The following is a 115,343-nucleotide window of genomic DNA, read 5'->3' on the forward strand; positions in this document are numbered from 1 at the left end:
TTATAACTTACTTGGTAAGTTCCAGCTTTCGTTGTGTCTACGTTATTCGCTGTTACTTCGATTGCGCTTGTTAAGTCGCCATCTTCTGTATCACTTGCTGTTACGCCCGCTTTAGGATCGAATGTATCCCCAACTTTAAGCGTCTTATCTGCAGCTTCAATGACTGGTTTGTTATTTGTACCTACTGTTACTGTAATGGTTTTTGTAGTTTCGTTGCCATCACTGTCCGTTACTTTATAAGTAACCTCATACGTACCAGGTTTTGATGTGTCTACATTATTCGCTGTTACTTCGATTGCGCTTGTTAAGTCACCATCTTCTGTATCACTTGCTGTTACACCCGCTTTAGGATCGAATGTATCTCCAACTTTAAGCGTCTTATCTGCTGCATTAATAACAGGCTTATCATTCGTAATGGATCCATTTGACAATCTTTCGAAATTTTGATTTTTAAATTCTGTTGTAAAAGCTGGAATGTTTGTTATTGAAACTTCACTATTATTTCCATAAATATCTGTAAGTGATGTTAGGTTTTTCCAAGCATATTTAGGTGTTCCTAAAATATCCGTTCCTTTTTCCCATGCTGCTATATTTTGGCTTGTCGTTTGAAGAACCCCACCATTACCTTCCATGTAAAGAGCTAAACCAGCGGGATTTTCATTTCTGAAGTCAAAATAAGCCACGCTATCCATTACTATTTTTCCTGTTGGAGAAATTTGTACTGCATATAAAGCAATCGGAGAAGAAAGTGCTTCTACTGATGCACTTTTTGTCATTGTTATTTGATTGATGTAGATTCGTGAGTTCGAAGAAATGCTTGCTTTTTGATAATTCAGTTTCACTTTACTTCCAGTAGAGAAAGTGGCACTAGCATCTACACCTTTAACACCTTCATATCTACTTACAACATCAAGAGTAGCCGAGTCCCCGACAATAAGCTCCTGTTGCGAACCACTTAGATAGATCCCCATTGCTTGTGAATCAATTGATAATTTAGCCCCCGCGTTAATTTGTACATTTCCTGATGAATAAGCTCGAATAGTATTTGCAGTTCCCGTATTTTTGATAGTTGTTGTTGATGCATTATCAAAAATAAGATTTTTCACGCTGAAAACGTCAGTTGATCCCGTAGTAGTAATACTATTATTTCCTTTTACATAAGTAGTCCCGTTTGTATTCGAAACGGCTTCAGTACCATTTAGAGTTATATTTTCTAACGTGACCGAGTAATTAACTACACTTGTTTTAAAGATAGGTCTAGAAGTCGATGTAAAATTAATGTTAGAGAAAACGACACTTGCCGCTCCAGATAAATCACTCACAAAACTGCTATTGTTAAGTGCAACTTTGTGATTTCCACCTTCAATCGTTACATCATGTTTAACTGTATAATTCATAGTAGCATTTAGGTCTAAATCATTTGTTAAAACGATTTTAGTCACTAAATCATTATTTAGTGCATCTTTCAGTTGTTGTTCAGTACCTACCTCTAGTGTAACTCCTGTTTCTGCAGCTTTTGCTTTAAAAGGCATGATTGCTTGTGAAACAGTGAGAAACACTAACATTGCAACAACCAATCCTGATAAAATTTTCTTCATATCCTGTCCCCTTTTCCTCTGTGTTTTCAAAAAATTGTGATCCAACTGTTTTAAAAAACAGATAAAGTCTTCTTCAAATTTCCATAATTCTCACTCCTTTAAATAACTCCTAAGTTAAAAAAGTTAAGATTTATAAAAAAGTATAACAATGAAAGTATTAGAAATCTGTATACTATTTATGAGAACTTTGTTTTTTTACGTCCCTTTCATTCAAAAAAAAATATTGACAAAAACCATAAAATGAGTTACATGAATTGTGAGAATACCTACAAACAGGTCAGTCTCTGTTTAGAAAATTGACACAAAATCCACTTGTAAAAGCTAAGACAAAACAAAAAGTCTGAGATTATTTACCTCTCAGACTTTTTATTAACGATTAATTTAGTAAACTATCTTACCCTTCAACCAAGTAAAAATCTTGCTAATTATTTTTTCAAGTCAACAATATGTTTTGCAAGTTCAATACCTGTTCCCGCAGCCACACGTTCAGCCCACTCAGGTACAGCTTGATAGAAATTCCGCAAGTTACGAATCTTGATATCCTCGCGAACAGTTTCCCAGTCGTCCACAATGTTCTTCACAAGCGCACCTCGTTCCCCTTCCGAGTAACGGTTCCAAACTTCACGTGCATGGACAAAATTATTCGGCTTCTCTGCCGCAAGTCTGCCTGAAACATCACCGCGAATTCCTTGTTCTTGCTCAACAAATGCCGGATTTTCTTTAGGCTCTGAATCATAACTATTCGGCTCATAATTGATCGAGCTCGTTTGTTGCCCAACTGGCATGTAGCCGTCACGCTGGTTATTTGTGACCGGCACTTTCGGCTTGTTAATCGGCAATTGCAGATAGTTCGGTCCCACACGATGACGCTGCGTGTCTGAATAAGAAAACAGGCGACCTTGAAGCAACCGATCTTCTGACGGGAGCATACCTCTTACAAGAACCCCGGGGTTAAAGCCTACCGATTCTGTTTCGGCAAAGACATTCTCAGGATTGCGATTTAATGTCATTGTGCCCACAAGTTCGTATGGAAAAACATCCTCAAACCAATCTTTCGTTGCGTCAAGTGGATTAAAATCAAATTGATCAAGGTCTTTTGGATCAAGCACTTGGACATACAAATCCCATTCTGGATAGTTCCCTGCTTCAATAGCTTCATGTAGATCTCGTGTTGCATGATTGAATTCTTTTGCTTGAATTTGAGACGCTTGTTCGGTCGTCAAATTGACAATCCCAGCTTTTGGTTGCCAGCGTAGCTTCACATAAACCGTTTTTCCTGCCTCATTGATCCATTTAAAAGCATGTACGCTCGAACCGCGCATCTCACGGTAAGAAGCAGGTGTCCCTTCATCGCTGAAAAGATATGTAAGCATCGTGACTGCTTCCGGCGTTAGGCTCATGAAGTCCCAGTAACGATTTGGATCTTGAATATTCGTCGCTGGATCTGGCTTGAGCGAATGAATAACATCTGGAAACTTAATCGCATCACGAATGAAAAATACAGGCAAATTATTTCCGACAAAATCATAATTCCCCTCTTCTGTATAAAACTTGATCGAAAAACCTCGTGGATCTCGCAACGTCTCAGGCGAGTGTTGTCCGTGAATAACGGTAGAAAAACGAGCAAAAACCTCTGTTTCTTGTCCTTCTTCTTGTAAAAAGTGTGCCATTGTATATTTTTTCATGCTATTTTTAACTACAAACTTCCCGTGTGCCCCTGCCCCACGTGCATGAACCACACGTTCTGGAACTCGTTCACGGTCAAAATGAGCTAGTTTTTCAATCAACTGATAATCTTCAAGAAGCGTTGGCCCTTTGAAACCTGCCGTCATCGAATTTTGGTTATCTCCAATTGGCACTCCCTGATTAGTCGTTAAATTTTTCTTTTCGGTCAAATTAAATCCCTCCATGTGCAAGATTATTCATTTAATTAAAATGATTATTAAATGATATTAATTATGATAAAGAAATCCTCGCTCCAAGGCAACTAATCAGCTTATCTTTTTTGTGAATCCAAATAAACAAAAAGACCCATCAAAATCCACTTGATAGGTCTTTTTGTTTATTTTTCATTTGGAAGAATCTTTTTTACTTTTCTTTCAAATTCTCGTCTTGATAGCAAAACGCTGTGTCCACAACCTTCACACTTGATTCGAATATCCATTCCCATTCGAATAATCCGAAAACGATTGCTTCCACAAGGATGTGGTTTTTTCATTTCTACAATATCATTTAACTCGAATTTTTTACTTTCCATCTCTATCCTCTTCACAAATTTTATTTAATCATCAAATTGTACATCTAAAATTTCTAAAATCCGATCCAAGTCATCATCCGATAAAAACTCAATTTCAATTTTACCTTTTTTATTCGTTCGTTTAATCGAAACCGCTGTTCCGAACTTATCACGCAGTTGATTTTCACTTTCACGAATAAAGACCGGTACTTTCTTTGGTTTCTTTGTTTCACGTGAAACATTCTCATTAATATCTGTCACTAATTTTTCCAGTTGGCGCACAGTAAGTTCTTCTTTCACTGTTTTCTTTGCCAGTGGAATAATATTTTTCTTTTGTTTTAAAGCAAGCAATGCTCGAGCGTGCCCCGCAGATAATTCTCCAGTACGAATCATATCTTGAACTTCATCTGGAAGAGAAAGCAATCGAATAAAGTTAGCCACATATGGACGACTTTTCCCGACGCGTTCTGCAAGTTTCGCTTGCGTTAATTTTAAGTTTTTCATTAAAAAGTCATAGGATTCAGCTTCTTCAAGCGCTGACAAGTCTTCCCGTTGCAGGTTTTCAATGACAGAAAGCTCCATCATCTCTTGATCATTTAATGTCCTTACAACCGCTGGAATTTCTTTTAGACCAGCTTGAACAGACGCGCGGCATCTTCTCTCTCCCACTACAATTTCATAGCGATCCTTTTTCTCCCTTAAAATAACGGGTTGCAACACACCGTGAATTTTAATGGAATCCGTCAATTCTTGAATAGCTTTCTTGTCGAAGTTTTTTCGTGGTTGAAATGGATTCGCATCCACCTTATCAAGCGCAATACTTACAACAGTCTCTTCATCTGTATCTACTGTATTAAATAACGCATTGATTCCTTTTCCAAGTCCTTTAGCCATTTGCAATCACTTCCTTAGCTAATTCTAAATAAACTTCGGCCCCTTTTGATTTTGGATCATATAAAAGAATTGGTTTACCGTGACTTGGTGCTTCACTTAAACGTACATTTCTAGGAATAATTGTATCAAATACTTTATTTTGGAAGTATTTTTTGACTTCTTCAATAACTTGGATACCTAAGTTCGTACGTGCATCAAGCATTGTTAACAATACGCCTTCGATTTGCAATTCAGCATTCAATTGTTTTTGAACGATTCGAATTGTATTTAAAAGTTGACTTAATCCTTCTAACGCATAATACTCACATTGAACAGGAATCAAAACAGAATCTGAAGCTGTCAACGCATTTAGTGTCAGCAATCCAAGGGATGGTGGGCAATCAATGATGATGTAATCGTACTCATCTTTTATTGTATCAATTGCTCGCTTTAAACGAAGTTCCCTAGAGATAGCTGGAACAAGTTCAACTTCTGCTCCAGCAAGCTGGATAGTGGCAGGAATAACATCAAGATTGTCTAGTTCCGTATGTTCACGCACATCTTTAAGTGGGACATCGTCTACTAATACATTATAAATACAGTTTTCGATTTCTCCCTTATTGATACCAACACCACTAGAGGCATTTCCTTGAGGATCAATGTCTACCAGCAAGACCTTTTTTCCCAAAAAAGCTAGGCTAGAGCTAAGATTGACAGAAGATGTCGTCTTGCCAACGCCGCCTTTTTGATTCGCAAGTGCAATAATTTTGGTCACTTTCTTCACCAGCCCCTTATTAAGTTCCTGATCTCTCAGTTCTATAACTTCTATTCTACCAAAACTTTTTCAATCCGTCTCTTAAATTAGCTAAAATTTTATTTTTCGACCAAAAAAATTGTTTCACGTGAAACATTTACATTTTTATCCAAACAAAAAAGACCTACCTTCGTAGGTCTTTTAGCTTATTTGTAATCGAATGAAAGTTTAACCTCTAGAACCGCACAGGTCTTTTGATACATACGCAAAGTTAAATCCGGATCCCCTGCTTCAATGCGCTCAATAATAGTTGGCGATAAATCAGATTTCAACGCTAAGTCAAGTTGTGACCATTTCTTCTCAATTCGCTTTGCAAAGATCCCTCGAGCAAGCATTGCTGAGATGCTCTCTAGATAATGAACAATCCCTTCGTTCTCATAGGCAAGCTCCTTCAGCGAATCAAAGCTATACGCATCATTACCAATACTTAAATCAGCAGTAGTTCGACTTAAGAAAATACGTTTTGCTTCTTCCCGATACGCTCCCATCTGATCCGTAAAGGGGTTTTTATCTTTAAAGTAACCTTTAATAAAGCAGTAATACGTTTCAGATTCTGAAAAAGCCGTAAAATAAATTAAGCGGCAGTTGCGATCCTTAAAGTGTAATTTAAGTTCGTGGAGCGGTTGATCGACAGTCGTTTCAATTCGTGTAGATTGAAGAGAATAGGCTTGACTCTTCCCAATTGAAAGATGAATATCTGGCGCGATTTGTTTACCTGTACTTAACCGCCGTGTCTCAGCGTTTTCTAGATCAAATATCCCTTGTAATAAAAGCGTTGCCATTAATGGCTGCTCTTCAATCAAATCGTGTATAAAATCGTAAGCTTGGAATTGATTTTCCTCGTCTTTAACAAAAATAATTTTAGCCATGATCTCCCTTACCTCCTCATCATTTTCCTTCCACTTTAATTTTACTTTGTTTAGGCGATTTTTGCACCTGATAACCCCAAATACAAATAAAAACAACCTTCAAAGGAAGATTGTTTAATTTGACTGTTGATCTAATTGTTTTGCTTTTTTGTACCAACCCATAATCTTTCGAATTAACCAAAAAACGTAGATAAAAGCGATAATATACATCAGATATCCCATTCCAGCTGTAAAAATAGCTCGTGCATTACTTATTTCTGCTGTTGGGCTCGCAGACATTAATGGATAGATGAAAAAAATGACCATGCGTTGCGGTTGTAACCTTAAGATAGCTTCTGTAATTGATGTGACAAAAGAAGGCAAAATCATCGCTGAACAAGCGATACCCAGAATCTGCCAAATAATTTGTAGTATTTTCATTCTCGATTCCCCTCTTATTTTTTATTTTTAGGAATTTGAATGGTAATTTCAAAAAAATCATCCGATTCCTGTTCATTGATGTTTAAATCCATTCCGCCTTTTTGTACCATCGAAACTGATTCTTTAATCGTATTTAAAGCAATTCGAGCATCTTTACTTACAAGTCGTAAATTCGCTTTTTTCTTCGGTTTTTCATCTTTTTTCGTCAAAAATTCACGAATCAGTTCGTCTGTTTGCTTCACATTCAAGTGATTGTCTCGAATTTTGTCCAAAACTTTCAATTGATCTTCTTCACTTTCAAGCGCTAACAAGGATCTTGCATGACGCTCAGAAATTTCTTTTGCAAGAACCGCTTCTTGAATTCCCTTTGGCAATTTAAGCAAGCGCAACTTGTTTGCGACAGCAGACTGGCTTTTCCCAACTTGTTTCGCTAAGGCTTCTTGCGTGACACCATTCATTTCAAGCAAGCTTTGATAAGCTACAGCCTCTTCAATTGGTGTCAGTTGTTCCCTTTGTAAATTCTCAATCAAAGCAAGCGCCGCCGACTCATCATCCGTAAATTCCTGAACGATTGCTGGAATTGTTTCCATTTCTAAATAAACAGCTGCCCGGTAACGCCGTTCCCCAGCAATAATCTCATATCGACTTTCCTCGCTGTTTTCCTCCATTTCACGGAGAACAATCGGCTGAATCAAGCCATGAATTTTGATCGTTTCAGCAAGTTCCTCAATTTTTTCTTGATCAAATACAGTCCTCGGCTGAAATTGATTGGGCATAATTTGATTTAATGGAATCTCTTCCACTCGTTGCGTCAAATCCTGCTCTACCAACTCGTCCGCTTTGTTTTTATCTTTTTTCCCAAAAAGTGAAAAAGCCATGGAGTATCGTCCCTTCTCAGTTTATCTCACAATAAAGTTTGTACTCTTCCTTTCATTTTAGCAGAAATAGCCAGGAAAAACATTACTCAATCGGTTGTTTATTTGGAAGTCCTGCTTTACGAGGATATTTTTTGGGTGTTTCTTTTGCTTTCCGAATCACATAAAGGTTTCGTTCACTGTTTTCAGCAGGGAGTTGAAAAGCAAAATGCCCCGTCACTTTCCCACCTAAAACAGCGATCGCTTTTTTAGCTATTTCAAGCTCCTGCTCTGCTTGTTGGGCTTTCATTGCTAAAAACACACCATCTTTTTTTACAAGTGGCAAACACAGTTCTGCAAGCACACTCATTCGAGCAACCGCTCGAGCCGTCACTAGAGAAAATTGCTCGCGGTGTACTTTATTTTGACCAAAAGTTTCTGCACGATCATGATAAAAATGAACATTCGTCAATTTTAACTCATCTGCTAAATGATTTAAAAACGTGATCCGTTTATTTAGAGAATCAACAATACTAACTTCTAGATGCGGGAAACAAATTTTCAGCGGAAGGCTCGGAAAACCTGCGCCTGCCCCAACATCACAAACAGTAGTAAACTCATTAAATGGCACATAAAAAGCCGCAGAAATAGAATCATAAAAATGCTTCAAATACACTTCTTGCTTATCCGTAATTGCTGTCAGATTCATTTTTTCGTTCCATTCGACGAGCAATTCATAGTAGCGCTCAAACTGCCTCATTTGTTTTTCCGTTAGCAAGATTCCCGCTTCAGCAAGTTTTGCCTGAAATTGTTCTGGATTCACGTTTTTCCCTCACTTTACTTTTGCAATTTTTCCTTGTTCAATATATACCAACAAAATAGAAATATCTGCCGGATTGACCCCGCTGATTCGACTTGCTTGCGCAATTGACAGTGGTTCAATTTTCTTAAGTTTTTCAACCGCTTCCGTAGCCAAGCCAAAAATCGCATCATAGTCAATATTTTCCGGGATTTTTTTATCTTCCATGCGCTTCATTTTTTCAACTTGTTGGTAAGCTTTTTCAATGTAACCTTCATATTTAATTTGAATTTCCACTTGTTCCGCCACATCCCAAGACACAAATGTTTCACGTGGAACAATTTCAATAATTTGATCATAAGTCATTTCCGGTCTACGTAAAAAGTCCGCCGCAAGAACGCCATCTTTAAGTTCAGCAGAACCCAGTTCACGAAGCATCGCTTGTACTTGTTCTGTCGGTTTAATTCTCGTTGTTTCAAGACGTCGCTTCTCTTCCTCAACCGCTGCTTTTTTCGCTTGGAAACGCGCATAACGCTCATCACTAATCAACCCAATTTCATGACCCAGTTCAGTCAACCGCAAGTCCGCATTATCATGGCGCAAGAGGAGGCGATATTCAGCCCGCGAAGTTAAAAGGCGATATGGTTCTTCCGTGCCTTTCGTTACGAGGTCATCAATCAAAACGCCAATGTAAGCTTGGTCACGCCCTAAAATAACAGGATCTTTCTCTTGAATTTTACGACATGCATTGATCCCTGCCATCAAACCTTGCCCAGCAGCTTCCTCGTATCCACTTGTTCCGTTAATTTGTCCAGCTGTGAAAAGCCCAGGAACCAATTTTGTTTCAAGTGATGGCCAAAGTTGATCCGGCATCACCGCATCATACTCAATTGCATAGCCAACACGCATCATTTCAACATTTTCAAGACCCGGAATCGTCCGAAGCATTTTTTCTTGAACGTCTTCAGGTAAGCTTGTAGAAAGACCTTGCACATAAACTTCTTCCGTGTTACGACCTTCAGGCTCCAAGAAAATTTGATGCCGAGGTTTATCGCTAAAGCGCACAATTTTATCTTCAATAGATGGACAATAACGAGCACCTGTCCCTTTTTTCGTCGCTGTAAACATTGGCGAACGCGATAAATTAGCATTGATAATTTCGTGCGTTTGCTCGTTCGTATAGGTTAGCCAACACGGCAACTGCGTAAGCAGCATTTCAGTCGTTTCATAACTAAAAGCGCGTGGATTTTCATCGCCTGGTTGAATTTCTGTTTCCTCATAATTAATGGAACTGGATTTCACGCGTGGTGGTGTCCCCGTTTTAAAGCGACGTAAAATAAAGCCCAGTTCTTCAAGATGTTCTGAGAGCTTAATAGAGGGTTGTTGATTGTTTGGACCACTTGAATAGCGCAAATCTCCAACAATAATTTCACCACGAGAAAACGTACCGGTAGTCAAAATAACGGCATCTGCCATGTATTTTGCACCACTATTTGTAATAACACCGCGACAAACCCCGTCTTCTATAACTAAACGGTCAACTAAGCCTTGTTTTAACGTAATGTTTTCTTCTTTTTCAATTGTATGTTTCATTTCATGTTGGTAGTCCCATTTATCCGATTGCGCACGCAAAGCACGCACGGCAGGACCTTTACCAGTATTTAACATCCGCATTTGCACATAAGTTTTATCTGTATTTCGTCCCATTTCGCCGCCGAGCGCATCAATTTCGCGAACGACAACTCCTTTTGCTGGGCCGCCAACTGACGGGTTGCAAGGCATGAATGCGACCATATCTAAATTGATCGTCAACATAAGCGTCTTCGCGCCCATACGGCCGCTTGCAAGCCCAGCTTCAACGCCAGCATGCCCAGCACCCACAACGATCACATCATAATGACCAGCTTCATAAATTTGCATTTTTTCCTTCCATCTCCTTTATTTACCTAAACAAAACTGATTAAAGAGTTGATCCAAAAGTTCATCTTGAACAGAATCCCCCGTAATTTCACCGAGTAAATCCCATGCTCTTGTCATATCAATTTGTACAATATCAACCGGCATTCCTGCTTCAACGCCTTCAATTACCGCATCAAGCGCATTCGCAGCCTGGTGAAGTAACGCAATATGTCGCGTATTGGAAACATAAGTCGCATCACCCGCATCAATTTCACCCGTAAAAAATAGTTTCTTAATCGCTTCTTCGAGTTCCGTAATTCCGCCTTCTGTAAGCATCGACGTTTCAACAACAGGATTAGCACCTGCAAGCGCCTGCACCTGAGTAATATCTATTTCCCGATTTAAATCCGTTTTATTTAACACCACCACATAATGGTGATTTCGCGCTGCTTCAAAAAGCGCTCGATCTTCCTCAGTAAGTGGTTCATTTTGATTGAGCACAAGCAAAATAAAATCCGCATCCTGCAGTGCTTTTCTAGATCTTTCTACCCCGATTTTTTCAACGATATCTTCCGTTTCGCGGATACCAGCCGTATCAATCAAACGAAGCGGTACCCCGCGCACATTGACATATTCCTCAATGATGTCACGCGTCGTTCCCGCAATGTCCGTCACGATCGCCTTCTCTTCCTGAATAAGTTGATTAAGCAGTGAAGATTTCCCTACGTTTGGTCGGCCAATTATGGCTGTAGCAAGCCCCTCCCGTAAGATTTTCCCCTGCTGTGCTGTTTCAAGTAACTGAGCAACCGACGCTTTCACAAGGAGTGTTTTTTCGACGAGCATTCTCTGCGTCATTTCCTCAACATCGTCGTATTCCGGATAATCAATATTGACCTCCACTTGCGCCAAGGCGTCCAAAATCTCTTGCCGTAAATTCCTAATTAAGCGCGACAAATTTCCGTCCATTTGCTTCAGCGCAACACCCATCGCCCGGTCCGTTTTCGCACGAATCAAGTCCATGACCGCTTCCGCCTGTGACAAGTCAATTCTTCCGTTTAAAAAGGCGCGCTTTGTGAATTCTCCAGGTTCAGCAAGCCGGGCGCCACTTCTTAACAGCAACTGTAAAACCCGATTCACTGCAACGATCCCGCCGTGACAATTGATTTCAACGACGTCTTCTCTCGTAAACGTTCGTGGTGCTCGCATCACAGAAGTCATGACCTCTTCGATTGTTTCATTATTTTCTTTAATATGTCCATAATGGATCGTGTGACTATCTACATCCGCCAAGCGATTTTTGGCATAAAAAATACGATCCGCTATCTGAATCGCTTCATCGCCGCTTAATCGAATAATAGCAATGGCTCCTTCGCCGGGCGGTGTTGAGATAGCAGCAATAGTATCCAAATCCATTCTTCTCCCACCTTTCTTCTGTAAGCCAAATAAGCTCGGGCTAAAAGTGTCCGAATAAATTCCTTGCGACTACACAACCATTCACTCTGCTTTGACCAAAGCTCAAGTCATTCATCAGCATTATTTAATTATCCACAATTGATATGTTCTATTTTAACTTATTCACATGTGGATAACAACCGTTTTTTATTTTATCCACAAAAAAAGTATGCCTCTTATTTTCAAGGCACACTTTAATTATTTTGTCTCCAATTGATGCACAAACAAGCCACTCAAAAGCTTCGGCTCAAACCAAGTTGATTTGGGTGGCATAATTTGAAACGCATCCGCAACATTGAGCAAATCCTCCATTTGCGGCGGAAACATCGCAAAAGCCACATGAAATTTCCCACTATCCACAAGCTTCTTTAATTCATCCAAGCCACGAATCCCGCCCACAAAATCAATTCGCTCATCCCGGCGCACATCCTTAATACCAAATACAGGCCCAAGTACGAGCTCCTGCAAAATTGAAACATCGAGCCCGCCAATCACATCACTTGGGATAGTTTCTGGTTTAGCTTTGAGACCATACCAGACTCCATCCAGATACATACCAAATTGATGCTTTTCTTGCGGCTTAAACGCCTCTTGCTGCGCCGGTGTCACATCGAATGCCGCTTCCACTTGCACCAAGAAATCATCCGGAAGCGGTGCCCGGATCACGCGATTATAATCCAAAATTGAAAGCTCCTCCGCTGGGAATAGCACCGAAAGGAAAAAATTGAATTCTGCATCATGAGGTGCATCCGGATGCGCCTCTTGGCGTTTCAAGCCAACTTTGACTGCCGATTCCGTGCGGTGATGCCCATCTGCAATGTAAAGCGCCGGCACAGCCTCAAAAGTCTCTCCAATTTGCTCTGCCAAGTTCTGATCTTGAATTTGCCAAACCCGATGCCTAACCTCATAAAAGCTCACAAAGTCGTATAAAGGCTCATTTTGATTCGCATAACGGTGAAGTGCATCTGTCAATTTCTGTTTTCCTCGGTACGTAAGAAAAATGGGACTTGTATTCGCATCACAAGCATCAATATGGCGAATTCGGTCGAGTTCTTTTTCTTCACGTGTAAACTCATGCTTCATGATAATCCCCTCTGTGTAATCCTGTATCGACGTCACGGCGGCTAAACCCAATTGCGACTTTCCGCCAACTGTCAATTCATATAGATAGTAAGAATCTAGCTCCTCCTTTTCTAGCCACCCGTTTTTTAAAAAGGTTTCAAGGTTTTCATTTGCTTTTTGATAAACTTCCGCTGCATAGGGCGAAAGGGTTTTATCAAAATCAATTTCTGCCTTGTCGATATGCAAAAAGGAGTAGGGATTTTCTTTGCTCAGTTCGCGCGCTTCATCACTATTTAAAACATCATAAGGTAGCGATGCCACTTGGTGCGCTAAATCTTGCTTCGGTCGGATTGCTTTAAAAGGTCTTACTTTTACCAACTTGTTTCCTCCTCCATCACGTTGTTATTTCCCGGGAAATAGTTTAGGAAATGGTCACTCCGATCGGTTCAATGACACGAACGCGGAGCACTCCTTCAATTTTCTCCAAGTCTTCTTTAATACGTTCCAGATTTACTGCTTCATTTTGTTCTAAATCAAGTAGCGTATAAGCATATCCTTCACGACTGCGGTTGGTCAAGTCAAGAATGTTAATTTGATGGCTTGCGACAATCGTCGAAACTTGGCCTACCATGTTGGGAATATTATGATGGCAAACGCCAATTCGTGGATGACCATTATAAGGCATTTCCACATTTGGATAGTTTACCGAGTTTTTTATACTGCCTGTTTCGAGATACGCTTGTAATTCTCGTGCTGCCATAATCGAGCAGTTGATTTCTGCTTCAGCAGTTGATGCACCCAAATGAGGCAGCACCCGGACACGCTTATTTTCAAGTAGCGAATTCGTAGCAAAGTCTGTCAAATAGAGTCGTAATCTTTGATGGTCAAGCGCATCTAAAATCGCTGCTTCATCCACTAATTCACCTCGAGAAAAGTTTAGCAGTACGGCATCCGAGCGAAGTAGCATCAACGTTTCAGCATTGAACATTTGATGTGTATTCTCCCTGAGTGGAACGTGAACGCTAATGTAATCGCAAGTCGTTAAGATTTCTTCGAGTTCAGTTGCCCGCTTGACTTCTCGTGAAATTTTCCAAGCTGTATCCACGGATATGTAAGGATCAAACCCCATTACTTCCATTCCGAGTGCAGCCGCATCATTAGCAACGAGCGCACCAATTGAGCCAAGTCCAATAATCCCTAGTTTCTTGCCTGCTAATTCCGTTCCCGAAAAAGCTTTTTTCCCTGCCTCTACTTTTGCTGCTACGTTTTCCCCTTCAAGTCCGCGAACCCAGGCACATCCTTCAATAATTGGGCGCGCTGCCATGAATAAACTTGCAAGTACCAGTTCCTTAACAGCATTAGCGTTCGCTCCCGGCGTATTAAACACGATGATCCCTTGCTCTGAACAACGCTCAAGCGGGATATTGTTAACGCCCGCTCCTGCTCGCGCGACGGCTTTCAACGATTTCGGAAATTCAAAGTCGTGTAAGCTGTAACTACGGAGCAATAATCCATCAGGATCCGCATTTTGATCCACACTGTATTTCTCGGAATGGAAGGTTGCAAGTCCTTCTTCTGCAATGGCGTTTAGCGTTTCAATCTTAAACATAAATTTTTCCCCCTTTATATTTAACAGCGAAACCCTCCATAAAGTGAACAAATTCTTCGACGCCAAGAATTGGGAAGGCATTGTATAAACTAGCTCGCATACCACCAACTGAGCGATGCCCTTTCAAATTGATGAAGCCTTGTCTTTTCGCTTCTTGCAAAAAAAGCGCATCTAGTTGTTCGCTTCCTGTATGAAAGGGAATATTTGTGAGTGAGCGAAATGCAGGTTCTACAGAAGAACTAAAAATTTTGGATTGATCCAAGTAGGTATATAAAAGAGCCGCTTTTTCACGATTTCGTCGTTCCATTTCTGCTACGCCGCCCTCGCTTTTAATCCACTCTAAAACAAGCTTTGCCACATAAATAGCAAAGGTTGGTGGGGTATTGTATAGGGAATGATTTTTTGCCTGCACCGCATAATCTAGCATCACAGGAAGATCAGGAACTTGCCCGATCAAGTCTTCCCGTACGATGACGATTGTTAGTCCCGCTGGACCAATGTTTTTCTGCGCACCAGCATAAATTAACCCAAAGTCCTCCACGCGGTAGTCATTCGATAAAATATTGGAAGACATATCTGCAACGAGCGGGATTTCTGATTGTGGAATATCGAAGAAAGCCGTTCCTTCAATGGTATTATTTGTCGTAATATGTAAATAGGAAGCATCTTTTGGTACTTCCGGAATTTCTGGAAGGTAATGAAAATTTTGATCTTCAGAAGAAGCCACTACAACGGCCTCCGTTAATTTTTGTGCTTCTTGAATGGCTTTTTGCGACCAGGAACCGGTGTTTACAAAGGCTGCTTTTTTACTATGTGCTAGGTTAAGTGGCACCATTGTGAATTGAAGGCTTGCTCCGCCTTGTAGAAACAAAACTTTATAATTATCCGGAATGCCCATTAATTCGCGAAGTAACACTTCTGCTCCTGCTAAAATTTCTTCAAACCACTCGGATCTGTGGCTGAGTTCCATGACCGACATGCCTGATCCCTTGTAAGAAAGCAGTTCCTCTTGCACTTGTTTTAAAACTGGTTGTGGTAACACTGCTGGCCCAGCTGAAAAATTATAGATTTGCTCCATTTCCCACTCGCTCCCATTCCTTTTTATTTTTTAAAAGCACTCTTTCATTTGTGCATTAAGACACAATTTTTAGAATAAATAAAAAATCAAAGGTTTTCGTATATTATAACAGAAGACCATTAAAATTAAAGAGAAAGCCTTTCCTAAAAAAACAAGTACTTTTAGCTAAAAGTACTTGTTTCCAATTATTTGGTTTTTCTAAAGACCATCCAGTAAATTACAAGGAATAAAACAAGGGCTAAAATCGCAGAACGATACATGATGGCATAGTTGCTATACGTTGCGACAATACTGAGCCCAAAGCTTCCGATCGCCATCCCGATATCCATGCCTGATAAAAATGTTCCGTTTGCAGCACCTTTGTTTTCTGGAGCAGCTCGATCTATTGTCAGCGCTTGTAAAGCGGGTTGTGTCATCCCGTAACCTAGTCCAAATGCCAGCGCCGCAAAAAATAGCATCCACGCACCCGTAGCAAAGGAAAGCAATAAAATCCCAAGTATCATAGCAAAGACACCTGGAACCACAACAACGAAATGTCCTTTCGTATCATATAACCGACCCGCAAAAAGCCGACTTAAAAGTATCGTAATGGCTTGTCCCAGAAAATAAATCCATGTATTTTCAACGTGTATTTCTGTACCGTACACCATCATAAAAGTTTGAATTCCGCCAAGTGGGATAGCCATTAATAGACATAAAAAAGCCGGCAACAGCGCCGTTTTCTCGAAAAGCTTTATTTTCCCGGCTTTTTTCACTTTTTCTTGCTTGATTCGAACTTGCGAAAGCAGTAAAAAAGTACCAACTAATATGACCAGTGCAAAAGTAATTAGCGTATTAAATGAAAAATAATTCATAATCAAAATGGCTACAACGGGGGCAAGTGACATTCCAAGCGCTGTTGTCAGTCCATAAAATCCAATTCCTTCACCCGTTCGGTTAGGCGGAACAATTGCCGAAACTCCCGTTGCAATAGAGGTTGTGCTAATCCCCCAGCCTGCTCCTTGAATGAAACGAACCGCAAGCAAGGCTAAAACAACTGTTGAAATATAAAAACTAGCCGTTGTCGCAATTAAAATTAGAAAGCCTATTAAAATGAGCATTTTAGAGCCAAATCGATCATTCCAGCTTCCTGAAATAGAACGCATGAGAAGCGCTACTACTGAAAACACACCCACAGCAAGACTAGCTTCTACTTGCGAACCCCCAAGCTTAATAATTTGGGTGGGCAAAGTGGGCATAAATACCATAAATCCAACATATAGAAAAATACTTCCTATCAGTAAAAAAATGTAATCCTTCGTCCATAATTTTGTTTTACTTTCCAAAAAATCCCTTCTTACTCAATATTATTCTCGATCTGGTTTAACAAAGTAGCAAAAGTTCGCAAATCTTGTTCGGAAAAATCGGCAAACATCTTTTTACAAGCCTCTTCTACAGTTTCTTGCAAAACAGAAGTTAGCTTCTCTCTCTTTTCATTTAAACTTAACAGAGTTTTTCGACGATCTACTTCATCCGTTTTGCGAATCACTAAGTCTTTCCGCAACAGGACATCAATGATCCGATTAACCGTTGGCGTGTCTTTTTCTGAGAGTTCGGCTAACTGTTTTTGTGAGATTGGTGCCTTTTGCTGAATAATGTTTAATATCGTCCACTGTTCAGGTGTTACTTCTAGATCCGCCAAGCTTCTTGAAAGAAATAAGTGCATTTTTTTCGCGATTTTCGTTGTTTGAAAGGAAAATTCATCAAACTTTTGCCTCATCATTTCACCACACCTTAATTAATTGTTACAACAATAATTGTCTTAACAATCATATAACAATATTTATAAAAAGTCAAAAAAGCTAGCTAAAGGCCCAGAATCTGCCTTCAGCTAGCTTTTAAAGCAACTCAATATTTATAATTTCATCAAATTGAACAGGGTAAATCTGCCCAAATATATCGCGAAAAAGAATTTCTTGTGTTTCAGGATCCATTTCGAATGGCACTAAATCCATTTCGCGAATAACACCCCGCCCTACGAAAGCTTCCGAATCCTCAAAAGATGCCAACTCTAGTTTCGCCACATTTGCTTCTTCAAAAAAGTTCAGTCGCACTAACCATTCTCGCTTGATTGCATCAGACAAGGTGATATAAAAACTTTCCTGTTCCACTAAATCAACTTGCGGCTTTTCGATAAGAACTGCTGGATTCGTTACTTCGACTTGTTTATCTAAAGATATAGCATAAACCATTGTGATCACCTCTTTCTATTTCTATTATACGAACAAATGTTCTTGTTTGCAACTTTTTTATTTGAAATTTTTTCCGTTTAGAATCTGAGTAGGTTTAGCGCTTACATAAAAACAAAGGGTTGCAATCAAAAAAATTAGTCGCTATACTAAAGTAAGTAAATAACATTTGAAAAGAGGTATTCCTATGTCAAACACATTTTTAGAAGCAATCAAATCGCGCCGCTCGATCTATGCGCTTGATAAAAACGTATCATTATCTCAAGACGAAATCGAAGAAATCGTAAAAGAAGCTATTAAGCACAGTCCATCTTCGTTTAATTCACAAACTTCACGTGCTGTTCTTTTATTCGGCGAAAACCATGATAAACTTTGGAATATCGTAGAAGATACACTTCGTGCTATTGTTCCTGCTGAAAATTTTGCCTCCACTGAAGGAAAAATCGCTTCCTTCCGTGCTGGATATGGAACCGTTTTGTTTTTCGAAGATACAGATGTAATCAAAGGATATCAAAAAGATTTCGCACTTTATGCTGAAAACTTCCCTATTTGGTCCGAACAAGCAACAGGTATTGCGCAGCACTCTGTTTGGGTAGCTCTCGCAGACGCTGGAATTGGAGCTTCCTTGCAGCACTACAATCCACTTATTGATGACGCAGTTAAAGCCGAATGGAACCTTCCAGAAAGCTGGAACTTGCGTGCACAAATGCCATTTGGTAACATCGCTAGTGAACCTGGTGAAAAAGAATTCATGGCAGACGAAGAACGCTTCCGCGTGTTTAAATAAGTTACCAAAAAAGCCTTAACTGACAAGCCCTTCTTGAAAGGCGCAGCAGTTAAGGCTTTTTTTATTCCGCAATAAAAGTTTCTACTTGTTTCATAAGTTCATCACAACTCACTGTTCCCGTTATTCGTCCCTTCACTTCACCATCCACGATTACAAATGAATTCGGGATTCCTTTGACTTTAAACCGATCAGCAATTTTTCTTTGCTTATCGACGTTGACTTTAACAACTTGAATATCCTCATTTTCTCTTTCTGCATACTGATCCAAAGTTAACCAAAAACAGCGACACGGCGCACACCACTCTGCCCAGAAATTAAGTAAAATTTTTGAATGACTGGCAATAATCTGATCAAAGTCGTCTTCTTTTGCATGTATAATCGCCACATTTCTCACCTCTCGATTCAGATTATGCCATTCCATCTGAATCGTCAAGCGAACAAGCTTAACTGTTCATTTTTTAACAATCTCCCGATATTTTCGTAACCCCGCAAAGATAAATAATAAAATACCAAACGCTGCCGCAAGTGCTGTCCCCGCAAAATCGAAAAATAAATCTCCAGACATATTTCCCGCACCATTAAAAGCTGCAATAACTCGTTTAAAATCAAGCGAAGCGCTAAATAAGCTACCTACAAATAGCAAGAAAATCAAGAAAATCTGTCCGCAAATGCTACCTAGTTTTGTCCACCTGCTTCGAAGTAATAAACTGGCATCTTGCATTTCATTTGCGGCAGTAGCATACGCTGATCGATTTAGATGACGACTTAGCATTGATAAAAACAGAGAAGCGCCAAAAATTCCAATACTGATGCTGGTCCAACTCGGTATGACAATCAAAACAAAACTTAAAGCAATTCCTAGACTGTATAAATATAAAATAGGGCGTTTCCCCCACGCTTTCTTAACAAGCGGCTCTACTGCAAGTGAAAAGAGAGTTCCTAAGAAATAAACCATATAAACGCCAAACAACATAAACTTGAAATTGTTTTCGGCAAGCGCCACAAATGTTCCGTAAAGCAATGAAAAACTCATTACAGCACCTTGAGCAAAAGAGAAATATAAAATCCACGGCGCTAGCTTCAGTTTCATTTTTGGCATTAAATAAAGACCCGCACCAACGAAAATCAAAATACCCGCTAAAGCGGCTGAAAATACCCAGAACACATAATCTGTAGACTCGATAGTTCGAGCTTCTTTAAATAGAAATAGAATAAATGATGCAGCAAAAAAAACAAGAAATGGGCGAATTAGAAAGGCATCTCCAGTTCGTGTCTTCACTTCATAATTAGGCAAGCGACTAACAAAATAAAATGTAATCAAGAGGAGCACTGCGTAAAAAAGAAAGGCCAGACTAGGATAAAGAAATTGGGCTAAAATCCCCCCAATAACAAGGGCTAAGATAATTACAAAAAGCGCTCGCAAATAGTTATTATTAGACATTTTTCTACCATAATAAAAATGGTCATGGTATTGCAAAGTAATATAAACTGGGAGCGCCATACTACTTGATATCCCAATCAATATAGCCCCAATTTCAATCCAAAGAGCGTCAAAAGAGCCAAGACTAGCTAATACTGATCCAACAATCCCCATAGCGATTAAAACTTGTAAAAGCGACTTTGCCTTTGCTTGATAATTAAAGGCATTAAACAAGAAAGTTCCTGTTGATTTAAAGACATAAAAAATAATTAATGACGCATAACCATTTAGCCAACCATGATATAAGTTTCCAACTAGAATAAAAAATAAATAAGGCATGAATACCGTTGCATTCATAACGGCATACATGAAAAATTTTCCTTTTGGCTCCATCTTTAACTCCTCAATTCTACGCAAAGAGTCCAATATGTTTCACGTGAAACAATTTAGATTCATTTGGCATATTTCAACAACCTTGCGACATTCTCAGCTGTCCTTACTAAATTTTGTTCGGCATCCCGGCGCACCTCCGAAAAGGTACTCACTGAAGCAACACTTGGAAAAATAGCCGTCATTCCCTGCTGATAAAGTTTTTCACTATCCTTCGTTACACTTCCGCAAATAGCAATAACCGGAATCCCATCAGGTACCGCCCGTGCGACACCAAGTGGCGCCTTTCCACTTGACGTTTGTCCATCCATTCTGCCCTCACCAACGACAACAAAATCCGCATCAGTACATATTTCTTTAAGCTGCAGCTGCTCAATTACATAGTCAATTCCAAGTTTTAGTTCAGCCGATGCAAATTTAAGAAGACCCGCGCCCATTCCTCCTCCAGCCCCCACTCCTGGAGTCTTTGGAACACCAAAAAAGCGGTTATAGAAAGTTTCCATCGCTTGATCGACCTGAGGCATCTCTGCTTCATTTAATCCCTTTTGCCCGCCAAACACAAAGGTAGCGCCATTTGGACCTGTAAGAGGATTTGTTACATCGGTGATGACACGAATTTTTGTTTGAGCTAACTGCGTCCTCACTTTGTTGTTTTTCATTGTGTGAATTCGCGATAAATTCTTTCCAATAGGTGAAACAGGGTTTCCCAATTCATCGAAAAATTCGTATCCAAGTCCCGCTGCCATACCAATTCCGCCATCATTGGAAGCGGTCCCCCCAACCCCGATAATGATTTCCTTAGCGCCTTGATCCATCGCATAGTTCATCATCTCTCCGACTCCTCTCGTTGAAACGGTGAGCGGATCACGCTTGTTTTCTGGTACAAGTTGCAATCCACAAATCTCAGCCATTTCAATGAAAGCCGTTTGTCCAGCATGAATGAAAGCGATCTGCGCGTTTACCGGCTCTAAAAATGGCCCGGTAACAGAAACTATTCTTCGTTCAGTATGCAAAGTTTTAGCCAGCACGTCAAGCGTGCCTTCTCCGCCATCACCAACAGGCAAAAGATGATATTCCACCTCAGGAAAGACACGCAGGAACCCCTTTTGAATGGCTGTTGCCGCTTTATCAGCAGACAGCGTTTCTTTAAAAGAATCTGGAGCGATGACGATTTTCATTGCGGAACCTCCTTTTTTGTTCTATCATATCATTTTTTACAAAAAAACAAAGCCCTAATCTTTAGTTGACAGCTTGCCTCTCAATCGTTATTATAAAATTAAACTTGGTCCTGTAGCTCAGTTGGGAGAGTATCACCTTGACATGGTGGGGGTCGCTGGTTCGAGACCAGTCGGGACCATTAAAAAACAGGCAAGAAACTAGAAAATAAGGTTTCTTGCCTGTTTTTATGTATTAAGATTTAGTTTCTTTATGCAGTAGTTCGCGAACCCGCTTAGGACTAACTAAAAATGATGTAAGTAGAATAAATGGAAAGAACTGTAGTGGAAAAACGAACAGCAAAATAGAGCTAGTAAGAAGCGGGCTGCCGACAATTCGAGAACAGCTGGCAGCAACAAAAATAGTCAGTAAAAATCCAATGTGCCCATCAAGTGGCCAAGTGACAACGTAGCCCATCACGCTACTCGCAAAAATAGCCGGGAAGATTAACCCCCCTTTCCAGCCAGTATTTACACAAATTGCAGCAAGAAGTGGTTTTCCAAGTGCAATTAGTAGCAAAAACAGCCAACTATACGTTGTTACTTCGCTCGACATCTCAATCAGCTGATGTTCTCCTGAAAACAGAAAGTAAGAAGATACCATCCCTAAAAGCCCAATGCTTATACCTCCAATTAACGCAAGCACCCACTTATTTTGCACAAATCGTAATCCTCGCTTTACGAGCGTTTCGAGACCATTAAAATAAAAAGCGAAACAAACGCCAAGAATGATAACTGGAAGTGCAAAAATGAGATTTTGCCAATTCCAAATAGAATGATCTGATAGTCGAATGCCAAAGATGCTTTCTGGAAGCGGCAAAAGATGTTTTACTAAAACAAAGGCACCAAGCGCACAAAACGAAGCTACAATTGAAAGTAAATAACGTAACCAACTAGGTAATTTTCTTTCTACTGGATTTTTATGTTCAATATCTTGGACGACCCCGTTAAAAGGTGCTAGGAAAATAACCGACATCATCGCACCGATTCCTAAATTTACGAGTTCCTCTTTGCTCGCTAAATTAATCCGCAAATGTTCAACTAGCCAAGTTATCATCGCGCCGACCATGCCAACTAAAGCAGCTTCCGGACCTAAACTTGCTCCGAAAGAAAGAATAATCCACGCGGCAAGAATCGTTTTCCATAGCCGATTTTTGTATTCGATTCGTCCTGTTTTTCTAAATTCGGCCATGTTTTCGTGCATCGTATATGGGAAAGCACCAAGTTTCGTTTGGATAAGACCAACAAGAATCCCCCCTATTATGCCAATGATTAGCGGATACAAACTTGGTTCGTGCAAACTTTTCGGTAACTTTTCCCAAATAAAATCTGTTGAAAAATGGACGATTGCTAAAAACAAGGCAGCGACAACACCAATCACCGCACTTAGTACTAACGTATAGCCACTTAATACTACAGAAACTTTTTTCATTCTGTTCCCCCCAGAAATTGAAGCCATTCTTTTATTTTTTGCCCGAAAAACATAAGTTTAAACCGGTGTTCTGAACGAAACTACCTTTTGACGATCCGTTCTCAAATAAAAATCACCTCACGCTAAAACATGTGAGATGATTTTTTCAGCTTATTTATTTTTTTTATTCGCTTCTTTATCCAAAGCTTTCTTTACCTCTTGGTTCACCTTATCTTCATACTCGTCACTATACGTTTTCGAATCTTGAATTAACTGATCACAAAATATAGCGACATCTTTTCCAGTGACAGTAAGCACCTCATCACCTCTTGCTGCGCCCTCTTCGAAAAGTTCCAAAACAGCAGAAAGCGGCTTAATTCCATCTACAAGTTCCATTGGTCCAACTTTAAAAAGATACTTTTGGATTTCCTTATAAACCACCTTGTAATCTCGCGGCAGAGCATTTACACGCGCCATATGTTTGCGCCATTCCTTCTTCTCAGCCAGAATTTCCTGTAAACTCATTTTCACCCCTCCTATTGATTCAATTTTTTCGCAACATTTTTATTAAGTTGATCGCGCCACTTGTCACGTAATGACTTCGCTCCCTCTTCGGAAGCGAGCGCCACACAAAATCCTTTTACATCGTTTCCCAAAATTTCCTGCGCATGTTGTCCATCCGCTGCCGTTTCCTCAAACCAACTGAGCACTCCCCCAAGAATTGGGATAAGGTTACGACCTGTAAAGTCGGCGTGCCCCATGAGGTTCAATGTGATTTCTTCCCAAGCTGCCTGATAATCATCCGGCAATTTTTCAACTCGCGACTTAAAATCATTCAAATCTCTTGTAATATCATTTCCTGTAATTCTATCCCAGAAATTCATGCTTGTTCCTCCTTCAATTTATTAATTTTCGACGAAACAAACTCCCATTTTTTCCAAAAATTTTCTAGTTCTTCTCGACCTGCATCGCTAAGCGAATAAAACTTTCGTACGGGACCCATTGTCGATTTTTTCTTGGTTATTTCAACGAGTTCTTTCTTTTCAAGCCGCAGGAGAATTGTATAGACCGTTCCCTCTACAATATCTTCAAAACCCGATTCCTGTAAAATCTTCGTAATTTCATAACCATAAGTTTCTTTGCGATTAATGATTTCAAGGATAATTCCCTCAAGAACTCCCTTTAACATTTCAGTTATTCCATTCATAATTTGTCATCTGTCCTACGTGCAAACAGATTTTCCTCCTTCCCATCAACTATATAGTATTGTTAAGTTCTACTACATAGTAATACAATATAGAAAGTTTGTCAACTAGTTAAAATTAATTTCTATAAAGCAGTGGAAAAAATGTTTCTATCATTGAAGCAAAAAATAAATCAAGTTCTAGAGAGTCATCTAAATTAATATAAAATGCTTAAAGCACTATCCCTTGTAATACATCGCTATAGACTTTTTCCACACAAAAAAAGTTGAACTTGATAAGCAATCAAGTTCAACTTTTCCAATTCATCTAATTTACTCATTCACTGCTTCCATGGCGTCCTTAGGTGTGCCAAAGAAGTAAGTTAAAACAAAACCACCAAGATAAGCAGCAAGAAGACCGATAACATAACCTAGCCAGTGTCCCCCTGCAATTAATGGAATTAGTGCTACCCCAGATGGGCCAATAGCAATGGCGCCAATGTTTCCAAAAGCCCCAATAACTGCGCCCCCAATTCCACCACCTAAACAAGCGGTAATAAATGGCCGTCCAAGCGGAACCGTAACCCCGTAAATAAGTGGTTCACCAATTCCCAAGATCCCGACAGGAAGTCCACCTTTAATCATATTTACAAGCGGTTTGTTTTTCCGACAACGAATCCAAAGTGCAATCGAAGCTCCAACCTGTCCGCCGCCAGCCATTGCTAAAATTGGAAGGAGTAATGTCGCACCCGTTTGCGCAATCATTTCCACGTGAATAGGCGTCAACACTTGATGCAAACCTAACATCACCATCGGTAGGAAGAATGTGCCGAGTACAAAGCCCGAGAATAGCCCACCGACTTCAATCGTCCAATTAATCGCCGAAACCAGTCCTTCTGAAATTAATCCTGCAACTGGCATGATCAGGAAAATCGTAATAAGCCCCATTACAAGCATAACAATCGTTGGCGTCACAATAATATCAATAGCATTCGGAATAAATTTGCGCAAGCTCTTTTCAAGCACACACATTAACCAAACTGCAAATAAAACACCAATAATTCCACCTTGTCCCGGTAAAATCGCATCTCCTGTAAAAATATTTGTGATCGTATGCCCATCAGCAAGCCCCGATAACATTGTAATACCGGCAATTCCACCACCTAAAACTGGTGTTCCACCAAATTCATTTGCTGTATTAATCCCAACATAAATCGAAAGAAACGCGAAAATCCCTTTATTAATAACACCCAAAATATCCACATACTGAGTCCATGTTCCTGCGTCTAAATTCCCAGCTGTGATATTATTCGTCAAAATCGCTGCAATACCAGCAATTAAACCCGCTCCAACAAAACCAGGAATCAACGGTACGAAAATGTTCGAAATGGATTTTAGCAACTTCTTAAAACTCGATTGATTATTTTGTTTAGCTTTCATACTTGCCTTCGTTGCAGCTGCTTTTTCTTCCACCAATTCTTTCCCAGATTTTTGGTCCGCATCCAAATTTTCATTGATGACTTCGCCGATCTTTACGCCAGCTTCTTCTGCCATCGCTGCTGCGACTTTATTAACGACTCCCGGTCCAACAATAACTTGTAAGGTCTCATCCTCCACAACACCTAAAACACCAGGAACTTTTTTCAATTGATCTAAATCCACTTTTTCTGGGTCACGAATCCCTAATCGAACTCGTGTCATACAATGTGCAATCCGCGAAACATTTTCCTTGCCGCCCACATTTTCAAAGATTTTTCTGCCGATTTCTGCTTCCTTTGACACCCTACTCAACCCCTTAAATTGTTTTTCTTACAAAACCATTTGAAGCTTCAAGTTTTTGTTCAGCAGCTTCTTTACTGCTTCCCGTCAAAATCATAACAATCGCCGTTTTCACTTGTTTTCCAGCATTGAAATAAACTTTTTCCGCCATTTCATAGCTACATTCCGTCGCTTCCATGATAATTCGTTTAGCGCGTTCCTCCAGTTTTTCATTCGTTGGTTTCACATCCACCATCAAGTTCTTGTAAACTTTGCCGATCCCAACCATTGAAGCCGTCGAAATCATGTTCAAAATTAATTTCTGTGCCGTTCCTGCTTTAAGCCGAGTTGACCCAGTTAAAACCTCCGCTCCAGGTACGACTTCAACTGCGATTTCCGCATGTTGCGAGATGGCAGCGTCTTTGTTACAAGAAATCGCAGCCGCCGTAGCCCCAATATTTCGTGCATAATCCAAGCCACCAATCACATAAGGCGTCCGGCCGCTCGCGGCAATTCCAATAACCGTATCCAAATCCGTAAGAGAAATACCTTCTAAATCTGCTTTACCAAGCTCGGTAGAATCTTCCGCGCCTTCAACTGCTTCAACAAATGCCTTGTCTCCTCCAGCAATCAGCCCGACCACTTGCTCCTTCCTAACACCAAATGTTGGTACACATTCAACCGCATCGAGTACGCCTAGCCGTCCACTTGTACCAGCTCCCATATAAATAAGCCTACCTCCCCGGTTAAAACTTGAAATGGCAGCCCTTACAATTTTGGCAATTTCAGGAAGCGCTGGCTTTATGCTCGTTGCAACCGTTCCATCTTCTTCATTCATAATAGATAAGATTTCCTCAACTTTTAATGTATCTAAGTTAAGCGTTTTCAAATTTTGCTTTTCTGTGGATAAATTTTCAAGCATTCCGATCACTCCTCACAAACTGATTATAAAACTTTTGAAATAAAATTTCAATACTTTATTTTATTTTTGTAATATTTAATTGAAATTTTATTTCACAAGTCATATACTTAGTAATAAGAATGGAGGTTATAAAATGTTAGGAATTAGTCTTTATTTACAGGATTTGGATAACGTTTCAGAAACTGTTCAAACTGCCCATCAAAATGGATTTTCATCCATCTTCAGTTCACTACATATTCCAGAAGAAAGTAAAATAGATTACCGAGCTCGTCTAGAAGAATTAGGCAAAGCCGCTCAAGAAAACAATATGACTCTCATCTTAGATATTTCAGAAAATGCGTTAAAGAAAATTCAACTAAGCTTTGAAAATGCAGAAGCAATCCATGAAATAGGCGTAACCGGCTTACGAATTGATTATGGGATCGGCATTCAGCAAATTGCTTTACTCTCACAAAAAGTAACCGTTTATTTAAATGCTAGTACCATAGATCAACCTTTTTTAGATGAGTTAAAAGAAGCTCACGCCCATATGGAAAATATCGAAGCTTTCCACAACTACTATCCAAAACCAGAAACTGGTTTAAGCGAAGCCTTTTTCAATCAAAAAAACCACTTTCTGCACGGAAATGGTCTCAAAATTTCGGCTTTCGTACCAGGTGATTCTCAAAAACGTTTACCTCTTTATGCGGGGCTGCCAACTTTGGAAAAGCATCGTTTTGCAAGTCCTTACGCGGCCACTTTGGAACTATTTTCCTTAGCAGTTGACCATGTTTACATTGGTGATCCCGCACTCGATCCTTTACATTTTCCATTTTGGCAAAATCTCGCTTTTGATAACACGGTCTCCCTTGAAGCAGAATTAGCTGATTTTGTCCCAACCCCAATAAAAAAACACCTCATTCAAGGAGACCAAAATCGAATGGACGACGCGCGCGATTTAATTCGGTTAGAAAAGAGTCGAATTTGCTTCAACACGCTTCTATTAGCAGTGAGACAAACAACTAGTCGACCAGTTGGAACCATTACTATTGATAATCAAAAATATGGGCGTTATTCTGGTGAAATCTGCATCACAAAAGTTCCTTTAGAAGCTAACGAGAAAATTAATTGTATTGGTCAAATTAAGCCATCCTACCTTGATTGCCTCCCCTATATTTCTGCTGGTCAAAAAATAAAATTGCGCTTTAATGAAAAAAGCCGCATTTGATTTTATTCAAATGCGGCTTTTTTATTTACTTTTCTCGAAAACGATTAGTTGCTTCTCGTGATTTTTTAATATGCGTAATCATTTCATCATATTGTTTCGATGCAAAATAATAAAACAAAATGTCAATGACTAACAGCTGTGCCTGTCTGGAACTCGTTGCTGTACTTCGCATTTCAGCTTCAGGAGCCCGAGATGTTTCAAGCACAAAATCCGAAATGGTTTTCAACTTATTATTTCCAATTCGTGTTAAACTAACCACCTTCAAACCACTTTGTTTCGCTTCATTTGCAAGTTCAAGCACCTGAGAAGTTTCCCCGCTGTTGGAAACTGCAAAAAACAAACTATTTTCTTTTCCAGATGAAAAAGCCATAGCAAGAACATGCGGATCTTGCGACAAGAATACATTTTTCCCTGCACGCAACCACTTTTGAGCAATATCTTCTGCAATAAGCCACGAAGCCCCAACGCCATAAGCATAAATTGTTACAGCTTGTTCCATCTCAGCGCACACTTGGATAATAGCCTCTTCTTTTAATTGGCTTGCCGTATCTTGCGTTGTTTGATTAACATTTGAAACCAACTTTTCACGAATCGAATCAAAGGATTCACTTGGTTCAATATCATAGTATCCTGTCCTATTAGGCATTGCTAATTCCATAGAAAGCTGTCGTTTCAACTCCGGAAAACTATCTAGATTTAACGATTTTGAAAATCGAATAACAGCTGCCGCACTTGTCTCTGCTTTCTTAGCAAGACTTTGTACCGATGCCTTTACAGCAAAATTAGGTTCATTTAAAATCGCCTGCCCTACTTTTTGCTCCGACTTAGGCAACGTATCAAGAATTCCACTTATAAGATTGATAATACTTCCATTTGTCATAGCCATTTCTTCCTTGTTTTTTCTTTGATTATATCATAAAATTCGTTTTTGAAATAAAATTTTAATTTGAAGCATCTAGTTAGACAACTTGAAAATCAATTCTTCTCAACCTATAATTAAATATAAAGTTCTAATTGTTTCACGTGAAACATCGAAAGGAGAATCTATATTGGTCGAAACAAATTTACGGTTCAATACCCAACTCCATACGATTTTCCTCTTTTTTGGAAAAGCCTCAATCGAAACGGTTTCTTTCATTGAACAGCAATTCATGCCTGCCTTAAGAAATGATGAGCCTTCCAAAAATTACTATACAACCATTCAGTTTTTCCCCGACACAGAACAAATAAACTTTCTAAACGACTTAAATAAAGCCACCACATTCCCAGCTTCGGCTGATTATATTTTAATTCAAATGGAAGAAGAACCTTCTACTTTATTACAAGAAAACATAGAAAAAATGGCAAAAGAAAACCAATATCAACTCGAAGCCATCTTTTTAAATTCACCATCCAAACCGGTAAGCTCACAGTTTTCTAATCAACATACATTCACTTTACCGATCTCAAACTTTTCGGTTCAATCAAATGGCGATCAACTCAAAAAATATCTCCTTGAGCCTGAAAAAACCTACCATATCATTGGTGACACTCATGAATGTTTAGAAGAACTTATGGCCTTGCTAGAAAAAAGTGGATTCAGCTTCAACTCATCAGGAAAAATCATAGAGCGACCTGACCCCTCTCACCAATTTATTTTGCTTGGCGATTCGATCGATAAAGGAAAAAACACGAAAGCTATTCTTGAATTCCTTTATTTAAACTTGGAGCACTTTTATTTTGTAATTGGAAATCATGAATCCTTTGTGCATCATTATTTGCAAGGAAAAATTAAGAATGCCAATGAAGAAATCGTTTCCCGTTTTTTTGATTCCATTCCTGTGCTCGAAAAAGATCCTGATTTACATGTCAAATTTAATACACTTGTCGAACATTCTGCGCCCTTTTATAGACTTATCTCAGATCGAGCTTCCCTTTATGCTACCCATGCACCATGCAAAAACAAGTATCTTGGCAAACTCGATAAAAAGTCCTTACGAAAAATGCGCAATTTTCATCTAGACCGAACTAGACCCACAGAAGAACAATTGCTATTTTTGCTTGAAGAGGCGAACGAAAATCATCCTTATCATTTTTTCGGTCATGTTGCCGCAAAGAATGCTTTCCGATTAAAAAATAAAATCCATCTGGATACCGGTTGTATTCATGGAAATTTACTTACAGAAGCCGTGCTAATGCCAAATGGAAAACTAACTACATGCTCGATTCCATCGAATCACCATGATGATTTTCAAGCACAACTCCCTATTTTATTCCAATAAAAAAGCCACGCAAAATTTTGCGTGGCTTTTTCGTTTAACGTGCTGGTTTAATCACTACATAGCGGTAAGGATCGCGTCCTTCCGAATGCGTTTCTATTTTTTCATTTTCACTTAAAACAGCATGAATAATTTTTCTTTCAAAAGATGGCATCGGCTCTAAATGAACAGCACTTTTTGTTTTTAGTGCTTTCCCGGCCATTTTTTCTGCAAGATTAGAGAGTGTTTCATAGCGGCGTTCACGATAATCACCGACATTGACAAAGATATTTCTAAACTGCTCACTTTGTTTATTGGCAATTAGTTGAGTCAAGTATTGCAAAGAATTAAGAGTTTGACCATGTTTTCCAATCAAAACTCCAAGGTTTTCACCAGAAATTTGCACGTAAACATCTTTTCCCTCTTCCTTTGCCTCGAGTGAGATCTCTGCCCCCATCTTCTTAGCAACATCCAAAATATATTCCGTGACGATTTTTACACTGTTTTCTTTTTCAATAACCTTGACCATCGCAAGACGCGAACCGATTCCAAAAATGCCTTTTTTACCTTCATCCATGATTTCAACTTCAACTTGATCACGGTTTAGTTCTAGTTCTTTTAGCCCATTTTGAATCGCTTCTTCAACGGTTTGACCTTGTGCAGTTATATCTCTCACTTTCTCTTCTTACCTCCTCTTTTTGAAGCTTTCATATGTTCTGCTTTTTTCTTCAAACGAGCTTCTTCAGCTTTAGCAGCTTCTTCAGCTTGTTGTAGTTTTTTGGCTTTAAAAGGATTATTAATCAAAAGTGTTTGGAAGACCGTGAAAATATTCCCGATGATCCAGTATAGAGCAAGCGCTGATGGAAGTGTGATCCCCATAAATAAAATCATAACTGGCATGAAATAAATCATCATCGCCATCGTTTTATTTTGTTGTGTTTGTCCCATCATGGAAATTTTTGATGACAGGAATGTTGTTATCGCAGCTATAATCGGTAAGATATAAAATGGATCAGGCTGACCGAGTGTCATCCATAAAAATGAATCCGTCTTAATTTCAGCTGTTCGGCTAATCGCTTGATAAAAACCAATCAAAATTGGCATTTGAATAATAAGCGGCAAACAACCCATCATCGGATTAATATTATGCTCTTGATACAAGCGCATCGTTTCTTGCTGCAATTTTTGCTTTGTTTCATTATCTTTAGAAGCATATTTTCCTTGCAGCTCTTTAAGTAAAGGTTGAACTTTCATCATTTCTTTTTGGCTTTTTAGCTGTTTAATCATAAGTGGCATAATAATTAAGCGAATAATAATCGTAACAACGATAATTCCAACCGCATAATTGCCACCGAAGGCATCAGCAAACCATCTTATCACCCAAGATAATGGAAAGACAATGTAATGACTCCAGAATCCTGGTGAGTCTTTTGTGATTGGATCAGTTGAGTAGCCACAACCTGAAAGTACAGTGACTAAAGCAATGACAAGTCCGATCACGAAAAGTTTTTTCTTCAGGTTCTTTTTCTTCTTCAACAAGTGTAACCTCCCCGCCTTTTTTTAATTTCCAATTCATTTTGAACCGCTCGTTCTGGTCTTTTTCAATACTTTTGTAATTTTTAAGACGTGAATCAAACTTTTCTTAATTTCATGAAAATCCATATTGGCCGCCGGTTTTCGGGCGATAATAATATAATCATTTCCTTGTTCGATCTCCTCTTCAAGCTCATGGAATGTCTGTCTAATACAACGTTTCACATGATTTCTGCAAACGGCATTGCCAATTTTTTTGCTGACAGAAAGACCAATTCGGAAATGCGTATCTTCCTTTTCTCTTCTTAATTTATACACGACAAATTGTCGATTGGCAAATGACTTCCCTTTCTTAAACACTCGTTGAAATTCATCATTCTTTTTGATCCGATATTCTTTTTTCATATAGTCTCCCATCTTTTTGCGTGTGTTGTCCGCTTTCAATCAAAAATGGATTTTTTCCATAAAAACAATAAAAAAACCACTGAGCCGTATCAGTGGTCTACGCAGATAATACTTTTCTTCCTTTACGACGACGTGCTGCTAACACTCTGCGGCCGTTTTTAGAACTCATACGTGCACGGAAACCGTGTACTTTTTTTCTTTTACGTTTGCTTGGTTGATATGTTCTTTTCACTTTGTAACACCTCCCATTATATGGGTCCAATTGATTTAAATCTATTAGACAGTCTTAAATATTGTACGGAAATAAACGTTTTTTGTCAATAGAGCACGAAAAAACTTCGCCCTTAATCATATCATATTTCAAAGTTTAAAAAAACCCTCTTTTATAGGAAAAAGCAAAATTTTACTTCACACTTTTTCTCAACTTCTTAAAAAGGTTTGTTTGCTTAAATCACGAATCTGTGGATAATTATGTGAGGTTATCCACTTTTATCCACAGAAGCATAAAAATCAGTTGTGAATAAATAGATAAAGCAAGAAAAATTATAAACTGGTTACACACAAGTTATGCACAACCCCACAGATTGTGGGTAACGTTTTTCTACAAGTGGATAAATTTGTGGACATTTTTTGAAAGTCCTTGATATCAAAGCCTTTTTTTGATAAGATATCAGGTGTTGAATAGTAAATAAGTTGAGGAAAAATAAAGTTATCCACATAATTATTTCTTGTTGTGGATATTTTCTTAACAGGGTCCGGATATCTTTATCCACTATTTTTACCGTTTTGTGGATAACTTTGAAAAAGCGCCCCTGTTATTTTTCTTCCTTAAAATCATTTCCACAGAAAAAGGGAGGGAAATTTTTTGCAGTCTATAGAAGAGATCTGGACACGTGCACTTGAAATTGTTCAAAAGAATATGAGCAAGCCAAGCTATGATACTTGGATGAAATCCACTACTGCACATTCTCTTGAAGACAACACATTTGTCATTTCGGCGCCTAACAATTTTGTTCGTGACTGGCTTGAAAAAAGCTACACGCAGTTCATCGCTAATATTTTACAAGAAGTGACGGGAGCTTCTTATGATGTACGCTTTATTGATGGCGAACAAGAAGAAAATTTTGATTACAAGCCGATTCCCCAAAATCAAAACTTACCGGATGAAAATGATCCTGATAACTCCAAACATATGTTAAATCCAAGATATGTCTTCGATACATTTGTTATTGGTTCCGGTAACAGGTTTGCACATGCAGCTTCGCTTGCCGTAGCAGAAGCACCTGCCAAAGCTTACAATCCACTCTTCATTTATGGAGGCGTTGGACTTGGAAAAACGCATTTGATGCATGCTGTTGGTCACTACGTGCAAGAACACAAAGACAATGCAAATGTGATGTACTTATCCAGCGAAAAATTTACCAATGAATTTATCAGCTCCATTCGCGATAACAAAACAGAAGAATTTCGAACAAAATACCGCAATGTAGACGTACTTTTAATTGATGACATTCAATTTTTAGCCGGTAAAGAAGGAACACAGGAAGAATTTTTCCATACATTTAATGCACTTTACGATGAACAAAAGCAAATCATCATTTCAAGTGACAGACCGCCTAAAGAGATTCCGACTCTTGAAGATAGGCTTCGTTCACGTTTTGAATGGGGGCTGATCACTGATATCACTCCGCCCGATCTTGAAACGCGGATTGCAATTTTGCGGAAAAAAGCGAAAGCGGACGGGCTTGATATTCCAAATGAAGTGATGCTTTACATTGCGAATCAAATTGATTCGAATATTAGGGAACTTGAAGGCGCACTAATTCGTGTTGTTGCTTACTCTTCTCTTGTCAATAAGGACATCACAGCTGGACTTGCAGCGGAAGCTTTAAAGGACATTATTCCAAATGCTAAAACCTCCGTTATCACAATCAGCGGTATCCAAGAAGCTGTTGGTGAGTATTTCCATGTGAAACTCGAAGATTTCAAAGCAAAAAAAAGAACCAAAAGCATTGCCTTTCCTAGACAGATAGCTATGTACATGTCACGGGAGTTAACTGATGCTTCACTTCCAAAAATTGGAGATGAATTTGGTGGTCGTGATCACACAACTGTCATTCATGCTCACGAAAAAATTTCGCAGATGCTTAAAAGCGATCAAGTTTTAAAAAGTGATATTCAAGAAATAGAAAAAAATCTGCGTAAAAATTAATCTGTGGATACTGTGGATAACTGAACACTAGTTTTCCACTGGTTATACACATGTGGAAAACTTAGAAGAAAAATGGTTTCAATCACTTATCCACAAATCCACAAGGCCTATTACTATTATTACGATTTTCTTATTAATTAATTAAAGAACATCATAAAAAATGAACGGGGGATTTTTCATGAAATTTGTCATCGATCGAGATCATTTGGTCAATGCTGTTAATGAAGTTACACGTGCTATTTCTGCTCGAACAACGATTCCAATCCTTACAGGGATCAAAATTGATGTAAATGACGAAGGCGTTACCTTAACCGGAAGCGATTCTGATATTTCCATTGAAGCTTTTATCCCACTTATTGAACAAGATGAAGTTATCGTTGAAGTAGAATCCTTTGGAGGCATCGTTTTACAATCCAAATATTTCGGTGATATTGTAAGACGACTTCCAGATAAAAACGTTGAAATTGAAGTAACTGCTAATAACCAAACAACAATTCGTTCTGGACAAGCTTTCTTTACACTTAATGGTTTAGATGTTTTAGAGTATCCTAAACTTCCAGAAGTCTCAGAAGGAAAACAAATTCGAATTCCAATTCATGTACTTAAAAATATTATCCGTCAAACTGTTTTTGCTGTTTCGACGATTGAAGTTCGTCCTGTACTTACCGGGGTTAACTGGATCATTAAAAACGGAACGCTTACAGCTGTTGCAACGGATAGTCATAGACTTGCGCTTCGCGAAATTCCTATTGAAGCTCCTGAAGAGGAAGAATACAACATTGTCATTCCGGGAAAAAGTTTATCTGAGCTAAACAAAATTTTGGATGAAGCTTCTGATTCACTTGAAATCATCCTAGCTAACAACCAAATTTTATTTAAGCTAAAAGATTTGCTGTTTTATTCGCGTTTACTGGAAGGAAGCTATCCTGATACTTCACGGCTAATCCCAGCTGAAACAAAGTCAGAGCTCATTATCAATGCAAAGGCATTTTTACAAGCTATAGATCGTGCTTCCCTACTCGCAAGAGAAAACCGCAATAACGTCATCAAACTTTCGACACTTGAAAATGGACAAGTAGAAGTTTCTTCTAACTCCCCTGAAATTGGGAATGTTTCGGAAAAACTCTTTAGCCAAAGCTTTACAGGTGAAGATCTACAAATTTCATTTAACGGAAAATATATGATGGATGCCTTACGTGCTTTTGAAGGCGATGATATTCAGATTTCATTTTCTGGAACAATGCGACCTTTTGTACTTCGACCACGTGATGCAGAAAATCCAAACGAAATTTTACAATTAATTACACCAGTTCGAACTTATTAACTGATAAAAAAGCTCACCAATTTTGGTGGGCTTTTTTTATGTGTTTTTTATAGAAGCGCCATATTAGCCTTAAATTTCATTTTTTACTTAAATAGTATCCCCCCATTATTTTTAATAAAAAACCGAAAAACAATGCTTTAGAAAATAATCTTTGTAATTATCGGCAAACTTTAGTAAAATAGAAGATAGCGATAAAATAGATTGGGTGTGAGATTTTGGCGAATATTGTAACAATAGACAGTGACTATGTAACACTGGGACAGCTTTTGCAGATGCTTGATGTTGTTGAATCTGGGGGAATGGCGAAAGCATTTCTAAGTGAACACCCGATTTATGTAAACGGTGAACAAGACAACAGACGTGGCAGGAAACTGCGGAATGGCGATGTCATTTTAGTTCCCGGAAAAGGAAAAGTTAAGATTGAACAATCTTAGGAAACAAATATGCTGTTAAAACAATTAACGCTTAAAAATTTCCGCAATTATGATGAACTTACACTTGATCTCGACCCGTCTATCAACGTGTTTCTTGGAGAAAATGCTCAAGGAAAAACAAACTTACTGGAAGCCATATTAATGCTTTCACTTGCCAAGTCGCATCGGACGACAAATGACAAAGATTTTATCCAGTGGGATAAAGAGGAAGCGAAGATTAGTGGCCGAATTGAAAAACATGGTCAAACTGTTCCGCTAGAACTCACGCTTACGCAACAAGGGAAAAAAGCAAAGGTCAATCATATTGAACAAAAAAAATTGAGTCAATATGTTGGAAATTTAAATGTAGTCATGTTTGCTCCAGAAGATTTAACTCTTGTAAAAGGTGCCCCAGGTGTGAGGCGACGTTTTCTAAATATGGAAATCGGTCAAATACAACCTGTTTATTTACACGATTTAAGTATTTTTCAGCGTATTTTACATCAGCGAAATCAATTTTTAAAACAAGCGAAAATGAAAAAGAACTTTGACGAAGTCATGCTTGGCATTCTAGATGAGCAATTTGCAGAGGTTGCTATTAAATTAACTGAAAGGCGATCTGCGTTTATTCAAAAGTTACAAGCTTATGCAGCTCCGATTCATCACGACATTTCGCGTGGGCTTGAAAGTTTGCGGATTGAATATAAACCTTCTGTTTCACTTGATCAGGACGCAGATAATTTACAAAAACTACTTGAAAAAATGAAAACCATTCGGCAAAGAGAAATCGACCGAGGCGTCACACTTATCGGACCGCATCGGGATGATTCTCTATTTTATGTTAATGGACAAAATGTACAGGTGTTCGGTTCGCAAGGTCAGCAGCGAACGACAGCGTTATCGGTAAAGCTTGCTGAAATTGATTTAATTCATGAAGAAACAAAGGAATATCCCCTACTCTTGCTTGATGATGTGTTAAGCGAACTCGATGACTATAGGCAGTCTCATTTGCTTGAGGCGATTTCTGGCAAAGTACAAACCTTTGTTACGACAACAAGTGTGAGCGGGATTAAACATGCAAAACTTGAACAAGCTACTACTTTTGAAGTAGAAAGTGGTCACATAAAAAAATCCTAATTTTAGGTTGATATAATAGAAAATGAGAAAGTGCGGTGAAGCTTAGATGTCAGAAGAAAATATTACAAATGTACATGAAAATGCTTCGGACTATAATGATAATCAAATTCAGGTTCTAGAAGGATTAGAAGCCGTAAGAAAACGGCCTGGTATGTATATCGGTTCGACCAGTCAACGTGGACTTCACCATCTAGTTTGGGAAATCGTCGATAACTCCATTGACGAAGCTTTAGCTGGTTTTTGTACAGAAATTGAAATTACTATTGAAGCGGATAATAGTATTACCGTTCAAGATAATGGTCGTGGGATGCCAACGGGAATTAATGAAAAAGTAGGTCGCCCAACGATCGAAGTTATTTTTACAGTCCTTCACGCCGGCGGTAAATTTGGCGGCGGCGGCTATAAAGTATCTGGTGGTCTTCACGGCGTTGGGGCTTCTGTTGTTAATGCTCTTTCAACAGAGCTAGAAGTTTATGTACACCGTGATGGGCAAAAGTATTATCAACGTTTCGAACGAGGAAATGTTGTAACAGATCTTGAAAATCAAGGCAAAACGGATTATCGTGGAACAATTGTTCACTTTAAGGCAGATCCTGAAATTTTTACTGAAACTGTGGAATTTGATTATGAAGTCTTACGTACGCGTGTGCGAGAATTAGCTTTCTTAAACCGTGGACTAATGATTTCAATTGAAGATAAACGCGCCGAACATCAAGTGAAAAAGGAATATCATTATGAAGGCGGGATTAAATCTTATGTTGATCACTTGAATCAATCAAAAGAAGTTATTCATGATGAGCCGATTTATATTGAAGGTGAACGTGATGGCATTATGGTTGAGGTTGCTATTCAGTACAATTCTGGATTCTCAAGTTCAATTATTTCTTTTGCTAATAATATTCACACGTATGAAGGAGGAACGCACGAATCTGGCTTTAAAACAGCACTTACACGTGTGATTAATGATTATGCGCGACGTAATAAACTTTTTAAAGATAATGATGAGAACTTGTCTGGTGAAGATGTGCGAGAAGGTTTAACTGCGATTATTTCCGTCAAGCATCCTGATCCGCAATTTGAAGGACAAACTAAGACGAAGCTTGGTAATTCAGAAACACGCTCGATTACCGATAAACTTTTTTCGGAAGCTTTGAGCAAATTCATGTTGGAAAACCCAGATGTTAGTAAGAAAATTGTAGAAAAAGGCGTCATGGCATCACGTGCACGTCTAGCAGCAAAACGTGCACGTGAAGTTGCTCGTAAAAAAACTGGGCTTGAAATCTCGAATTTACCAGGAAAACTTGCGGATTGTTCGTCTAGAAACCCAGAAATTAGCGAACTTTATATCGTTGAGGGGGATTCAGCTGGCGGTTCTGCAAAACAAGGACGAGATCGACTTTTCCAAGCGATTCTTCCAATTCGTGGTAAAATCTTGAATGTTGAAAAAGCACGTCTCGATAAAATTTTAGCGAATGAAGAAATTCGAACAATCTTTACGGCAATGGGAACTGGTTTTGGTGGCGATTTTGATGTTTCAAAAGCACGTTATCACAAACTAATTATCATGACGGATGCCGATGTGGATGGTGCCCATATTCGGACGCTACTTCTCACACTTTTCTATCGTTATATGCGTCCGCTTGTGGATGCTGGTTATATTTATATTGCTCAGCCTCCCCTTTATCAAATTAAACACGGGAAACAAGTTGAATATGTGTATTCAGATGAGCAGTTGGATGATTATTTGGCAAAACTGGGTGATGAAAAATATGCTATCCAGCGTTATAAAGGTCTTGGAGAAATGAATCCGGAACAACTTTGGGATACGACAATGAATCCTGAAAACCGGACGTTGCTACAAGTAAGCATCAATGATGCTATTGATGCGGATGAAACATTTGAAATGCTTATGGGTGACCGAGTTGAGCCACGTCGGAAATTCATCGAAGAAAATGCTCAGTATGTTAAAAACTTGGATATTTAATTTTATTTCCTGGGAAATAATCAAATCTGATTTAGCTTAGAATTGGAAAGGGAGGTTTCGCTATAATGGCAGAAACACCAGATCATCGAATTAAAGAAGTAAATTTAAATAAAGAAATGCGAACGTCTTTCCTAGATTATGCAATGAGTGTTATCGTAGCTCGTGCTCTTCCTGACGTGCGCGATGGTCTTAAACCGGTTCACCGCAGAATTTTATATGCGATGAACGATTTAGGAATGACATCTGACAAAGCCTATAAGAAATCGGCTCGTATCGTTGGGGAAGTTATCGGTAAGTATCACCCACATGGAGACTCTGCCGTATACTTCACAATGGTTCGGATGGCGCAAGATTTTAGTTATCGGTATATGCTTGTTGATGGACACGGAAACTTTGGTTCTGTCGATGGGGATATGGCGGCAGCGATGCGTTATACGGAAGCACGGATGTCGAAAATTTCGATGGAACTTTTGCGAGATATCAATAAAGATACAATTGATTATGAAGATAACTATGATGGTTCAGAAAAAGAACCAGTTATTTTACCGGCACGTTTTCCAAACTTGCTTGTTAATGGTTCATCAGGGATTGCAGTTGGGATGGCTACAAACATTCCGACGCATCATCTTGGTGAAGTCATTGATGGGGTCCTTGCATTAAGTCATAATCCTGATATTACGATTCGCGAATTGATGGAACACATTCCAGGGCCTGACTTCCCTACTGCAGGTCTCATTATGGGACGCAGTGGAATTAGACGGGCTTATGAAACTGGACGTGGATCTATCACTGTTCGTGCTCGGGTAGATATCGAAACAAAGAGCAATGGAAAAGAAACCATTTTAATTACAGAGCTACCTTATCAAGTCAATAAAGCACGGCTGATTGAGCGAATTGCTGAACTGGCTCGTGAAAAGAAAATTGACGGGATCACTGAACTGAATGATGAATCTGACCGTTCGGGTATGCGGATTGTGATTGAAGTTCGCCGTGATATTAGTGCGAGTGTTGTTGTCAATAATTTATATAAAATGACGGCTCTACAAACTACTTTTGGGATTAACATGTTGGCGCTTGTTGACAATCATCCAAAAGTATTGAATTTAAAACAAATTTTATATCATTATTTAGAACATCAAAAAGTCGTTATTCGTCGCAGAACTGAATTTGATTTGCGTAAAGCAGAAGCACGTGCGCATATTCTTGAAGGTTTACGAATTGCACTTGATAATATTGATGCTGTGATTAGTTTGATTCGGGGTTCGAAAACAACTGAAATCGCTAAAGAAGGCTTGATGACTAAGTTTAGCCTATCAGAAAAGCAATCTCAAGCTATTCTCGATATGCGTTTACAACGCTTAACAGGTTTGGAACGCGAGAAAATCGAGGAAGAATACAATAATTTGATGCAGCTAATCAATGAACTAAAGGCTATTTTAGCTGACGATGAACGTATTCTTGAAGTTATCCGTGAAGAATTAGAAGAAACAAAACAGAAGTATAGCGATAAACGCCGCACAGAAATCTTAACGGGAGACCTTGTCAGCATTGAAGATGAGGACCTTATTCCTGAAGAAGAAGTGGCAATTACGTTAACGAAAAAAGGCTATATTAAACGCTTGCCGCTTTCTACGTATCGGAGTCAGCGCCGTGGTGGTCGAGGAATCCAAGGAATGTCTACGCATGAAGATGACTTTGTTGAGCACCTTGTAGCTACAAGTACGCATGATACGCTCCTGTTCTTTACGAATACAGGGAAAGTATACCGAGCGAAAGGATATGAAGTTCCTGAGTACGGGCGCACAGCAAAAGGAATTCCACTTATCAATTTACTAGGTATTGAAAGCCAAGAACAAGTGAATGCGGTGATCAATTTAAGTGAATTCACTGATGACGATTATTTGTTCTTTGCAACGAAACATGGCGTTGTGAAGCGCTCTGTCCTTTCGCAATTTGCGAATATCCGTCAAAGTGGTTTGCGTGCAGTTGATCTTCGTGAAAATGATGAACTCATCTCTGTTCAGATGACTGATGGTAGTAAGAAGATGATTATTGCGACAAAGGCAGGTCAATCCATTTACTTCCCAGAAGATAACATCCGGGTAATGGGTCGTACGGCTGCAGGAGTGCGTGGAATTCGTCTTCATAACGATGATGAGGTTATTGGCATGGAAGTGCTTGAAGACGATCAGAACGTGCTTGTCGTGACGGAGAACGGCTACGGGAAACAAACCCCTGCTGAACAATATCCGCTTCGCAATCGTGGTGGTATGGGTGTTAAAACGGTCTCAATCACTGATAAGAACGGACCACTTGTTGCAATGAAGACTGTTTCTGGCGACGAAGATATCATGCTGATGACGATTCATGGCGTATTGATTCGTTTTGAAGTTGAAACGGTCTCGGAAACAGGAAGAAGCACAATGGGTGTGAAACTGATTCGTTTGGATGAAAACGAAAAAGTCGCTACTGTTGCTAAGGTTCCTAAAGAAGATGAAGAAATCTTTGACGAAGATGAAGAAAATTTGGATGCTCAAGTCTTAAAAACAGAAGTTCCAGATGAAAGTTTTGAAGACGGACCAAACTCAGAAGAATAATGAGCTTACATGCGGGTGGCACATTGAGAGACATCTCAATGTGTCGCCCATTTTTTTATGGATAAAAATTTACAGTTAAGTAAGATTGAAAAAAAGCAGTGAAATGATTATCATTATCATAGTAGTCTAATTTAATAGCAAACCTTGTGCAGAAAGTAGGAGAAAGAATGACCAAGAAAAACAAGGATCCGCAAAATGTTGAAATTTGGGCGGATCTTGTAAACATAAAAGATTTGATTCTTGCAATCATTATTTGTATAGGATTTACCATGGGTGGTTATTTCATAGCTCCCGGGAAAGCACCAATGCCCCTTTTCTTTGGGCTTGGCGGTGCCATCATTGGCTTTATTATTTCCAGTTTGATTATTAAGCCAAAACGAACACTACGTGAAAGTGAAGAGACGGAGGCGAATGAAAAATGACGCTTCAACTTGTGATTGAGATGATTATCGCTTCCGTTTTGGCAGCTGGAATTTACACGATTATCGGGATTGCTCCCGGGACAGATGAAACAGCGGTACTAGCTCCTGTGACTCTTGCTCTCGTTTTACTTGGCGTTTCGCCGATGGTTGTGCTTGCTTTTTTTGTTTCAGCTGTTGTGACGCTGAATTTGACGGATGCAGTACCTGTCGCTGTTGCAGGAACACCAGGTGGGGTTATGGCCTCGCCAATGGTTCCTTATGGGCTCACCCTAAAGGAGGCTGGTCAATCGGTTGTTGGAATACGCAAAATGGCTTCTGGTGCTGCGATTGGAACAATTGTGGCTGTTCCAATTAGTTTAGCTTTGGCGGGTCTTCTGGCGCCGCTATCCGAAGTGATTACGAAGTATTCGGCCCCTGTTTTCTTTATCGGCGCTATATTTCTTGCCTTAGTAAGTAAAAATAAAATTTTATCGTTGCTCGCCATTTTACCTTTTAGTTTGCTTATCGAGGGAATGCGTTATTTGTACTGGGGAGTTGGCGCGGTTCCAGAAACGAAGACGATCACGATTTCATTTTTCCTTGGAATCACAATTGGCCCAATGATTTTTAGTATGATTTCTCTTTTGAATAAAGAACATCGAGAAAAACTGCCAAAGCAAGAAAAACGTGAGATTGTGATTGCAAATGTTGAAAAGCAAAAGGGTTTTCCTAATCCCTTCAAGGTGTTGACCAAACAAGAATCTTGGGCAACGCTTGGAACTTCTATCGCTGGCTGTTTTACTTTTTTCATGAGTCCAGTTGGGATGACAGTATTGTTCGGTGAAGCGGTTGTGAGCCGAGTGAAAGATCCGATTAAAAAGGCGAAGATTGCACTTGCTAGCATGGAAGGCTTGGCGCACTCGACTTATTTAGCTGGCCTTTTGATTCCGCTTATTGCACTTGGGGTTCCTTTGTCGCCTGTTGCGATTGGGCCAGCTAACCCGCTCTTTAATGCCCCTCCTGTCTTTACGTTAGAGAAAAATATGCATCACCTGCTCACGATGTCAGAGTTTACGATTGCGACTATTGTCGGTTCAGTTGTAGGACTTGGACTCACATATTATGTTATCATGAAGTATTCCCAGCAAATTTGTCGATTCGTGTTTAAATTTATTCCGCATGAAGCGATTTTAGGACTGTTTATTGCGCTTGTCATGATGCTTAGCTACATGGATGGCGGATTTATTAATATGATGGGTGTGCTTCTTGTTGCGATTGTATCGGGTGCACTTAGTCGACTAGGAATTAACTTTGGTGTGTTGTTTATGACGCTTTATGCAGCACCTTGGATTGTTACAACGTTATTCTAAAATCAGGAAGGAATGGAGCCAATTGGCTACAGGACGTGCAACTGCAAAATTAATTTTATGTGGCGAACATGCTGTTGTTTATGGTGAACCTGCAATTGCTGTACCTTTTTCACAGGCTGTCATTGAAACAGAAGTTTTGCCTACTAAACAAAAAACAAAATTTTCGTCTGCCTTTTTCACAGGTGATCTAGATAATATGCCCCCTATTCTCTTTGGCATTAAAGAAATGGTTGAAGCTATTTTGAAGGATATAGGAACGGAACCGGTTTTAATTCGTGTTTTAACTGAAATTCCGATCGGACGCGGACTTGGTTCAAGTGCTGCAGTAGCTGCGAGCGTGGCACGGGCTTTGTTTGCTTATTTTAAGCAGGAACTTACGGATGAGACGTTGCTCGAATTTGTGAATCAATCTGAGAAATTGGCACATGGGAATCCTAGCGGAATTGATGCTGTCACAGTTGTGACGGAAAAACCAGTTTGGTTTCAAAGAGATCTGTCGCTTGAAACGATGCACTTTCATGAAAAATTATTTTTAGTGGTGGCAGATACAGGAATTCCCAGTGAGACACGTGCAGCGGTGGCGGATGTTGGAAGGTTGATTGAGGCGCAGCCTGAAAAATTCAAGCCGTTGATTCATGATCTTGGAAATATTTCCCGGGAAATAAGGAAGCAGCTTGAAGGTGCAGCGGACATTCAGCAAGTTGGAAAAGCAATGAATGCAGCGCAAGTTATTTTGGAGGAACTTACGGTCAGTGATTCGAGCCTTGAAAAGTTAATCCGTGTAGCTTTACAAAATGGTGCAGCGGGTGCAAAGCTAACGGGAGGCGGACGCGGCGGTTGTATGGTTGCTCTTGTTTCTAGCAAAAAGCAGGCAGAATCGCTAGTGAAAGCTCTGCATGCAGCGGGTGCTAGTGAAGAATGGATTTTTACGATTGGAGAAGGAACGCATGAAAGTAACAGCGGTAGCTCACACCAATATAGCGCTTATTAAATATTGGGGAAAACGGGACGAAAAGTTAATTTTACCTTCTAATAGCAGTTTATCAATTACTTTGGATAAGTTTTTTACGGAAACCACCTTTGAATGGGATGATTCACAGAAAAAGGATGTGCTCGTTTTAAATGGCGTGGAACGTGAAGATGCAAAGGTTCAGCGGTATTTGGATGTATTGCGAAGTGAATTTGGGATTGCTTCCCGTGCGGTCATCCATTCGGAAAATCATGTGCCTACTGCGGCAGGTCTGGCTTCTTCTGCTTCTGCGTTTGCAGCACTTGCGGTGGCAGCTTCTGCTTCGCTTGCCCGTGACGATTCCAAAATGGAATTATCTCGGCTTGCTCGACTTGGTTCGGGTTCAGCAAGTCGCTCTATTTTTGGTGGTTTAGCAATTTGGCAAAAAGGTGAAAAAGCAGACGGGTCAGATTCTTATGCGGTTCCTTTTGAAAGTGAGTTAACGAATCAACTGGCTGTTGTAGTAGCGATTGTGTCTGATCAACCTAAAAAAATTTCCAGTCGTGATGGAATGAAACAAACAGTTCTCACCTCCCCTTTTTTTGGAGAATGGACGAAAACGGCTGAGCTCGATTTGGAATTGATAAAGAAAGCTTTTGCTCATTCTGATTTCACGCAAGTTGGCGAAATTTTGGAACACAATGCGATGAAAATGCACGCTACAACTCTGAGTGCGAATCCGCCGTTCACATATTTTAGTCAGGAATCACTTCTTGTGATGGAAGCTGTGAGAAAGTTGCGGGCTGATGGAATCGAAGCATATTTTACGATGGATGCTGGACCTAATGTTAAAATTGTATGTCTAAAGCAAGACGAAGAAAAAGTAGCTAGTCGAGTTGAGCCACTGGTTGGTCGTGTTTTAATTTGTCATGCGGGTGAAGGAGCTAAGGTGATTCAGAATGAAAATGGAAATTAAAATTCCTGGAAAACTTTATATAGCAGGAGAATATGCGGTGGTGGAATCTGGACATACAGCTGTTTTAGCTGCGGTCGATCGCTACATTACGCTAGTTCTTGAAGACGCACCAAAAAATGAGCTCAAAATCCCACACTATGAGGATCAAGTGACCTGGAAGACGGGCGAAGAGCTAAAGACAAACGGAGAGCACTGGTCATTTACAGCCGAAGCAATTAATACAGTAACAGCTTATTTGAAGGCTCAGGGAATTTCGCTTACGCCAATTAAAATGACGATTCAAACAGAATTGATTGATGCTTCCGGTTTTAAATATGGACTTGGTTCAAGTGCGGCGGCGACAGTAGCTGTTGTGAATGCCCTACTTGAAAAATTTGCACCAAATACCGATTTACTGACAAGATTTAAACTGGCTGCTCTTTCGCATCTCGTCGTACAAGGAAATGGCTCTTGTGGCGACATTGCTTCTTGTATGTATGGCGGTTTCATTGCCTATACAACTTTTGATCAGGAATGGATTAAGCGGCATCTCCCGTATGAATCTTTAGATTGGTTCATTAAAAATGATTGGCCAGCGCTAAAAATTGAACGGTTAACGATGCCTGATTGGCCATTTTTAGTTGGCTGGACGGGGAAACCTGTTAGTACGGGACGACTTGTTTCTGAAATTCAATTGTTTAAACAAAAAAGTCCAGCGGCGTACAAGCAGTTTTTAGATGATTCATCAGAGGCTGTTCAGAGGCTGTTAGAGGGCTTAGAAAAACAAGATCAAACAATGGCTTTTGGGGCTATCAAAGAAAATAGACGCTTACTTCAAAATCTTGGCTTGCAAGCAGGGGTACAAATTGAAACGGAGCTTCTTGAAAAGTTAGCGCAAATTGCGGTCGATTGTTCTGGCGCAGGAAAATCTTCTGGTTCTGGTGGTGGCGATTGCGGTATTGCTTTTTTACCTGACTCTAGAGCGGCAGAAAAAGTCAAAAGTGCGTGGCAAGAAACAGGAATTATGCCACTACCATTTCGTACGGGACAGGTGAACATCAAAAAATAAGGCTTAAAAACTCGATCTTATTTCACTAGGTCGGGTCTTTTTTTGTTTGTGAAAAAATTAATATGTACAGTCTTTGAATAATTGATAGATATAGGTTATAATATTAAGCGAATATGCACATAGTGTTTTTTATTGCTTGAGAAGTTTGTGAAAATAATCGAATACATGCTTTGCGGGAGTAGAAAACAAACTAGGAATCATACTATATTTTTGCGCGTTATACGAACTGTATACTTCAAAAGGAAAGAGGGGATTAGGGTGTCAAAGATACTGAAATCATTACTTCTTGCCGTTTCTGCTGGATTTCTGGCTGTTTTAAGCGGCTGTGGTGATTTGACGGTACTAGATCCAAAGGGACCGGTTGCGAAAGATCAGAGCAATCTAATTATCTATTCGATATTCTTTATGCTACTGATCGTGCTGACCATTTTTGTGTTGCTTACGATTATTTTATTTAAATACCGTGAACGAAAAAATCCAAAGAACTACGAACCAAATATGCACGGGAGCCGTAAATTAGAAATTTTATGGACGCTTATTCCAATCATAATCGTTATTGCACTTGCAATTCCAACTGTAAAAACGATTTATGCGGGTGAAGAAGCTCCAAAAGTTACATCGCATAAGGATCCAGTTGTGATTTATGCGACAAGTGTAGACTGGAAATGGATATTCAGTTATCCAAATGAAAGCATTGAGACTGTCAACTATGTACATATTCCTACAGATCGACCAGTTCTCTTTAAATTAACATCCGCAGATACAATGACAAGTTTTTGGGTGCCGCAACTAGGTGGTCAAAAATATGCCATGACTGGTATGACGATGAACTTGTATTTACAAGCTGATGAAGAAGGAACTTATAAAGGGCGTAATGCGAACTTTAACGGAGAAGGCTTCCATGAGCAACGCTTTGATGTGGTCGCACAATCTGAAAGCGACTATAAAGCGTGGGCGAAGAAAACAAAAGCTGACTCTCCACTCATCACACAAGATATTTATGATCGCTTGCTTATTCCAGGTGGCTCGAAAGAGAAGAGTTATTCAGGAACCCACTTAGCCTTTGTTGATGTGGCTGCAGATCCTGAGTATGTCTTTTATGCGTATGAACGTTTTGGTTACAAGTTAACGAATCCGCATAATCCAAACGAAAAAGTGACGATTTCTGATAAACCGCTTAAACCAGCGCGTCCAGTTACGGTTACAAATCCGCAATTTGAACGCCATGATATGGATCCGATGATCATTAAAAACGGTGAGAAATATCACTCAGATAAGCATTATGATAAAGAAATGAAAAAAATGGAAGACGACATCCAAACGAACGAATTCAATAAAAAAGAATCTGACCATGAGGGCCATTAAAGGGGGAAACTAAAACATGAAATGGAATGAATTTATCATCACTGGCGACCCTCTGATCTTAGGTGCACAAGTTTCGATTGCACTCGTCAGTATTGGGATTGTCGTGCTATTAACGTATACGAAAAAATGGAAATGGCTTTTCAAAGAATGGATTTCTTCCGTTGACCATAAACGGATTGGGATTATGTATTTGATATCTGCTGTTTTAATGTTTTTCCGGGGTGGCGTGGATGCGCTCATGATGCGTACCCAACTGGCTTTACCGGGAATGAAATTTTTAGACGCACAGCACTATAACGAAGTATTTACAACGCACGGAACGATCATGATTTTGTTCATGGCGATGCCGTTTGTTATCGGGTTAATGAATATTGCGGTGCCGCTTCAAATTGGAGCACGCGATGTTGCATTCCCATTCTTAAATAATTTGAGTTTCTGGACATTCTTTATGGGGGCAATGCTTTTCAACTTGTCCTTTGTAATTGGAGGTTCCCCAGCAGCAGGCTGGACAAACTATGCACCTCTTGCAGAAGAATTTAGTCAAGGTTATGGAATTAACTTTTACTTACTCGGGGTTCAGATAGCCGGGATAGGGACTTTGATGACGGGGATCAACTTCTTTGTCACGATCATGCGGATGAGAGCTAAGGGTATGACGCTGATGAAAATGCCAATGTTTACTTGGACAATTTTGATCACTTCTCTAATTATCATCTTTGCGTTCCCAGTTTTGACAGTGGCGCTTGCCCTCATGTCATTTGACCGGTTATTCGGGACAGCATTCTTTACACTGGCAAACGGTGGTTTACCGATGATGTGGGCCAACCTTTTCTGGGTTTGGGGGCATCCGGAGGTATACATTGTTATCCTGCCGGCATTCGGGATTTTCTCGGAAGTTATTTCTACCTTCTCGAAAAAGAAACTGTTTGGATATCCAGCCATGGTTGCTGCCATTGTTGTTATTTCCATTTTAAGTTTCATTGTTTGGGTCCATCACTTCTTTACGATGGGATCAGGCGCACTTGTTAACTCGTTCTTCTCAATCACAACAATGATGATTGCGATACCGACGGGGATTAAAATATTTAACTGGCTATTTACGATGTATAAAGGCCAGATTCGCTTTGATACGCCGATGCTTTGGTCACTTGCTTTTATACCAAACTTTGTAATCGGTGGTGTAACCGGGGTTATGCTTGCCATGGCTGCGGCTGACTATCAATATCACAATACGTATTTCCTTGTATCTCACTTCCACTATGTGTTGATCGCAGGAACCGTATTCTCTTGTTTCGCCGGTTTAATTTACTGGTATCCGAAAATGTTCGGCTACAAGCTGAATGAAAAAATTGGTAAATGGTTCTTCTGGGTGTTTGTCGTTGGCTTTAATGTCTGCTTCTTCCCGCAATATTTCTTGGGGTTAGACGGCATGCCACGTCGACTTTACACTTATACACAAGGAGACGGTTGGACAACCTTGAACTTTATTTCTTCTATCGGAGGATTCCTGATGGGAGTAGCATTCTTAATTCTTTGCTGGAATATCGTTTACAGCTTCAAACATTCAAAACGTGAAGTTAGTGGCGACTCATGGGACGGAGCAGGACGTACACTTGAGTGGGCAACAAGCTCTGCGATCGCACCAAAATATAACTTTGCAATCCTACCAGAATGGCACAGCATTGATGATTTCTGGAACAAGAAACAAGAAGGCAAGTCTTACTTGGACGATAAAAACTATCAACCTATTCATTTGCCAAGCAATACAATGCTCGGATTTGTGATGTCTGTCTTCTTCTTCATCGGCGCGTTTGGTCTTGTCTTCTACTGGTACTGGCTTGGACTCCTTGGAGGTCTTGGAGTACTTGGCTGCATGATTTATCGTTCTTTCCAAAAAGACGAAGGCTATCATGTTTCAGTTGAAGAAATTCGTGCGACAGAAGAGCATGCCGCTCACGAACGTGAAACGGGCGTAAAGGAGGGTAACCCATGGAATCTGTAAAAACAAATTCGAACCTTCCGCTTGAGTATCAATCTGAACAAGGGAGACTGAACATTCTTGGTTTCTGGATTTTCCTTGGTGCAGAAATTGCGCTTTTTGCAACGCTTTTTGCGACTTACTTTGTGATGATGAAAGCTGGTTCGAATGCGGGACATCCGCCAAAAGAAATGTTCGAACTACCGCTTGTACTCATCATGACATTCCTGCTACTCACGAGTAGTTTTACTTGTGGCTTAGCAATCGGTGAAATGCGTAAAGGTAATACGAAGATGTTGATGGTCTATTCGATTATCACCTTACTTCTAGGTGCTGGCTTTGTCGGATTTGAAATCTATGAGTTTGCACATTACATTATGGAAGGCGTGACGATGAAAGTCGGCTCATACTGGTCTTCGTTCTTCGTTTTACTTGGAACCCACGGTGCCCATGTAACGATCGGCTTATTCTGGATTACGTTTATCCTTATTCAAATTAAAATGCGCGGTTTGACGCCACGTGCAGCATCCAAAGTCTTTATTTCAAGCTTATATTGGCACTTCTTGGATGTTGTCTGGATTTTCATCTTCACGGGTGTCTACCTGTTAGGGATGGTGAACTAAATGGCTGAAAACAAAAATACAAATAGCGCCCATGCTGAATCGGGCATCCCGTGGAAGCATATCATTGGCTTTATCTTATCCATCGTATTAACTTTACTAGCTGTTTGGGTAGCACTTTATTCTTCACTAGAATATAGTGTGAAGCTAGTCATCATTTTCATCTTTGCGTTCATTCAAGCAGCTTTGCAGCTCCTTATGTTCATGCATATGACAGAAGGACGAGACGGCCGCATCCAAGTCGGCAACATTCTTTTCGCAGCGTTTATCGCGATCGTAGTTGTCATCGGCTCTTATTGGGTTATGGAAATCGGTCACATGAACCATTTGATGTAATGAATTAAACAAAACAGGAATTCAGGAAATTATTTTATTTCCTGAATTCCTGTTTTTTATTGGTTGAAAAGCAAGTCTTGGTCAAGGTTTTAAATGATTTACTCTCTTTTATGAACAAAAGTTCAAAAATAAATTTTACAAATGTAAAACGCTATGTTATGATGAGTTTGTAAAAAAGAAAGGGGTTTCAAAAATGAATTTAACGACTGCAGATTTAGCCAAATATTTAGATCACACAAATTTAAAAGCGAACGCAACAAAAGCTGATATTGAAGTGACTTGTAAAGAAGCACTAGAATATAATACTGCTTCTGTATGTGTTAATGCATACTGGATTCCGTTTGTTGCGGAACAATTAAAAGGTTCGACAGTGAAGCCGATTGCTGTTGTAGGTTTCCCACTTGGAGCAACAACGACAAAATCAAAAGTCTTTGAAACACAAGTTGCCATTCAAGATGGCGCTGAAGAAATTGATATGGTTTTAAATATCGGGGAACTGATCGCTCAAAACCACAGTGAAGTTGAAAAAGATATTCATGACGTGGCTTTAGAAACTCACAAAACTGGTAAATTATTAAAAGTCATCATTGAAACCTCTTACTTGAACAACGAACAAATCGTAGCTGCTTGTGAAATTTCTGAAAAAGCTGGGGCAGATTATGTGAAAACCTCAACAGGATTTAGTTCAGCTGGCGCAAAAGTAGAAGATGTTGCTTTGATGCGCAAAACAGTCGGAGACCGATTAGGCGTTAAAGCATCTGGGGGTATCCATTCTAAAGACGAAGCGATGGCAATGATTGAAGCTGGAGCTAGTCGCCTCGGTGTGAGTGCAACAAAACAAATATTAGCTTAAGCTAGACTTTCCATGTAAAATATAAGAAGAAATAGCGAAACCATCTACTTAAAGCTAGTTTAAGTGGATGTTATAAGGGCCCTCGCTCAATTACGAAACCACGTAATGGAGTAATTTTAATAGAGAAGGAGAATTTTTCATGAACAAGTACAATCGAGTTTTTGCGATCGTTATTGATTCTGTTGGAACTGGAGCTGCACCGGATGCAGACAAATTTGGTGATGTGGGATCGGATACGTTAGGTCACGTCGGTGAAGCGTATCAAGGAAAACTAAAATTACCAAACTTGCAAAAATTAGGCTTATCGAATCTAAGAGACACTGCGATTGAAGGCGTGGCGAAGGCGGAACAACCGCTTGGCTGTTATGGTAAAATGACAGAGATTTCCGCAGGGAAAGATAGCATGGATGGGCACTGGGAAATGATGGGGCTACCTGTTACAGAGCCGCTCAGTTATTTTCCGAATGGTTTCCCGGATGAGCTACTAGCCAAGATTTCAGAGTTCTCAGGCCGCAAAATCGTTGGAAATAAACCAGCTTCTGGAACAGAAATCATTAAAGAGCTTGGAGAACATCAGCTAGAAACTGGGGATTTGATTATTTACACGTCGGGTGATTCCGTATTACAAATTGCTGCGCATGAAGAAATCATCCCAGTTGATGAACTTTACAAAATTTGTGAGTTTGCTCGTAGCTTAGTGAATGGCCCTGAATATGTAGTAGGACGCGTTATCGCTCGACCATATGTGGGAACGAACAAAGATAACTTCACAAGGACTGCTAATCGGCATGACTTTGCATTAAAACCAACTAGTAAAACTGATTTGGATGCCCTTCAAGCTGCTGGTATTCATACCGTTGGGATTGGTAAGATCAATGATATTTTTTCCGGTCAAGGATTAGATGAAGTTTATCATAATGAAAGCAATATGGATGGCATGGATCACTTAGATAAGGTAATGGCAAAAGACTTCAAAGGCTTTTGTTTTGTAAACTTAGTGGATTTTGATTCCATGTATGGCCATCGCCGTGATCCGATTGGTTTTGGACAAGCGTTGATGGACTTTGATGAACGTCTCGGTCAGGTTTTAACGAATTTGAAAGAGGATGATTTGTTGATGATAACAGCAGATCACGGCAATGATCCAGGTTTTAAAGGAACCGACCATACGCGCGAACAAGTGCCACTTTTAGCTTATTCGCCAAGCATGAAACAAGGAAGCAGTTTAGGCATTCGCAAAACATTTGCTGATTTGGGCGCTACGGTAACAGATAACTTCGGCGTTTCTGGCAGCAAAGTGGGAACAAGCTTTTTAACAGAATTAAACTAAAGGGAAGACGGGGAGGAAGAGGATAACAATGACAGATGAAGAAAAAATCAAGCAAAGTTTGCTAGTAGCACACCTTTATTATGAAGAAAATATGGGGCAAGCTGCCATTGCAAAAAAATTGAATCTTTCTCGCCCGACCATTTCCCGGTTATTACGAAGTGCTAGAGATAGTGGACTCGTTAAAATCCAAATTTTTAACCCGCTATTAAACGCTGATGAGCTGTCGCAGCAATTGTCTCAAAAATATGGGGCAAAAATCATGGTCGTTCCGTCAAATTTTAACGGTGAAACGTTGTCGATTAACAGCGTCGGCGCTTATACGGCGGATTTTTTAACGAAGATCGTTCGGCCAGACGATATTATCGGAATCGGCTGGGGGAAGACGATTCATTCTGTAACCACGAGAATGGAGAATCAAGAGGTCCCAGGCGTTCAAGTTGTGCAATTAAAAGGAAGCGTTAACTTTGAAAATGAACGAACTTATGCCTATGAAAGCATTAATGAATTAGGCCGCGTTTATCATACACAGCCGCAGTATTTGCCGCTACCAACGATTTTTGATAATCAAGTGACAAAAGAAATGGTCGAGCAGGATCGTTTTATTAAAGCGGTTTTGGATTGTGGGAAGAAAGCTAATATTGCTATATTTAGTGTCGGAACCGTTCGTAAAAGTGCCTTATTATTTCAATTAGGCTATTTTGATGAAGATCAAAAAGAAAATTTGCAAGACCATGCAGTTGGAGATATTGTTTCTCGCTTTATTAATAAAGACGGCGAATTGGTAGATGAAAAATTAAATGAACGAACGGTCGGCATTCAGTTATCCGATTTAAAAGAAAAACGTTATTCAATCTTAGTTGCTAGTGGGGTTGCGAAACTTGCAGGTGTAAATGCCGTGTTAACAGCAGGTTACGCTAATCATGCAGTAATTGATTTAGCACTAGCACAGGCATTAATAGATTACGAAAGGGAGCAAGAGACATGAGAATGATTGATATAATTGACCATAAACGTAATGGTGGCGAGTTGACAGATGAAGAAATTCAATTTTTTGTAGATGGTGTTGTAAACGAAACCATTCCTGATTATCAAATTAGTGCACTACTTATGGCCATCTATTTCCAAAACATGACAAAAAAAGAACGTGCGAGCTTAACCATCAAAATGATGGAATCTGGTGAACACTTGGATCTATCTAAAATACCAGGGATCAAAGTAGATAAACACTCGACCGGTGGTGTAGGTGATAAAGTGAGCTTACCACTTGCAGCAGTTGTTGCGGCAGTTGGCATTCCCGTTCCGATGATTTCAGGTCGCGGTTTGGGACATACAGGTGGAACTTTAGATAAATTGGAAGCGATACCAGGTTATCAAATTGAAATCAGTGAAGAAGACTTTATTAACCAAGTAAAAGATGAAAAATTGGCAATTATCGGAGCAACTGGTGATATTGCACCAGCGGATAAGAAAATATATTCATTACGTGATGTCACAGATACCGTGGATTCCATTGCTTTAATTGCAAGTTCAATCATGAGTAAAAAAATTGCTTCTGGAACCGATGCACTTGTGATCGATGTTAAGACAGGTTCTGGTGCGTTTATGAAGACGCTCGAAGATTCCACAGAACTAGCGGAAGCTTTAGTTGATATTGGTAAAGGTGTCGGGATGAAATGTATGGCACTTATTTCAGATATGAATCAACCACTTGGAAATAAAATCGGAAATGCATTAGAAATTGAAGAATCGATTGATTTGTTAAAAGGGAAGGGACCACAAGATTTGGTAGATCTTGTTTTAACCCTTGGAAGCTATATGGTCTTGCTTGGTGAAAAGGCAGAAACCTTTGAGGAAGCTAAAAAAATGTTGGAACAAACTATTGCTGATGGTTCTGCGTTAGCTCGTTTTAAAGCGATGATTAAAGCGCAAGGTGGGGATGAACGTGTGATTGATGATTATACGATTATGCCACAAGCACAATATAAAATTGAACTACCTGCAAAAGCAGATGGTGTTGTCGCTAAATTGACAGCGGACGAAATCGGCATTGCAAGCATGCTCCTTGGTGGTGGACGCCAAAAAGCTAGCGATAAATTAGATTATGCAGTTGGAATTGAACTTCATAAAAAAATGGGAGACGCAGTTAAAACAGGCGAATCTTTAATGACAATTTACGCTAATCGACCTGAATCAGAAATTGAATCTATTAAAGAATTAATTTATCAAAATGTTGAAATTGCAGAGACGGCAGAAACACCAAAAATGATTTACAAAATAATTGATTAATTATATAAAATACTTCTTAAACGCACACATAAAATCGTAAACTTAATGAGAGAGGTGCAAGAAACGTGAGATTTGTCTTTTTATCAACAGGTTTAGCTCTTGTTTTTGGGATTGGTTGGCTAGTTAGTAGTGATCGTAAAAACATCAAATTTAAAAAAATGGGAATCATGTTTGCCCTACAATTAGTGATTTCATTTCTATGTTTAAATACAACAGGCGGAATTAAGCTTCTATCAGGCATTTCATCATTTTTTGGCTGGTTAATGGAACAAGCTGCGGGTGGAATTGACTTTGTTTTTGGTGGGCTTGTCATTCAAAAAGGAGCTTCCGTTTTTTTCCTGAATGTTTTAATGCCAATCGTCTTTATCTCAGCATTAGTAGGTATCTTGAATTACATCAAAGTTCTGCCATTCATCATCAAATGGACAGGTTGGGCGCTTAATAAAGTGGCTCGAATGGGCGAACTGGAAAGTTATTTTGCAATCTCAACAGCAATACTTGGACAACCAGAAGTTTTCTTAACTGTAAAAGATGAAATTCCAAAATTGAATGCTAAACGTTTATATACGATTTGTGCATCGGCAATGAGTGCTGTTTCGGCCGCAGTTCTTGCAGCATATATGGAACTTGTTCCTGGTAAATTTGTGGTTACAGCTGTTTTCTTGAACATTTTATCCGCATTAATTGTTTCCTGTATCGTGAATCCTTATGATGTGGGTCCAGAAGATGAAATCACAAGGGACGAATTAACAGGGGAAGTCACTAAAGAACCATTTTTCCAAGTATTAGGAAACTATATTTTGCAAGGGTTCAAATTAGCGGTAACTGTTGCAGCGATGCTAATTGGGTTTGTAGCACTTGTAACCTTTTTAAATAGTACCTTTACAGCCGTTTTACACATTAGCTTTACACAGATTTTGGGGTATATCTTCTCGCCAATCGCCTTTTTGATGGGAGTACCCGTTAGTGATATTACTGAAGTAGGCAGCTTGATGGCCACTAAATTATTAACGAATGAATTTGTAGCGATGGGTGATTTGCATCAATTAGCGGCGCAACTCACGCCAAAAGGAAATGCGATCATTTCTTCATACCTCGTTTCATTTGCGAACTTTAGTGTAGTTGGGATCATCACAGGTTCAATCAAATCGATCAGCGAAAAACAAAGCGTTTCCGTTGCGAAGTTCTCAATGAAATTATTGCTAGGTGCAACACTTGCTTCAATTTTAACCGGAACTATTGTTGGATTGTATTTTTAAATGGGAAAGCACGCTTTCAGTCTGTATAACGCATGGATTTTTCATCGCCCTCAAAAAAAGTTCTTGCTCTGTAATGCATTACAGAGTTTATAGTGAAACTAGAGACAAGATAGGAGGAGAACAAGACATGAAAAAACAAGATTTACGCTTCCCTGACGGTTTTTTGTGGGGTGGAGCAGTTGCAGCAAACCAGTGCGAAGGCGCTTACCAAGAAGATGGGAAAGGGCTGTCTCTCGTTGATTTACTTCCAGCAGCCGAAGGAGGTCGCTGGGACGCGCTTCAAGACCCTAAAAAAGCTATGGAAACCACGTATGACTATTATCCAAGTCATGAATCCATTGATTTTTACCATCGCTATAAAGAAGATATTGCCTTATTTGCAGAAATGGGATTCAAGTGCTTTCGTTTGTCAATCAGCTGGCCGCGAATTTTTCCAAATGGAGACGAAACCGTGCCAAATGAAAAAGGCCTTGAATTTTATGACAACGTATTTGCAGAATGCTTAAAATACGGTATTGAACCTGTTGTCACCATCAACCATTTCGATACACCAGTCGGACTCATGAAAGACTATAACGGCTGGGCTAACCGCAAAACTATTGATTTTTATCTTAACTTCTGTGAAACCATCTTCAAGCGCTACAAAAACCAAGTTAAATATTGGATGACCTTCAACGAAATCAACATGATTTTGCACATTCCGATGTTTGGCGGTGGTATGGACATAACAGGCGTAGAAAATCCAGAAGAACTAAAATACCAAGCGATCCATCATCAACTTGTGGCATCCGCGCGCGCAACGAAGCTCGCGCATGAAATCAATCCAGATAATCAAATTGGATGCATGCTTGCGGCCGGGTCTACTTATCCCAATACCCCAAATCCAGAAGATGTGTTTGCGGCACTTGAAGCGGACCGAGAAGGCTATTTCTTTGTGGATGTGCAGGCGCGTGGATACTATCCAAGTTATAGCAAGCGACTTTTCAAGGAAAAAAATATCAAGTTGAATATCGCAGATGGGGATTTAGAAGTACTTCGTGATCACACAGTGGACTATGTAGCGTTTAGCTATTACTCATCAAAATTAACAAGTGCTGACCCCGAGGTTCTTGATAAAACAGAAGGAAATGTCTTTGCAACGCTTAAAAACCCGTATTTAGAGGCGAGCGAATGGGGCTGGCAAATTGACCCGATCGGACTTCGGATTACGATGAATGAAATTTATGACCGCTACCAAAAACCGCTGTTTATCGTGGAAAATGGGCTCGGCGCCGTTGATAAAGTGGAAGCGGATGGCTCGATCAACGACGATTACCGGATTGATTATTTACGGGAGCACGTGCGTGAGATGCGCGAGGCAATGGAAGACGGGGTTGAACTCATTGGGTACACACCTTGGGGCTGTATCGACCTTGTGAGCGCGGGAACGGGTGAAATGAAAAAACGCTATGGCTTTATTTACGTTGACCGCGACAATGAGGGGCACGGAACACTCGATCGCTCGAAGAAAAAATCATTTGATTGGTACAAAAAAGTAATCGCTTCGAATGGAACAGATTTAGATTAGAAATAAAAGCTTCTTTTGCTGATGCAAGAACCAGCAAGAGAGGCTTTTTCTATTTTGAAATACTTCTAGCGAGTAAAATCACCCTTTGAAAATTCGAAAATAAATCGAAAAAAATATTGAAAGCGTTTTACATATATGATATAGTTGGATTATCAAAAAGGATTGTTACCAATTTTGGGCAAAACCTAAACTGATTTGTAGGAATTTTTGTGTCGCTTTCTGACGCACATTCCTCGGATGAGTTTAGGTTTTTCTTTTGCCCAAAAATAAGAAAGGATGGTTCAAGAGATGAAAAAGTATGAAGCACTCGCAAAGGACATCTTAGAAAATGTCGGAGGTGTCGAGAATATCAATAGCGTGTTTCACTGCGTAACACGGCTAAGGTTTAAACTTAAAGATGAGAAAATTGCCAATACTGAAAAAATTAAAGCTTTAGATGGTGTCGTTTCCGTCGTACAAAGTGGCGGTCAGTATCAAGTAGTTATCGGAAATAATGTTCCAGATGTTTATAGCACGTTTATTGAAGTGGCTGGCATCAATCCAGAAAATGCTGGCGAAGAAAAATCAACAGGAAATATTTTTAACCGTTTCATTGACTTTATTTCGGGTGTATTTACGCCTGTTCTCGGTGTTTTGGCTGCAACTGGTATGATTAAAGGCTTTGCTGCCATGTTCCTTGCGTTCGGATGGTTAACCGAGCAATCAGGAACTTATCAGATCCTTTACGCAGTTGGAGATAGCTTGTTTAACTTCTTCCCAATCTTCCTTGGCTACACAGCAAGTAAGAAATTCGGTTCGAACATTTTTGTGGGGATGGCCATCGGGGCGTCGATGGTTTACCCGACACTTGCGGGAATTATGGCAGGAAAACCGCTTTATATACTCTTTGAAGGCACAGTCATCGCTTCACCAATTCATGTGACTTTTCTTGGAATCCCTGTCATTTTGATGAGTTACGCTTCTTCTGTTATCCCAATTTTGATTGCCATTTGGTTCAGTTCAAAAGTTGAAAACTTGATGAAAAAAATCATTCCAGATGTAGTCAAAACTTTCTTAGTGCCATTTTTTACCCTTTTAATCGTTGTACCACTAACCTTCCTAATCATTGGTCCAATCGCAACTTGGGCTGGACAATTGCTAGGTGCAGCAACCATCTGGGTTTACAATTTGAGCCCAATCGTAGCCGGTCTTTTACTGGGTGGCTTCTGGCAAGTTTTTGTTATCTTCGGCTTGCACTGGGGACTTATTCCAATCGCAATGAACAACTTGGCACAAATGCACTTTGATCCAATCTTGGCGATGAGTTTCGCGGCATCCTTCGCTCAAATTGGTGCGGTACTCGCAGTCATGATCAAATCAAAAAATGAAAAATTAAAATCTCTTAGTGTTCCTGCCTTCATTTCAGGTATTTTCGGGGTGACAGAACCTGCTATTTATGGGGTTACACTACCACTTAAAAAACCATTCATTATGAGTTGTATCGGTGGTGCCATTGGTGGCGCGATTATTGGCGGGGCGCACGTAAAATCTTATATCATGGGTGGTCTTGGTATTTTCGGTATTCCAAACTTCTTCAAACCGGGTGGATCAATCGGGTTCAGCGTGCTGATGGTGATTATTGCGATCGTTGTAGCATTTATCATCGGCGCCGTGCTCACATTGATTTTTGGATTTAAAGATCCAGCCAACGCAAAAGCTGAAACAGAAGCAGGAAACCGTGAAACCGAAACCCTTATTGAGCGAGAAATTTTGGTAAGTCCAATGGAAGGCGAAGTCATCACTTTGGCTGAAGTGCCAGATGAGGCCTTTGCATCTGGTGCCCTCGGAAAAGGAACCGCCATAAAACCGCAAGCAGGCAAAGTTTTTGCTCCAGCAAGTGGTGTGGCGACAACCGTATTCCCAACTGGGCATGCAATTGGCATTAAAACTGATGAAGGCGCGGAAGTGCTCATCCACATTGGATTAAATACCGTTCAATTAAACGGTGAACATTTTACAACACACATTAAGCAAGGTGATCGAGTTGAAGCAGGCGAGCTACTTTCAGAATTTGACATCGAGAAAATTACAGCCGCCGGTTATGATGTGACAACACCAGTGATTATTACGAATTCGGATAAATATTTGGATATTTTAGTAGTAGATGACCAAACTGTTAAAGTAGGCGACCGCCTAATCACACTTGTCATATAAAAGGAGCTTATAAAATGAAGAAAAAAATGGGAAAAGTTTGGATAGCTTGTGTGAGTGTACTACTCATTTTATCTGGATGCGGTTCGGGACAAGCAGCTAAAGATACTACTACTTCTAAAAAAGCTGATAAAGATGTTGTGATCTATGTGACACGCCATGGGAAAACCATGTTGAATCAAGAAAAGCGAGTTCAAGGATTTGCTGACTCACCACTCGTTGATTCCGGAACAGAAGTTGCAAAACAGCTTGGTAAAGGCCTGAAGGGAACTCATTTTGACGCAGTTTATTCAAGTGATTCGGGGAGAGCACGCGAAACTGCGGAAACCGTTTTGGGAACACAAGGACAAAAGAATTTGAAGTTAAATGAAAGCAAGAAACTACGTGAAGTATGCTTTGGAAAATACGAAGGCGATCTGGATGCAAATATGTGGGGCGATATCGCCAAACAGTTAGGTTATCCAGATCAGCCAGCTCTTATGAAAGCTGTTTCGGAGCAAAAAATCACTATTGAGCAGTGTCTTGAAAAGTTGCAAAAATTGGATGATACGGGCATGGCCGAGACTTACCCGGTGGTTCAAACAAGAATGCAGCAGGAGCTCACTAAAATTGCCAAAAAACAAGCCGACGAAGGCGGCGGAAATGTGTTGCTAGTGAGTCATGGGATGGCAATTGGAGCTTTAGTTTCGACTTTAACAGATGATTATCACGGGGCGCCGTTTGAAAATGCCAGCGTGACGAAAATTCGCTATAAAGATGGAAAGTTCCATGTTGAATCGATCAATGATATGAGCTACGTCGAAAAGGGCGAATCAGAAAAGTAGAGGAGGCAACAAGATGAAAATAATTGTGGAACGAGATTATGACGCGATGAGTAAAACAACCGAACATATTTTGCTTGGGGAAATGTTGCAAGAAAAACGAGTCAATCTGGCGATCACAGCTGGGAGCACTCCCGTTAAAATGTATGAGTACTTGGCAGAAGCCGTTCGAAATAAATCATATTTAAATAATGTGCATTATTATAACTTTGATGAGATCCCTGTGAAAGGGGCAGAATTTGGCGTGACAATGTCGCATTTAAATGATCTATTCTTTAGCCCAGCTAAAATTGACCCAGCCAACATCCATGTTCTTGATGAAAAAAATTACGAAAATCAAGATGCGCGAATTGCAGCAGATGGTGGACTAGATTTGATTTTACTTGGCATCGGCGAAGATGGCCATTTTTGTGGGAATCTTCCAGGAACCACACGATTTGAGTGCGAGACATCACGTGTTGAAAGTGATGCAACGCCTGGCATGCGTGAAGTGATGATCGGTGAAGTCAGTGGAGACGAATCTAAAATTCCTGATTTTTACGTCACAATGGGGCCGAAAAGCGTCATGAAAAGTAGACGAATTGTGTTGTTTACAAATGGGCGAAAAAAAGCTACAACTATTCGAAAAGCACTTTTTGGGCCCGTTACGAATGAACATCCGTCTTCTATTTTACAAATGCATCCTAATCTGACCGTTGTACTAGATGAAGAGGCAGCGAGCGAAATCCAAGCTTTTCTTAAAATGTAGGCGTTTTATTGTTTTCTTGCAGGAGAGGTGGTAACATAGAATAAAAGCATAAAAAAGGAGAGTTATTTATGAAATTAGAAGGATTACTTGGCTTTTTGGGGTCAGCGCTCGCCATTGCTTTTAGTTTAATGGTACTTACTATCCCTGGCATTTCACAAGCTTTAGAAGAAGAATCGTTTTTCTTCTACCTACTAACAGCTGGTACGCTTATTCTTTCTATTCTTGGTCTTGTTGGCTCATTCGTTGTAGCTCACAAACCGCGTATGGGGGCAGTATTCATGATTGCTGCAGCGATTGGTGGAACAATGTCCGTTTCGGTAATGTTCCTAGTTCCAATCATGCTTCTAGGCCTAGGCGGTTTAATCGCTTTAATCAACCAAGAAGAAATCGCGCTTGGTGAAGAGTAAAATCAAAAGAGAGGCGTGCCACTCTGGCATGCCTCTCTTTTTTGCGCAAAAAAATAACGTCTTGTGCCTGTAAGACGTTATTTTTCTTCGAATGAATTATATTACAGTAAAATCCTGTGTGTCTATCATACCACGTTTTGGTGCAAAAAATTGTGGCGATTTATTGACAATTGTAAAAAGCTATACCATTATTAACGTTTGTTAAAATTTCGTTAAATCACACCTAAGAATGATAAATTTTGGAAAAAGCTATGTTAAAATGGACACAATACATGAAAAGGAAGTGAAGGCTTGGTAGATTTTATCTCTTGGTTAATTAGTTTTATCTTGCATATTGATGAGCATTTAGTAGAAATTATTAATACATTTGGCATTTGGACATATGTTATTTTATTTATTATTGTCTTTGTTGAAACTGGACTTGTTATTTTCCCGTTTTTACCGGGAGATTCATTACTATTCGCAGCAGGGGCGCTGGCGGTCTTAGACGGATCTATTTTAAAAATCGTCCCGCTTGTCATTGTTCTTTGGCTGGCTGCAGTGTTAGGCGATACCGTCAACTATCATATTGGTAAAAAAATCGGAACAAGCATTCCAGAAGGTAGCTGGTTTGGTAAAATTATTAACCGAGAAAAAATGGAAAAAGCTGAGGCCTTCTTTAATAAACATGGCGGGAAAACGATTTTCATTGCTCGTTTTATGCCATTTATCCGCACATTCGCGCCATTTGTAGCTGGAGCAAGCCGAATGAATTATCGTTATTTCCTCAATTACAATCTTTTAGGTGCAACCGTGTGGGTGCTCCTTTGTACACTTGGTGGTTATTTCTTCGGGAATATTCCCATTGTCAAAGAGAATTTCTCAATTGTTGTCATTGGGATTATCATCGTATCACTCATCCCGATGTTTGTTTCTTTCTTGCGTGCAAAGCTTGCAAAGAAAGGAACCAAACAAAAATAATCGTTCGAAAAAGCAAGTTCCGATTCTGGAACTTGCTTTTCTTGTATCCGGTTTCACTTGATAGTAATTATAATTTAATAAATGTTTTAATTAACAGTTGACATTGCTTTCTAAATTCACGATAATAAAGGAGTAAAGGGTTACTTTGCATCCTATAGATAACTTGAAGGAGGAATTTTAAATGTCATTAATTGGAAAAGAAGTCGAGGAATTTACAGCAAAAGCATATCATAAAGGTGAATTTATTGATGTGTCTTCTGAAGATTTAAAAGGAAAATGGAGCGTAGTTTGTTTCTATCCAGCTGATTTTTCTTTTGTTTGCCCGACAGAACTTGGGGATTTGCAAGATCAATATGAAACGCTTCAATCGTTAGGTGTTGAAGTTTATTCTGTATCCACAGATACACACTTCACACATAAAGCTTGGCACGATTCCTCAGATGTCATTAATAAAATTAATTACATTATGGTAGGAGATCCGTCGCATAAGATTTCCGAAATTTTTGATGTGCTTGATGAAGAAGAAGGACTATCTAACCGTGGAACATTCATTATTGATCCAGATGGCATTGTTCAAACAGTTGAAATTAATGCAGATGGAATCGGACGTGATGCAAGTACATTAATTGATAAAGTAAAAGCTGCCCAATATGTGCGTAAACATCCTGGTGAAGTTTGCCCTGCGAAATGGAAAGAAGGGGAAGAAACTTTAACGCCAAGTCTTGACCTTGTAGGAAAAATTTAAGGAGCGCAAAAAATATGTTGGATGCAGAAATTAAAAAACAACTAGCTGGGTATCTAGAGCTTCTAGAAGGCGATTTAGTTTTACGCGTCGGCTTGGATGCTAGTGAAAACTCGAAAAAGTTATCCGATTTCGTCGAAGAAATCACAGCAATGTCTCCTAAAATCACAATGACTGAAGGCACATTTAGCCGCAAGCCAAGTTTTAGCGTAGACCAAAAAGATCAGGAATCAGGAATTGTCTTCTCAGGCATTCCACTTGGTCACGAATTCACATCACTTGTACTCGCTTTACTTCAAGTAAGTGGACGTGCACCAAAAGTTTCTGAAAAAGTAGTTAAACAAATTAAATCAATTAAAGAAGAACTTCATTTTGAAACCTATGTCAGCTTATCTTGCCATAATTGTCCAGATGTTGTTCAAGCTTTAAACATTATGAGCGTACTTAACCCATCTATTTCACATACGATGATTGAAGGTGGCATGTTCCAATCTGAAATCGAAGCCAAAAATGTGATGGGTGTTCCGACCGTTTTTCTTAACGGAGAAGAATTTAGCAATGGTCGCATGACGATTGAACAAATTATTGAAAAAATAGTTGGAGTGGCAGATATTTCCGAATTTGAAGGTAAAGATCCTTATGACGTTCTTGTCGTAGGCGGTGGACCTGCTGGAGCAAGTGCAGCTATTTATGCTGCCCGTAAAGGCATTAGAACAGGAATCGTCGCAGAAACCTTCGGCGGACAAGTTCTAGAAACCTTGGGGATTGAAAATGTGATTGGGACGAAGTACATTGAAGGTCCTGAACTCATGCGGACAGTTGAAGAACACGTCAATGAATACGACGTAGATGTAATGAAAACCGTTCGTGCAGCGAAGCTTGAGAAAAAAGAGCTGGCTGAAATCACGCTAAACAATGGGGCCGTGCTAAAAAGCAAAACCGTTATTCTTTCAACTGGTGCGAGATGGCGGAATATTAATGTTCCAGGCGAAAAAGAATTCAAAAACAAAGGCGTGGCTTATTGTCCGCACTGTGATGGACCACTTTTTGCAGGAAAAAATGTTGCCGTAGTAGGCGGTGGGAATTCCGGAATTGAAGCAGCAATTGATCTTGCTGGACTCGTTAACCATGTTACCGTTCTTGAGTTCATGTCGGAATTAAAAGCAGATAAAATTCTACAAGAGCGGCTTCATTCGCTTCCAAATGTTACTGTACTTACGAATGTTCAAACAAAAGAAATTACAGGTACTGAAAAAGTAAACGGACTTACTTACGTTGACCGTGAAACGAATGAGGAAGTTCATCTTGATTTAGAAGGTGTATTCATTCTAATTGGTCTTGTACCAAATACAGAATGGCTTGAAGGCACTGTAGAGCGCGCCAAAACAGGAGAAATCGTTGTTGATAAACGCGGTGCAACGAATGTTCCAGGCGTTTTTGCGGCTGGAGATTGCACAGATAGCGCTTATAAACAAATTATCATTTCAATGGGATCGGGTGCAACAGCAAGTTTAGGTGCATTTGACTATCTGATTCGGAATTGAAAAATCTAGCTAGCCGAAGGGAGTTTCTCCTTTCGGCTTTTTTATTAGGAGGTAAATTCTGTTTCAATGTCACGAAATGAAGCAATAGGTTTGTTTTTGGCGTTAGTAAAGCTTAAATGGAGTTTTAAATTATTTTGTCGTAAACTAGTGAATTCTTTTGAAGCAAGGACAGAATGGTCTATGGGAACTTTAAAAGAAACCTCAAGAAAGTGTTTGTCAGTATAGCGAATATCTTGAGAGGCAACGGACAGGGAGGCTTCCTCTAGTGTGCTAAGTATATAAATATCATGTGGTAGCTCAACTTGCATCCCGAAATGTTCCACAGAAGCCATCTGCTTATAGAGGTTGGGGCTCAAAGAAAGTGGAATATTAAAATAAAGTTGATTGCCTGTTAAATTAATAGAGGCAGGACTAATGCTAACATGATCTGCTGATAACATATTTTTAAGGCGATCAATGGAAATAGCGTCATAAGATTTCTGAGTCGCGACATCTTCTCTTTTTTGTAAGCAAAGAGCGCCGATAAAGAAAAGCAATGAAAATAAAATAGCTAATAAGTACAAATTTTTCAAAAGTATAGACCTCCGCAAAATAAGCTGCTTTCAAATTTTAACATAATCTGACTCTCGATGCAGGAGAGTGATTTGCTGTTTTCGGAGGAGTATTCAATTATGAGATAATTAGACAAATAGTGCTAAGTACTGAAAAAACTAGCATATAAAAACGGGAGAATTCTGATTATACATTTATTGCATAAAAAGCTTATTTTGTATGCGGCTATATGCAAGAAATTGTCACAAAAAGTTCACAAATAGAAGCTAAATGAATACTTAAAAAGGAGAACGGTTGTTGGACCGAAAATGTTCAAGAAAATGTTTGAAGCAAGTCTACTCCTGTGGTATAATTTGTTATTGTGAGTAATTATAAATTATTCCTTGCTCGTTCTCATCGCAGAGGAGTGATACACTTTAAAACGATGAGGATGCGATTTTTCGCATCAGAGCCGCTAAGACCACAAGGAGGTGTAAAGTAGATGGCTAAAAATTACGAGATTAACTACATCATTCGTCCGAATATCGAGGAAGATGAGAAAAAAGCGTTAGTAGAACGTTTTGACGGAATCTTAACTTCGAACGGAGCTGAGATCATCGAATCAAAAGAATGGGGTAAACGTCGCTTGGCTTATGAAATCCAAGACTTCAATGATGGAATTTACCACATCGTGAAAATCTCTGCTGAAAATGCAGATGGTATTAACGAATTCGATCGTATCGCTAAAATTACGGATGACATTATTCGTCATATCGTTGTTAAAGAAGAAGAATAAGACTTATTTTCGAAGGGCTTGCCCTTTGATTCCATTAAACGAGAGGAGGTTGGTTCTGTATGATGAATCGTGTGGTGTTAGTAGGCCGTTTAACCAGAGACCCTGAACTTCGTTATACTCCAGCAGGTGTTGCTGTTGCAACATTTACACTTGCTGTTAACCGTACTTTTACGAATCAGCAAGGAGAGCGGGAGGCCGATTTCATTAATTGCGTAGTTTGGCGAAAGCCAGCTGAAAACGTAGCGAATTTCCTTAAAAAAGGAAGTTTAGCAGGCGTTGATGGTCGAGTTCAAACTCGGAATTATGAAGGTCAAGATGGTAAACGTGTCTATGTAACGGAAGTGGTTGCTGAAAGTGTTCAATTCCTAGAGCCTAAAAACGCGACGCATAATGGCGGAAACGGTGGCTACCAAGGAAATTCCGGTGGTGGATATAGCAATAATAACGCTGGCGGTGGATACAATCAGAACCAGCAATCTTCATCTCAAAGTTATGATCGCGCAAATAATGATCCATTCGCAAGTGATGGGAAACCGATCGACATCTCGGATGACGATCTTCCATTCTAATTTGAGAAGAGACAAAACAATGCGCAAATAGATTTTATTGAGAGATAGGAGGAGAAAAACATGGCTGGAGGACGCAGAGGCGGACGTCGTCGTAAAAAGGTTTGTTATTTTACGGCTAACGGAATCACACACATCGATTATAAAGATGTTGAATTACTAAAAAAATTCGTTTCAGAACGTGGTAAAATTTTACCTCGTCGTGTAACAGGTACAAGTGCGAAATACCAACGTAAATTAACAGTTGCTATTAAACGTGCTCGTCAAATGGCACTACTTCCATTTGTTGCGGAAGAAAAATAAGCATACAAGTCAAACTGGCTTTGGATTTTCTGTAAATCCAAAGCCAGTTTTTTTATTAGAAGGTAAATTTGTTTGTATTTTAAATCGAATATTGAAAATACTATGTAAAAAATTGGAAAAAATGGCATTTTTTGGTCATTCGCGACCAAAAATAGACATTTCACTACATTTTTGGTTATAATTGCTTATTTCGTTGTAAAATAGAGATGGAGGTGAAAAATTTGAGCAGTTTAGTGAACAAAGTTCCTCTAACAGAAAGAATTGCGGAGAAGCTCATCTCAAAAGAACGTTTTCAAGAAGATGAAGAAAGCTACGAAAAAGTAAAATACGGAATGGAAGTTATTTTAATTAACACGATGAAAATCGGTTTAGTTTACTTAGTTTCCCTTCTCATGGGCGTGTTTTTTGAAACGCTGATTGTTCATTTTTCTTTTTTGATTGTGAGGCGTTATTCATTTGGATTGCATGCGATTAAGAGCTTGAATTGTACGTTAATTAGCTTGTTGGTCTTTGTAGCAGGTCCATTCTTTTTGAGAGATGTTTCATCTTCAAATTGGCTCGTGTTGGTTATCTTTGCGATTATTGTGCTTAATATATTTTTATATGCACCAGCAGATACAGAAAGTTTGCCTCTTTTAGGCGCTACAAATCGCAAGATGTTAAGAAATAAAGCAGTTTTATGTACTTTGTTATTAATGGGGGTTACACTTTCTATTCCATTTGCGGAAATAAAGACACTGATTTTATTTGGTGCATTTTACCAAATGGTGTGCATTCACCCGTTAACTTATAAATTACTTAAGAGGAGGAGAAATAGTTATGAAATTTATGAATGACAAAGCGATGCAATTTTTGGGGAGAAAACTTGAAGATAAGGCGCTGAAAATTGCCAATAATTCAATGAAGAAATCTTGTGTAGGGCTTTCCTATGAACCAAAAAGTCCTTTTGTGAAGAAAATGGAACAAGAAAGCAAATAAGTAAGTGAATTTATCTATATCAATAAATAAAAGTGTGATAAAATATGTTGTAAGATGAAGTTGTCACATCGTGGAGGATATACATGAATCAAACGATAATTTTGCTTATAACTATTTTAATTCAAACTATTGGTTTATTTATTGTTGTAGAAATTCTATCTGGATGGGTATTAAAATGGAAAGAGGGAGCGGTCACATTGGTTTTTGCCATTGCTACCATCCCTCTATTTCCTGTGATTACTTATTGGTTAAACTTAGTTATTATTTTCATCTTTATAATAGCTTTATTATATAAAAAGCAAACTATTTTTATTTCAATTATTATTCCAGCACTAACTTTTATTCTTTTAATTGTAAGTGATTATATATTTAGTAATATTTTTGTACCAGTCTTTAAAATCCCCATTTCTGAAATATATCAAGAGCTTGGAAGTGCGGCTAGTTATGCAGCAAGCATGATGATAATTGCTTGTCTGTTCGCATATATTATCAAAAAATTTGTAGACAAATGGGATCTTTATACTTATATTAATCAGAAAAAATATGGTTTTATCACTGTGGCAATTACATTGCTCACGCTGCTGATTTATCATTTAAATATTTTCTTCAGTGCAGCAGATGGTTTTGTCCAAGAAGTTGTTCGCTTAAACACCATTATTTTTCTAGCTTATTTTGCGATTTTGATTGGTATGCTATATTTGGTACTACAATCAGCTGTGCAGGAAATTAAAATGAAAAATCAACAAGAACAATTCGCGCAACTTCAAGAATATACATCCACGCTTGAAGAGTTACACAATGAAATGCGTGTTTTTCGGCACGATTATATTAATATTTTATCAAGTATGGCTGGTTATATTGATGAAAATGATATGGAAGGTCTTAAAAAGTACTTTGAGAAAAATATCGTGCCCATTAACCAACAGATTGAAACCAATGATTACCGGATCTCTGCATTGCAAAATATTCATGTTACAGAACTAAAGGGTTTACTTGCGATCAAATTGATTCGGGCGCAAGAATTGAATATTGATGTGAGTGTAGAAGTGATGGAAGAGATCGATTCCATTAATATGCCGAGTGTAGATCTTTGTAAAGTGGCAGGAATTTTATTAGATAATGCGGTGGAAGCTGCGCTCGGGAGTGAAAAACCAGTTATTCGGATTGCTATTTTTAAAAGAGAAGAGGCAACGACGATGATATTTGCGAATAGTATTCCGAAGAACATGCCGCCTGTATATAAGATTTTTGAAGATGGATTTTCAACTAAGGGGACAAATCGAGGAATAGGTTTGTCTAGTCTGAGAGGGACATTACAAGAATATTCAAACGCTGCTCTTGATACGAAATTGGATGAAGAGAAGCAAGAGTTTATTCAGGAACTAGAAATCATGTAGAAAAGCGGGGAGATTATTATGCTTCCGATTTTTGTTTGTGAAGATAATAAGATTCAACGAGAACGGCTTGTTGGATATATCAATGATGCAATTATGTTTGAACATTATGATATGGAAATTGAGATTGCCTCAGGAAATCCAGATGAAGTTTTGGAAGCTGTTCAAAAGAAAATGGGATTAGGGCTTTATTTCCTTGATATTGATTTGAATCATCTGGACTTTAATGGATTTGAGTTGGCCAAAGAAATTCGCAAGTTGGACCCACGTGGCTTTATTGTTTTCTTTACAACGCATGCTGAAATGACTTATTTGACTTTTACGTATAAAATCGAAGCAATGGACTACATTGTGAAGGATAATCTTTCGGATGTGAAAGAACGTGTTCGGGCTTGCTTGGAAAGTGTTCAGGAAAGGCTGGAGGATGACTCGAATACGAGTAACTATTTTACATTTCATGTTTCAGATAAAAAAGTTATTCATGAAAAAATGGAGGATATTCTCTTTTTTGAAACATCACCTAAAACTCACAGGGTTGTTATGCATAGCAAGAATCGGCAAGTTGAATTTTATGCCAAATTAAAGCAAATTGAAAATAGCTTGGGGGAACCCTTTTATAGGTGTCACCGGTCTTTCCTTGTCAATAAAGATAATATTAGTGAGGTGGACATGAAAACGGGGACAATTACGATGGTAAATGGTGAAGAATGTATTGCGTCAAATAAATTAATTAAGGGACTTCAGTTGTAGCAAAGGGCCGCATCTATTTATTCAAATAGAACCGGCTCTTTTTACATTATTTGAATCTTGCGGAGAGAAAAGGTAAAATGGTAAGATGAGTAACTGTAATTTTGGACTGGATGAAAGATTTCATTAATGAACAGGGAGCTGAATGGAACATGCAGAGCTTTTTTGAAAAAAGAATGCTTAAATATCCATTATATGGCTTAATTGCTGCGACCATTATTCTGTGTGTCATCACCTTTTTTTACGCTTGGTGGCTCTCCATTGTTATTTTTGTAGCAGGTATCGTGCTGATTACAGCGATGTTTTACTTTGAACACCGCTTGAACCAGGATGTGCAGAATTATGTTTCTAATTTAACCTACCGGATTAAGCGTAGTGAGGAAGATGCACTCGTTGAAATGCCGATGGGGATTATGCTGTATGATGAAAATTATAATATTCAATGGGTTAATCCGTTCATGACAAAGTATTTTGATAACAAAAGCGTTATCGGCGACTCCCTCGAAGAAGTGGGACCGGAATTCCTTTCTGTCATTAAAGAAGAAGGCAAGGAAGGTATTCAGACAATCAGTTGGAAAGATCGACGCTTTGATACGATCATTAAACGAGAAGAGCGGATTCTTTATCTCTATGACCGAACGGATTATTATGAACTCAACACCAAATATCGCGAAGAAAAAGCTGTGTTTGCGATTATTTTTCTGGATAACTACGATGAATGGGCGCAGGGGATGGATGACCGGCGTAGAAGCGGCTTGAATAGTCTCGTTACGACGATGTTAACAAACTGGGCGCAAGAAAGGCGGATTTACCTTAAGCGAATTAATGCTGATCGGTTCATCGCTTTCTTGAACGAGGAGAAGCTCGACAGATTAGAAGAAGAGAAATTTCAAATTCTTGACCGTATCCGTGAGCGAACTTCGAAACAAAATATTCCATTAACGCTGAGTATTGGTATCGGGCACAGAGAAGAAGATTTGATTGATTTGGCTGACCTTGCGCAATCTGGGCTTGATTTAGCATTGGGACGTGGCGGCGACCAAGTGGTTATCAAGGAACCAGAAGGTCACGTGCGCTTCTATGGTGGGAAAACTAATCCGATGGAAAAACGGACGCGGGTTCGGGCGCGGGTGATTTCGCAAGCGCTTCAAGAGCTGATTAGTCAAAGCGATCAAGTTTTTGTTATGGGGCACCGTTTTCCAGATATGGATGTCATCGGATCAAGTTTAGGTGTGATGCGTATTGCTGAGATGAACGACCGCAGTGCATATGTGGTTGTGGAACCAGGGAAGATGAGCCCGGATGTTGAACGGCTGATGAGCGAAATTGAAGAGTATCCGAATGTTATTAAAAACATTGTGACGCCGCAAGTGGCAAATGAAAATATTACTAATAAAAGCTTGCTCGTCATTGTTGATACGCATAAGCCGTCAATGGTAATCAATCAAGAATTGCTTGAGTCGGCTTCGAATGTGGTCGTGATTGACCATCACAGGCGTTCTGAAGAGTTTATCGAGAATCCTGTACTCGTTTATATTGAACCGTATGCTTCTTCGACTGCAGAGCTTGTGACGGAGCTGTTTGAATATCAGCCAGATCTTGAACAGGTTGGCAAAATCGAAGCAACGGCACTTTTATCGGGAATCGTTGTGGATACGAAAAATTTCACTTTGCGAACCGGATCGAGGACGTTTGATGCCGCTAGCTATTTGCGTTCGCTTGGAGCAGATACGGTGCTCGTTCAAAATTTCTTGAAAGAAGATTTGGCGACGTTTGCACAGCGTAGTAGTTTAGTTGAGGCGCTTGAGATTTATCATGATGGGATGGCGATTGCAAAAGGTGCTGAGGATGAGGTTTATGGCACGGTGATTGCTGCTCAAGCGGCAGATACGATGCTTTCGATGGAAGGCGTTGAGGCGTCGTTTGTTGTGACGCTTAGACCGGATAAGATGATTGGAATTAGCGCCAGATCACTTGGTGAAATTAATGTTCAGGTGATTATGGAAAAACTTGGCGGTGGTGGACATTTATCAAATGCCGCTACGCAGCTTAAGGGTGTTACAATTGAAGAAGCAACAAAAGAACTGATTGCGGCGATTGACGCTTATTGGAAAGGAGAGACTTGAGGTATGAAAGTTATTTTTTTGAAAGATGTAAAAGGTAAAGGGAAAAAAGGCGAAATAAAAGATGTTGCGGATGGGTATGCGCAAAACTTTTTGATTAAAAATGGTTACGCGGCTGAGGCGAATTCACAAAATATGAGTGCCCTACGCGGCCAGAAGAAAAAGGAAGAAAAGATAGCGCAAGAAGAGCTAGATGAAGCGAAGGCGCTTAAAGAGAAATTAGAAGGGCTAACGGTTGAACTGAAAGCGAAATCTGGTGAGGGTGGTCGCTTGTTTGGTTCGATTACGTCAAAACAAATTGCTCAAGCTCTGCAAAAAGAGGAAGGTATTAAAATTGATAAGCGTAAACTAGAGCTTCCTGATGCGATTCGTTCACTTGGGTATACGAATGTTCCGGTGAAATTGCATCATGAGGTGATGGCGACGCTTAAGGTGCATGTTGGAGAAGAATAATTTAGCTGGAAAGGGAGCGTAGTGTCAGTGGATACTTTTCAAGATCGTACGCCGCCACAAAATGTGGAGGCAGAAAAAGCTGTTCTCGGTGCCATTTTTCTTGAACCGAATGCCCTGATTACGGCTTCTGAAATATTAATGCCGGAGGATTTTTACCGGCAGTCGCATCAATTGATTTTTGAGACAATGCTCGACTTGAATGATCACGGGAAAGCGGTAGATGTCCTTACGGTATATGAAACGCTTTCTGCAAGTGGTCGGATTGAAGATGCAGGCGGATTGCCTTATTTGACGGAACTGGCGGGTTCTGTTCCGACAGCGGCTAACCTTGAATATTATGCGCATATTATCGAGGACAAGGCGCTTTTACGGCGTTTGATTCGAACGGCAACGCAGATAGCAACGGATGGTTATTCGCGCGAAGATGAGCTGGATTCGCTTATGGATGAAGCGGAAAAAAGTATTTTGGAAGTGTCGCAACGGAAAAATGTTGGTGCGTTCCAGAATATTAAGGATGTTCTCGTTAAGACGTATGATGATATCGAGATGCTGCATAATCGTAAAGGCGATATCACAGGGATTCCAACGGGGTTCCATGAGCTCGACAATATGACAGCGGGTTTTCAGCGCAATGACTTGATTATAGTGGCAGCTCGGCCATCTGTTGGTAAAACGGCTTTTGCGTTAAACATCGCGCAGAATGTGGCGACGAAAACGGATGAGAATGTGGCGATTTTCAGTCTCGAAATGGGGGCTGAACAGCTTGTGATGCGGATGCTTTGTGCGGAAGGAAATATCAATGCGCAGAATCTGCGGACAGGGTCACTGACGAATGATGATTGGCAGAAGCTTACGATTGCAATGGGCACGCTTTCGAATTCGGGGATCTTTATTGATGATACACCTGGGGTCCGTGTGAATGAAATTCGTTCAAAGTGTCGCCGTTTGAAACAGGAAGCGGGTCTCGGGATGATTGTCATTGACTATTTGCAACTTATTCAAGGTAGTGGTAGAAGTGGCGAAAATAGACAACAAGAGGTTTCTGAGATTTCAAGGTCACTCAAAGCGCTTGCACGGGAACTTGAGGTTCCTGTTATCGCGCTTTCGCAGTTATCACGGAGTGTGGAACAACGGCAAGATAAGCGGCCGATGATGTCGGATATTCGGGAATCGGGTTCAATTGAGCAAGATGCGGATATCGTCGCGTTTTTGTATCGTGAAGATTACTATGACCGTGAAGGGGAAAATGATGGAACGATTGAGATCATCATTGCGAAACAGCGTAACGGTCCAGTTGGAGACGTGAAACTGGCCTTTGTGAAAGAATATAATAAATTTGTTAATCTCGAAGTGCGTTATGATGATGCAATGGCGCCACCGGGAGCTTAACGAAAAACCTATTTGTTTCTGGAGGACGATTTTATCCTCTTTAAACAGATAGGTTTTTTTAGTTCGATTTGCGGGAATGCAAAAGTTGAAGGGGTGAACGCTGATGATGAAAGAATATGGACGAATTTTAACGGCTGTTGATGGGTCGGAAAGCGGGGAAGCAGCTTTTTTCAAGGCAGTTCAAGTTGCGCTTCGCAACCACGCGGAACTTTTGATTGTCAATGTGGTCGATACGCTTTATTTTGCAAATGTTACGGCAGCAGACGGAGGCGCGACGGTTAACCAATTTACGGAAACTTCGAAACAATTGCTTGAAGATTACCGAAAGCGAGCTGAGGAAATGGGACTTAGCAAGGTGAACGCAGAAGTGGTTTATGGCTCGCCGAAAGCACGGATCGTAGAGATCGCTGAAGAGGATTTTCACCCGGACTTGATCGTAGTTGGGGCGGTTGGTCAGTCAAGGCTTGCGCGGATGCTTTTAGGAAGTGTCGCTTCTTACGTAACCATCCACGCACCTTGTGATGTTTTAGTGGAACGGGAATCTATTTCAAAAAAATAATAGGAGGAAAAGACAAGAGTTCTCGAGCTTTCTTGTCTTTTTCGCTTATAATGGGATGAGATATAGGCAAGAAAGGGGAGTATGGCATAGATGGTCAAGGTGTTAATTGCAGATGATGATGAGGCGATTCGAAAACTTGTGGGGCATTATGTGCGCGCAGAGGGATTTGAACCAATCCTTGCAAGTGATGGAGAGGAAGCTTTGGAGTTACTTGAGGAACATGCGGCAGAGCTTGTAATCGTGGATTTAATGATGCCAAAACGAGATGGTTACTCACTCGCGAAGCATATCCGCACATTTTATGATATTCCGATTATTATGTTGACTGCTAAAAATCAGTTGTTGGACAAAGAAAAGGGATTTGAAGCGGGAACAGATGACTATTTGACGAAGCCGTTTGAACCAGAGGAATTGATTTTCAGGATTCGTGCGTTGCTGCGCCGGTTTCAGAAGGCGAGTGCAAAAATGATTGAAGTTGGAAATTTAACGATTGATAAAGGAAGTTATACGGTGAAAGCTGGCAGAAAAGAATGGTTACTTCCAGTGAAGGAGTTTGAGCTACTCTATCAGCTTGCGAGTTTCCCGGAACGAATCTTCACACGGGAAGAATTGATTGAACAAATTTGGGGGAAAGCCTATGATGGGGCTGATCGTACAGTAGATGTACATATTAAGCGGTTGCGCGATCATTTTAAGCAAGAAAGCGGGATTTTAATCACGACTGTGCGCGGTTTGGGTTATAAATTGGAGGAACTTAAATGACAAGGTCGATTTATGGCAAGTTCGTTGCAGTCACACTTGCGGTAATGTTTATAAGCAGTTTCCTTGGTTTCTTGTTCGCAAATATTTATTATCAGTGGAAGTTGAAACCGATCAATGATGCGAAGGTAACGCAAGTGACTGAGCGGGTGACGGATTTTTATCAAAAAAATGAAGAGCTTAATCTGGCAAGCTACCTAGAACAAGTGGGGGATATGGGTTATCAGTTGCTTTTGACGGACGGGAAGGCAGAAGAGTACTATTTTGGTGGCGATTTCAGGGTGAAAAAGCTCGATCCATCCATTATTAAGCAAGTGCTGGATGGAAAAACGTATCACGGGATCGATCAATTTGATGGAGGCTTATTTGTTACGGGCTTTTTTGACAATCAGCTAAAAAATTCCATCGGCGTTCCAATTGAGACAAAAGATGGAACGAAAGCGTTGTTTGTGCGTCCCGATCAAGAAGCGCAATTTGGCGAGTTGCGATTTTTCTTTGCATTGATTTTGGTGCTTACGGCGTTCATTAGCATTGTTTTGGTATTTATTAGTACGCGGATGGTTGCAAAGCCGATTCGCAAATTGACGAAAGCGACGGAAAAAATCGCGGCGGGGGATTTTGATGTCAAACTTGATACGAAGCGCAAAGATGAAATTGGGCAACTGGGAGCTTCTTTTACTAAGATGACGGATGAACTCGCGGCAGTTGATGCGGCGCGCCAGGAATTTGTGGCGAACGTTTCTCATGAATTGCAGTCGCCGCTAACTTCGATGCACGGCTTTGCAGAACTTCTTGCGCAGGATAAACTTACGGAAGAAGAACGGAGATCTTACTTGGCGCTTTTATCACAGGAAACGGCGCGGCTTTCGAGGCTAACGAAACAACTGCTTTTACTAGCGTTTTTGGATAAGGAAACGGAAATGGTTGGGCAGGAAACGGTAGATCCAGCTCCAGCGATTCGGAAGGCCATCCAGATGTTTGAGTGGAAAATTCAGGAGAAGGAACTTAGCCTGACGATGGACTTGTCAGATGCTAAGGTGCAAGGGGATGCGGAATTGATCGAACAAGTTTGGCAAAACTTGCTTTCGAATGCGGTGAAGTATACGCCGGAACATGGTTCAATTGAGATTTCAAGCAAAGAGCAAGAGGATTGGGTCGAAATTCGCGTTTGGAATTCTGGAGAGCCTATTCCGGATGAAAAACTTGGAAAAGTCTTTGAACGGTTTTACCGGGGAGATGAATCTCGCTTGCGTAGCGGGGAATCAAGCGGATTAGGCTTATCTATTGTCGAAAAGATCATCCAGCTTTCTAGCGGGTCGATTGCGGTCAGAAGTGAAGCGGGTCTTGGAACGGAATTTATTGTTCGGCTCAAAAAGGCAAATTTGTAATCGGAAGTTCACATTCTGTTCACACTGGTATCTTACAGTAAGAGGGTAAGATAAAGGAGTGAACGGAATGTTTTTAGCATTAAAGGAATTGAAACATGCAAAATTAAAGTTTTCGCTAGTCGTGTTGATTATGGTTTTAATCGCTTGGCTCGTGTTATTTGTGACGGGGCTTGCAAATGGACTTGCTAGCGATAATGGTTCGGCGATCGAATCGAGTAAGGCAACAGGGTTTTTAGTTGAGAAAGATTCGGATAATCGTTTGACGCGTTCGAGCCTTTCGGAAGAGAAGGTTCAACGAGCGGAAGAAAAATTTGGGAAGAACGCTACGGCGCTGGGTGTTCAAATGACTACGGTCACAAAGCCGAGTGCAGCGAAAAAAACAGACGTGACTTTTTTTGGTATTGATCCTAGCCGTTTCTTGGTGCCAGAAAAAGTGTCTGGAAGTTCGCTTGCGGAAAACCAAGGAAATGTTGTGATTGCAGACGAGAAACTCAAAGAAAGTGGCTACAAACTTGGAGATAAAGTGAAAGATCAGATGAGTGGAGCGGTTTTTGAAATTACTGGTTTCGCAAAAAATGCTACGTATAGCCATACGCCTGTTCTTTATACTAATTTTGATAGTTTTAAGAAGCTACAACAAAGCGGGGCAAATTCATATAATGCGGTTGCTTTACAAGGCGGGTCCGGTGAAGGGTTTACGCAAAACGGTCTGGTTTATGCAAGTGAAAAGGAAGTGCTTGAAAATATTCCAGGTTACTCTGAGGAGCAAGGCTCGCTTCTTATGATGATTGTATTTCTGTTTGTAATTGCCGCATTCGTATTGGCTGCATTTTTCTACGTGATTACGATTCAAAAAATGAACCAATTAGGTGTGCTTAAGGCTGTCGGAGCAAAAACGAGCTATTTAGCACGAAGTATTGTTTTTCAAGTAGTTTTTCTAGCTTTTGTCAGTCTAGTGATTAGTAATGCGCTCACTTTTCTTATGGCGCTTGCACTTCCTGATAGCATGCCTTTTAATTTAAGTCCGCTTACGGCACTGTTTTGTTCGGGGCTATTCATTTTAATGGCTGTGCTAGGTTCAATATTATCATTAAGCCGCGTTGTTCGGGTCGATGCGCTTGAAGCGATTGGGAGGGCAAACTGATATGCAAACGACAAAATTGAGTTTTAAAGATGTAACGAAATTTTATCACGATGGGGAAACGACGATTGAAGTGTTGCGAAATGTGAATTTAGAGGTTGGACAAGGTGAATTTGTCGCCATTGTTGGTCCATCTGGGTCAGGCAAAAGTACATTTCTTTCCATCGCAGGAGCGCTGCTTACGCCAAGCTCGGGGCAGGTATTCGTTGATGCGAAGGAAGTCACAAATTTATCCAAGAAGAAATTAACGGAAACAAGGCTTAAAGAAATCGGCTTTATTTTTCAAGGTGCCAACCTGGTCCCCTATTTGACGGTGCTCGATCAGCTACTTGTAATTCCAGTTTTAAACGGCGAACGAAAAGCTGGGAAGAAACGTGCGCTTGGTTTGTTAGAGGAACTCGGGCTTATGCACCGGAAGAATCAGTATCCAGATCGGCTTTCTGGTGGCGAACGGCAACGCGTAGCAATTGCACGTGCGCTGATGAATGATCCAGAGGTTATTTTGGCGGACGAGCCAACGGCGAGTCTTGATTCGGAGCGTGGTCGGAAAGTGGTGGAGATGATCGCATGGGAAGTCAAACGTGAAAATAAGGCGGCTGTTATGGTCACTCATGATGAGCGGGTTCTTGATTTGTGTGATCGCGTAGTTCGGATTGAAGATGGTAGGCTTACGGAAGCGCGCTGAGGGCGATAAATTATAAAATGCGAACATTACGTTTCTTGCTAAAAAAATCGTTCGTGATATTGATTGACGAATAGCAAGGGAGACGGTACAATGGAGAATGGAAATAAGGAGCTTGTTTAGTCAGGCTTAAATTATTAAAAGAGGTGTTTGCATGTCTTCAGTTGTTGTTGTCGGAACACAATGGGGCGATGAAGGAAAAGGTAAGATTACGGATTTCTTGTCGGAGAATGCGGAAGCGATTGCGCGTTATCAAGGTGGGAACAATGCGGGTCACACGATTAAATTTGATGGTGAAACGTACAAGCTTCACTTGATTCCATCAGGGATTTTCTATAAGGATAAGATTAGTGTGATCGGAAACGGGATGGTCGTTGATCCAAAAGCACTCGTCACGGAATTGAAGTATTTACATGATAAAGGGATCGATACGGGGAATCTGCGGATTTCAAACCGTGCACATTTGATTCTGCCTTACCACATTCGGATTGATGAAGCAGATGAAGAACGAAAAGGTGCAAATAAAATCGGTACGACGAAAAAGGGCATTGGCCCGGCTTATATGGATAAAGCGGCTCGTGTTGGGATTCGCGTAGTTGATTTACTAGATAAAGAAACGTTTAAAGAGAAGCTAGAGCAAAATTTGAAAGAGAAAAATCGCTTATTGGAACGTTTTTATGAACTTGAAGGTTTTTCGCTAGAAGAAATTTTGGATGAGTACTACGAGTATGGTCAACAATTTAAAGAATATGTTTGCGATACTTCGGTTGTTTTAAATGATGCGCTCGATGAAGGAAAACGGGTCTTATTTGAAGGTGCGCAAGGCGTTATGCTCGATATTGACCAAGGAACTTATCCGTTTGTAACTTCAAGCAACCCGATTGCTGGTGGTGTTACGATCGGAAGCGGCGTAGGGCCGTCGAAAATCAATCATGTTGTTGGAGTTGCAAAAGCCTACACTTCCCGTGTTGGTGACGGACCATTCCCAACTGAGTTATTCGATGAAACAGGTGAACGGATTCGTGAAGTCGGTCATGAATACGGAACAACAACTGGACGTGCTCGCCGTGTAGGCTGGTTCGACAGTGTTGTCGTTCGCCATGCTCGCCGCGTGAGTGGACTAACGGATTTGTCACTTACTTTACTCGATGTATTAACTGGAATCGAAACGCTTAAAATTTGTGTAGCATACAAACTTGACGGAAAAACAATTACAGAGTTTCCTGCGAGTTTAAAAGATCTTGCACGTTGTGAGCCAGTTTACGAAGAATTACCTGGTTGGACAGAAGATATTACAGATGTTAAATCGTTAGATGAGCTTCCTGCTAACGCTCGTCATTATATGGAACGAATCGCGCAACTTACTGGCGTGCAAGTTTCGATGTTTTCCGTTGGTCCGGATCGAAACCAAACGCATGTCGTAAAAAGCGTGTGGCGTCTTGCTTGATCTTTAAAGAGATGCGTCCGCAGCTATTTTGCGGGCGCTTTTTTGTTCAAAGAAAATTGGTCTATCTCCACTCCGATTCTATCATTATTTCTCGGGAAATAAATCCCAATAATAGCTAATTAAAAATTTCACAATCTATCAGTATTAAAATTAAGCCGTTTTATTTTTGCAATTAAATTGTAAATTTTGCTTATAAAACCTGAATAAATAGCTATTTTGTCATGTTCATAAGGAATAAAGTCGAAAAAATCGCAAGTGTTTTTATTGCATTAAAAGAATAGAGTATGGTAAAATTCTTTTATTGATAGCGCTTACATTGTGAAAGGGGAAATTTACTACATTCTTGCTATTTTGCAAAATCTCTATTTTAAGCTATGATAAAAGTAGAGAAAAAACTGTTTTGACAAAGCTTTTTTTAAAATTGGTAAGGCAGCAAAGAGTTTAAGCAAGGCCCAAGAATAATGAGGGGGAAGTACATAATGGAACAGAAACAAGAACTATCTCGTGGTTTGAAAAACCGGCATGTTCAGCTGATTGCGATTGGGGGAGCAATTGGTACAGGATTATTCCTTGGTTCAGGTAAGTCCATTCATTTGGCTGGTCCATCTATTTTAATCGCTTATATGATTACAGGAGCAATTTGTTTTCTAATCATGCGAGCTTTAGGTGAGATTTTGCTCTCAAACTTAAATTACCATTCGTTTGTAGACTTTGTACAAGATTATTTTGGAAACGCGGCAGCATTTGTAACTGGCTGGACGTATTGGTTCTGTTGGATTTCGATTGCAATGGCCGATCTGACAGCAGTAGGACTTTACACACAATTTTGGTTCCCAAATGTTGCACAATGGGTACCAGGGCTAATTGCTCTTGTACTTCTACTTGTAATGAACCTAGCGACTGTAAAGCTATTCGGAGAAATGGAATTCTGGTTTGCATTAATTAAAATCATTGCCATTTTGGCACTTATCGTAATTGGCATATTCATGATTATCAAAGGCTTCTCAACAGATGCGGGAGCATCAACGTTCACAAATTTATGGAGCCACGGGGGTTGGTTCCCGAACGGAGCTAATGGGTTTATTTTATCCTTCCAAATGGTTGTATTTGCCTTTGTGGGGATTGAACTAGTTGGCTTGACGGCGGGCGAAACAGAAGATCCGGAACACGTTATCCCAAGAGCGATCAACAACATTCCCATCCGGATTTTGATTTTCTATATTGGGGCACTGCTTGTCATTATGAGTATCTATCCGTGGAACTCAATCAATCCTGCAGAAAGTCCGTTCGTACAAGTATTCTCAGCAGTGGGAATTACAGCGGCGGCAGGGATTGTTAATTTTGTTGTTTTAACATCGGCAGCGTCTGCCTGCAATAGCGCAGTGTTTAGTACAAGTCGAATGGTTTATTCACTTGCAAAAGAGAAAAATGCGCCGAAAAGAATGACCAAATTAACATCACACAAAGTACCGTCCAACGCGCTATTCTTCTCATCGATTGTTATTTTAATTGCGGTTATTTTGAACTATATCATGCCAGAAGGAGTATTCACACTTGTAACGAGTGTTTCGACAGTATGCTTTATCTTCATTTGGGGTATTACTGTGCTCGCGCATTTGAAATATCGGAAAACGCGTCCTGAGCTAGCGAAGAAAAATAAATTCAAGATGCCACTCTATCCATTTTCGAATTATGTGATCTTAGTATTCTTGGCATTTGTACTTGTTGTCCTAGCACTAGCAGAAGATACTCGTGTAGCGTTGTTTATTACGCCACTCTGGTTTGTTGGAGTGTTGATCGTTTATTATATTCGTAAATCGCGGATTGTGCACAAAAACGAGCACGAAGAATTAAGCGAATAAAAAAGGAAAAGCTTGAGCTAATGGGGGCAAGAAACCATTGGTTCAGGCTTTTTTATTAAAAATGCTTGCAAAAAATAAAGAAAGTGGTAGAATTAGTCTGTTGACAAATTTTTCACGGGTTATTAGCTCAGTTGGTAGAGCAGCTGACTCTTAATCAGCGGGTCGGGGGTTCGAACCCCTCATAACCCATTGGGTGCCAAACCCTTGAGACTGGAGCTTTTTCGGCGTTTTTTAACGTTTGGAAGAAGAAGCTTGCAGTCTTTTTTTATATTCGAATACCAGAAACATTCACGAAATATCCCATGTTTTAAGGGAAAGACATGTTATGCTTATTGAATAAATGAGTACCATTAAAATGACAAGAGATACGAAGTCTTGAGAAGCATTCTGGGGGTTTTAGAGGTATGTTATTTTGAATAGTTCCAAAATTTGTCCTTTCAGGTGGGATTATTTTTGTGTCTATAAGATGAAAATTATGACGAATAAAAATTAAATATTCTTACTAAGATCCAAAAAAATAAAAAAACTATTGATTTTTAATCGTTAGCGAAAAGAATCAGATATTTCACGATATTTTTGGTTTTACAGAATATTTTCATGCTATACTTTTTTGTAACATGGTTTTATACATAAATAAAAAGCGGGGGTGAATGAAAATGGAGAATATTAAAAAAATCAATAGCCTAGTGGAAGTAGTTATTTTAGTTCTCATTTCCTTTTGTTTACCAGTCATTGGGTATGCAAGTTCTATCTACCTACTTACTAAAAAATCCGTGTTTCCAAGTTGGGTTTCTTTTGTCGCAGTTTTAGCAATAATCTTGCAAACTATAACTATTATTTGTTTAATTATTATGGTCGTGTTTTTTTCGCAAACAAATGATATAGATATTCAGACAACAGTTCAATCAAAACTTATTAAATGAAAAGAGGGCACACAATGAATAGACTAAAAAAGAGAATGGCATTATTAGTTGTTGGGACAACAGTTTTAATTGGAACAACGTTTGCTCCTTTAGTCTCATATGCAGCTGAGACTACAAATGCACCTACACAAGAATAATTTGCTAAAGCTGCACAAATTTTAGAAGTTGAACCACAAGAATTAGAAAATTTGGGAGAAAACGTAAATAAGGCTCTAGAGAATCTTGAATCAAGTGATAGTCAAAGTAATATAAAAGTTAGTGAAAATATACTAATGGATATCGATACTAAAGAAGAGAATCTTCCTATTTTAAATTCTCAGTTTCCAATGTTAAGAGCTGCAACTTATCAGAGAACAGTCAGTTCTACATATAAAATAAAAATCGTTTAGGCGGGGTAATTTATACACTGAAAGCATATGGAGTTTTTAATACGAACGGAGTCACTGCAAAACCAGTAGATGGCTATGGAAGTTACTCTGGGAATATATGGACAATAAAAGCGAAAAGGGAAGCAATGTCTAAGGCACAGTCTAAAGCATATGTGCGTGTATCATTTGCAGGTAAATTTAAAATTGGTATTGGGCCAATTAATCTAACTTTACAATCTTTCAAAAATAATGCAACGGTCTATTGTACTTCTAAAGGAAAAGTAACTGCATCTTGGAGATAAATGTAATATCTTTCTTTGCATCTTTTAATAGTATACAATTCAGCACTGGGATTTGAGGATCCATGCATTAGCCCTGACAAAAGTCGGGGCTTTTTACGGGGCAGAACTAAACTACTTTTAACCATTATTAATTTTATAAAACAGAATAAAGGTGAGTTTTCATCTTCATTGTTTAAAGCTGTTGCTAGCGGGATGTTGGTGGAGACATTTGCTAAGCTCATTAGTTAAAATGGCGTAAATTAATAAGAAAGCTGAGCTATAGCAAGATTTCACTAGCATCAATTGAAACACATAAAGGTTCTGGAACTAAAAAGAATAGATAAGACTGACCAGCTATAATAATAGAACAGAGGTCGCTAAATAAGCCATTCATAAATGGAGTTGTTAGCACTTCTGTTCTATTTAAGTTTATATTCTAGAATCATTGTTTCACATGAAACAATTTGAAATTAATATTTTCGGTATACATCGATCGTATTACCAAAATTAATGTAGTAACGGCCATAGTTGTACATCATCCCGTATTTTTCGCGGTAAGCATCGACCGTATTTCGTAAAAATTCTTCTGTCACTTCTAGCTGTTCCGCCACTTCGTGATATTCTGTCAGACCAAGATAGAAACAACGGATAATCTCGTTAATAGGTACTAATTCTTCAAATGCACGTCGCCGCGCAAAAATTTCTTGCTTGCGATTCGGTAAATAAGTTTGATCTACAATATTCCCGTATGTGTATTTCCAGTGCATTAATTCCTCAATTAGTAAACAACGCTTCTCGACTTGTGTCTTGCGGCTATCAATAAAAATGGTGTCATCCAGAAAAAGCCCCGGAAGTTTATCTGGCATTTTTTCTTCCTTAATGGTTATTAAATCTTTGTAATCATTCACGAGTTTTTCATACATATTCACTCACTCCCCGCGGTGGAGCCTCTTTTTCATATCTATATACGCCAAAATATCGCGCATTTCTTCTTCTGTTACATCATCATCAAGGTGGGCAGCAATCGTTAGCAGATGCTCTTTTTTTTCGTTTGCACTCGATCTGGGTGGAAAAAAGGCATCAATCGGCTGATTAAAAATTCCTGCAAGCTGGTAAAGAACATCTTGGCTCACTTTCCGTTCTCCATTTTCATAGCGACTTACAGTTTGGCGCGTCGTCTCAAGTTCGGTAGCTAAGGCTCCTTGGCTCATCCGACTATTTTCACGAAACTGGCGGATTTTATTTCCTACAAATTTGTTGAGTTCCATGTCCGATCTTCTCCTTTTATAGAATAATTTTAGTATAACATCTTGTAACCTATTTGGAAACAAAATAAGTTTTTTAGCACCAATTAATTTACATGTAACCAATTTGGTGCTAAAATATATGTACAGAGAAAATTGGAGGGATTAAAAAATGAAAGGAACAACCACTTACACGGGACAAATAGTTTGGAAGAGAGGAGGCTAAAAATGGATCAGTATTTGCAGTATATTTTTGGGGAAAACAACATTATTTTTCAAGTTTTACTGTATTTTTTAGGCGTTAACTATCTATTACAGCTTTTTCTCGCGATTTATCGAAAAAAAATATCCTATCAGTTTGCATTTTATGCTTTTTTGAAGAAATTGGCGATTTTTCTAGTTATTGCGGTTGCCCATCAAACGGATCGGGTGATTGGGGATGAGAATATGGTTCGAGATGGGGCGGCTTTCTTTTACTTAGCTAACGAGCTACTCACAATGATTGAAACACTGATGCAGCTAGGAATAAAGATACCGAAAGTGCTAAAAAACTTAGTTGAAGTGTTTAAAACGAATGCCGGTGAAAATCATGAAAAAAAATAAGGCAAGAAACGCAGGAGAGGCTGGTTAAATAAAAAATGGGTTAGCGCGATAAAGTGGCGCTAGCCCATTTTGATTGATTTATTTCGAATGCTTCTTGAACATGTTATGCGTGAAAAATAAGTTGCCCAGCAAGAAAAGACTGGTCATGTAAAACACAATTGGGTATCCAAATGCGGCAGAAACACTCGAGCCAATAAGCGGCCCCGCCACATTACCAAGACTTTGCGAACTTTGATTGTACGAAAAGATACTACTTAAAGAATCCCGCGGCGAATTTTTGTTAATCAAGGTGTTAATGGAAGGCATTAACGCGCCAGTCGTGAATCCAAGCAAGAACCGAAGCAATCCAAGTTCAAGCGGGCTCTGTACCCAAGCCATTGGCACCATGATGATAGCGGCAGCGACAAGTCCACCAATTAAAACCTTGTGATTACCAATTTTGTCACCTAGTTTCCCGAGATACGGGGAAGCGATCAAGGCGGAGATTCCTGGTGCAGAAGTGATAATTCCACTAATTAATGAAATATTATTATCGCTTCCGAGAAGTTCACGAATATAAAGCGGTAAAATAGGGCTGATCGAAGTATTGGCAATTTGAATGATAAATGTGGTTAAGAAAAGGCCAAGAACCAGATTTTTGCTTGGTAGCCGCTGGAATAACTGCCGCGTTGTGAGCATTTTTTCTCGGATAACAGGTTTGAAATCTTCCTTCAAGAAAAATAAAGTAAGTAAAAAAGTAAGTAATAAAACGAATCCAGTGATGAAAAAAACAGGTCGATATCCAAATATATCTGCAAGAAATCCACCAATTAACGGCCCAATCAAAGTGCCTGAAATCGTTCCAGTAGAAAGGAATCCAAGCGCCCAACCGCTTTTATTTTGCGGAGCTTGCGAGGCGACAAGTGCCGTTGCATTGGGTATGTATCCCGATAAAAGCCCGTTGAGTGCCCGCAAAAGAACGAGTTGATAGACGTTTTGAACAAGACCGAGGCAACCCATTGTGATTGTCATGCCAAGCGAGGCACGAAGTAGCATCAAACGGCGACCTTTTCGGTCTGCCAGTCGACCCCAAAATGGCGAGACCAGTGCAGAAGTAAGAGCTGTTGCGCTGACAGCAAGCCCCGACCAGACGTTTAACTCCGTGTGATCTGTCACCCCGAGGTCTGAAATATACAAAGACATAAACGGCATGACTAGGTTAAAACTGACGCCTGTTAGGAAACAACCTAGCCAGGAAATATAAAGATTTCGTTTCCAATTTAATTTTGTTTCCAAGAAAATCGCTCCTTTATCTGTTTTATCCTACTCCGATTTCGCTGGAATGTAAATGAATGTGAACAATCTGTGACAAGCGATGAAAAAACTTTCTGATTAATGAAAAATCAGCTGGTTTCTTGTGAATTTCGTTGTTATACTTGGAGGGAGTGGAGCGGTTCTGATTAGGAGCTTAAGCTATTCAAAACTTCATGAAAAAGGGAGAATCAAGATGAAAAAGACTATAAAAGTAAGTTGTGGAGTTTTAGCTTTGTCGGTGGGTTTGTTTTTACCAAGTTCTGTACTTGCAGTAGAGGCGCCAGAAGTAGACAAGTTCGAAAAGGTAGTTAGCGAAAGTCAGGTACAAAATAAAGACAAGCAGCAAGAAGCCGTGCAAGAAAATGAATCAAAACAGCTTGAAAAAGATGTTCCAGAAGTAAAAACAGAACAAGAAACAGATAAAAAAGCAGAAAAAGCGCCAGAAGAAACAGTGAAACCGAAAGAAGCTGTGAAAGCTGAGGACGAAAAAGCTGTAGTTAAAAAGGATGCGAAAGTTACAACGCCGCTTGCTGTAGCAAAAGTGAATTTGAGCGTAGAAGTGAATTCAAGCGTTACACCTGCATACTTTGCAGAAGCAAAACCTGGTGTAGCACTGAGCTTTAAAGCAAAGCCTATTCTTTCAACGATCGGGAAGAAATCTGTTGTGATTGAAGCAACTGATGGCGCAACAACAGAAGAGGTTACTGTAAGTTACACAGTAGTTGATACAAAGGCACCTGTTTTGAACCTCGTTGAAAACAATCCTGAGTTTGGGGTGTACGAAGAATGGTTTGCAGATGAATTAGTAGACGTATCGGATAACTCTGATAACTATGAAGTTTTCTTTGCAGACGGATCTGAAACACTAAATACTTCAAAAGCTGGAACATTTTGTGCAGTCATTGTAGCACGTGATGCAGCAGGAAATGAATCTCGAATCACGCTCACTTATACGGTAATTGATGAAGATGCATTCGATTATGAAGCACCACAAATTGATCCAGTGAAATCAACTGCGACAGACGTTTATGGAAAAACAAAACCCAATGCTCATGTACAAATGGCGAGTGAAGACGGTGTCGTTATTGGCGAGGCACTTGCTGATGCAAACGGGAATTTCCATATTCATTTGGCAACACCACTTAAGAGTGGTTCGGTTGTCTTTATCTGGTCGTTTATCCTTGAAACAGGCGAAGTGAGTGATGTTGGCGTTTATACTTATGGAAATATGAGTCTTTTAGAGAACAAAGGCATCAAGCCTATCCAAGCAGTGAAAAACCCAGTTAAATCGGCTAAGCCAGCAAAATCAGTTGTGAAGACAGTTGCGAAACAAGCTGATCCAGCAGCACTTCCGAAGACTGGAGATGCAGAAACAGGTGGACTTGCAGCGGCAGGAACTTTACTTGCTGTACTAGCGGGCTTGTACTTAAGAAAAAGAAATTAATAGTTGAGTGAAAACCGGCAGTTTTGTTTCTTGCCGGTTTTTCTTTTAAAAAGACGATCTCTTTTACAAATTCAGTTTCCATCTGGACTTGTAAAGGGGTGGTCTTTTTTTCATTTTATCCCCACTTTGTAGGAGTCAGTACATGAGAGTTTAGAGCGGTTTTTTATACTAACGAGAAAAATTTACGAACAAGCTAATCTTATTTTTTTATATTTGCTAGTACAAAACACGATAACGAGAATAACATTTTGTCATATATAATGTGTATTGTTGCTAAGGGGTACTGACTATTTGGATTTGTAATTTTCAAACCGCATTCTATGAAAGTTGAAAATTATCTTTTTGTTAAGTGGCATCATTTATACACCATGACTGTTCTTCGAGAATAGTACCTTTTAAATATAAAATTTAAGAGATGGGGGGAAAGTGATGAAGGAACTTAAAAAGTCCATGAGGCAGATTGTTGCTGAGCTTGAGTATAATAGCTTAGATAGTCAGTGGCTAGACCAGATTCCATTAGACAAAAAAGAAGAATATGATACAAAGGATCCGACGAAAGTCTACTTTATCAAAAGTGGCAGTTTGATCGTAACGAAAACTTTGACCTCTGATACGATTCTTGATGTTCAAGGGAACAATAATAAAATATATGAAGCCTTTACAAGTAATGATTTAATAGCAATTGAAAATATCAGTGATAAAAATACAAATTTAACATTTAAAATGGTAGCACTTGATCGCTCGGAGCTCATTTCTATTGATAAGGAATATCTGCTTAACTATTGTGCTAATAAGCCTTCTTTTCTAGAGACAATTTTGAAGTATACAATGATGAAGACCTTACAATATGAAGAAAAAAGTCTTGTCTTTCTTGGCTCACGCGAGCAACGTTTGAGCTGGAGTATTGAAACTCAAAGAAGTAATGATTTGGATAACGAAATTAATATGACCAACCGCATTTTAAGCAAACTTTCAAGGGTAGATGAAAGCTTCGTTAGTCAGAATATTAAGAAAATCGTTTAATCGTATACTAACTTATCGATCTAAAGTAATCGCAAGAGACGTCAAAGTGGAAGTTATTTGGCTAACAATACTTGAAATTGAAGTTATAAAAAAGTGATGAGTAAAGAATTCCGTACAATAAATCTGCAGTATATATGATGAAAGAAAATTTTAAAAAATGAATATACAATTAACGGCGTGCTCTATACACTATATAGTTTGGAAGAAGGGGGAACTATTAAGCAAAGTCAGAATATATCAGTGAAAAAGATGCATTTGCTTGAAAGCCTAGATATTACATGTTTGATTTATAGATGCATTTAAGGAGGTGAGAGCTTTGTAGATACTGTTTAACTGATTTATCGCTGTAAAAACATTAGTAAAAAATGAGGGAGAGAAAATTCAAAGTGAAAAAAACTTATTGGAAAGTAATTGCAACAGCAGCAGCTGTTAGTATGGTAACAACATCAGTGCTGCCTAGTTTCGCAAGTGCGGAGGCGCCAAACAAACAAATTGTGCAAGAAAGCAAAGTAGAAAGTAACCAAGATAAACTGTTTACGAAAGAGCAACAACAAGATCTAAAAAAAGTACAAGAAAAAGCTATTGGAATGGAAAAAGGAAATAAGGCTTCCTATGCTAGTAGTTCTGTTGATAAAAGTATTACTACTCTAATGGTGCACAAAAAATCAAAAGGAGATTCAATGACGGGTATTTCCTATACCCCATCTCCTACGGCGAATAGTCCATATGATGGAGGGGAGCTAACTGCTTCGTTCAAAGCACCACTGACTGGAGTTGTATACAACAAAATGCTTACCGGCAATGGACCTGAACACCGGAAAAACTGGGAGGAAGGAAACTATGGTGCAAGATTCACATACTCTTTCCCTAAAGGTGTAGACGCTCGACAAATGATACAAACGATTAATTGGGAAAAATCTAATCAGTCTCCGACTGCAGATTTTAAAGTGAGAATTCTGGGAGTCAATACTTTAGTTTGGAATTTGCATTGGGGCATCAAGTGGAATAGAGATACTATTACCTTTAATCCTGCTAAACCAAATGAATTCTCGATTATGATTACAGGTAAAAAGAAAAGTGAAGTAAGCAAAGCTGAATGGGAATCATATAATCCAGTAAATACTATTGCAGCCTTAACTGCTGTAGGAGATATTCCGTTTGCTGATAATCTTGCAGATATGACTGGTTCTGCATCTGGTGCTTTATATTTTGATATGAGTAAGTATAAAGGGAACACAGATGATTTGACTAAGAATAACGAATTAACATCAGGGAGATTATTTCCTTCTGAAAATAGACAAGCTGAGTATACCTATTACTTCCTAGATGACAATGCATTAGCAGCTGGGACGTCTGGTAAAGGCGATATCAGTAAGTCGGTTGTGAAAGCAGGACATGAATACGATAATCCTTCTAAATCAACTTCGATACCAACTTGGGATAGTTATCTATCAATTTGGGATCAAGAGCAGGTTTACAATACGAATAAGTTGGAAAATGATTTAGTTGAAGGAGAAAAATTTGCTCTACCTGGAGATTCTATTTTCAAGCGAAACTTACAAGTAAAGAGTGGAGAAGATTTTAATGAATTTAAAAAGGATCGATTTAATCGTGTAATTAACTACTTCACTCATGAAGATATTACTAAGGGAAATATTGGTGAGGTAAGCCATGTTAATGTAACGCATACTCCAAACCGTGTAGGTGATGGGGAGACAGATGTAACATATAAAGGATCAATTTCCTATGTTAATGGTGATACACGTCAACTCATTCCTAACAACTTAAAAGTGAAAAATTCTCCAAACAGTGAGGGAACAATCATACCAGATACATTCACTATCGGTGATACAAACATAACAGGTAAGTATACTGGCGATGTGAAAACGTTACGTCTATACATCAATGGTGTATCTGTTGCTTGGGGCGGTACTTTGCAGGATGGTAAATTTACTTTCTATGCGGGGAATCAAAAAATTACAGCAAATGATAAACTCACAATGAATGCTTATGATAAAGACAATAATCTCCTTCAAGAAAATGTGCCAGTTAATGTTAAAGAGGAAGCGGCAGCAACAGGAAGTATTGATCCAGCGATGTATACTCCTGGTGATACGAACATTACAGGAACATACACGGGTAATGTTGCACATGCGAAACTATTTGTAAATGGCAATTATGTTTCTGCTGGCGGTGACTTTTCAAATGGTGTATTCACATATTATGCAGGTGGGAAAATCAAAGCAGGTGATAAAGCCTACCTTGTAGCAATGGACAAAACAGGTAAAGAATTAGACCGTAAAGATATCAAAATTAATGCAAGCAGTGAAACGACTGGCTCAATTAATCCATCAGCTTACACTGTGGGTGAAAATACAATCAGTGGTTCTTACACAGGCAATGTAGCATTAATGCACTTGCTTGTTAATGGAAAATCGATTTCTTGGGGTGGTACGCTTTCCAATGGAAGTTTTTCTTACTACGTGAAAGCGGGTACCATTAAAGCTGGCGATATTGTAACGCTAGAAGCTTATGATCAAAATAATAACAAATTGGACAGCAAACGTGTTCAAGTAAATGGTAAAGCAACTTCTGGGTCAATTGATTCTGCAACTTACAAACTTGGAGAAACAACAATCAAAGGAACTTTCAGCGGAAACATTGCAGTGGCTAAAGTTTACATCAATGGTGTTGCTCAAGCTTGGGGCGGCGAATTCGGTGGTGGTGGCTTCAGCTACTATGTAGGTAAAAACAAGATTAAAGCTGGAGACAACGTGACAATCGAAGGATACAACAAAGATACAAAACTGCTTGATACTAAAAAAGTAACGATTCTAAATTAATTTAGTTATCTGGGTATTTGCACATCTGGTGCAAATACCCAGATAATATTAAATGAAAATGGAGGATTTCTCGTGAAAAAATCATTATTAATAAGTTGTGTGATGGCTGTAGGTTTGCTCGGTGCTTGTTCGCCTGATTCATCAGAAAATACGGATAAAGAGAAACGATTTTCGAACAAAACAGAGCAAAAAGAAAAAGCAACAAATGATTTGAATAAACCGGTTGTTGTGGATGGAATTGAACTTGCTGTGAAACAAGAAGAAACAACGGACATAAAAAAAGATAAAGAGACAAAACGTTTGTACAGCTTCAATATTTCTGGGAAAAATGTTAGCTCGACAAATAAAGGGCTTGGCTCGATCGACTTTCAATTGAAAACAACAAAAGGCAAGATAATCAAAGTGGATGATTCTTTAGCAACCTTTGGTAATGAGATTAAAAAAGATAAAACGATTAAGGGGAAAGCATATTTTTCGGTAAATGCAAATGAAAAAGTTAGTGAAATTGAATATAAGCCAGTAGATGACGTACTTGTGGCTTGGAAAATAAAATAAAAGGAAACATGATCGGGGGTGTCAAAATGAAAATTCTAACAGTTGGATTAGGATATATCGGCTTGCCGACAGCAATTACATTCGCACTTCATGGACAGGAAGTAGTTGGTGTTGATAAGAATCAGCATGTGGTTGAGATGCTAAATAACGGAAAAGTACACATTGAAGAACCACTTTTACAAGAAGCCTTGCAAGAAGTGAGAAAACAACAAAATTTAAAAGCGCAATTAAATGTAGAACCGGCAGATGTATTTATCGTGGCGGTTCCAACCCCTAATTGTGAGGATGAATACAAAGGCTGTGATCTCACTTATGTGGTAGACGCAGTAAAAAATATTGTGCCTTATCTACAGGCGGGGAACACAGTAATTATTGAATCAACAATTAGTCCACGAACTACTGAAGATGTTGTGAAACCGATGATTGAAAAAGCTGGTTTTGAAGTTGGAGAGGATATCTTTCTTGTGCACTGTCCAGAACGGGTTTTGCCAGGAAAAGTGTTGTATGAACTTGTGTTTAATAACCGGATTATCGGCGGTGTAACACCCGCTTGTACGAAAAAGGGAAGAGAAATATATGGTGTGTTCGTACAGGGCGAACTAATTGAAGCAAAAGCTAGTACAGCGGAACTTTCGAAACTAATGGAAAATACTTATCGTGATGTAAACATCGCCTTAGCAAATGAACTTGTGCAGATTGGTGCTAAATTAGATATTGATGCACTTGAAGTGATTAGGATGGCAAATCAGCATCCGCGTGTGAATATTCACCAGCCAGGACCTGGAGTTGGCGGACACTGCCTTGCAGTGGATCCTTACTTTATTGTTGCAAAGGCTCCAGAAGAAGCCCAATTGATTCAGCGTGCTCGAAAAGTGAACAGCCAAATGCCACATTTTGTTGTGGAACAAGTACTTGATATTCTTGAAAAACATGACGGAAAAACGATTAGCATACTTGGGCTTGCTTACAAAGGAAATATCGATGATATGCGGGAAAGTCCAGCAGTTTCAATCGCAAATCAGTTACGGAGTATGAGTGGTATTGAAATTAGAACTTATGATCCGCATGTCAAAGAGGCAGATACAGACTCGCTGGAAGAAGTGCTCCAAGATAGCGATATTGCACTGATTCTAACAGATCATGATGAGTTTAAGGAACTTCCAGAGAATGCGGTTAAAGTGATGAAACAGCGTGTTTTATTTGATACGAGAAATTGTGTGGTCTCAGATGCTTCATTTGAGGAACATTATACGCTTGGCAATATTTCGGCCGTGAAAAATGCTGAACAGGCCTTATGATCGCCAAAATTAGGAGAATTTTATGAATGAGCAAATAAATTTCAAGAAAACAATACTTGTTTTTAAGAAAAATATCGGATGGATTCTGGCGATTATCGGCATCACTATGCTTTCTATGTTTACGTATCTCAATTTTATTGCTATACCAATTTACCAAAAAGATACTCAGATACTTGTTAATCAATCAGATCGAGCATCAAAAAACAGCAGCGTTGATTCACAGATGGTTCAAGCAGATTTACAGCTTGTAGACACATACAGCACCATCATTACGAGTCCACGAATCTTAAACAAAGTACAACAAAATATTAAAGGACAATACGATATTCAGGAACTTGCGGAAATGATTCAAGTGAAGAACACGGCGAATTCACAAGTTATCGACATTAGAGTGCAAAACCCTGATCCGAAAGTAGCAGCTGAAATTACAAATGTAACTGCCAGAATATTTAAAGAAGAAACACCGAATATTATGAAAATAAATAATGTAACGACTTTGTCAGAAGCACAATTTACTGGAGTTGAAACCCCAATAAAACCTCAAAAAGCTTTAATGATGATACTTGCCTTTTTCATAGGTGTTCTTCTTGCTTTTTGTTTTATCTTCATCAGACTGCTACTTGATCGAAGCTTTACTTCAAAAGAAGAAGCAGAGGATTATTTAGGACTTCACGTACTTGGGGAAGTAAGTGTGTTTCAAAATGGGGATCCATTAGTGGCGAAGATCCAAAAGGAGAATGAAGATTGAGACGGCATGCGAAAAAAAGTACTAAAGATATAACTCATGGGTATAACTCCTCTATTAGCGAACAATTTAAATTAATTCGAACCGGAATTGATTTTTCTGGAATCGATGAAAAAAAACAAGTCATTCTGATTACGTCGCCAGAAAGTGGGTCAGGCAAATCCACTATTGCTTCGCACCTGGCAGTTGCGTATGCGGAAAAGGGAGTGCGAACTTTGTTGATTGATGCGGATATGCGTAAACCAACCGTGCATAAACGTTTTGCAAAAAAGATGTTTATCGGCTTGTCCAGTGTCATAACAGGGGAAGATGCTTTAGAGGATAGTTTACAACAAGTGAATATGACGACCTGCTCCTTTTCAGTCTTAACAAGCGGCCCCATCCCTCCCAATCCAAACGATTTATTATCTTCCCAAAAAATGGTTGGGCTGATTGAGCGGCTACGGGAATCCTTTGACAAGATTATTATTGATACACCACCAGTTACAATTGTGTCGGATGCCCTAGTCCTGTCAGATCAAATAGATGGGGTGGTACTTGTTTGTAGGCACCACAAAACGCTGAAAGAAAAAGCAAAAGATGCTGTCAATCAGTTGCAGCTTGCGCGTGCTAACTTAATCGGTATGGTTTTTAACGGAACAAAAAACGCCGGGAATTATTATTACTAAGGAGTGCTAGAGATGGAACAAAGTAAAGCCAATCTGTCTTTACGAAAAGATGAAGAAATCGGCTATGTGAGATGGAAGGTACATGTTGACCGCATGTTGAGTCTGCTCGCTCTTATACTGTTAAGTCCACTTCTTATTTCGATTGCGGTAGCTATTAAACTGTCTGACTGGCGTGCGCCTGTAATTTTTAAACAACAACGTGTTGGTAAGAAGGGTGAAAAATTTCATATGTATAAGTTTCGGTCGATGCGAACGGATGCGGAAGCAGAACTGGAAAAATATTTGAAGCAAAACGAAATTGAAGGCGCGATGTTCAAGATGAAAAAAGATCCTCGCGTGACAAAAATTGGCAGACTGCTTAGAAAAACCAGTCTTGATGAGTTGCCACAACTTTTTAATGTTTTGAAAGGCGAAATGAGTCTTGTTGGGCCGAGACCACCACTTCCTCGAGAAGTTGCTGTCTATACCCCTCGTGACCAGAAGCGTTTGCTTGTAACCCCTGGATGTACTGGCTTATGGCAAGTGAGTGGACGCAATGAACTAAGCTTTGACCAAATGGTAGAACTGGATTTGTATTATATTAAGCATTTATCTTTAAAACAGGATTTTAAGATTCTTTGTAAAACAGTACTTGTGCTTTTATTCCCCAAGGGAGCGTACTAAGACATGGCAGCGAATAAGCGAATTAAGTTGCTCGGAAGTGTACTTGATGTCCTATCAATGGAGGAAACACTTGAACGCGTGGAGGAACTAATCGAAGCGAGGAAGCCGAGTCAGCATGTTGTGATTAACGCCAGTAAAATTAATCTAATGGCAGAAAACAAAATGCTACAAGCAATTGTAAATAAAAGTCCTCTTGTGAACGCAGATGGACAATCAATAGTATGGGCAGCTCGATTACTGGGCTATGATGTCAGGGAACGTGTGACTGGAATCGATTTGTTTGAAAATTTAGTGGCACTTGCGGCAGAAAAAGGTTGGCGGGTTTATTATTTTGGCGCAACAGAGGAGGTCGTACAAGAAGTTGTACGCGCTCACCAAGAAAAATATCCTGCACTAGAGGTAGCGGGTTTTCGGAACGGTTATTTTGAAGATATAGAATCTTTTGAAATTGCTAGTGAAATTAAAGAAAGACGAGCAGATATCGTATTCATTGCTTTTTCTAGTCCAAAAAAAGAAATCTGGGTAAATGCGTATAAAGAACTGATGCAGGCTCCATTTGTAATGGGGGTTGGGGGAAGCTTTGATGTGATTGCTGGTAAGACAAAGCGGGCTCCTAAATGGATGCAAAAAACAGGTTTAGAATGGTTTTATCGCTTTATCCAAGAACCAAGAAGAATGTTTAAACGCTATCTTATCGGTAATTTTCGCTTTCTAACACATGTGTTTCGCGAGAAAAGAAATCAAAGAGGAGCTATTCAAAAAGGTGAAAAAAATTCCAAGTAATATCATTTTTTTTATAGGGTTAACCATCATATTTCCCTTAGTAGATAGTGTCAATGGTTTTCTTTTAAGCAGCCATATTAATCTGCCAATCGGCATACTTTACAGGTCTTTTTATTTTCTTTATTTGCTGATCGCTATTTTTTCTTATGGCTTCCCGAGAAATTTTTATACGTTCTTAACGATGCAATGCCTTTTAGGATGTTTTTTAATTATTCTTTTCCAAAATGTAGTGTTACAAAATCCTTCTTCTCTACTCGTGAGTGATTTAGTGACTATCATTAAATTTTCTCTCTGGCTGCTTATCCCTTATTACATTTATCAAAGGCGAGAAAAGTTCCGTAACATCAATTATAGCAATTTATTTCTGGTTGTTAGTTTGTTTCTCGTACTCGGACTGTTTATTCCTTACATGCTTGGCATGGGGCATTATACGTATGAAAACAGCAATGCAGGGTATAAGGGTTTTTTCTTCGCTACAAACGATATAACTATTGCTTTTATGATTGCAACAATTTTTACGGGTAGAGCTGTGACTTTGTCTATCGTGAATAAAAGAAAATGGACTTCTCTTTTTTTACTTCTTTTATATTTAGGATTACTGAGTAGCTTATTGCTTATCAGTACCAAAACAGGCGTCGTTTTTGGAGTGATTTACACGATTGTGTTACTGATTAATTTCTTATTTTTTGAAAAAAAGATTCAGTCGATTTATCGGGTATTTATGGTGAGTTTGTTCGCAATTTCGATTGTTTACTTGATTTTTGTAGGCAAAGATTTCATTATCGATGCCATCTCTGGAACTTATACAAGAATTACTTATTTCTATCATTTATATGATGGCAATTTAATACGCTTACTAACGAGTTCAAGAAGTGAATATTTGAAGTTAGGCTTTCAAAGTTTTTGGGAACCCAATAACCCGCTCAGTGTTCTGTGGATTGGTTTTGGTTTTGAATATCGCTTGATCCATTTTGGTGGCGCTGGTGTGGGCGGCTTAATGGAGATGGATTTCTTTGATACTTTATTTGGGCTGGGCCTTATCGGGACTTTACTAGTTAACTCGGTTATTGGCTACTTTTTGGTACTTTCTCTTCGCAGGAAGAATCTTTCGACCTATACGATTGCGCTAATCACCATTCTTTTATATAGCTTTTTTGCCGGACACGTTTTGTTTTCTGCTCTATGTACGACTTTATTAGGGTTGATCTGCGGCGGAATTATGCTGATGCATACGAGAAATGACCAAATTGGAAGAGGGAGAAAGTAGAATTATGACAAATCATCGTTTGCAATGGATTGACAATGGAAGAGGCGTGGCCATGTTACTCGTTATTCTTGGCCATTTTCTTGTACTGGGTGTGGGTCGCCTCTCGTGGATCAATGTATTTTTAGTCCCTATTTATGCCTTTCATTTACCTTTGTTTTTCTTCATTTCAGGCTATTTAAGAGGACTTTCTCAAAAAAACAATAAAGCCGCTTTAAGCCAAGTTATAAAAAAATATTTTAAAAGGCTTGTGCTCCCTTTCTATGGATTTAGTATACTTGCCTTTTTTTGGTTTAAATACGTGATTTCTCACTTGATGCCTACTTTTTCCTATTACGAACATTGGGATAATCAATTTCTTTTCTCAACGATTTTAGGTTTGCGAGATACACCGTATACGGCTCATATTGGAGCTCTCTGGTTTTTGTTTAGCTTGTTTTTTGTGGAAGTCCTATTTGAACTATTACTAAGAATGGGAAAGAAAGGTCGTTTTGTTTATCAAATAATCGGCATAGTCCTCCTCATTTGTATTTTTTTGACCGTAACGATACAAGGCACGATTTGGCCATTTAGTTTAGACACAGTGCCCACTGGCTTATTATTTTACTTTTTAGGTTATCTATATCGAAAAAAAGAACAATCATTTGCTTCCTATTTAACTAAAAGTGCATTACTTTTTACGAGTTTATTTTTTGTGATGGTTGTTTCACTCAACTACTGGATTTCTCAAGAAAGAATCGATATTTTTCATGGCTACTATGGAAATTTTATTTTATTTTTTGCAGGAGCCGTTTCAGGGATTTTCGTGGTGCTTGTTCTACTTAAGAGATTCGGAAATAAGGATTCTCGCTTATTAAACTTCGTTGGTAGACATACGATGTTTTTCCTGGCTACCCACCAAACTTATTTCATATTGATGATTCAAATCCTCCTTTTATATTGGATGTCGTGAGGATTCAAATTTTTTATTTTAACACAGGAAGAATGGGATTTTTTTGAAGAAATTATTAATTCGCTTCGGCCAATTTTCCATTGGCTCGCTTGGCGCTGCTTTGCTTAACTTGGTTTTGATACCTGTTACGACTTATTTTTTATCACCAACCGAATATGGGAAAACGAGCATGTTTTTATTAGCTCAAACCTTGCTGATTTACATCATTTATTTAGGATTCGATCAAGCTTTTACACGCGAATTTCACGCCGCGGAGAACAAAAAGCATTTACTCGTCCAAGCGATGCTAGTGCCGCTTGTTTCTGCACTCGCTTTGATCGCTGGCCTAAGCCTATTTGCTTCGACAGTTTCAGTCTGGCTTTTTTCGGATCCTAACTATCAGGTTGTCATCTATTTGCTTGCATTTTCCATCATTTTACTGATTTTTGAACGCTTTATTTTATTATTCATTCGAATGGAAAACCGAGCTTTAACCTTTTCTGTTTACAGCATTTGGATTAAATTTGCGATTTTGACAGGAACCATCTGCGGATTACTTTTTTTTGAGCCGGTGTTCATCACCGTGGTTTATGGCATGCTGATCGGACAAATGGTAGGGGACGCCTTGCTTATTTTGTTTAATTTAAAACTCTTTCAGCAGGCTTTTAAAACGATAGATAGAGCTCTGATTAAGAAGCTAGCTAAATTTGGCTTACCCGTTGCTGCAGGTACCTTTCTTTACAGCTTATTTATCGTAATTGACAAACTTTCTTTGCGCTATCTTGCTGATTTTAATGAGTTAGGCATATACACAGCGGCGTTTAAAGTGGCAAGTGCATTAATGGTTTTACAAGTGAGCTTTGCCAATTTTTGGATTCCTACGGCTTATGAGTGGTACGAACAAAAAAAGCCCATCATTTATTACAAAAGAGTAAGTGATGCCGTCATGTTTATCATTGCCTTTTCTTTTCTTCTCATGCTTTTCTTTAAGGAATGGATTATTATGATACTTTCTCCAGCCTACAGTGAAGCGCAATATATATTCCCCTTTCTCTGTTTTTATCCGCTGATGATGACCGTGAGCGAGACCACAACACTAGGAATCGTCTTTTTAAAGAAAAGTGTGCTGAATATCTATGTTTCACTAATTGCTTTATTTGTTGCAGTTTTATTGAATGTGCTCCTAGTCCCAAGCTTTGGTGCAGTTGGTGCTGCGATTGCAACCGGCACCGCTTATATTGCTTTTTTCTTCGCGCGAACTTTCTTTTCGATGCGAGTTTGGGAAGGCTTTTCCGTGAAGCGCCATATGATTGTCACCACGTTGCTATATGCTTTAACGCTCTATAGTGTTGTTCTTCGTGATACTTGGTTTGAAAAAGTTCTAATTTTAGGCATGTTAGTTCTGCTGATTATATTGTATCGAGGAGAGCTTGGACAAATTCTTCAATTAAAGAAAGGACTTAAAAAAAATGAATATTTTAATGGTGGGTCCTGATCCCAAAGAAAAAGGTGGCATTGCAACTGTCATTTCAAATTTTAAACAATATTATACAAGTGAGAAGCACCAACTCTTCTTCTTAAGTTCGTGGTCAGAAAAAAGTAAGTGGAAAACTGAGTGGCAAGCTTTTCGTTTGATCAGAAAAGTAATCCATAACCAAAAGATTGATGTCGTGCATTTTCACGTTGCGCAAAAAGGGAGTTTTTATCGTAAAGCGCTATTAAGTCGTCTTGTCCCTAAACATTGCCGTGTAATCTTCCATATGCATGCTTCGCAGTTTGATTTATTTTATGAAAAATCCAGATGGATAATGAAAGCATTGATTAGGCACGTCTTTAATCGAATTGATCATGTTGTTGTTTTAGGAGAGAACTGGAAAAAGTTTTATCAAACAGTTACTACAACAGAGGTTTCGATTATTCAGAATGCAGTTCAAATTCCGGAGAGCTCTAGCTATGATGCCAAGTCCAAAACAATTGTGACATTTGGACGTATTGGTAAAAGAAAAGGGAGCTATGACTTGCTTCAAGTCGCGGCACGGATGGACAAAGATTTTCCTGAGGTGAAGTTTGTTCTCTATGGAGATGGGGATATAGAGGGAGTTAGCGATGAGATCAAGATGATGGGGCTTCAAAATGTCGAACTCGGAGGCTGGGTTTCAAAAGAAGAGCAAGCGGAAATCTTAAAGACGACAATGCTACATTTTTTACCTTCCTATCGGGAAGGGTTACCAATGGCGGTACTGGAGACAATGGCATCAGGAATTCCGAATTTGACAACGAATGTAGGAGATATTCCGGCTGTGATTTCAGATGGTAAAAATGGGATGTTAGTATGTCCAGGTGAAGTGGAAGTAATGGCTAATGAGCTAGCTTGCTTTATTAAAGATGATAATGGCATACAAAATCGATATTCAAAAAATGCGCGCCAGACCATCGAACAAAATTTTTCCTTCGAAGCATATATGCGTAGCTGGGAACAGATTTATAAAAAAACTTAAGTCTTTGAATCTGACTTAAGTTTTTTTAAGTTTCGATTTTGAATTTCTTTCACAGCGTTTTCAACTCGTTTAGATTCACCATTAATCGGTGGATCAGTATAGACGTATACATTCCGATCACTAAATTCCGGCAATTCTACATCACTTAAGATTAGATCACAGTTTTTGGGAGGCAGAGGGTCTGTGAAGACTTTTACATTGAATGGGGAATATTTTTTGACGATTTTTTCAATTCGTTTGACTTTATAGCTGTAGCTTGAATGAGTTATCCAAATATTAATTTGTGGATCAAAAGAAGACAAGTCCATGTAGTTTTCTAGAATATAAGTAAGTTGTAGGAAGAGGAAATCTTTAGCACGTGTGAAAGCTCTATAATCAACATCAGCCGATAAATCAGCTAGAACACGGTCGAGAAGTTGGCTGTATGTGGAAAAACGTTCTTTATAGTACATAATCTTCCTGGTCATATACACTTCGCGTGCAATACTTCCCATATAAGAAGTGTGATCTCCAATAACAAAGAGGGAGTAGACTACTTGATCGTTATTTGATAAATCTATTCCAAATTCGGATTTAAATAAATCGAGTATTCGGTTAGCAAAAATAATTTCTTTCGGATTGTCTTCACGATAGCTTTGGTTAATTTTTTTCATATGTTTTGGTTTCAATGATTTCCAGATATTAATGCAAATCATTTTATAAAGATACTTAGTTTCATCTTGGATTACGGAGAGGGGAGCAAATGTTTCAGAAATCACATTTTGAACGATTTCAGCAAGTTTTGGAAAGAGAATAATATCCGTTGATATTTCAGAATCTATGATATGGCCTTGCTCGAAGCGGAGTTTCGTGATAGTAACTAAAAAAGAATGTCGCAACTGCTCCATATATGAAAATGAAATATTTAATTCTTTGCTAAGGAAATTACGTTGTTGTGAAAAATATTGATCGTCTTTATATGTGCTAAATGGCCATTCGATCCCACCATAGCATTCCCATAGAAAAGAATATAAAAAATAACGAATGTTTTTTTCGCTTCCTTTAAATTCCATATTTACATAATCAAATGCAATATCATAATTACTCAAAAAAACTTTACATTCCTGAATCATCTTATAAAAGTGGGATTGACTAATATAATTATCTTCACAAAATGCAGCTAAACTAGGGTGTTTCTTGAATGTAAGTGAGTCAATAAATCTAAAGGGAATGGACTCTTTTAATAGTAACAGCCGAATACGATTAAAACTAATAGCTGATTCTTTGAACAAATAACTCCCTTTAGAAGACTTAATTAAGCGGACATTTTCTTGGAGTGGTGCAAGCAACTGAGTAAGAAGCTGCAAATTTGACTGAATTGTTGGGCGCGAAAGAGGGAGTTTTGTTGCGAGGTCGTCTAAAGTCCAATAGCGGTTTTCTGAATATAAAACTGTTACCATTTCAAACAATAACTTTTGCTTCCTGTTAAACAAGAAGTCCATTGAAATCCTCCTTTTATATCACTAAATATAGATTTTTTGTAATATTTATTACTATTTTAGCAAACTTACTCTACTCCTGACTAGTAGTTCGGCTTAAGTATCTACCCTACATTCTAACTAGGTTGGCAGTCTCGATGAATAAACTAATGATAATAAAATATCGAAAGGTAAGAGCAAGTATAAATAGTAAAACTTTTTTACGCATTGTGTAACGCTCTTATTCTTCAGTAGATACGACCGTCAATTAAAAAGATGGAGCCCAAAAGTTTTCGGACTCCATCTGAAAGGCTAAATAAACATTTTTGCTTCTGATTATAATTATTAGCAAAAGATAAGTGATTATACTCTATATAAATCTGTCAAAAGTTACTTTGAAGGACGAGCTATTATAAATTCTTGTTCGCGCAGCGCTACGCGTCTAATTTTCCCAGAATCCGTTTTAGGGAGCGAATTTACAAATTCAATTCGGCGTGGGTATTTATACGGGGCGGTGATTTTCTTGGTAAACATTTGTAGTTCTCGTTTTAGCTCATCACTGCCCGTGTAACCATCCTTGAGCACAATGAAGGCTTTCACGACGGTGCCACGAATTTCGTCTGGGCTTGCCACAACCGCAACTTCTTTTACGGCTTCATGGTGCGTGAGCGCATCCTCAACTTCAAACGGTCCAATGGTGTATCCAGAGCTAATGATAATGTCATCGTTTCGACCTTGGAACCAGTAATAATTGGAATCGTCGGCATAAGCTCTGTCTCCAGTGACAAAATAATCGCCACGGATAGCTTTTTCCAGTCGCTCAGGTTCTTTATAATACGTTTTAAAGAGCGCCGGAAAGTCTTTCCGAACCGCGATATCACCAATTTCACCTTGTGGAACAGGTTTTCCCGCTTCATCTACAATCGCCATATATTCAGGCATGATTGGTTTTCCCATCGAACCTGGGCGGATGGGCGTATCAACGAGCGTACCAATTAATAGCGTGCTTTCCGTTTGGCCGTAGCCATCGCGTACTTTGATTCCAAATGTATCTTGAAAAACATTAATAACTTCGCGATTAAGCGGTTCTCCAGCAGAAACAGCGCTTCTTAGGTGCGATAAGTCAAATCTGTCTAAGTGGGTCACTTTGGCCATTAAACGATATTCGGTCGGCGTACAGCAAAGGACATTAATTTGCTGCTGTTCTAGCAGTTTCAGTTGGTTTTCTGGGGAGAATCGTCCGCTATACATGAATCCCGTTGCGCCTTTTCCGAGAACGGAAAGAAATGGTGACCAAATCCATTTTTGCCAGCCGGGTCCAGCGGTCGCCCAAACTCGGTCGTTTTCACGAATATCAAGCCAGTGATCAGCCGCGATCCGGATATGCGCATAGCCCCAGCCGTGAACGTGTACCACACCTTTCGGGTTTCCAGTCGTTCCACTTGTGAAGGCAAGTAAACAAGGGTCGTCGCGGTGAGTTTCAACGGGAGTAAATTCAGCGGAAGCCTTTTCCATGACTGTCGCATAGTTTGTCCATTCTAAGGCGGTTCCATCGAGTAGAATACGCATTTTTAGCAAGGAATCAATGTTCGAAATTTTATCGATCTCTTGATGAAGACCCGCATAGGCGATGATCCCTTTTACGCCCGCTTGGTGAATACGATATTCAAGATCGTGTGCTTTTAAAAGTTCGGATGCCGGAATAATAATGGCACCAGCCATCCATAAACCCATATAAATGGAATAGGTTTCAAGTAAGCGAGGCGTGATGACAATGACGTGGTCTCCCTTTTTAATTCCTGCTTCGGTAACAACGTTTGCAAATCTACGCGCTTCAGCAAGTAGCTCATTGTAGCTCCAGCTTCTTTCAGGCGCATCTGGAGATTTCCAGATTAAGGCTGTTTTGTCAGAGGCGAATTTTGTGATTTCGTCTGTAATGTTATAGAGTTCGGGTGCAATTAAGTTTTCTGAATACAAAATAGATTTCCTCCTTTTAAAAAATTAGTACCTGATAATAGAACATGGTAATATATTTAAATCTAAAAAGCAACTGTAAAGAAAAGCAGGATTATGCTAAGATGAAAAAAACGGTTGAGAAGTGGGGAGCAGAAGTGGAAAAAGAAAAATTCATGCGGGAAGCGATAAAAGAAGCTGTAAAGGCGCGCGATCTTGGTGAAGTACCAATTGGAGCGGTTGTTGTATTAGATGGAGAAATTATCGGACGAGGCCATAATTTGCGAGAAACCTCCCAAAATGCTATTACACACGCAGAACTTTTAGCCATTCAAGATGCTTGCATTAATCAAGGTTCTTGGAGACTTTCAGGCGCCGATTTATATGTAACGCTTGAACCTTGCCCGATGTGCAGTGGCGCCATTTTACTCTCACGAATTCATAAAGTTTACTACGGCGCTAGTGACCCAAAAGCGGGAACTGCAGGAACACTGATGAATTTACTGGAAGACGATCGCTTCAATCATACCTGTGAAGTGGAAAAAGGACTTCTGCAGCAAGAAACGGCGGAACTGCTCACCTCATTTTTTAAGGATCTGAGGGAGCGTAAAAAAAATTACAAGTCTCAAAAAAACGAATGAGTCTTTTTTACTATTTTAGGGGAATCCCTATTTTTATTTCTGAATGTGAATAATCGAGCAAAACTCTAGCTTAAGTCTAGCGAAGGCTTTAACTTTGTCTGCTTTAATTGTGTACAGTAAGCTATAAAAAAGCTACTAAAGAACTAAATGATTTTCAGGCGAAATAGGATAAAATGTACTGTATACAGAACTTATTCTAGTTTAATAATTTTTCTTATAGTGTTTGCGCAAAAAGACTTTGTAGTGAGATTTACCTATGATTGTGAAAAGGAGAACAACCACTAGCGGTTTGTTTCGGTTTTTTTTCACAATCTTTGCAAGCGCTTGAAAAAGACATGTAAAACGCAAAAAAAGGAGGGGAAAAGGGTGGATACTTTGTTTCTAGCCCGCTTCCAGTTCGCATCAACAACGATCTTTCACTTTCTGTTCGTGCCGCTATCCATTGGACTTGTGTTCATGGTCGCGCTCATGCAGACGTTGTATGTTGTGAAAGGAAAAGATGTTTACAAAAGAATGTCGAAGTTTTGGGGACACTTGTTTCTGATTAACTTCGCAGTCGGTGTCGTAACCGGGATCATCCAAGAATTCCAATTTGGGATGAACTGGTCCGATTATTCTCGTTTCGTGGGGGACGTATTTGGTGCTCCGCTAGCTATTGAAGCGCTTCTTGCTTTCTTCATGGAATCGACATTTATCGGTCTATGGATTTTTGGTTGGGATCGCCTCGGAAAAAAACTTCATTTAGCATGTATTTGGCTTGTTTCGATTGGTACGATTCTTTCAAGCTTTTGGATTCTCGCTGCTAACTCGTTTATGCAACATCCAGTTGGTTTCGAATTTAAAAATGGTCGTGCTGAAATGAATGACTTTTGGGCACTTATCACGAATGGTCAGCTACTCGTTGAATTCCCGCACGTTATTTTTGGTGCGTTCGCAACAGGAGCTTTCTTCGTTGCAGGGATCAGTGCTTATAAAATGCTTAAAAAGGAAGATACAAACTTCTTCAAACGCTCTTTCCAAGTAGCGCTTGTACTTGCCATCATTGGCGGATTTGGTACAGCGTTCAGCGGTCACTCGCAAGCACAATACTTGGTCAAAACGCAACCAATGAAAATGGCTGCAACAGAAGGTGTTTGGGAGGATACTGCGGATCCAGCTCCGTGGACAGCGATTGCTGGTATTGACGTAGATAACCGCAAAAATACGTGGTCAATTGAAATTCCATATGCGCTAAGTTTCCTATCTTACTCTACATTAAGTGGTTCAGTAGAAGGGATGAATACACTTCAAGCGCAATATGAACAACAATATGGACCGGGCGATTATATCCCACCAGTGCGCACTTCATTCTGGAGCTTCCGTATCATGGTTGCTGCTGGAATGCTAATGATTCTTTTCGCACTGATTGGTGTTGTACTTGCATGGCGCAAGAAACTCGAAAATGCGAAATGGTATTTGCGTCTAATGGTTCCAATGCTATTCTTCCCGTTCTTAGCTAACTCGATGGGATGGATTATGACAGAAATTGGACGTCAGCCTTGGGTTGTTTTCGGGTATCAAAAGACGGCAGATGCTGTTTCACCAAACGTTTCAGCTGGCTCACTGCTCTTCTCGATTATCGCCTTCTCAACGATTTACTCAATCTTATTGATTGTTTTAGTATACTTATTTATTCGCGAAATCAAAAAAGGACCTTATGGTGAGAAGAAACAAGAAAAAGTTTCCGTCGATCCATTTGATAAAGGGGGCGACGAAATTGTCACTGAATGAGCTATGGTTTCTGTTGATCGCTGTTTTGTTCGTCGGATTTTTCTTCCTTGAAGGATTTGACTTCGGCGTCGGAATGTCTACGCGCTTTATGGCAAGAAATGACTTAGAACGACGCGTTCTAGTAAACACAATTGGCCCGTTCTGGGATGCCAATGAAGTTTGGCTACTAACAGCAGGTGGTGCAATCTTTGCTGCTTTTCCAAACTGGTATGCGACAATGTTTAGCGGTTACTACATTCCGTTTGTCGTTCTACTACTTGCACTCATTGCACGTGGTGTTTCGTTTGAGTTCCGCCATCAAAAAGCAAGTGCTGCTTGGCGTAATTTCTGGGATTGGATGGTTTTTGTCGGCAGTATTTTACCGCCTTTCCTATTCGGCGTTTTATTCGCCAGCTTGATTCAAGGTATGCCAATTAACCATGATATGAACATGCACGCTGGTTTCTTCGATTACATTACAGTCTTCTCCGTTTGGGGTGGTATAACTGTAACAATGCTGTGCTTGCTTCATGGTTTGATGTTTATTACAATTCGTACAGAAAATGAGATTCAAGAACGAGCTCGCCGGATGGCTAAACGGGTTTGGTGGATCACGATCCCCGTACTAGTTGTCTTCGTAGTGATGGCGTTCTTCTTCTCGGATATTTTCCAAGCGCGCCCAGTACTCGTTCCACTAATGATTGCGGTCGTCGTTGTGATGTACGTGCTTTCTGCAGTGTTCTTGTGGAAAGGTCGCGATGGGTTCGCCTTCGCTTTCGGAGGACTGGGTATTGCAATTACCGTTGCAACACTTTTCGTCGGCTTATTTCCACGTGTAATGATCAGTTCGATTGATTCAGCATTTGATTTGACCATCTATAATGCGGCATCGGGAAATTACTCTTTGACCGTGATGACGATTGTAGCGGTGACGTTGTTGCCGTTTGTGCTCGGCTATCAAATCTGGAGTTATTATGTTTTCCGTAAACGCGTTTCGAGTAAGGAGAAAATGACGTATTAATGGGAAAAGATCTATTCAAATATAAAGGTATTAAAAAAATACTAGCGATTTTAGCTGTACTCACCTTGATTCAAGGCGCAGCGATTATCGTCTTGGCTCGTGCCCTCGCCGATGCAGTGACAGACCTGTTTCACGGCGAGGCACTGTCCTCTGTGGCGTTACAAATGTTCCTCTTTACCGGGGCGTATTTTGTACGTCATTTTTTAAATGTCTGGAAAAAGGGGATTGTCTACCGCTATGCCGCGGAAACAGGAAAGCGCATGCGTGAAGAACTCCTTAGCAACTTATTCGTTCTTGGTCCGCGCTTTACCCGCGCCGAAGGAACAGGGAAAATTGTGACCATGGTCATGGAAGGCGTACAAGATTTTAGACGCTTCATCGAACTTTTCTTGCCTAAATTTATGAACATGGCCATCATCCCAGCGATGATTTGGATTTACGTGCTTACGCAAAACGGGACGTCAGCTTTCATATTATTTGTAACTTTCCCAATCCTCATCCTTTTCCTTATTATTTTGGGATTAGCGGCCAAGAAACAAGCCGATTCGCAGTTTGAATCTTACCGGATTTTGTCGAACCATTTTGTTGATTCGCTAAAAGGGCTTGAAACCTTGAAATATCTTGGCTTGAGCCATAGTCATGAAAAAAGCATCCGGGGGACGAGTGCAAGATACAGACGAGCGACGATGCGCACACTCCGAGTGGCCTTTCTATCTTCCTTTGCGCTCGATTTCTTTACGATGCTTTCGATTGCAATTGTGGCACTGTTCCTTGGGCTAGGCTTGATTAATGGCACTATCACGCTTTACGTGGCATTAGCAATTTTGATTTTAGCACCAGAATATTTCCTTCCCGTTCGAGAACTGGGGACGGATTACCATGCGACGCTTGACGGGCAGGATGCAGGTCGGAATATCCAAGCGATTATTGATCGAGGCGAAGAAGAAAAAGCGGCGCATCCTGGCGAATCTGCGGATGCTTACGGAGAAGATACTCGTTTTGCGATGCAGGGGATTTCTGTGCGGCATGACAGTGCTGAAATTGCATCGCTTGCTGGCGCTAATTTTGAAGTGAAAGGCTATGAAAAAATTGGTATTATCGGTGCAACAGGTGCCGGAAAATCCACGATGATTGACATTTTGAGCGGCTTTTTGGCACCGACAGAAGGGCATTTTGAAATGGATGCTAAAAAACAAGTGCAGCTTTCGGATGCAGCTTGGCAGGAGCAAGTGACCTACATTCCACAGCATCCGTATTTATTTCACGGTACAATCGCTTCGAACATCAAGTTTTACCATCCAGATTCCACGCAAGAAGAAGTGGAACGTGCAGCGGATGCGGCAGGTCTTACGAGTGTTGTAGCCAGTTTAGACGCTGGGTACGAAACGGTCGTTGGGGAAGCAGGACGGACACTTAGCGGCGGCCAGGAACAGCGGACTGCGCTTGCACGAGCATTTTTGTCGAATCGAAAAGTAGTACTACTTGACGAACCAACGGCGCATCTTGATATTGAAACGGAAGCGGAGTTAAAGGCGCCGATGTTAGAACTTTTCAAGAATCGGCTTGTTTTCTTAGCGACGCATAGACTGCACTGGATGCTTGAGATGGACCGAATCATTGTGCTCGATAAGGGGCAAATTGTCGAGACAGGAACACATGATGAGTTGCTTGCGAGAAAAGGGTTTTACTACAAGCTAGTAAAAGCTCAGTTGGAGGAGATATAATGCTTAAAAACAGTTGGATAGGTCCGTATATCAAAGAAAATCTCAGACTGTTTATTCTCGTTACCTCACTCGGCGTACTCACGTTTGCAGCAGGCGCAGCTTTGATGTTTACATCGGGTCACTTGATTTCAAAGTCTTCCTTGATGCCGGAGTCGATCATGGCCGTTTACGTGTCTACTGTTGGGGTGCGCGCTTTCGGGATCATGCGCTCCGTTTCTCGTTACGTCGAACGACTTTCGAGCCACTCGCTTGTTTTAAAAATTTTGGAGAAAATGCGCGTCAGACTCTACCGCATTCTAGAACCGCAGGCGCTACTAATTAAGTCGCGCTACCGGACCGGGGATATTTTGGGCTTGCTTGCGGATGACATTGAACATCTGCAAAACTTTTACTTAACAACGATGTTCCCTGCTGTTGTGAGTGTGGTACTTTATGCCGGCGTTCTCATCGCACTGGGGGCTTTCTCCATTCCGTTCGCCATTTTGATGCTCATTTTGATCGGCTTGCTCGTTTTTGTTTTACCTTGGCTCTCTCTGCTTTATGCGAGAGGGAAAAATGCCTACTTAAAGCAGGGAAGAAACGGGCTTTATAATCAGTTTACCGATGCTGTTTTTGGGCTAAGTGACTGGATGTTTAGCGGACGTGAAAAAAGTTTCATCAAGGGGTATGAAAAAGATGAGAGAGATCTGTTAAAAGTGGAAACGAAGCAGTTCCACTTCGTCAATTGGCGGGACTTTTTCAGCCAATTGATTGTCGGGGCGACGGTTGTTGTGATGGTTTACTGGAGTGCCGGACAAGCTCAGGACGGGGTGTTTGATGGAACCTTCATTGCAGCTTTTGTATTAGCCATTATGTCGCTTGGCGAGGCTTTTGTTCCAGTTTCAAGCGCGGTTAGTGATAAATCGCTTTATCAAGATTCACTTGATCGACTAGACAAAATTGAAGATCCGAGTTTGCCTGATTTTGAACATGAGCTTGAACAAAATGTGCGTATCGAAACGAAGAGCGTAGCACTTGAAGCTCGGGGACTCTCGTTCCAGTATAATGAAAAAAGTCCGTTTGTTTTGAATCAGTTTGATTTTAAGCTTGCGCAAGGGGAAAAAGTGGCGATGATCGGGCGAAGTGGAACCGGGAAGTCTACTTTTTTGAAACTTGTGCAGGGGGCTCTTACGCCGACGAGCGGTGAAGTGTTGATGAATGGCGTCAAAGTGGAAGAAATTCGACCGCAGATGGCAGAAGTCGTTTCGATGCTCAATCAAAAGGCACATTTGTTTAGCACGTCGGTGCTAAACAATATCCGGATGGGGAATCAGGATGCGACGGACGAGGAAGTGTATGAGGCGGCACGTCAAGTTAAGATGCACGACTTCATTATGAGCATGCCAGATGGCTATCAAACGCAAATGACTGAGATGGGAGCGCGCTTTTCTGGCGGGGAACGTCAAAGGATCGCGCTCGCTCGGATTCTTTTGCAAGATACGCCGATTGTTATTTTGGATGAGCCAACGGTTGGGCTAGACCCCATTACTGAACGAGAGCTTTTGCAAACGATTTTTGAGGCGCTCGAAGGGAAATCAGTCATTTGGGTGACACATCACTTAGTTGGAGCAGAAAAAATGGATACGGTCGTTTTCCTTGAGGAAGGCTCCATTTTGATGCAAGGGACGCATGCGGAACTTATGGCAAGTGAACCGCGTTATCGCAGGCTTTATGAGCTGGACCGGCCAATCAAATTGAATTAAAATGGTAGGGTGGAGCTTTTGCAGTGAGTTTATCTCGGTGCAAAAGCTCCTTTTTTGGTATAATGGTGCCAGAAACGAGGGATGAGACATGAGTGAATTTGTAATGGGCGTTGATATTGGTACGTCTAGTACGAAGGCAGTGCTTTTTACTGAACAAGGCCAAGTTGTTAATCGGTGTGCGATTTCTTATCAAATGAAAACGGATACGCGCGGAAAAGCTGAACTTGATCCGGATCAGATTTTTGAAGCTGTTTGTGGCGCAATTCGCGGGGGCATGTTAGAAAGCAAGGTAGATAAAAATGAAATTTTGGCGGTATCTTTTAGTGCGGCGATGCACAGCCTGATACTGATAGATGAAACTGGAAAGCCGCTCACGAAGTGTATCACTTGGGCTGATGGAAGAAGTTCAGGGGCACTTAAACGGATGAAGCAAAAGTTTGATCTGGAGGCACTTTATCAAAAAACGGGCACGCCGATTCATGCGATGAGTCCATTTGCAAAATTATGTTGGTTGCAGGAAACGGAACCTGAAAAAGTCAAGCTAGCAATGCGAATTTGTGGCATTAAAAGCTATGTACTATATCACTTTTTTGGAAAATGGGTCATTGATGCCTCTCTTGCGTCTGGTTCTGGTTTGTTTAACCCAGTTACAATGAAATGGGAACCGCTGGCGCTTAATTTAGTGAATATTCCAGAAGGCAAGCTTCCCGAGGTGGTTTCAGAAAGCCATCAACTTACAGGGCTTTCTGAAACCTCGGGGGAGAGGCTGCTTCTTAACGTGGATACCCCATTTGTGATAGGGGCAAATGATGGTTCGCTCGCCAATCTTGGCATCCAAGCTCTTGGTGAATCAGATGTCACGGTGACCGTTGGAACGAGCGGAGCGGTTCGAAAGATTGGGCATTCTTTCTTGCCAGATGAGCATGGAAGAACTTTTTGTTACCGGTTGACGGACGGGTATTTTGTGCGTGGCGGAGCTGTGAATAATGGTGGGAAAATTGTGGAGTGGGCGCTTGAACAGCTTGCGCCACGTGCGATTCGTAATGAACGTGACTATGAAAAGCTGATGGAGCAAGCGGGAGAAATTCCACTTGGTGCGGAAGGTTTGCTATTTTTGCCTTATCTTTTGGGCGAACGGGCACCTTACTGGACGGATGATATTCGTGGAGCTTTTCTCGGTCTATCAGAGAGCCATACGCGTGCGCACATGGTTCGTGCAGTTGTTGAGGGTGTCACGCTAAACCTATATAGTGTTTATCAAGAAATTCAAGCGGAAGGTGACGTTTTATATGTGACTGGGGGGATTGCTCGGCAAGAATTTTGGTGTCAGCTTCTTGCAGATGTGTTCGGGCATGAAGTGCGAGTTCCGTATACAGTTGAAGGCTCAAGTCTCGGAGCAGCAATTATCGCGCTAGAGGCTTTTGGGGAAATCCAAGGGTTTAAACTGGACGCAGAACCGGAAATCACAGCGCGTTTTTTCCCGGATCCCAAACGGCATGAACGTTACCTAGCTTGGCATGCTGTTTTTGCGGAAGCGGCAGAAGCGCTTATGGCAAGTAATCGACGTATAATTGAATGGCTAAATGAAGACGAGTAGCGTTTATGAACGAGTATTTTTGGGGATAGGTAGGTAAGTCAATTAGAAATGAGGTTTTGTCTTATGAACCGAAAAATTGTTTGGATTGCCTTGATTTTGATCGGAATTTGCTTGCTCGGAACCATTGCGGCAACGCTTGTTAGTGTATATTTAGCGGTGTGAAAATTAAATAGAGATTTTACTTGTGTTTTTTTACTAAAAAAGATACACTATTAGTTGAGTCCTTTTCGTAAGGACTCCTAAATTATGGTAGCAAATTTGCCGTGCTAGACGGGGAGATAGCGGCGCCCTGTAACCCGCAATCCGCTCTAGCGGGGTTGAATTCCTCAACTGAGGCTTATATCTGTTTGGTCAGCCTTTGACACGTGGTGTTGACGATTTGGTCTTGCGCAATGGAAGCCTGTGAACCATGTCAGGTCCGGAAGGAAGCAGCATTAAGCAGTGTTCTTCTATGTGCCGCGAGGTAGCCTGATCTGAGCTAACGATCAGAGAAGCGCAGGTGGATGTATGTCGAATTGAGGTGCACGGCGTTAAATATGATTTGATTTAAATCTTCTCTAGCTAGAGAAGATTTTTTATTTGTTGAAAAAGCTCAGAAAAGTATTGATCTTAAGCTATTTACATTTAGTTTAATTGGATACATGTGAAGACAAATACAAAAATAATCCTCGCTATTTTGTTTTTAATCTTTTATACTAGACTTGTAAAAAAGTAATAAGGGGGATATCATGAAATTTTTAAAAAGAGGGCTTAGTCTTGTATTTGTATTTGTTTTAGCTTTAACAGTTGCTGCTTGCGGATCTGAAGAAGCGAAAACGAAGACCTTTGAACTGGAAAAAAATGGAGCGACAATGGAAGTGACCTATACATATAAAGAAGATAAGGTGCTTAAACAAACGAGCAAAAATAAAATTCCTTTTTCGGCTCTAGGTGTAACAACGAAGGATCAAGCAAAAGCAAAACTACAGGCAACAGCTGATCAATATCAAGGTATCAAAGGCTTGAAAGAAAATATTACTTACGGAGACAACGAAGTAAGCGAAACGGTTGCAATTGACTATGAAAAAGTTGATATGGACCAAGTTTCCGGTATTTCTGGTTTGATGACAGAAGGAAATACTAAAAATGGGATTAGCATGGAAAAATCGGAAAAAATGCTAAAAGAGCAAGGCTTCAAAGAGAAAAAATAACTTAACTAAAAAAAGGCGCTTATGTGAGCATAAGTGCCTTTTTTTGGTT

General features: G+C 39.7%; 108 protein-coding genes, 2 tRNA genes and 1 other RNA gene. 74 read left to right on the top strand and 37 right to left on the bottom strand.

What is annotated here, in order from left to right; genetic code table 11:
* From HB912_RS10830 to HB912_RS10910, 17 genes are all read right to left on the bottom strand, one after another.
* Positions 1–1,598, bottom strand: a 1,598-nt coding sequence (locus HB912_RS10830) for an immunoglobulin-like domain-containing protein (RefSeq protein WP_185374512.1), incomplete at its 3' end; no start/stop codon positions are given.
* 425 nt (positions 1,599–2,023) lie between these two features.
* Positions 2,024–3,493, bottom strand: coding sequence for a catalase (locus tag HB912_RS10835; protein WP_185374514.1), 1,470 nt, complete (start codon positions 3,491–3,493; stop codon positions 2,024–2,026).
* 167 nt (positions 3,494–3,660) lie between these two features.
* Positions 3,661–3,861 (bottom strand): DUF951 family protein, encoded by a 201-nt coding sequence (locus tag HB912_RS10840; RefSeq protein ID WP_185374697.1) that lies wholly within the window; start codon positions 3,859–3,861, stop codon positions 3,661–3,663.
* An 18-nt stretch (positions 3,862–3,879) separates the two neighbouring features.
* Positions 3,880–4,728, bottom strand: a complete 849-nt coding sequence (locus HB912_RS10845) for a ParB/RepB/Spo0J family partition protein (RefSeq protein WP_185374516.1) — start codon at positions 4,726–4,728, stop codon at positions 3,880–3,882.
* On the bottom strand, positions 4,721–5,482 hold the full coding sequence (locus HB912_RS10850) for an AAA family ATPase (protein ID WP_185374518.1): 762 nt from the start codon (positions 5,480–5,482) through the stop codon (positions 4,721–4,723). Before HB912_RS10850 ends, HB912_RS10845 begins: the two co-directional genes overlap by 8 nt.
* A 185-nt stretch (positions 5,483–5,667) precedes the next feature.
* The gene (locus HB912_RS10855) at positions 5,668–6,390 is read right to left on the bottom strand and encodes a helix-turn-helix domain-containing protein (protein WP_185374520.1); all 723 of its coding nucleotides are present in this window, start codon (positions 6,388–6,390) and stop codon (positions 5,668–5,670) included.
* A 114-nt stretch (positions 6,391–6,504) separates the two neighbouring features.
* Positions 6,505–6,810, bottom strand: coding sequence for a hypothetical protein (locus HB912_RS10860; RefSeq protein WP_185374522.1), 306 nt, complete (start codon positions 6,808–6,810; stop codon positions 6,505–6,507).
* Between the two features lie 14 nt (positions 6,811–6,824).
* Positions 6,825–7,688, bottom strand: coding sequence for a nucleoid occlusion protein (gene noc, locus HB912_RS10865; protein ID WP_185374524.1), 864 nt, complete (start codon positions 7,686–7,688; stop codon positions 6,825–6,827).
* An 82-nt stretch (positions 7,689–7,770) separates the two neighbouring features.
* Positions 7,771–8,487 carry a 16S rRNA (guanine(527)-N(7))-methyltransferase RsmG gene (gene rsmG, locus HB912_RS10870; protein ID WP_185374526.1) on the bottom strand — a complete coding sequence of 239 codons (717 nt, stop codon included), beginning with the start codon at positions 8,485–8,487 and terminating at the stop codon, positions 7,771–7,773.
* 9 nt (positions 8,488–8,496) lie between these two features.
* Complete coding sequence (mnmG, locus tag HB912_RS10875) at positions 8,497–10,383, bottom strand: tRNA uridine-5-carboxymethylaminomethyl(34) synthesis enzyme MnmG (protein ID WP_185374528.1); 1,887 nt, start codon at positions 10,381–10,383, stop codon at positions 8,497–8,499.
* An 18-nt stretch (positions 10,384–10,401) separates the two neighbouring features.
* Entirely contained in the window at positions 10,402–11,775 is a 1,374-nt protein-coding gene (mnmE, locus tag HB912_RS10880) for a tRNA uridine-5-carboxymethylaminomethyl(34) synthesis GTPase MnmE (protein ID WP_185374530.1), read from the bottom strand.
* Positions 11,776–12,012: 237 nt separating this feature from the next.
* Entirely contained in the window at positions 12,013–13,254 is a 1,242-nt protein-coding gene (locus HB912_RS10885) for a DUF1015 domain-containing protein (RefSeq protein WP_185374532.1), read from the bottom strand.
* 43 nt (positions 13,255–13,297) lie between these two features.
* Positions 13,298–14,485, bottom strand: coding sequence for a phosphoglycerate dehydrogenase (locus HB912_RS10890; protein ID WP_185374534.1), 1,188 nt, complete (start codon positions 14,483–14,485; stop codon positions 13,298–13,300).
* Complete coding sequence (serC, locus tag HB912_RS10895) at positions 14,478–15,563, bottom strand: 3-phosphoserine/phosphohydroxythreonine transaminase (protein WP_185374536.1); 1,086 nt, start codon at positions 15,561–15,563, stop codon at positions 14,478–14,480. The genes HB912_RS10890 and serC overlap by 8 nt, the downstream gene beginning before the upstream one ends.
* Before the next feature lie 185 nt (positions 15,564–15,748).
* Complete coding sequence (locus tag HB912_RS10900; protein WP_185374538.1) at positions 15,749–16,888, bottom strand: MFS transporter; 1,140 nt, start codon at positions 16,886–16,888, stop codon at positions 15,749–15,751.
* An 11-nt stretch (positions 16,889–16,899) separates the two neighbouring features.
* Positions 16,900–17,322, bottom strand: a complete 423-nt coding sequence (locus HB912_RS10905; RefSeq protein WP_185374699.1) for a MarR family winged helix-turn-helix transcriptional regulator — start codon at positions 17,320–17,322, stop codon at positions 16,900–16,902.
* A 118-nt stretch (positions 17,323–17,440) separates the two neighbouring features.
* The gene (locus HB912_RS10910) at positions 17,441–17,794 is read right to left on the bottom strand and encodes a hypothetical protein (RefSeq protein ID WP_185374540.1); all 354 of its coding nucleotides are present in this window, start codon (positions 17,792–17,794) and stop codon (positions 17,441–17,443) included.
* Between the two features lie 184 nt (positions 17,795–17,978).
* Between HB912_RS10910 and HB912_RS10915 the strand changes: the two genes are divergently transcribed.
* Positions 17,979–18,578, top strand: a complete 600-nt coding sequence (locus tag HB912_RS10915; RefSeq protein ID WP_185374541.1) for a nitroreductase family protein — start codon at positions 17,979–17,981, stop codon at positions 18,576–18,578.
* 61 nt (positions 18,579–18,639) lie between these two features.
* On the opposite strand, the gene HB912_RS10920 is transcribed toward HB912_RS10915, so the two are convergent.
* From HB912_RS10920 to HB912_RS10930, 3 genes are all read right to left on the bottom strand, one after another.
* Positions 18,640–18,963, bottom strand: a complete 324-nt coding sequence (locus HB912_RS10920; RefSeq protein WP_036073956.1) for a thioredoxin family protein — start codon at positions 18,961–18,963, stop codon at positions 18,640–18,642.
* A 66-nt stretch (positions 18,964–19,029) separates the two neighbouring features.
* Positions 19,030–20,391, bottom strand: coding sequence for a hypothetical protein (locus HB912_RS10925; protein ID WP_185374543.1), 1,362 nt, complete (start codon positions 20,389–20,391; stop codon positions 19,030–19,032).
* Between the two features lie 59 nt (positions 20,392–20,450).
* Positions 20,451–21,566: a glycerate kinase gene (locus HB912_RS10930; protein ID WP_185374545.1), complete on the bottom strand. Its 1,116-nt coding sequence runs from the start codon at positions 21,564–21,566 to the stop codon at positions 20,451–20,453.
* Positions 21,567–21,672: 106 nt separating this feature from the next.
* Between HB912_RS10930 and HB912_RS10935 the strand changes: the two genes are divergently transcribed.
* Positions 21,673–21,745 (top strand) — tRNA-Val (locus HB912_RS10935).
* A 53-nt stretch (positions 21,746–21,798) separates the two neighbouring features.
* Here the strand turns inward: HB912_RS10935 and HB912_RS10940 are convergent.
* The 6 genes from HB912_RS10940 to murQ all read right to left on the bottom strand — a co-directional run bounded on the left by HB912_RS10940 (position 21,799) and on the right by murQ (position 26,876).
* The gene (locus HB912_RS10940) at positions 21,799–23,034 is read right to left on the bottom strand and encodes a chloride channel protein (protein WP_185374547.1); all 1,236 of its coding nucleotides are present in this window, start codon (positions 23,032–23,034) and stop codon (positions 21,799–21,801) included.
* Positions 23,035–23,184: 150 nt separating this feature from the next.
* Positions 23,185–23,538 carry a DUF1048 domain-containing protein gene (locus tag HB912_RS10945; RefSeq protein WP_185374549.1) on the bottom strand — a complete coding sequence of 118 codons (354 nt, stop codon included), beginning with the start codon at positions 23,536–23,538 and terminating at the stop codon, positions 23,185–23,187.
* Between the two features lie 11 nt (positions 23,539–23,549).
* Entirely contained in the window at positions 23,550–23,897 is a 348-nt protein-coding gene (locus tag HB912_RS10950; protein WP_185374551.1) for a DUF1048 domain-containing protein, read from the bottom strand.
* Positions 23,894–24,220: a PadR family transcriptional regulator gene (locus HB912_RS10955; protein ID WP_036073948.1), complete on the bottom strand. Its 327-nt coding sequence runs from the start codon at positions 24,218–24,220 to the stop codon at positions 23,894–23,896. The genes HB912_RS10950 and HB912_RS10955 overlap by 4 nt, the downstream gene beginning before the upstream one ends.
* A gap of 309 nt (positions 24,221–24,529) precedes the next feature.
* Positions 24,530–25,978 (bottom strand): PTS transporter subunit EIIC, encoded by a 1,449-nt coding sequence (locus HB912_RS10960; RefSeq protein ID WP_185374553.1) that lies wholly within the window; start codon positions 25,976–25,978, stop codon positions 24,530–24,532.
* Positions 25,979–25,991: 13 nt separating this feature from the next.
* Complete coding sequence (gene murQ / locus HB912_RS10965) at positions 25,992–26,876, bottom strand: N-acetylmuramic acid 6-phosphate etherase (protein ID WP_185374555.1); 885 nt, start codon at positions 26,874–26,876, stop codon at positions 25,992–25,994.
* Positions 26,877–27,009: 133 nt separating this feature from the next.
* Here murQ and HB912_RS10970 point away from each other — a divergent pair, with 133 nt between their 5' ends.
* Positions 27,010–28,083, top strand: coding sequence for a MupG family TIM beta-alpha barrel fold protein (locus tag HB912_RS10970; RefSeq protein WP_185374557.1), 1,074 nt, complete (start codon positions 27,010–27,012; stop codon positions 28,081–28,083).
* Positions 28,084–28,108: 25 nt separating this feature from the next.
* Here HB912_RS10970 and HB912_RS10975 read toward each other — a convergent pair whose 3' ends face one another.
* A complete protein-coding gene (locus HB912_RS10975) occupies positions 28,109–28,963 on the bottom strand; it encodes a MurR/RpiR family transcriptional regulator (protein ID WP_185374559.1) in 855 nt (284 codons plus the stop codon).
* Positions 28,964–29,132: 169 nt separating this feature from the next.
* On the opposite strand from HB912_RS10975, the gene HB912_RS10980 reads away from it, so the two are divergent.
* The gene (locus HB912_RS10980; protein ID WP_185374560.1) at positions 29,133–30,344 is read left to right on the top strand and encodes a metallophosphoesterase; all 1,212 of its coding nucleotides are present in this window, start codon (positions 29,133–29,135) and stop codon (positions 30,342–30,344) included.
* Between the two features lie 34 nt (positions 30,345–30,378).
* On the opposite strand, the gene jag is transcribed toward HB912_RS10980, so the two are convergent.
* The 4 genes from jag to rpmH form a co-directional block, all read right to left on the bottom strand.
* Positions 30,379–30,996, bottom strand: coding sequence for an RNA-binding cell elongation regulator Jag/EloR (jag, locus tag HB912_RS10985; RefSeq protein ID WP_036073936.1), 618 nt, complete (start codon positions 30,994–30,996; stop codon positions 30,379–30,381).
* A complete protein-coding gene (gene yidC, locus HB912_RS10990) occupies positions 30,993–31,856 on the bottom strand; it encodes a membrane protein insertase YidC (RefSeq protein WP_036073933.1) in 864 nt (287 codons plus the stop codon). Before yidC ends, jag begins: the two co-directional genes overlap by 4 nt.
* Positions 31,857–31,892: 36 nt before the next feature.
* The gene (gene rnpA, locus HB912_RS10995; RefSeq protein WP_185374562.1) at positions 31,893–32,258 is read right to left on the bottom strand and encodes a ribonuclease P protein component; all 366 of its coding nucleotides are present in this window, start codon (positions 32,256–32,258) and stop codon (positions 31,893–31,895) included.
* 97 nt (positions 32,259–32,355) lie between these two features.
* Positions 32,356–32,490 (bottom strand): 50S ribosomal protein L34, encoded by a 135-nt coding sequence (gene rpmH, locus HB912_RS11000; RefSeq protein ID WP_115753561.1) that lies wholly within the window; start codon positions 32,488–32,490, stop codon positions 32,356–32,358.
* Between the two features lie 633 nt (positions 32,491–33,123).
* Between rpmH and dnaA the strand changes: the two genes are divergently transcribed.
* The 28 genes from dnaA (at position 33,124) to ahpF (ending at position 65,675) form a co-directional block, all read left to right on the top strand.
* Entirely contained in the window at positions 33,124–34,470 is a 1,347-nt protein-coding gene (gene dnaA, locus HB912_RS11005) for a chromosomal replication initiator protein DnaA (RefSeq protein ID WP_185374564.1), read from the top strand.
* Positions 34,471–34,648: 178 nt separating this feature from the next.
* Positions 34,649–35,794, top strand: coding sequence for a DNA polymerase III subunit beta (dnaN, locus tag HB912_RS11010; protein ID WP_185374566.1), 1,146 nt, complete (start codon positions 34,649–34,651; stop codon positions 35,792–35,794).
* Positions 35,795–36,009: 215 nt separating this feature from the next.
* Complete coding sequence (yaaA, locus tag HB912_RS11015) at positions 36,010–36,228, top strand: S4 domain-containing protein YaaA (RefSeq protein WP_036073924.1); 219 nt, start codon at positions 36,010–36,012, stop codon at positions 36,226–36,228.
* Positions 36,229–36,237: 9 nt separating this feature from the next.
* Complete coding sequence (gene recF, locus HB912_RS11020; RefSeq protein ID WP_185374568.1) at positions 36,238–37,344, top strand: DNA replication/repair protein RecF; 1,107 nt, start codon at positions 36,238–36,240, stop codon at positions 37,342–37,344.
* 46 nt (positions 37,345–37,390) lie between these two features.
* A complete protein-coding gene (gene gyrB / locus HB912_RS11025; protein WP_185374570.1) occupies positions 37,391–39,328 on the top strand; it encodes a DNA topoisomerase (ATP-hydrolyzing) subunit B in 1,938 nt (645 codons plus the stop codon).
* Between the two features lie 65 nt (positions 39,329–39,393).
* Entirely contained in the window at positions 39,394–41,925 is a 2,532-nt protein-coding gene (gene gyrA / locus HB912_RS11030; RefSeq protein ID WP_185374571.1) for a DNA gyrase subunit A, read from the top strand.
* Between the two features lie 167 nt (positions 41,926–42,092).
* Positions 42,093–42,347 carry a hypothetical protein gene (locus HB912_RS11035; protein ID WP_036073918.1) on the top strand — a complete coding sequence of 85 codons (255 nt, stop codon included), beginning with the start codon at positions 42,093–42,095 and terminating at the stop codon, positions 42,345–42,347.
* Positions 42,344–43,696 carry a tripartite tricarboxylate transporter permease gene (locus HB912_RS11040; protein WP_185374573.1) on the top strand — a complete coding sequence of 451 codons (1,353 nt, stop codon included), beginning with the start codon at positions 42,344–42,346 and terminating at the stop codon, positions 43,694–43,696. The genes HB912_RS11035 and HB912_RS11040 overlap by 4 nt, the downstream gene beginning before the upstream one ends.
* A 22-nt stretch (positions 43,697–43,718) precedes the next feature.
* Positions 43,719–44,687, top strand: coding sequence for a mevalonate kinase (mvk, locus tag HB912_RS11045; RefSeq protein WP_185374575.1), 969 nt, complete (start codon positions 43,719–43,721; stop codon positions 44,685–44,687).
* On the top strand, positions 44,644–45,621 hold the full coding sequence (gene mvaD / locus HB912_RS11050) for a diphosphomevalonate decarboxylase (RefSeq protein ID WP_185374576.1): 978 nt from the start codon (positions 44,644–44,646) through the stop codon (positions 45,619–45,621). The genes mvk and mvaD overlap by 44 nt, the downstream gene beginning before the upstream one ends.
* Positions 45,605–46,669 (top strand): phosphomevalonate kinase, encoded by a 1,065-nt coding sequence (locus HB912_RS11055; RefSeq protein WP_185374578.1) that lies wholly within the window; start codon positions 45,605–45,607, stop codon positions 46,667–46,669. Before mvaD ends, HB912_RS11055 begins: the two co-directional genes overlap by 17 nt.
* Positions 46,670–46,927: 258 nt before the next feature.
* Positions 46,928–48,034, top strand: a complete 1,107-nt coding sequence (gene qoxA, locus HB912_RS11060) for a cytochrome aa3 quinol oxidase subunit II (RefSeq protein ID WP_185374580.1) — start codon at positions 46,928–46,930, stop codon at positions 48,032–48,034.
* 16 nt (positions 48,035–48,050) lie between these two features.
* Positions 48,051–50,036, top strand: coding sequence for a cytochrome aa3 quinol oxidase subunit I (qoxB, locus tag HB912_RS11065; protein ID WP_185374582.1), 1,986 nt, complete (start codon positions 48,051–48,053; stop codon positions 50,034–50,036).
* A complete protein-coding gene (gene qoxC, locus HB912_RS11070) occupies positions 50,024–50,635 on the top strand; it encodes a cytochrome aa3 quinol oxidase subunit III (protein WP_036073904.1) in 612 nt (203 codons plus the stop codon). The genes qoxB and qoxC overlap by 13 nt, the downstream gene beginning before the upstream one ends.
* On the top strand, positions 50,636–50,968 hold the full coding sequence (gene qoxD, locus HB912_RS11075) for a cytochrome aa3 quinol oxidase subunit IV (protein ID WP_036073902.1): 333 nt from the start codon (positions 50,636–50,638) through the stop codon (positions 50,966–50,968).
* A 193-nt stretch (positions 50,969–51,161) separates the two neighbouring features.
* Complete coding sequence (gene deoC, locus HB912_RS11080) at positions 51,162–51,821, top strand: deoxyribose-phosphate aldolase (RefSeq protein WP_036073900.1); 660 nt, start codon at positions 51,162–51,164, stop codon at positions 51,819–51,821.
* Positions 51,822–51,960: 139 nt separating this feature from the next.
* A complete protein-coding gene (locus HB912_RS11085; RefSeq protein WP_185374584.1) occupies positions 51,961–53,151 on the top strand; it encodes a phosphopentomutase in 1,191 nt (396 codons plus the stop codon).
* Positions 53,152–53,179: 28 nt separating this feature from the next.
* The gene (locus tag HB912_RS11090; RefSeq protein WP_185374586.1) at positions 53,180–54,136 is read left to right on the top strand and encodes a sugar-binding transcriptional regulator; all 957 of its coding nucleotides are present in this window, start codon (positions 53,180–53,182) and stop codon (positions 54,134–54,136) included.
* A complete protein-coding gene (locus HB912_RS11095) occupies positions 54,133–55,437 on the top strand; it encodes a pyrimidine-nucleoside phosphorylase (RefSeq protein ID WP_185374588.1) in 1,305 nt (434 codons plus the stop codon). Before HB912_RS11090 ends, HB912_RS11095 begins: the two co-directional genes overlap by 4 nt.
* A gap of 65 nt (positions 55,438–55,502) precedes the next feature.
* A complete protein-coding gene (locus tag HB912_RS11100) occupies positions 55,503–56,696 on the top strand; it encodes a nucleoside transporter C-terminal domain-containing protein (protein ID WP_185374590.1) in 1,194 nt (397 codons plus the stop codon).
* 127 nt (positions 56,697–56,823) lie between these two features.
* On the top strand, positions 56,824–58,263 hold the full coding sequence (locus HB912_RS11105; protein ID WP_036073896.1) for a 6-phospho-beta-glucosidase: 1,440 nt from the start codon (positions 56,824–56,826) through the stop codon (positions 58,261–58,263).
* Between the two features lie 288 nt (positions 58,264–58,551).
* Positions 58,552–60,456: a beta-glucoside-specific PTS transporter subunit IIABC gene (locus HB912_RS11110; protein ID WP_221635722.1), complete on the top strand. Its 1,905-nt coding sequence runs from the start codon at positions 58,552–58,554 to the stop codon at positions 60,454–60,456.
* Between the two features lie 14 nt (positions 60,457–60,470).
* The gene (locus tag HB912_RS11115; RefSeq protein WP_185374594.1) at positions 60,471–61,277 is read left to right on the top strand and encodes a histidine phosphatase family protein; all 807 of its coding nucleotides are present in this window, start codon (positions 60,471–60,473) and stop codon (positions 61,275–61,277) included.
* 13 nt (positions 61,278–61,290) lie between these two features.
* Positions 61,291–62,022: a glucosamine-6-phosphate deaminase gene (locus HB912_RS11120; RefSeq protein ID WP_185374596.1), complete on the top strand. Its 732-nt coding sequence runs from the start codon at positions 61,291–61,293 to the stop codon at positions 62,020–62,022.
* A gap of 68 nt (positions 62,023–62,090) precedes the next feature.
* Complete coding sequence (locus tag HB912_RS11125) at positions 62,091–62,429, top strand: DUF4064 domain-containing protein (RefSeq protein ID WP_036073888.1); 339 nt, start codon at positions 62,091–62,093, stop codon at positions 62,427–62,429.
* A gap of 291 nt (positions 62,430–62,720) precedes the next feature.
* Complete coding sequence (locus HB912_RS11130; protein WP_185374598.1) at positions 62,721–63,389, top strand: DedA family protein; 669 nt, start codon at positions 62,721–62,723, stop codon at positions 63,387–63,389.
* 181 nt (positions 63,390–63,570) lie between these two features.
* Positions 63,571–64,134: an alkyl hydroperoxide reductase subunit C gene (gene ahpC / locus HB912_RS11135; protein ID WP_036073885.1), complete on the top strand. Its 564-nt coding sequence runs from the start codon at positions 63,571–63,573 to the stop codon at positions 64,132–64,134.
* Between the two features lie 14 nt (positions 64,135–64,148).
* Positions 64,149–65,675 carry an alkyl hydroperoxide reductase subunit F gene (gene ahpF / locus HB912_RS11140; RefSeq protein WP_185374600.1) on the top strand — a complete coding sequence of 509 codons (1,527 nt, stop codon included), beginning with the start codon at positions 64,149–64,151 and terminating at the stop codon, positions 65,673–65,675.
* Positions 65,676–65,719: 44 nt separating this feature from the next.
* Here the strand turns inward: ahpF and HB912_RS11145 are convergent, their stop codons facing one another.
* A complete protein-coding gene (locus HB912_RS11145; RefSeq protein WP_185374602.1) occupies positions 65,720–66,247 on the bottom strand; it encodes a hypothetical protein in 528 nt (175 codons plus the stop codon).
* Between the two features lie 461 nt (positions 66,248–66,708).
* Here HB912_RS11145 and rpsF point away from each other — a divergent pair, with 461 nt between their 5' ends.
* The 20 genes from rpsF to HB912_RS13320 all read left to right on the top strand — a co-directional run bounded on the left by rpsF (position 66,709) and on the right by HB912_RS13320 (position 83,853).
* Positions 66,709–67,002, top strand: a complete 294-nt coding sequence (gene rpsF / locus HB912_RS11150) for a 30S ribosomal protein S6 (RefSeq protein ID WP_036073880.1) — start codon at positions 66,709–66,711, stop codon at positions 67,000–67,002.
* A 59-nt stretch (positions 67,003–67,061) separates the two neighbouring features.
* Entirely contained in the window at positions 67,062–67,571 is a 510-nt protein-coding gene (gene ssb, locus HB912_RS11155; RefSeq protein WP_036073878.1) for a single-stranded DNA-binding protein, read from the top strand.
* A 60-nt stretch (positions 67,572–67,631) separates the two neighbouring features.
* Entirely contained in the window at positions 67,632–67,871 is a 240-nt protein-coding gene (rpsR, locus tag HB912_RS11160; RefSeq protein WP_036073876.1) for a 30S ribosomal protein S18, read from the top strand.
* A 221-nt stretch (positions 67,872–68,092) separates the two neighbouring features.
* Positions 68,093–68,707 (top strand): accessory gene regulator B family protein, encoded by a 615-nt coding sequence (locus tag HB912_RS11165; protein WP_185374604.1) that lies wholly within the window; start codon positions 68,093–68,095, stop codon positions 68,705–68,707.
* Positions 68,691–68,849 (top strand): cyclic lactone autoinducer peptide, encoded by a 159-nt coding sequence (locus HB912_RS11170; protein WP_185374606.1) that lies wholly within the window; start codon positions 68,691–68,693, stop codon positions 68,847–68,849. Before HB912_RS11165 ends, HB912_RS11170 begins: the two co-directional genes overlap by 17 nt.
* A gap of 95 nt (positions 68,850–68,944) precedes the next feature.
* On the top strand, positions 68,945–70,246 hold the full coding sequence (locus tag HB912_RS11175) for a sensor histidine kinase (RefSeq protein ID WP_342354371.1): 1,302 nt from the start codon (positions 68,945–68,947) through the stop codon (positions 70,244–70,246).
* 18 nt (positions 70,247–70,264) lie between these two features.
* The gene (locus HB912_RS11180) at positions 70,265–70,993 is read left to right on the top strand and encodes a LytR/AlgR family response regulator transcription factor (RefSeq protein WP_185374610.1); all 729 of its coding nucleotides are present in this window, start codon (positions 70,265–70,267) and stop codon (positions 70,991–70,993) included.
* 149 nt (positions 70,994–71,142) lie between these two features.
* Entirely contained in the window at positions 71,143–73,116 is a 1,974-nt protein-coding gene (locus tag HB912_RS11185) for a DHH family phosphoesterase (RefSeq protein ID WP_185374701.1), read from the top strand.
* A 3-nt stretch (positions 73,117–73,119) separates the two neighbouring features.
* The gene (gene rplI, locus HB912_RS11190) at positions 73,120–73,566 is read left to right on the top strand and encodes a 50S ribosomal protein L9 (protein ID WP_036073864.1); all 447 of its coding nucleotides are present in this window, start codon (positions 73,120–73,122) and stop codon (positions 73,564–73,566) included.
* 27 nt (positions 73,567–73,593) lie between these two features.
* On the top strand, positions 73,594–74,955 hold the full coding sequence (gene dnaB / locus HB912_RS11195) for a replicative DNA helicase (RefSeq protein ID WP_036073862.1): 1,362 nt from the start codon (positions 73,594–73,596) through the stop codon (positions 74,953–74,955).
* 103 nt (positions 74,956–75,058) lie between these two features.
* A complete protein-coding gene (locus HB912_RS11200) occupies positions 75,059–75,514 on the top strand; it encodes a universal stress protein (protein WP_036073860.1) in 456 nt (151 codons plus the stop codon).
* 90 nt (positions 75,515–75,604) lie between these two features.
* Positions 75,605–76,276 (top strand): response regulator transcription factor, encoded by a 672-nt coding sequence (locus HB912_RS11205; RefSeq protein WP_185374612.1) that lies wholly within the window; start codon positions 75,605–75,607, stop codon positions 76,274–76,276.
* A complete protein-coding gene (locus HB912_RS11210; RefSeq protein ID WP_185374615.1) occupies positions 76,273–77,661 on the top strand; it encodes a sensor histidine kinase in 1,389 nt (462 codons plus the stop codon). The genes HB912_RS11205 and HB912_RS11210 overlap by 4 nt, the downstream gene beginning before the upstream one ends.
* Positions 77,662–77,728: 67 nt before the next feature.
* Positions 77,729–78,805: an ABC transporter permease gene (locus HB912_RS11215; protein WP_185374617.1), complete on the top strand. Its 1,077-nt coding sequence runs from the start codon at positions 77,729–77,731 to the stop codon at positions 78,803–78,805.
* A gap of 1 nt (position 78,806) precedes the next feature.
* Entirely contained in the window at positions 78,807–79,487 is a 681-nt protein-coding gene (locus HB912_RS11220) for an ABC transporter ATP-binding protein (protein ID WP_185374619.1), read from the top strand.
* A gap of 151 nt (positions 79,488–79,638) precedes the next feature.
* On the top strand, positions 79,639–80,931 hold the full coding sequence (locus HB912_RS11225; protein WP_185374620.1) for an adenylosuccinate synthase: 1,293 nt from the start codon (positions 79,639–79,641) through the stop codon (positions 80,929–80,931).
* A 461-nt stretch (positions 80,932–81,392) separates the two neighbouring features.
* Positions 81,393–82,793: an amino acid permease gene (locus HB912_RS11230; RefSeq protein ID WP_185374622.1), complete on the top strand. Its 1,401-nt coding sequence runs from the start codon at positions 81,393–81,395 to the stop codon at positions 82,791–82,793.
* A gap of 116 nt (positions 82,794–82,909) precedes the next feature.
* A tRNA-Lys gene (locus tag HB912_RS11235) sits at positions 82,910–82,982 on the top strand.
* Positions 82,983–83,449: 467 nt separating this feature from the next.
* Entirely contained in the window at positions 83,450–83,716 is a 267-nt protein-coding gene (locus tag HB912_RS11240; RefSeq protein WP_185374624.1) for a hypothetical protein, read from the top strand.
* Positions 83,717–83,730: 14 nt separating this feature from the next.
* On the top strand, positions 83,731–83,853 hold the full coding sequence (locus tag HB912_RS13320; protein ID WP_280529555.1) for a hypothetical protein: 123 nt from the start codon (positions 83,731–83,733) through the stop codon (positions 83,851–83,853).
* Between the two features lie 982 nt (positions 83,854–84,835).
* Here the strand turns inward: HB912_RS13320 and HB912_RS11245 are convergent.
* On the bottom strand, positions 84,836–85,288 hold the full coding sequence (locus tag HB912_RS11245; RefSeq protein ID WP_185374627.1) for an ImmA/IrrE family metallo-endopeptidase: 453 nt from the start codon (positions 85,286–85,288) through the stop codon (positions 84,836–84,838).
* 6 nt (positions 85,289–85,294) lie between these two features.
* Positions 85,295–85,633 carry a helix-turn-helix transcriptional regulator gene (locus HB912_RS11250; protein ID WP_185374629.1) on the bottom strand — a complete coding sequence of 113 codons (339 nt, stop codon included), beginning with the start codon at positions 85,631–85,633 and terminating at the stop codon, positions 85,295–85,297.
* A gap of 204 nt (positions 85,634–85,837) precedes the next feature.
* Here HB912_RS11250 and HB912_RS11255 point away from each other — a divergent pair, with 204 nt between their 5' ends.
* The gene (locus HB912_RS11255) at positions 85,838–86,212 is read left to right on the top strand and encodes a phage holin family protein (protein ID WP_185374631.1); all 375 of its coding nucleotides are present in this window, start codon (positions 85,838–85,840) and stop codon (positions 86,210–86,212) included.
* A gap of 78 nt (positions 86,213–86,290) precedes the next feature.
* On the opposite strand, the gene HB912_RS11260 is transcribed toward HB912_RS11255, so the two are convergent.
* On the bottom strand, positions 86,291–87,487 hold the full coding sequence (locus HB912_RS11260; RefSeq protein WP_244964482.1) for a multidrug efflux MFS transporter: 1,197 nt from the start codon (positions 87,485–87,487) through the stop codon (positions 86,291–86,293).
* Between the two features lie 211 nt (positions 87,488–87,698).
* On the opposite strand from HB912_RS11260, the gene HB912_RS11265 reads away from it, so the two are divergent.
* The 13 genes from HB912_RS11265 to HB912_RS11325 all read left to right on the top strand — a co-directional run bounded on the left by HB912_RS11265 (position 87,699) and on the right by HB912_RS11325 (position 102,220).
* Positions 87,699–88,949, top strand: coding sequence for an LPXTG cell wall anchor domain-containing protein (locus tag HB912_RS11265; protein ID WP_185374633.1), 1,251 nt, complete (start codon positions 87,699–87,701; stop codon positions 88,947–88,949).
* A 429-nt stretch (positions 88,950–89,378) separates the two neighbouring features.
* Positions 89,379–89,972 carry a cyclic nucleotide-binding domain-containing protein gene (locus tag HB912_RS11270; protein WP_185374635.1) on the top strand — a complete coding sequence of 198 codons (594 nt, stop codon included), beginning with the start codon at positions 89,379–89,381 and terminating at the stop codon, positions 89,970–89,972.
* A 434-nt stretch (positions 89,973–90,406) separates the two neighbouring features.
* Positions 90,407–92,815, top strand: coding sequence for an immunoglobulin-like domain-containing protein (locus HB912_RS11275; RefSeq protein WP_185374637.1), 2,409 nt, complete (start codon positions 90,407–90,409; stop codon positions 92,813–92,815).
* A gap of 72 nt (positions 92,816–92,887) precedes the next feature.
* On the top strand, positions 92,888–93,370 hold the full coding sequence (locus tag HB912_RS11280) for a DUF4354 domain-containing protein (protein ID WP_221635723.1): 483 nt from the start codon (positions 92,888–92,890) through the stop codon (positions 93,368–93,370).
* 26 nt (positions 93,371–93,396) lie between these two features.
* Positions 93,397–94,668: a nucleotide sugar dehydrogenase gene (locus HB912_RS11285; RefSeq protein WP_185374639.1), complete on the top strand. Its 1,272-nt coding sequence runs from the start codon at positions 93,397–93,399 to the stop codon at positions 94,666–94,668.
* Between the two features lie 22 nt (positions 94,669–94,690).
* The gene (locus HB912_RS11290) at positions 94,691–95,416 is read left to right on the top strand and encodes a YveK family protein (protein ID WP_185374641.1); all 726 of its coding nucleotides are present in this window, start codon (positions 94,691–94,693) and stop codon (positions 95,414–95,416) included.
* Positions 95,413–96,081 carry a CpsD/CapB family tyrosine-protein kinase gene (locus HB912_RS11295; RefSeq protein ID WP_221635724.1) on the top strand — a complete coding sequence of 223 codons (669 nt, stop codon included), beginning with the start codon at positions 95,413–95,415 and terminating at the stop codon, positions 96,079–96,081. Before HB912_RS11290 ends, HB912_RS11295 begins: the two co-directional genes overlap by 4 nt.
* Before the next feature lie 12 nt (positions 96,082–96,093).
* Entirely contained in the window at positions 96,094–96,744 is a 651-nt protein-coding gene (locus HB912_RS11300; protein ID WP_185374643.1) for a sugar transferase, read from the top strand.
* 3 nt (positions 96,745–96,747) lie between these two features.
* Positions 96,748–97,527: a WecB/TagA/CpsF family glycosyltransferase gene (locus HB912_RS11305; RefSeq protein ID WP_221635725.1), complete on the top strand. Its 780-nt coding sequence runs from the start codon at positions 96,748–96,750 to the stop codon at positions 97,525–97,527.
* Positions 97,528–97,795: 268 nt separating this feature from the next.
* The gene (locus tag HB912_RS11310) at positions 97,796–98,794 is read left to right on the top strand and encodes an O-antigen ligase family protein (RefSeq protein WP_483403575.1); all 999 of its coding nucleotides are present in this window, start codon (positions 97,796–97,798) and stop codon (positions 98,792–98,794) included.
* 4 nt (positions 98,795–98,798) lie between these two features.
* On the top strand, positions 98,799–99,743 hold the full coding sequence (locus HB912_RS11315; protein ID WP_185374647.1) for an acyltransferase family protein: 945 nt from the start codon (positions 98,799–98,801) through the stop codon (positions 99,741–99,743).
* 43 nt (positions 99,744–99,786) lie between these two features.
* On the top strand, positions 99,787–101,217 hold the full coding sequence (locus HB912_RS11320; RefSeq protein ID WP_185374649.1) for a lipopolysaccharide biosynthesis protein: 1,431 nt from the start codon (positions 99,787–99,789) through the stop codon (positions 101,215–101,217).
* On the top strand, positions 101,192–102,220 hold the full coding sequence (locus HB912_RS11325; protein WP_185374651.1) for a glycosyltransferase family 4 protein: 1,029 nt from the start codon (positions 101,192–101,194) through the stop codon (positions 102,218–102,220). Before HB912_RS11320 ends, HB912_RS11325 begins: the two co-directional genes overlap by 26 nt.
* Here the strand turns inward: HB912_RS11325 and HB912_RS11330 are convergent.
* Entirely contained in the window at positions 102,217–103,701 is a 1,485-nt protein-coding gene (locus HB912_RS11330; RefSeq protein WP_483403576.1) for an AcpB/EbpR/MafR family transcriptional regulator, read from the bottom strand. The two genes, HB912_RS11325 and HB912_RS11330, sit on opposite strands and share 4 nt — an antisense overlap.
* Positions 103,702–104,067: 366 nt before the next feature.
* Complete coding sequence (locus tag HB912_RS11335; RefSeq protein WP_185374655.1) at positions 104,068–105,654, bottom strand: acetate--CoA ligase; 1,587 nt, start codon at positions 105,652–105,654, stop codon at positions 104,068–104,070.
* A 101-nt stretch (positions 105,655–105,755) separates the two neighbouring features.
* On the opposite strand from HB912_RS11335, the gene tadA reads away from it, so the two are divergent.
* The 8 genes from tadA (at position 105,756) to HB912_RS11375 (ending at position 115,294) form a co-directional block, all read left to right on the top strand.
* Positions 105,756–106,271 carry a tRNA adenosine(34) deaminase TadA gene (gene tadA / locus HB912_RS11340; protein ID WP_221635727.1) on the top strand — a complete coding sequence of 172 codons (516 nt, stop codon included), beginning with the start codon at positions 105,756–105,758 and terminating at the stop codon, positions 106,269–106,271.
* Positions 106,272–106,637: 366 nt separating this feature from the next.
* On the top strand, positions 106,638–108,041 hold the full coding sequence (locus HB912_RS11345; protein ID WP_167628424.1) for a cytochrome ubiquinol oxidase subunit I: 1,404 nt from the start codon (positions 106,638–106,640) through the stop codon (positions 108,039–108,041).
* Complete coding sequence (gene cydB / locus HB912_RS11350) at positions 108,028–109,041, top strand: cytochrome d ubiquinol oxidase subunit II (protein ID WP_185374657.1); 1,014 nt, start codon at positions 108,028–108,030, stop codon at positions 109,039–109,041. The genes HB912_RS11345 and cydB overlap by 14 nt, the downstream gene beginning before the upstream one ends.
* The gene (gene cydD / locus HB912_RS11355; protein WP_185374659.1) at positions 109,041–110,765 is read left to right on the top strand and encodes a thiol reductant ABC exporter subunit CydD; all 1,725 of its coding nucleotides are present in this window, start codon (positions 109,041–109,043) and stop codon (positions 110,763–110,765) included. The genes cydB and cydD overlap by 1 nt, the downstream gene beginning before the upstream one ends.
* Positions 110,765–112,507, top strand: coding sequence for a thiol reductant ABC exporter subunit CydC (cydC, locus tag HB912_RS11360; protein WP_185374661.1), 1,743 nt, complete (start codon positions 110,765–110,767; stop codon positions 112,505–112,507). Before cydD ends, cydC begins: the two co-directional genes overlap by 1 nt.
* 88 nt (positions 112,508–112,595) lie before the next feature.
* Entirely contained in the window at positions 112,596–114,104 is a 1,509-nt protein-coding gene (locus HB912_RS11365) for a gluconokinase (protein WP_185374663.1), read from the top strand.
* Positions 114,105–114,365: 261 nt separating this feature from the next.
* Positions 114,366–114,632: signal recognition particle sRNA large type (gene ffs / locus HB912_RS11370), an RNA gene on the top strand.
* A gap of 200 nt (positions 114,633–114,832) precedes the next feature.
* Positions 114,833–115,294 carry a YehR family lipoprotein gene (locus HB912_RS11375; protein ID WP_185374665.1) on the top strand — a complete coding sequence of 154 codons (462 nt, stop codon included), beginning with the start codon at positions 114,833–114,835 and terminating at the stop codon, positions 115,292–115,294.
* Positions 115,295–115,343: the final 49 nt, after the last annotated feature.

The sequence above is a fragment of the Listeria aquatica genome (assembly GCF_014223975.1).
Taxonomy (GTDB): Bacteria; Bacillota; Bacilli; order Lactobacillales; family Listeriaceae; genus Listeria; species Listeria aquatica.

Excerpts from the sequence above, each read along its gene's own strand:
- HB912_RS10845 (WP_185374516.1), bottom strand. The coding sequence starts at position 4,728 with ATGGCTAAAGGACTTGGAAAAGGAATCAATGCGTTATTTAATACAGTA.
- HB912_RS10855 (WP_185374520.1), bottom strand. The coding sequence starts at position 6,390 with ATGGCTAAAATTATTTTTGTTAAAGACGAGGAAAATCAATTCCAAGCT.
- HB912_RS10860 (WP_185374522.1), bottom strand. The coding sequence starts at position 6,810 with ATGAAAATACTACAAATTATTTGGCAGATTCTGGGTATCGCTTGTTCA.
- noc (WP_185374524.1), bottom strand. The coding sequence starts at position 7,688 with ATGGCTTTTTCACTTTTTGGGAAAAAAGATAAAAACAAAGCGGACGAG.
- mnmG (WP_185374528.1), bottom strand. The coding sequence starts at position 10,383 with ATGCAAATTTATGAAGCTGGTCATTATGATGTGATCGTTGTGGGTGCT.
- mnmE (WP_185374530.1), bottom strand. The coding sequence starts at position 11,775 with ATGGATTTGGATACTATTGCTGCTATCTCAACACCGCCCGGCGAAGGA.
- HB912_RS10890 (WP_185374534.1), bottom strand. The coding sequence starts at position 14,485 with ATGTTTAAGATTGAAACGCTAAACGCCATTGCAGAAGAAGGACTTGCA.
- serC (WP_185374536.1), bottom strand. The coding sequence starts at position 15,563 with ATGGAGCAAATCTATAATTTTTCAGCTGGGCCAGCAGTGTTACCACAA.
- HB912_RS10905 (WP_185374699.1), bottom strand. The coding sequence starts at position 17,322 with ATGAGGCAAAAGTTTGATGAATTTTCCTTTCAAACAACGAAAATCGCG.
- HB912_RS10910 (WP_185374540.1), bottom strand. The coding sequence starts at position 17,794 with ATGGTTTATGCTATATCTTTAGATAAACAAGTCGAAGTAACGAATCCA.
- HB912_RS10915 (WP_185374541.1), top strand. The coding sequence starts at position 17,979 with ATGTCAAACACATTTTTAGAAGCAATCAAATCGCGCCGCTCGATCTAT.
- HB912_RS10925 (WP_185374543.1), bottom strand. The coding sequence starts at position 20,391 with ATGGAGCCAAAAGGAAAATTTTTCATGTATGCCGTTATGAATGCAACG.
- HB912_RS10930 (WP_185374545.1), bottom strand. The coding sequence starts at position 21,566 with ATGAAAATCGTCATCGCTCCAGATTCTTTTAAAGAAACGCTGTCTGCT.
- HB912_RS10940 (WP_185374547.1), bottom strand. The coding sequence starts at position 23,034 with ATGAAAAAAGTTTCTGTAGTATTAAGTGGCTATACGTTAGTACTAAGT.
- HB912_RS10945 (WP_185374549.1), bottom strand. The coding sequence starts at position 23,538 with ATGAGTTTACAGGAAATTCTGGCTGAGAAGAAGGAATGGCGCAAACAT.
- HB912_RS10950 (WP_185374551.1), bottom strand. The coding sequence starts at position 23,897 with ATGAATTTCTGGGATAGAATTACAGGAAATGATATTACAAGAGATTTG.
- HB912_RS10955 (WP_036073948.1), bottom strand. The coding sequence starts at position 24,220 with ATGAATGGAATAACTGAAATGTTAAAGGGAGTTCTTGAGGGAATTATC.
- murQ (WP_185374555.1), bottom strand. The coding sequence starts at position 26,876 with ATGCTTGAAAATTTATCCACAGAAAAGCAAAATTTGAAAACGCTTAAC.
- HB912_RS10970 (WP_185374557.1), top strand. The coding sequence starts at position 27,010 with ATGTTAGGAATTAGTCTTTATTTACAGGATTTGGATAACGTTTCAGAA.
- HB912_RS10975 (WP_185374559.1), bottom strand. The coding sequence starts at position 28,963 with ATGACAAATGGAAGTATTATCAATCTTATAAGTGGAATTCTTGATACG.
- rnpA (WP_185374562.1), bottom strand. The coding sequence starts at position 32,258 with ATGAAAAAAGAATATCGGATCAAAAAGAATGATGAATTTCAACGAGTG.
- dnaN (WP_185374566.1), top strand. The coding sequence starts at position 34,649 with ATGAAATTTGTCATCGATCGAGATCATTTGGTCAATGCTGTTAATGAA.
- recF (WP_185374568.1), top strand. The coding sequence starts at position 36,238 with ATGCTGTTAAAACAATTAACGCTTAAAAATTTCCGCAATTATGATGAA.
- gyrB (WP_185374570.1), top strand. The coding sequence starts at position 37,391 with ATGTCAGAAGAAAATATTACAAATGTACATGAAAATGCTTCGGACTAT.
- gyrA (WP_185374571.1), top strand. The coding sequence starts at position 39,394 with ATGGCAGAAACACCAGATCATCGAATTAAAGAAGTAAATTTAAATAAA.
- HB912_RS11035 (WP_036073918.1), top strand. The coding sequence starts at position 42,093 with ATGACCAAGAAAAACAAGGATCCGCAAAATGTTGAAATTTGGGCGGAT.
- HB912_RS11040 (WP_185374573.1), top strand. The coding sequence starts at position 42,344 with ATGACGCTTCAACTTGTGATTGAGATGATTATCGCTTCCGTTTTGGCA.
- mvaD (WP_185374576.1), top strand. The coding sequence starts at position 44,644 with ATGAAAGTAACAGCGGTAGCTCACACCAATATAGCGCTTATTAAATAT.
- HB912_RS11055 (WP_185374578.1), top strand. The coding sequence starts at position 45,605 with ATGAAAATGGAAATTAAAATTCCTGGAAAACTTTATATAGCAGGAGAA.
- qoxB (WP_185374582.1), top strand. The coding sequence starts at position 48,051 with ATGAAATGGAATGAATTTATCATCACTGGCGACCCTCTGATCTTAGGT.
- qoxC (WP_036073904.1), top strand. The coding sequence starts at position 50,024 with ATGGAATCTGTAAAAACAAATTCGAACCTTCCGCTTGAGTATCAATCT.
- qoxD (WP_036073902.1), top strand. The coding sequence starts at position 50,636 with ATGGCTGAAAACAAAAATACAAATAGCGCCCATGCTGAATCGGGCATC.
- deoC (WP_036073900.1), top strand. The coding sequence starts at position 51,162 with ATGAATTTAACGACTGCAGATTTAGCCAAATATTTAGATCACACAAAT.
- HB912_RS11085 (WP_185374584.1), top strand. The coding sequence starts at position 51,961 with ATGAACAAGTACAATCGAGTTTTTGCGATCGTTATTGATTCTGTTGGA.
- HB912_RS11090 (WP_185374586.1), top strand. The coding sequence starts at position 53,180 with ATGACAGATGAAGAAAAAATCAAGCAAAGTTTGCTAGTAGCACACCTT.
- HB912_RS11095 (WP_185374588.1), top strand. The coding sequence starts at position 54,133 with ATGAGAATGATTGATATAATTGACCATAAACGTAATGGTGGCGAGTTG.
- HB912_RS11105 (WP_036073896.1), top strand. The coding sequence starts at position 56,824 with ATGAAAAAACAAGATTTACGCTTCCCTGACGGTTTTTTGTGGGGTGGA.
- HB912_RS11110 (WP_221635722.1), top strand. The coding sequence starts at position 58,552 with ATGAAAAAGTATGAAGCACTCGCAAAGGACATCTTAGAAAATGTCGGA.
- HB912_RS11115 (WP_185374594.1), top strand. The coding sequence starts at position 60,471 with ATGAAGAAAAAAATGGGAAAAGTTTGGATAGCTTGTGTGAGTGTACTA.
- HB912_RS11120 (WP_185374596.1), top strand. The coding sequence starts at position 61,291 with ATGAAAATAATTGTGGAACGAGATTATGACGCGATGAGTAAAACAACC.
- HB912_RS11125 (WP_036073888.1), top strand. The coding sequence starts at position 62,091 with ATGAAATTAGAAGGATTACTTGGCTTTTTGGGGTCAGCGCTCGCCATT.
- ahpC (WP_036073885.1), top strand. The coding sequence starts at position 63,571 with ATGTCATTAATTGGAAAAGAAGTCGAGGAATTTACAGCAAAAGCATAT.
- ahpF (WP_185374600.1), top strand. The coding sequence starts at position 64,149 with ATGTTGGATGCAGAAATTAAAAAACAACTAGCTGGGTATCTAGAGCTT.
- rpsF (WP_036073880.1), top strand. The coding sequence starts at position 66,709 with ATGGCTAAAAATTACGAGATTAACTACATCATTCGTCCGAATATCGAG.
- ssb (WP_036073878.1), top strand. The coding sequence starts at position 67,062 with ATGATGAATCGTGTGGTGTTAGTAGGCCGTTTAACCAGAGACCCTGAA.
- rpsR (WP_036073876.1), top strand. The coding sequence starts at position 67,632 with ATGGCTGGAGGACGCAGAGGCGGACGTCGTCGTAAAAAGGTTTGTTAT.
- HB912_RS11170 (WP_185374606.1), top strand. The coding sequence starts at position 68,691 with ATGAAATTTATGAATGACAAAGCGATGCAATTTTTGGGGAGAAAACTT.
- HB912_RS11180 (WP_185374610.1), top strand. The coding sequence starts at position 70,265 with ATGCTTCCGATTTTTGTTTGTGAAGATAATAAGATTCAACGAGAACGG.
- HB912_RS11185 (WP_185374701.1), top strand. The coding sequence starts at position 71,143 with ATGCAGAGCTTTTTTGAAAAAAGAATGCTTAAATATCCATTATATGGC.
- rplI (WP_036073864.1), top strand. The coding sequence starts at position 73,120 with ATGAAAGTTATTTTTTTGAAAGATGTAAAAGGTAAAGGGAAAAAAGGC.
- HB912_RS11200 (WP_036073860.1), top strand. The coding sequence starts at position 75,059 with ATGATGAAAGAATATGGACGAATTTTAACGGCTGTTGATGGGTCGGAA.
- HB912_RS11205 (WP_185374612.1), top strand. The coding sequence starts at position 75,605 with ATGGTCAAGGTGTTAATTGCAGATGATGATGAGGCGATTCGAAAACTT.
- HB912_RS11210 (WP_185374615.1), top strand. The coding sequence starts at position 76,273 with ATGACAAGGTCGATTTATGGCAAGTTCGTTGCAGTCACACTTGCGGTA.
- HB912_RS11215 (WP_185374617.1), top strand. The coding sequence starts at position 77,729 with ATGTTTTTAGCATTAAAGGAATTGAAACATGCAAAATTAAAGTTTTCG.
- HB912_RS11220 (WP_185374619.1), top strand. The coding sequence starts at position 78,807 with ATGCAAACGACAAAATTGAGTTTTAAAGATGTAACGAAATTTTATCAC.
- HB912_RS11225 (WP_185374620.1), top strand. The coding sequence starts at position 79,639 with ATGTCTTCAGTTGTTGTTGTCGGAACACAATGGGGCGATGAAGGAAAA.
- HB912_RS11230 (WP_185374622.1), top strand. The coding sequence starts at position 81,393 with ATGAGGGGGAAGTACATAATGGAACAGAAACAAGAACTATCTCGTGGT.
- HB912_RS11240 (WP_185374624.1), top strand. The coding sequence starts at position 83,450 with ATGGAGAATATTAAAAAAATCAATAGCCTAGTGGAAGTAGTTATTTTA.
- HB912_RS13320 (WP_280529555.1), top strand. The coding sequence starts at position 83,731 with ATGAATAGACTAAAAAAGAGAATGGCATTATTAGTTGTTGGGACAACA.
- HB912_RS11245 (WP_185374627.1), bottom strand. The coding sequence starts at position 85,288 with ATGTATGAAAAACTCGTGAATGATTACAAAGATTTAATAACCATTAAG.
- HB912_RS11250 (WP_185374629.1), bottom strand. The coding sequence starts at position 85,633 with ATGGAACTCAACAAATTTGTAGGAAATAAAATCCGCCAGTTTCGTGAA.
- HB912_RS11255 (WP_185374631.1), top strand. The coding sequence starts at position 85,838 with ATGGATCAGTATTTGCAGTATATTTTTGGGGAAAACAACATTATTTTT.
- HB912_RS11265 (WP_185374633.1), top strand. The coding sequence starts at position 87,699 with ATGAAAAAGACTATAAAAGTAAGTTGTGGAGTTTTAGCTTTGTCGGTG.
- HB912_RS11270 (WP_185374635.1), top strand. The coding sequence starts at position 89,379 with ATGAAGGAACTTAAAAAGTCCATGAGGCAGATTGTTGCTGAGCTTGAG.
- HB912_RS11275 (WP_185374637.1), top strand. The coding sequence starts at position 90,407 with ATGGTAACAACATCAGTGCTGCCTAGTTTCGCAAGTGCGGAGGCGCCA.
- HB912_RS11285 (WP_185374639.1), top strand. The coding sequence starts at position 93,397 with ATGAAAATTCTAACAGTTGGATTAGGATATATCGGCTTGCCGACAGCA.
- HB912_RS11290 (WP_185374641.1), top strand. The coding sequence starts at position 94,691 with ATGAATGAGCAAATAAATTTCAAGAAAACAATACTTGTTTTTAAGAAA.
- HB912_RS11300 (WP_185374643.1), top strand. The coding sequence starts at position 96,094 with ATGGAACAAAGTAAAGCCAATCTGTCTTTACGAAAAGATGAAGAAATC.
- HB912_RS11305 (WP_221635725.1), top strand. The coding sequence starts at position 96,748 with ATGGCAGCGAATAAGCGAATTAAGTTGCTCGGAAGTGTACTTGATGTC.
- HB912_RS11315 (WP_185374647.1), top strand. The coding sequence starts at position 98,799 with ATGACAAATCATCGTTTGCAATGGATTGACAATGGAAGAGGCGTGGCC.
- HB912_RS11325 (WP_185374651.1), top strand. The coding sequence starts at position 101,192 with ATGAATATTTTAATGGTGGGTCCTGATCCCAAAGAAAAAGGTGGCATT.
- HB912_RS11330 (WP_483403576.1), bottom strand. The coding sequence starts at position 103,701 with ATGGACTTCTTGTTTAACAGGAAGCAAAAGTTATTGTTTGAAATGGTA.
- tadA (WP_221635727.1), top strand. The coding sequence starts at position 105,756 with ATGAAAAAAACGGTTGAGAAGTGGGGAGCAGAAGTGGAAAAAGAAAAA.
- cydD (WP_185374659.1), top strand. The coding sequence starts at position 109,041 with ATGGGAAAAGATCTATTCAAATATAAAGGTATTAAAAAAATACTAGCG.
- cydC (WP_185374661.1), top strand. The coding sequence starts at position 110,765 with ATGCTTAAAAACAGTTGGATAGGTCCGTATATCAAAGAAAATCTCAGA.
- HB912_RS11365 (WP_185374663.1), top strand. The coding sequence starts at position 112,596 with ATGAGTGAATTTGTAATGGGCGTTGATATTGGTACGTCTAGTACGAAG.
- HB912_RS11375 (WP_185374665.1), top strand. The coding sequence starts at position 114,833 with ATGAAATTTTTAAAAAGAGGGCTTAGTCTTGTATTTGTATTTGTTTTA.